At 72.7% G+C, this 87,189-nt stretch carries 72 protein-coding genes, 3 tRNA genes and 1 pseudogene; 39 read left to right on the plus strand and 37 right to left on the minus strand.

The features are described 5' to 3' along the window. Positions 1-267 (plus strand): annotated as a pseudogene (locus ACGF5C_RS26610) (IS5/IS1182 family transposase); the annotation flags it as partial. Here the strand turns inward: ACGF5C_RS26610 and ACGF5C_RS26615 are convergent. Further along, positions 242-721 carry a hypothetical protein gene (locus tag ACGF5C_RS26615; RefSeq protein WP_393305880.1) on the minus strand — a complete coding sequence of 160 codons (480 nt, stop codon included), beginning with the start codon at positions 719-721 and terminating at the stop codon, positions 242-244. The pseudogene ACGF5C_RS26610 and the gene ACGF5C_RS26615 sit on opposite strands and share 26 nt — an antisense overlap. A gap of 128 nt (positions 722-849) precedes the next feature. Between ACGF5C_RS26615 and ACGF5C_RS26620 the strand changes: the two genes are divergently transcribed. Together ACGF5C_RS26620 and ctaD are read left to right on the plus strand one after the other, a co-directional pair. Continuing rightward, entirely contained in the window at positions 850-1,956 is a 1,107-nt protein-coding gene (locus ACGF5C_RS26620; protein WP_393305882.1) for an FAD-dependent monooxygenase, read from the plus strand. A gap of 153 nt (positions 1,957-2,109) precedes the next feature. Beyond that, positions 2,110-3,867, plus strand: coding sequence for a cytochrome c oxidase subunit I (gene ctaD / locus ACGF5C_RS26625; protein ID WP_393305884.1), 1,758 nt, complete (start codon positions 2,110-2,112; stop codon positions 3,865-3,867). A 570-nt stretch (positions 3,868-4,437) separates the two neighbouring features. Here the strand turns inward: ctaD and ACGF5C_RS26630 are convergent. The 4 genes from ACGF5C_RS26630 to ACGF5C_RS26645 all read right to left on the minus strand — a co-directional run bounded on the left by ACGF5C_RS26630 (position 4,438) and on the right by ACGF5C_RS26645 (position 10,300). Further along, positions 4,438-5,661, minus strand: coding sequence for an MFS transporter (locus ACGF5C_RS26630; RefSeq protein ID WP_393305886.1), 1,224 nt, complete (start codon positions 5,659-5,661; stop codon positions 4,438-4,440). Positions 5,662-5,726: 65 nt separating this feature from the next. After that, positions 5,727-6,308 carry an isochorismatase family protein gene (locus ACGF5C_RS26635; protein WP_393305888.1) on the minus strand — a complete coding sequence of 194 codons (582 nt, stop codon included), beginning with the start codon at positions 6,306-6,308 and terminating at the stop codon, positions 5,727-5,729. Between the two features lie 13 nt (positions 6,309-6,321). Next, a complete protein-coding gene (locus ACGF5C_RS26640; RefSeq protein ID WP_393305890.1) occupies positions 6,322-7,608 on the minus strand; it encodes a nicotinate phosphoribosyltransferase in 1,287 nt (428 codons plus the stop codon). 16 nt (positions 7,609-7,624) lie between these two features. Then, positions 7,625-10,300, minus strand: coding sequence for a LuxR C-terminal-related transcriptional regulator (locus tag ACGF5C_RS26645; RefSeq protein ID WP_393305892.1), 2,676 nt, complete (start codon positions 10,298-10,300; stop codon positions 7,625-7,627). Positions 10,301-10,505: 205 nt separating this feature from the next. Between ACGF5C_RS26645 and ACGF5C_RS26650 the strand changes: the two genes are divergently transcribed. The 10 genes from ACGF5C_RS26650 (at position 10,506) to rdgB (ending at position 17,974) form a co-directional block, all read left to right on the plus strand. Further along, a complete protein-coding gene (locus ACGF5C_RS26650; protein WP_393305894.1) occupies positions 10,506-12,056 on the plus strand; it encodes a hypothetical protein in 1,551 nt (516 codons plus the stop codon). 147 nt (positions 12,057-12,203) lie between these two features. Next, a complete protein-coding gene (gene clpS / locus ACGF5C_RS26655) occupies positions 12,204-12,494 on the plus strand; it encodes an ATP-dependent Clp protease adapter ClpS (protein WP_350702872.1) in 291 nt (96 codons plus the stop codon). Positions 12,495-12,496: 2 nt separating this feature from the next. Further along, on the plus strand, positions 12,497-12,991 hold the full coding sequence (locus tag ACGF5C_RS26660; protein WP_393306000.1) for a DUF2017 domain-containing protein: 495 nt from the start codon (positions 12,497-12,499) through the stop codon (positions 12,989-12,991). Between the two features lie 53 nt (positions 12,992-13,044). Next, positions 13,045-13,533 (plus strand): Mov34/MPN/PAD-1 family protein, encoded by a 489-nt coding sequence (locus ACGF5C_RS26665; RefSeq protein WP_393305896.1) that lies wholly within the window; start codon positions 13,045-13,047, stop codon positions 13,531-13,533. A 73-nt stretch (positions 13,534-13,606) separates the two neighbouring features. Beyond that, positions 13,607-13,942 (plus strand): MoaD family protein, encoded by a 336-nt coding sequence (locus tag ACGF5C_RS26670; RefSeq protein WP_350702868.1) that lies wholly within the window; start codon positions 13,607-13,609, stop codon positions 13,940-13,942. Positions 13,943-13,952: 10 nt separating this feature from the next. Further along, positions 13,953-14,918, plus strand: a complete 966-nt coding sequence (locus tag ACGF5C_RS26675) for a PLP-dependent cysteine synthase family protein (protein ID WP_393305898.1) — start codon at positions 13,953-13,955, stop codon at positions 14,916-14,918. A 292-nt stretch (positions 14,919-15,210) separates the two neighbouring features. Beyond that, positions 15,211-15,957, plus strand: a complete 747-nt coding sequence (locus ACGF5C_RS26680) for an MBL fold metallo-hydrolase (protein WP_393305900.1) — start codon at positions 15,211-15,213, stop codon at positions 15,955-15,957. 25 nt (positions 15,958-15,982) lie between these two features. Continuing rightward, the gene (locus ACGF5C_RS26685) at positions 15,983-16,444 is read left to right on the plus strand and encodes a hypothetical protein (protein WP_393305902.1); all 462 of its coding nucleotides are present in this window, start codon (positions 15,983-15,985) and stop codon (positions 16,442-16,444) included. Between the two features lie 72 nt (positions 16,445-16,516). Continuing rightward, entirely contained in the window at positions 16,517-17,245 is a 729-nt protein-coding gene (gene rph, locus ACGF5C_RS26690) for a ribonuclease PH (RefSeq protein WP_393305904.1), read from the plus strand. A 108-nt stretch (positions 17,246-17,353) separates the two neighbouring features. After that, positions 17,354-17,974 (plus strand): RdgB/HAM1 family non-canonical purine NTP pyrophosphatase, encoded by a 621-nt coding sequence (gene rdgB / locus ACGF5C_RS26695; protein WP_357698476.1) that lies wholly within the window; start codon positions 17,354-17,356, stop codon positions 17,972-17,974. A 49-nt stretch (positions 17,975-18,023) separates the two neighbouring features. Here the strand turns inward: rdgB and hutH are convergent, their stop codons facing one another. Then, the gene (hutH, locus tag ACGF5C_RS26700) at positions 18,024-19,562 is read right to left on the minus strand and encodes a histidine ammonia-lyase (RefSeq protein WP_393305906.1); all 1,539 of its coding nucleotides are present in this window, start codon (positions 19,560-19,562) and stop codon (positions 18,024-18,026) included. Positions 19,563-19,717: 155 nt separating this feature from the next. Here hutH and ACGF5C_RS26705 point away from each other — a divergent pair, with 155 nt between their 5' ends. Further along, entirely contained in the window at positions 19,718-21,058 is a 1,341-nt protein-coding gene (locus ACGF5C_RS26705; protein ID WP_393305908.1) for an RNA-guided endonuclease InsQ/TnpB family protein, read from the plus strand. Here the strand turns inward: ACGF5C_RS26705 and hutI are convergent. The 5 genes from hutI to ACGF5C_RS26730 all read right to left on the minus strand — a co-directional run bounded on the left by hutI (position 20,940) and on the right by ACGF5C_RS26730 (position 27,541). After that, positions 20,940-22,142, minus strand: coding sequence for an imidazolonepropionase (hutI, locus tag ACGF5C_RS26710; RefSeq protein WP_393305910.1), 1,203 nt, complete (start codon positions 22,140-22,142; stop codon positions 20,940-20,942). The genes ACGF5C_RS26705 and hutI overlap by 119 nt on opposite strands. A gap of 58 nt (positions 22,143-22,200) precedes the next feature. Then, on the minus strand, positions 22,201-23,562 hold the full coding sequence (locus ACGF5C_RS26715; RefSeq protein WP_393305912.1) for a formimidoylglutamate deiminase: 1,362 nt from the start codon (positions 23,560-23,562) through the stop codon (positions 22,201-22,203). A gap of 232 nt (positions 23,563-23,794) precedes the next feature. Then, positions 23,795-25,015, minus strand: coding sequence for an allantoate amidohydrolase (locus tag ACGF5C_RS26720; protein ID WP_393306003.1), 1,221 nt, complete (start codon positions 25,013-25,015; stop codon positions 23,795-23,797). 11 nt (positions 25,016-25,026) lie between these two features. Further along, positions 25,027-26,676, minus strand: a complete 1,650-nt coding sequence (hutU, locus tag ACGF5C_RS26725; protein ID WP_393305914.1) for a urocanate hydratase — start codon at positions 26,674-26,676, stop codon at positions 25,027-25,029. A 13-nt stretch (positions 26,677-26,689) separates the two neighbouring features. Continuing rightward, the gene (locus ACGF5C_RS26730; RefSeq protein ID WP_393305916.1) at positions 26,690-27,541 is read right to left on the minus strand and encodes a MurR/RpiR family transcriptional regulator; all 852 of its coding nucleotides are present in this window, start codon (positions 27,539-27,541) and stop codon (positions 26,690-26,692) included. 197 nt (positions 27,542-27,738) lie between these two features. Between ACGF5C_RS26730 and ACGF5C_RS26735 the strand changes: the two genes are divergently transcribed. Further along, a complete protein-coding gene (locus ACGF5C_RS26735) occupies positions 27,739-29,082 on the plus strand; it encodes a hypothetical protein (RefSeq protein ID WP_393305917.1) in 1,344 nt (447 codons plus the stop codon). 69 nt (positions 29,083-29,151) lie between these two features. On the opposite strand, the gene ACGF5C_RS26740 is transcribed toward ACGF5C_RS26735, so the two are convergent. The 7 genes from ACGF5C_RS26740 to ACGF5C_RS26770 all read right to left on the minus strand — a co-directional run bounded on the left by ACGF5C_RS26740 (position 29,152) and on the right by ACGF5C_RS26770 (position 38,051). Next, the gene (locus tag ACGF5C_RS26740) at positions 29,152-30,216 is read right to left on the minus strand and encodes a glycosyltransferase (RefSeq protein ID WP_393305919.1); all 1,065 of its coding nucleotides are present in this window, start codon (positions 30,214-30,216) and stop codon (positions 29,152-29,154) included. A gap of 68 nt (positions 30,217-30,284) precedes the next feature. Continuing rightward, entirely contained in the window at positions 30,285-31,589 is a 1,305-nt protein-coding gene (locus tag ACGF5C_RS26745; RefSeq protein ID WP_393305921.1) for an acyltransferase family protein, read from the minus strand. 7 nt (positions 31,590-31,596) lie between these two features. Further along, the gene (locus ACGF5C_RS26750) at positions 31,597-33,129 is read right to left on the minus strand and encodes a lipid II flippase MurJ (RefSeq protein WP_393305923.1); all 1,533 of its coding nucleotides are present in this window, start codon (positions 33,127-33,129) and stop codon (positions 31,597-31,599) included. Position 33,130: 1 nt separating this feature from the next. Continuing rightward, entirely contained in the window at positions 33,131-34,318 is a 1,188-nt protein-coding gene (locus tag ACGF5C_RS26755; RefSeq protein ID WP_393305925.1) for a glycosyltransferase family 4 protein, read from the minus strand. After that, complete coding sequence (locus ACGF5C_RS26760; protein WP_393305927.1) at positions 34,315-35,304, minus strand: glycosyltransferase; 990 nt, start codon at positions 35,302-35,304, stop codon at positions 34,315-34,317. The genes ACGF5C_RS26755 and ACGF5C_RS26760 overlap by 4 nt, the downstream gene beginning before the upstream one ends. Beyond that, complete coding sequence (locus ACGF5C_RS26765) at positions 35,282-36,805, minus strand: O-antigen ligase family protein (RefSeq protein WP_393305929.1); 1,524 nt, start codon at positions 36,803-36,805, stop codon at positions 35,282-35,284. The genes ACGF5C_RS26760 and ACGF5C_RS26765 overlap by 23 nt, the downstream gene beginning before the upstream one ends. Next, a complete protein-coding gene (locus ACGF5C_RS26770; protein WP_393305931.1) occupies positions 36,798-38,051 on the minus strand; it encodes a glycosyltransferase in 1,254 nt (417 codons plus the stop codon). Before ACGF5C_RS26770 ends, ACGF5C_RS26765 begins: the two co-directional genes overlap by 8 nt. Before the next feature lie 508 nt (positions 38,052-38,559). On the opposite strand from ACGF5C_RS26770, the gene ACGF5C_RS26775 reads away from it, so the two are divergent. Together ACGF5C_RS26775 and ACGF5C_RS26780 are read left to right on the plus strand one after the other, a co-directional pair. Beyond that, positions 38,560-39,828, plus strand: coding sequence for a DUF1800 family protein (locus tag ACGF5C_RS26775; RefSeq protein ID WP_393305933.1), 1,269 nt, complete (start codon positions 38,560-38,562; stop codon positions 39,826-39,828). Positions 39,829-39,847: 19 nt separating this feature from the next. Then, on the plus strand, positions 39,848-41,107 hold the full coding sequence (locus ACGF5C_RS26780; protein WP_393305935.1) for a DUF1501 domain-containing protein: 1,260 nt from the start codon (positions 39,848-39,850) through the stop codon (positions 41,105-41,107). A 39-nt stretch (positions 41,108-41,146) separates the two neighbouring features. Here ACGF5C_RS26780 and ACGF5C_RS26785 read toward each other — a convergent pair whose 3' ends face one another. Together ACGF5C_RS26785 and ACGF5C_RS26790 are read right to left on the minus strand one after the other, a co-directional pair. After that, complete coding sequence (locus ACGF5C_RS26785; RefSeq protein ID WP_393306006.1) at positions 41,147-42,451, minus strand: sugar transferase; 1,305 nt, start codon at positions 42,449-42,451, stop codon at positions 41,147-41,149. A 358-nt stretch (positions 42,452-42,809) separates the two neighbouring features. Then, complete coding sequence (locus ACGF5C_RS26790) at positions 42,810-43,763, minus strand: LCP family protein (protein WP_393306008.1); 954 nt, start codon at positions 43,761-43,763, stop codon at positions 42,810-42,812. A 235-nt stretch (positions 43,764-43,998) separates the two neighbouring features. On the opposite strand from ACGF5C_RS26790, the gene ACGF5C_RS26795 reads away from it, so the two are divergent. Together ACGF5C_RS26795 and ACGF5C_RS26800 are read left to right on the plus strand one after the other, a co-directional pair. Further along, positions 43,999-44,832, plus strand: a complete 834-nt coding sequence (locus ACGF5C_RS26795; RefSeq protein WP_393305937.1) for an O-methyltransferase — start codon at positions 43,999-44,001, stop codon at positions 44,830-44,832. A 4-nt stretch (positions 44,833-44,836) separates the two neighbouring features. Further along, the gene (locus ACGF5C_RS26800; protein ID WP_393305939.1) at positions 44,837-45,655 is read left to right on the plus strand and encodes an MOSC domain-containing protein; all 819 of its coding nucleotides are present in this window, start codon (positions 44,837-44,839) and stop codon (positions 45,653-45,655) included. 123 nt (positions 45,656-45,778) lie between these two features. Here the strand turns inward: ACGF5C_RS26800 and ACGF5C_RS26805 are convergent, their stop codons facing one another. The 3 genes from ACGF5C_RS26805 to bcp all read right to left on the minus strand — a co-directional run bounded on the left by ACGF5C_RS26805 (position 45,779) and on the right by bcp (position 47,066). Beyond that, complete coding sequence (locus ACGF5C_RS26805; RefSeq protein WP_393305941.1) at positions 45,779-46,312, minus strand: GNAT family N-acetyltransferase; 534 nt, start codon at positions 46,310-46,312, stop codon at positions 45,779-45,781. 94 nt (positions 46,313-46,406) lie between these two features. Further along, a tRNA-Leu gene (locus ACGF5C_RS26810) sits at positions 46,407-46,489 on the minus strand. A 100-nt stretch (positions 46,490-46,589) separates the two neighbouring features. Continuing rightward, on the minus strand, positions 46,590-47,066 hold the full coding sequence (gene bcp / locus ACGF5C_RS26815) for a thioredoxin-dependent thiol peroxidase (protein ID WP_350676747.1): 477 nt from the start codon (positions 47,064-47,066) through the stop codon (positions 46,590-46,592). Positions 47,067-47,302: 236 nt separating this feature from the next. Here bcp and ACGF5C_RS26820 point away from each other — a divergent pair, with 236 nt between their 5' ends. The 4 genes from ACGF5C_RS26820 to ACGF5C_RS26835 are packed head-to-tail and all read left to right on the plus strand — an operon-like array spanning position 47,303 to position 49,967. Continuing rightward, positions 47,303-48,019: an energy-coupling factor ABC transporter permease gene (locus ACGF5C_RS26820; RefSeq protein WP_393305943.1), complete on the plus strand. Its 717-nt coding sequence runs from the start codon at positions 47,303-47,305 to the stop codon at positions 48,017-48,019. Then, positions 48,016-48,423, plus strand: coding sequence for a PDGLE domain-containing protein (locus ACGF5C_RS26825; RefSeq protein WP_393305945.1), 408 nt, complete (start codon positions 48,016-48,018; stop codon positions 48,421-48,423). The genes ACGF5C_RS26820 and ACGF5C_RS26825 overlap by 4 nt, the downstream gene beginning before the upstream one ends. A 6-nt stretch (positions 48,424-48,429) precedes the next feature. Then, positions 48,430-49,200 carry a cobalt ECF transporter T component CbiQ gene (gene cbiQ, locus ACGF5C_RS26830; RefSeq protein ID WP_393305947.1) on the plus strand — a complete coding sequence of 257 codons (771 nt, stop codon included), beginning with the start codon at positions 48,430-48,432 and terminating at the stop codon, positions 49,198-49,200. After that, positions 49,197-49,967 carry an energy-coupling factor ABC transporter ATP-binding protein gene (locus ACGF5C_RS26835; RefSeq protein ID WP_393305949.1) on the plus strand — a complete coding sequence of 257 codons (771 nt, stop codon included), beginning with the start codon at positions 49,197-49,199 and terminating at the stop codon, positions 49,965-49,967. Before cbiQ ends, ACGF5C_RS26835 begins: the two co-directional genes overlap by 4 nt. Before the next feature lie 113 nt (positions 49,968-50,080). Here ACGF5C_RS26835 and ACGF5C_RS26840 read toward each other — a convergent pair whose 3' ends face one another. The 4 genes from ACGF5C_RS26840 to ACGF5C_RS26855 are packed head-to-tail and all read right to left on the minus strand — an operon-like array spanning position 50,081 to position 53,024. Continuing rightward, on the minus strand, positions 50,081-51,166 hold the full coding sequence (locus ACGF5C_RS26840; protein WP_393305951.1) for a hypothetical protein: 1,086 nt from the start codon (positions 51,164-51,166) through the stop codon (positions 50,081-50,083). Continuing rightward, a complete protein-coding gene (locus tag ACGF5C_RS26845; RefSeq protein WP_393305953.1) occupies positions 51,163-51,879 on the minus strand; it encodes a DsbA family protein in 717 nt (238 codons plus the stop codon). Before ACGF5C_RS26845 ends, ACGF5C_RS26840 begins: the two co-directional genes overlap by 4 nt. Next, positions 51,872-52,396: a MauE/DoxX family redox-associated membrane protein gene (locus tag ACGF5C_RS26850; RefSeq protein WP_393305954.1), complete on the minus strand. Its 525-nt coding sequence runs from the start codon at positions 52,394-52,396 to the stop codon at positions 51,872-51,874. The genes ACGF5C_RS26845 and ACGF5C_RS26850 overlap by 8 nt, the downstream gene beginning before the upstream one ends. A 43-nt stretch (positions 52,397-52,439) precedes the next feature. Further along, complete coding sequence (locus tag ACGF5C_RS26855) at positions 52,440-53,024, minus strand: sigma-70 family RNA polymerase sigma factor (protein WP_393305956.1); 585 nt, start codon at positions 53,022-53,024, stop codon at positions 52,440-52,442. 107 nt (positions 53,025-53,131) lie between these two features. Between ACGF5C_RS26855 and ACGF5C_RS26860 the strand changes: the two genes are divergently transcribed. From ACGF5C_RS26860 to ACGF5C_RS26875, 4 genes are all read left to right on the plus strand, one after another. Further along, positions 53,132-53,776, plus strand: a complete 645-nt coding sequence (locus tag ACGF5C_RS26860; protein WP_393305958.1) for a zf-HC2 domain-containing protein — start codon at positions 53,132-53,134, stop codon at positions 53,774-53,776. A 108-nt stretch (positions 53,777-53,884) separates the two neighbouring features. Then, positions 53,885-55,549: a copper resistance CopC/CopD family protein gene (locus tag ACGF5C_RS26865; RefSeq protein ID WP_393305960.1), complete on the plus strand. Its 1,665-nt coding sequence runs from the start codon at positions 53,885-53,887 to the stop codon at positions 55,547-55,549. Between the two features lie 15 nt (positions 55,550-55,564). Further along, complete coding sequence (locus ACGF5C_RS26870) at positions 55,565-56,299, plus strand: YcnI family protein (protein ID WP_393305962.1); 735 nt, start codon at positions 55,565-55,567, stop codon at positions 56,297-56,299. Between the two features lie 143 nt (positions 56,300-56,442). Beyond that, positions 56,443-57,576, plus strand: a complete 1,134-nt coding sequence (locus ACGF5C_RS26875; protein WP_393305964.1) for a hypothetical protein — start codon at positions 56,443-56,445, stop codon at positions 57,574-57,576. Positions 57,577-57,704: 128 nt separating this feature from the next. On the opposite strand, the gene ACGF5C_RS26880 is transcribed toward ACGF5C_RS26875, so the two are convergent. Continuing rightward, positions 57,705-58,973, minus strand: a complete 1,269-nt coding sequence (locus ACGF5C_RS26880; RefSeq protein ID WP_393305966.1) for a glycosyltransferase 87 family protein — start codon at positions 58,971-58,973, stop codon at positions 57,705-57,707. Between the two features lie 75 nt (positions 58,974-59,048). On the opposite strand from ACGF5C_RS26880, the gene orn reads away from it, so the two are divergent. Further along, entirely contained in the window at positions 59,049-59,639 is a 591-nt protein-coding gene (orn, locus tag ACGF5C_RS26885) for an oligoribonuclease (protein WP_350702801.1), read from the plus strand. A 96-nt stretch (positions 59,640-59,735) separates the two neighbouring features. Then, positions 59,736-59,808 (plus strand) — tRNA-His (locus ACGF5C_RS26890). Between the two features lie 52 nt (positions 59,809-59,860). Here the strand turns inward: ACGF5C_RS26890 and ACGF5C_RS26895 are convergent. Both ACGF5C_RS26895 and ACGF5C_RS26900 read right to left on the minus strand, forming a co-directional pair. Further along, positions 59,861-61,153 carry an Ig-like domain-containing protein gene (locus ACGF5C_RS26895; protein WP_393305968.1) on the minus strand — a complete coding sequence of 431 codons (1,293 nt, stop codon included), beginning with the start codon at positions 61,151-61,153 and terminating at the stop codon, positions 59,861-59,863. A gap of 322 nt (positions 61,154-61,475) precedes the next feature. Continuing rightward, positions 61,476-62,732: an Ig-like domain-containing protein gene (locus ACGF5C_RS26900; RefSeq protein WP_393305970.1), complete on the minus strand. Its 1,257-nt coding sequence runs from the start codon at positions 62,730-62,732 to the stop codon at positions 61,476-61,478. A gap of 187 nt (positions 62,733-62,919) precedes the next feature. Here ACGF5C_RS26900 and ACGF5C_RS26905 point away from each other — a divergent pair. Then, positions 62,920-62,995, plus strand: a tRNA-Lys gene (locus ACGF5C_RS26905). A 22-nt stretch (positions 62,996-63,017) separates the two neighbouring features. On the opposite strand, the gene ACGF5C_RS26910 is transcribed toward ACGF5C_RS26905, so the two are convergent. Beyond that, the gene (locus ACGF5C_RS26910; protein ID WP_393306010.1) at positions 63,018-63,473 is read right to left on the minus strand and encodes a tyrosine-type recombinase/integrase; all 456 of its coding nucleotides are present in this window, start codon (positions 63,471-63,473) and stop codon (positions 63,018-63,020) included. Between the two features lie 109 nt (positions 63,474-63,582). Beyond that, entirely contained in the window at positions 63,583-63,795 is a 213-nt protein-coding gene (locus ACGF5C_RS26915; RefSeq protein ID WP_393305972.1) for a hypothetical protein, read from the minus strand. 583 nt (positions 63,796-64,378) lie between these two features. On the opposite strand from ACGF5C_RS26915, the gene ACGF5C_RS26920 reads away from it, so the two are divergent. Together ACGF5C_RS26920 and ACGF5C_RS26925 are read left to right on the plus strand one after the other, a co-directional pair. Beyond that, the gene (locus ACGF5C_RS26920) at positions 64,379-64,759 is read left to right on the plus strand and encodes an SCP2 sterol-binding domain-containing protein (RefSeq protein ID WP_393305974.1); all 381 of its coding nucleotides are present in this window, start codon (positions 64,379-64,381) and stop codon (positions 64,757-64,759) included. Continuing rightward, entirely contained in the window at positions 64,756-66,816 is a 2,061-nt protein-coding gene (locus ACGF5C_RS26925; protein WP_393305976.1) for a glycogen debranching N-terminal domain-containing protein, read from the plus strand. Before ACGF5C_RS26920 ends, ACGF5C_RS26925 begins: the two co-directional genes overlap by 4 nt. Before the next feature lie 66 nt (positions 66,817-66,882). Here the strand turns inward: ACGF5C_RS26925 and ACGF5C_RS26930 are convergent, their stop codons facing one another. After that, positions 66,883-68,337 carry an amino acid permease gene (locus tag ACGF5C_RS26930; protein ID WP_393305978.1) on the minus strand — a complete coding sequence of 485 codons (1,455 nt, stop codon included), beginning with the start codon at positions 68,335-68,337 and terminating at the stop codon, positions 66,883-66,885. 279 nt (positions 68,338-68,616) lie between these two features. Here ACGF5C_RS26930 and ACGF5C_RS26935 point away from each other — a divergent pair, with 279 nt between their 5' ends. Continuing rightward, positions 68,617-69,363, plus strand: a complete 747-nt coding sequence (locus ACGF5C_RS26935) for a hypothetical protein (RefSeq protein WP_393305980.1) — start codon at positions 68,617-68,619, stop codon at positions 69,361-69,363. A gap of 1,123 nt (positions 69,364-70,486) precedes the next feature. After that, positions 70,487-71,134, plus strand: coding sequence for an ATP-dependent Clp protease proteolytic subunit (locus tag ACGF5C_RS26940; RefSeq protein ID WP_357459090.1), 648 nt, complete (start codon positions 70,487-70,489; stop codon positions 71,132-71,134). An 82-nt stretch (positions 71,135-71,216) separates the two neighbouring features. Here ACGF5C_RS26940 and ACGF5C_RS26945 read toward each other — a convergent pair whose 3' ends face one another. Genes ACGF5C_RS26945 through ACGF5C_RS26960 form a run of 4 tightly spaced genes read right to left on the minus strand, consistent with a single transcriptional unit; the run spans position 71,217 to position 78,516 of the window. After that, positions 71,217-72,017, minus strand: a complete 801-nt coding sequence (locus ACGF5C_RS26945; protein WP_393305982.1) for an SDR family NAD(P)-dependent oxidoreductase — start codon at positions 72,015-72,017, stop codon at positions 71,217-71,219. A 25-nt stretch (positions 72,018-72,042) separates the two neighbouring features. After that, complete coding sequence (locus tag ACGF5C_RS26950) at positions 72,043-72,342, minus strand: hypothetical protein (protein WP_393305984.1); 300 nt, start codon at positions 72,340-72,342, stop codon at positions 72,043-72,045. Continuing rightward, positions 72,339-73,691, minus strand: a complete 1,353-nt coding sequence (locus tag ACGF5C_RS26955) for an acyltransferase domain-containing protein (RefSeq protein ID WP_393305986.1) — start codon at positions 73,689-73,691, stop codon at positions 72,339-72,341. The genes ACGF5C_RS26950 and ACGF5C_RS26955 overlap by 4 nt, the downstream gene beginning before the upstream one ends. Further along, complete coding sequence (locus tag ACGF5C_RS26960; RefSeq protein ID WP_393305988.1) at positions 73,684-78,516, minus strand: SDR family NAD(P)-dependent oxidoreductase; 4,833 nt, start codon at positions 78,514-78,516, stop codon at positions 73,684-73,686. The genes ACGF5C_RS26955 and ACGF5C_RS26960 overlap by 8 nt, the downstream gene beginning before the upstream one ends. A gap of 986 nt (positions 78,517-79,502) precedes the next feature. Here ACGF5C_RS26960 and ACGF5C_RS26965 point away from each other — a divergent pair. From ACGF5C_RS26965 to ACGF5C_RS26985, 5 genes are all read left to right on the plus strand, one after another. Continuing rightward, complete coding sequence (locus ACGF5C_RS26965) at positions 79,503-80,306, plus strand: SDR family NAD(P)-dependent oxidoreductase (RefSeq protein WP_393305990.1); 804 nt, start codon at positions 79,503-79,505, stop codon at positions 80,304-80,306. A 21-nt stretch (positions 80,307-80,327) separates the two neighbouring features. Beyond that, entirely contained in the window at positions 80,328-81,083 is a 756-nt protein-coding gene (locus tag ACGF5C_RS26970; RefSeq protein ID WP_393305992.1) for a thioesterase II family protein, read from the plus strand. A gap of 79 nt (positions 81,084-81,162) precedes the next feature. Beyond that, entirely contained in the window at positions 81,163-82,797 is a 1,635-nt protein-coding gene (locus tag ACGF5C_RS26975; RefSeq protein WP_393305994.1) for a PhpK family radical SAM P-methyltransferase, read from the plus strand. A 32-nt stretch (positions 82,798-82,829) separates the two neighbouring features. Beyond that, positions 82,830-86,300 carry an amino acid adenylation domain-containing protein gene (locus ACGF5C_RS26980; RefSeq protein WP_393305996.1) on the plus strand — a complete coding sequence of 1,157 codons (3,471 nt, stop codon included), beginning with the start codon at positions 82,830-82,832 and terminating at the stop codon, positions 86,298-86,300. After that, the coding region (locus ACGF5C_RS26985) for a beta-ketoacyl synthase N-terminal-like domain-containing protein (RefSeq protein WP_393305998.1) at positions 86,297-87,189 on the plus strand (893 nt) is incomplete at its 3' end. The genes ACGF5C_RS26980 and ACGF5C_RS26985, both read left to right, overlap by 4 nt.

Consider the following 87,189-nt stretch of genomic DNA (forward strand, 5'->3'; position numbering starts at 1 on the left):
AACCGTGGGTATGCCCGCCGCCGAAAGATCCGGGTCTGCATCCCGAGCAAGGCCGACCAGGACGCCCACCGCAAGGCCAAGGGATCCAAAGGCGGCCGCCCGCCCGCCTTCGACCCCGCCGACTACCGGCTGCGCCACGCCGTGGAATGCGGCATCAACCAGCTCAAGCAGCACCGAGCCATGGCCACCCGCTACGACAAACTCGCCGTCCGCTACGAAGCCACCGTCACCATCGCCATCATCAACCAGTGGCTCCGAGCCTTATGAAACACGGGCTAATCGCCGACGGGGCCAGGTAGGAGATGACGTTGACGTTGTTGGAGCCGATGCTGCTGGTGGCGCTGCTGATCTGGCTGACCTGGATCGGCAGGTTGGTGCCGGGGGAGCAGTTGGTGTAGTGGCAGCCCAGGAAGGCCGACGGGTATGCCGTTGGCGCGCCGTTTGTGGGGTTGCTGCCGTTCTGGTGGTGATCTCGAACCCACTGTCGGTGACTTCGATACAGTGGGCGGTGGTGCCCCAGGTTCTGCACGTAGCGGCCCCACAGGTGGTGATCGAACCGTCTTGCTCGCAGATCTGGTGTCAGCGCTCGTGTGTTGCCGAGGGCGATGGCGATGATCGAACAGTCGGCATTGACCTCCGAACCCGTGGGCGGCGCGCTGGGGGTATTGGCGAGGTTGGTGAGGTTTGTAACGCCCGAGCCGCGCAGTGGGCAGGTGCTCATCCATGCAACGGGATCGGCCCACCGAGGAATGTTTCGGAGTGGGACGATTGACTCTGGTGTGTGCCGATTGCGCCGAGTAGTGTCTTGCCTCCAACGCGTTCCGCACCCCTCCGGAGGCGTACACCACCATGGGTGGCTTCCCCCTGCGCATCCTCGTCGTCGGCGCGGGCATCGCCGGCCTCGCCGTGGCCCGGGCGCTACGGATGGTGGGCCTCCGGCCCGACGTCACCGAGACACTGCCCCCGGGCGAGAACGCGGAGACCGGGCTCTACCTGCCCGGCAACGCCGCCCGGGCGCTGCGCCGACTGGACCTCGACGGGCCGGTCCGCCCGCTCGGGCAGGTCATCCACCGCCAGCGGTTCCTCGACGCGGCCGGGGTGCCGCTGTGCGAGGTGGACGTGGACGCGCTCTGGGCCGGGGTCGGCGAGTGCCGGGCCCTGCCCCGGTCGGAACTGCACCGGGTGCTGCTCACCGGGGCCGGCGGCGCCGTCCGGCACGGCGCCGAGGTGCGCACCCTCGACCTGCTGCCGCGGTCGGTCGGCGTCACCTTCGTCGACGGCACCGCCACCGAGTACGACCTGGTGATCGGCGCCGACGGGCTGCGCTCGACCGTCCGTGCCCTCGCCGCGCTCGGCGGCCCGCCCCAGCCCGCCGGCCAGGTCGTCTACCGCAGCGTGGTGCGCGGCGGCCCCCGGCTCGCGGAGTGGACCGCCCTGCTCGGCCAGCGTGCCGGCTTCCTGGCCGTGCCGCTCGGCGCCGGGCGGCTGCACTGCTACGCCGACGAGGCCGGCACGGTCGCGCCGGCCGACCCGGTGGCCCGGCTGCGCGAGCTGTTCGGCGACTACGGCGGGCCGGTGCCGGAGGTGCTGGAGGTGCTGGACCGGGTGCACGTCGGGGTCACCGAGGAGGTGGAGCTGGGGCGCTGGTCCCGGGGGCGGGTGCTGCTCGTCGGCGACGCCGCGCACGCCACCGCCCCGACGCTGTCCCAGGGCGCGGCGATGGCACTGGAGGACGCCGTCGTGCTCGCCGAGTCGCTCCGGACGGCCGGCGGCGTCGAGGCCGCGCTGGCCGCGTACGAGAGTCGTCGTCGCCCCCGTACGCGATGGGTGCGGGACCGGACCCGCGACCGCAACCGGACCCGGGACGTGCCACCGGCGCTGCGCGACCCGCTGCTGCGCGGGCGCGGCGGGCGGATCTTCGGCGAGCACTACCGACTGCTGCTCGGCCCGCTGTAGGTCGCGGCGAGCCGCCCACCAGAGCGGGTGGCGCAGGTTACCCGACCACCCCACGCGGCGCAGCCACCTGCCGGGGACTATCCTCCTTGCGGATGACGGCCCGCAGATAACCAGCGCGTGCCGAGCGGGACAACCCAGAACCGGAGGCCACTCGTGACCACCGTCGCACCCAAGCCGGTCGTGACCCGGCCCTGGCCGGTCCGAGCGCCGGTCAAGGGGTCGGCCATCGCGCGGCTGCTGCGGACCACGGACGCGAAGCAGATCGGGATCATGTACATGGTCACCGCGTTCGTGTTCTTCATGATCGGCGGCCTGATGGCCCTGATCATGCGGGCCGAGCTGGCCCGACCCGGGCTGCAGTTCCTGTCGCCCGAGCAGTACAACCAGCTCTTCACCATGCATGGCACCGTCATGCTGCTGTTCTTCGCGACGCCGATCGTGTTCGCCTTCGCGAACTACATTGTGCCGCTGCAGATCGGCGCGCCGGACGTCTCGTTCCCCCGACTGAACAGCTTCGCCTACTGGCTGTTCCTCTTCGGCGGCTCGATGACGATGGTCGGCTTCATCACCCCGGGTGGCGCCGCGGACTTCGGCTGGACCGCCTACGCGCCGCTGAGCGGCGTCGAGCACTCCCCGGGCGTCGGCGGCAACCTGTGGGTGATCGGCCTGGTCATCTCCGGCCTGGGTTCGATCCTCGGCGCGGTCAACCTGATCACCACGATCCTGACCCTGCGCGCGCCCGGCATGACCATGTTCCGGATGCCGATCTTCACCTGGAACATGCTGGTCACCAGCCTCCTGGTGATCCTGGTCTTCCCGTTGCTGGCCGCCGCGCTCATGGCGCTGGCCGCGGACCGCATCATGGGCTCCCACGTCTACGACCCGGCGACCGGCGGGCCGATGCTCTACCAGCACCTCTTCTGGTTCTTCGGCCACCCCGAGGTGTACATCATCGCGCTGCCGTTCTTCGGCATCATCAGCGAGATCATCCCGGTCTTCTCCCGCAAGCCGATCTTCGGCTACAAGGGTCTGGTCGCCGCGACCATCGCCATCGCCGCGCTGTCGATGAGCGTCTGGGCGCACCACATGTTCGCCACCGGCCAGGTGCTGCTGCCCTTCTTCAGCTTCCTGAGCTACCTGATCGCCGTGCCGACCGGTATGAAGTTCTTCAACTGGATCGGCACCATGTGGCGGGGCCAGGTCAGCTTCGAGACGCCGATGCTCTGGTCGATCGGCTTCCTGGTGACCTTCCTCTTCGGTGGTCTCACCGGCGTGCTGCTCGCCAGCCCGCCGCTCGACTTCCACCTGCACGACTCGTACTTCGTGGTGGCGCACTTCCACTACGTGCTCTTCGGCACGATCGTGTTCGCCGTCTTCGCCGGCATCTACTTCTGGTTCCCGAAGATGTTCGGCCGGATGCTCGACGAGCGGCTGGGCAAGGTGCACTTCTGGCTGACCATGATCGGCTTCCACACCACGTTCCTGGTGCAGCACTGGCTGGGCAACGAGGGCATGCCGCGTCGGTACGCCGACTACCTGCCCGAGGACGGGTTCACCTTCCTGAACACGGTCTCCACGATCGGCGCGTTCCTCACCGGTATCTCGACGCTGCCGTTCATCTGGAACTGCTGGAAGTCGTACAAGGCCGGGCCGGTCGTCGAGGTCGACGACCCGTGGGGCCACGGCAACTCGCTGGAGTGGGCGACCAGCTCGCCGCCTCCGCTGCGGAACTTCGACCGGATGCCGCGGATCCGCTCCGAGCGGCCGGCGTTCGACCTCAAGTTCCCCGAGCTGGCCGCCGGGCAGACGCTGGCCGGCCCGCCGGAGGGCGGCGCCAAGCCGCTGACCAGCGAGTCCGACGGCGGCGCGAGCTACCAGGAGGACGTCGCCTCCAACGTCGACCGCCGCTGACGATCACGCACCACGTACGACGGGCGCCGCCCCCACAAGGGGCGGCGCCCGTCGCCGTTGTCGGGGTGACGCCGCCCGGTCGCCCGCCCTCCCGCAGGGGCGTGAACAGCCGACCGGACAGCGGTACGGTCCCCAGCGCCGCCCGGCGGCGGGACGGGACAGGCGGGCCGGGCCGCCGGCAGGCCGCACCGATCCACCGACGAGATCGGGGCGGCACCGGCCGGATGGACGTCAGGTGCGTCGACGCCAAGCTCGGCGCTGGCCGCCGGTGGGCATCCCCGTCCGACGGCCCTTGGACGGAACCTGAGCCGTCCAGAAGGCACCGGCCTGGTCGACGAACTGCCCGACGTGCCGGGGCTGGCCGAACCATGGGGCCGCGACGTGCCGGACCGCCCAGCACCAAGCAACCCCGACCCGCTGCCTCGGCCCCCACCCCCCACGCCCAGACAACCGCAGCGCGATCTTGCACTTGCTGCCCTGGCGAAAGTGCACAAAGGCCATATATCAAGGGCCGAAGGTGCAAGATCGCCGGGCGAGGGAGGGCGGCGAGGGAGGGCGGCGAGGGTGGGGTCAGGTGGCGGGGAGCGCGGTCAGGTCGGGCTCGGGTTCGGGCGGGACCGGGGTGGCGGTCCGGCGGCGGCGTAGTTCGATCGGGAGCACGGCCAGGGCCACCAGCGCGCCGATCGCGCCGGTGACCGCGAAGCCCCAGGCCGGGGCGGAGGCGTCGATCACGGCGCCGGCGAGCGGGGCGCCCACCGCGATGCCGACGGTGACCGCCGAGCCGTGCAGGCCCATCGCCTCGCCGCGGACGGACGCGGGAACGAGCCGGCTCACCGCGTCGGCGGTGGCCGCGAGGGTCGGCGCGCAGAGCGCCCCGGCGGGGATCAGCGCCAGGCAGAGCAGCCACCAGTGCGCCCCGCCCAGCCCGACCGGGATGGTGCAGAGGCTGAGCGCGGCCATCAGGGCCAGGGGCGAGAAGGAACGGCTGACGGCCCCGTACGCGAAGCCGCCCACCAGCGAGGCGACCGCCCACACGGCGAGTACGGCGCCCGTCCACCCGACGTCACCGCTCTCCCGGAGCACGGCGACCACGGCCACGTCGGTGCCGCCGAGCACCAGCGTGCCGGCGGCGCTGATCGCCAGCACGGCGAGCAGCCGCGGGGTGAGCCACGCCCGACGGGGCACCCTCGGCTGCGGCCCGGTCGGCTCACCGCCGCCCCGGACGGGCGGGTTCAGCAGCCAGAACGCGATGCCGGAGGCGACGATCCCGGCGCCGACCAGGTAGAGGGTCGTCCGGGCGGAGATCGCGGTGACCGCCGCCACGGCCAGCGCCGGGCCGATCATGAACGACAGCTCCACCGACATCGAGTCCAGCGCGTACGCGGGGCGGCGCCGCTCCGGCGGCACCATCGCGGCGATGGACTGCCGGACGACCGAGAAGATCGGCAGGGCCAGCGAGCCGGCCAGGAACGCGGCCGGCAGCAGCAGCGGGTAGGGCAGCATCGGGGCGGTGGACCAGAAGAGCGCCTCGGCGACCCCGGTCAGCACGAGCACCGGCCGCAGGCCGCGCCGGTCGACCAGCCGGCCGAGCAGCGGGCCGCCGATGGCGGCGCCCACGGTGATGGCCGCGCCGACGAGCCCGGCCGCCCCGTAGCCGCGCCCGAGGTCGAACACGACGTAGAACGTCAGGGTCACCCCGGTCGCGGTGAGCGGGACGCGGGCGAGCACCGACACCAGCAGCAACGACCGGAGACCGGGCAGGGCGAGCGCCTCCCGGTAAGGCTTCAGGTTCATGTCGGTGCGTACCTCCGCCGGACATCCTCGGTCCGGGGTACGACACCCGCCAACGATTTACCGCCTCATGCGGCCCTGATCACAGGCCGCCCGCGCATGGTGACCCCGGCGCCCTCCATCGCCCGCAGCGCCACGTCGGTGGTCTGCGGGGCGACGGCGGCGGTCAGGTCCAGCAGCACGGTGGTGGCGAAGCCCTCCCGGGCAGCGTCCAGGGCGGTGGCCCGGACGCAGTGGTCGGTCGCGATGCCGACCAGCTCGACCGTGTCCACCCCGTGCCGGCGCAGCCAGTCGGCCAGGCACTCGCCGTCGTCGGCGTGCCCCTCGAAGCCCGAGTACGCCGCCGCGTGCTCGCCCTTGTGGAAGATCGCCTCGATCCGGTCGGTCGCCAGCTCGGGGTGGAACTCGGAGCCGGGGGTGCCCACCACGCAGTGCCGGGGCCAGGAGTCCACGAAGTCCGGCGGGTCGCCGAAGTGTGGGCCCGGGTCGACGTGGTAGTCCTTCGTCGCCACCACGTGCTCCCAGCGGTCCGGCTCGGCCGCGAGCAGCCGGGTGATGCCGGCCGCCACGCCGGCCCCGCCGCCCACGGCCAGCGAGCCGCCCTCGCAGAAGTCGTTCTGCACGTCCACGATGATCAGCGCGTTGCCCACCGGAGGGCTCCTTTCAGTCGGCCGGTACGACCGTGACGGGGACGGCGGGGTCGCCGCCGGAGAGCTTGAGCCCCTCCCAGGGGATCGAGATGAGGCACTGCCGCAGGTGCTCCCGCGACTCGTCCAGGGTCGGCAGGTCCACCGGCTCGCCCCCGACCAGGAACGGCCGCTGGAGCAGCCGGTCGTTGGGCTGCCGGTCGGGCACGCCCTGCGGCACGATGACCTCCTCGGTGGCGGTGCCGGTCGGCTTGTGCCGGCGTACGGCCACCTTACGGCCGCCGATGGTGGCTTTGTGCTCGGAGCGCTTGACCACCGCGCGGCCGTCGACCTCGACCAGCTTGTAGACGAGCCCGGCGGTGGGCGCGCCGCAGCCGGTGACCACGGAGGTGCCCGCGCCGTACATGTCGACGGGCTCGGCGGCGAGCGAGGCGATGGCGTACTCGTCGAGGTCGCCGGAGACGATGATCTTGGTTTCGGTGGCGCCGAGCGAGTCGAGCAGCTCGCGGGACTGCTGGGCGATCACCGCGAGGTCGCCCGAGTCGATCCGGACGGCCCGCAGGTCGGGCCCGGCCACCGCGATCGCGTTGCGGATGCCCTGGCTGATGTCGTACGTGTCGACCAGCAGCGTGGTGTCCTTGCCCAGCGTGGCGACCTGCGAGGCGAACGCGGCCCGCTCGTCGTCGTGCAGCAGGGTGAACGCGTGCGCGGCGGTGCCGGCGGTCGGGATGCCGTACCGCTGCCCGGCGGCGAGGTTGGAGGTGAACCGGAACCCGGCCAGGTACGCGGCCCGCGCCGCGGCCACGGCCGCCTCCTCGTGCGCCCGCCGCGAGCCCATCTCGATCAGCGTCCGGCCGCGGGCCGCGGTGACCATCCGCGCGGCGGCCGCCGCCACGGCGCTGTCGTAGTTCAGCACCGAGAGGACCAGCGTCTCCAGCACGACACACTCGGCGAAGCCGCCGGAGACGGTGAGGATCGGCGAGCCGGGGAAGCACAGCTCGCCCTCGGCGTAGCCGTCGACGTCGCCGGTGAAACGGTAGTCGCGCAGCCAGTCGGCGGCCCGCTCGTCGACCACCCCGGTGCGGCGCAGGAAGTCGATCTCGTCGGCGTCGAAGCGGAAGTCGCGGATCATCTCGACCAGCCGTCCGGTGCCGGCGACCACCCCGTAGCGGCGGCCGGCGGGCAGCCGGCGGTTGAACACCTCGAAGACGCAGCGGCGGTCGGCGGTGCCGTCCCGCAGGGCGGCGCTGACCATCGTCAGCTCGTAGTGGTCGGTCAGCAACGCGGGGCGAAGGGTGCTCACCGCCCCAGCCTAGAGTTCACTCCGGCAGGCCGCCCTCGTGGCCCGGGATCGCCCGCAGAGCGGCCCGCAGCTCGGCCCGGCCGGTCACGCCGAGCTTGCTGTAGATCCGTTGCAGGTGGTTCTCCACCGTGCGGGCGGAGAGATAGAGCCGCTCCGCGATGACCCGACTGGTCACCCCGTCCGCCGCGAGCCGGGCCACCTGCCACTCGCGCTCGCTCAGCGCGGGCGCCCCGGCCTGCAACGCCGGCGTGCGGATCAGGTCGCAGCGGCCGAGCAGCGCGGCCAGGCGTTCCCGGGCCGCGCCCGCCGCCGGGGACCGCTGCCGGCGCAGCCGGTCCAGGGCGGCGGCGGCCGCCTCCGCCGCGTAGACGGCCAGGTCCAGCGCCTCGAAGCCGTCGGCCACCGCCAGCAGGTCGTCGGCGGAGCCCGCCGCGGCGGCCCGGGCGTGCCGGGCCAGCAGCGGCGGCAGCAGCCCGTCGACCCGTTCGGAGAGCTCCGCCAGCCGCTGCGCGACCGTGCGCCGGCTGCCGTCGGAACAGGTCGGGCCGATTGGGGCGGTCGCCCGGTCCAGCCGGACCAGCTCGTGCAGCACGTGCACCTCGTGGCCGGCGAAGCCGTCCGCCCGGAGCCGGTCGGCAAGCTGGACGAGGTGCTTGGCGGCGCCGGGCACGTCGCCGCCGGCGGCGAGCACCGCGCCGCGCGCCTGCTCCAGCCACGGGTACAGCACGACCATGCCCGGGGCGTGGGTGCGGTCGGCCTCCGCCATCGCCTCGGCCGCCTGCGCGGCGTCGCCGCGCAGGGCCGCCGCCTGGGCCCGTTCGGCCTGGGCCAGCCCGGCGTAGACCCGGCTGGTCGCGAGCACCGCGCACGCCTCGAGGCTGGTCCGCAGCGCCGCGTCGCTCTGGCCGCGCAGCCGGGCCGCGTACGCCTGGAGGACGGCCAGGTAGCCGGTGCCGAGCCGGAAGTCCCCGGCGCCGGCCAGGTCGGCGAACTCGTCGGCCACGATCGCGTCGATGCCGGGCAGGTCGCCGGCGAGTGCCAGCCGGGTGCCCCGGGCCAGCTCCAGGGCCAGTTGCAGGTACGGCATGTCGGCCCGCCAGCGGCCCGCCTCGGCCTGCACCTGGTCGATCGCGGCGGCGCTGCGGTGCAACTGCCCCTGCGCCGCCTGGAGGTAGGCGATGGTGCTGCGGGCCAGCTCCCGGGCGGAGACGCTGGCGGCCGGCCGGTCCAGCACCGTCCGCCCGAGCCGCAGCGCGAGGCCGGTGTCCAGCCGGTGCAGCCGCATGATGCCCTCGAAGGCCAGCACCCGGGCCTGGTCGGCGGAGTCCTCCAGCGCCGAGCCGCGGGCCGCTATCTCCTCCACCGTGGACTCCCGGCTCAGGCCCCAGTAGCTGACCATGCCCCGCACGGTCAGCCAGCGGCTGAGCCGCCGGTCGCCGCGGATCTCGGCGGAGACCGCGTCGAGGACCGCGATCGCCTCCTCCGGCCGGTCGGCGAACATCAGGATGGTGGCCAGCAGCTCCGCGGCGTCGAACCCGCCGCCGGCGTCGAGCGCCGCTCGGGCCAGCCGGGTCGCCAGCGGTACGTCGTAGCGGGCGAACGCCTGCCCGGCCGCGTCGAGCAGCAGGGTCGGGTCCTGGGCGGTGCCGGAGTCGAGCCGCCAGACCGCCACCCGGAGCAGGTCGTCGCGGCGTCGCTTGCCGACCTGCTCCAGCAGCTCGGCGAGGCGGGCCTCCAGGCGGCGGGTCCGGCTGACCGGGCAGCGGCGGCGCATCACCTCGCCGTACAGCGGGTGCGCCAGCCGCACGTCGGCGCGCCGGTCGTCGCGCACCACGACGATCAGCCCGCGCTCCTCGGCGTACTCCACGTCTGCCGGGTCCACGGCCTGGCTGAGCAGGTGCAGGCCGAGCGGCTCGCCGAAGGCGACCAGCTCGACCACCGCGCGTACGCCCGGGGTGAGCTGCCCGATCCGGGTGTCGATCAGATCGGTCAGGTTGGGCGCCAGCTCCAGCCGGCCCGTCCACTTCCAGACTCCGTACGTGCGGGTCAGCTCCCCGCGGTCGGCGGCGAACACCAGCTCGCGCAGCAGCAGCGGGTTGCCCGCCGAGAGCCGGCCCAGCCGGTCGGCGGAGGTGGCGTCGACCGGGCCGTCGAGCATCTCGGAGAGCAGCCGGGTGGTCTCGGCCGGTGCCAGCGGGTTCAGCTCGACGTGGTCGACGAGGTCGTCGGTCCACAGCGCACGGATGGGCAGCGGGAGCTGCTCGCTGTCGCGCAGCGTGCCGACGACCGTGGCGTTCTCCGCGCGGGCGACCAGGTGCACCAGCGCGGCCGAGGGCGGGTCGAGCAGGTGCGCGTCGTCGATCGCGAGGACGATCCGGCGGCCGGCCGCCTGCTGTTGCAGCACGTCCACCGCCCAGCGCAGGATGCCGGCGGGGGACAGGCCCTGCGGCTGCTCGGCGGGGAGCACCTGGACCAGCCCGCCGAACGGCAGCGCGGCGGTGGTGGCGCTGGCCGCGATCCACCACACCGCGTACCCGTCGCGGGGCAGTGCCGCCACCCCCTCGCGCAGCAGGCGGCTCTTGCCGATGCCGGCGCTCCCGCTGAAGAGGAGACCCCGCCCCTCCGCGCCGGTCACCGCCGACAGCAGGCGGCTGAGCTCATCTGTTCTGCCGACGAAACTCCACCGACTCATCGAGGCAGCATATCCATCGAATTCCGTCCGCGCCCGCGTCGTCACGCAGCGAAGTTGAGTAATCTCGTGGTAACTCCTAAGTATCCGAGGTGTTCGGGTAGGGGCCCCGGTCGCCCGTACTGTTTCGACATCCGGGGGGGTGCGACCCGGACGATTCCACGCGGCCTGCCACTGCCGGTCGCCTGCCACGGGAGGCCGCCCTCGAATGAAGCTTGGTCCTCTCCCCGCGGTCGACGTGCCCGACGACATGGCCGACGCCGCGAAGCTGCCCCACCGCGGTCCCCTGCCCACCAGGCTCGGCGTGACCGGGCCGGGGCCTGATGAACCACTGGCCGTGGTCGCCGTCGGCCCGGCCGGCGCGGGTCGGCCCGAGGTGCTCGCCGGCGTGCTCCGGCTGGATCCCGGCATGCTGACCGTGCCGGCCGGGAGTTGGCTGGTGGTCCGGCACTCCCAGGTGCCGACCCGGGCCGCCTACGTGCCCGGCTACCGCCAGCCGCACTCGTACGGGGCCGACCGGCTGGCCGCCGGCCCGGCGCTGGCCCGCCCGCCGCGTCGCGTCGAGCTGAGCGTGCCCGAGCCGCTGCTGCGGCACTTCAGCCTCGTCGACACGCCGGACACGGGCGCCCTCGGGGCGGCCGGCACCCGGCTGCTGCTCGACGCGGCGGGCCGGGCCGGGGCGGTGCTCTTCGTCACCGCCGCCGACCAGGCCTTCACCGCCGTCGAGCTGAACGTGCTCGCCGAGGTGGCCCGTGCCCGCGTGGAGGTCTTCTTCGCGGTCACCCCAGGCGCGGTCGGCTGGGCGCCGGTGCCCGAGGTCCCGGCGGCGACGGAGGGCACGGGGGCGTCCGTCGCGGTCGGGTCGGCTTCCGCGCCGGCCCCGGTGGATTCGGTCGCGGTCACCGTCGAGGCGCACCGGGCAGCCCTGCTCGCCGCCGTTCCGGGGCTCGCCCGCGCCCGCTGGTTCGCGGTCGCCGACGGCGACGGGGCGGACCTGCGCCGGGCCCTGGTGGGCTGGGCCGCCGACGAGGGGCTGCGGCGGGCCAGCGCCGACCCGCCGGTGCTGCCCGGGGCGCACGACCGGGTGCCGGTGGCCGCCGACCCGGGCGACTGGTCCGAGCGGCTCGACGGCCAGGCCCGCTCCTGGACCCGGCGCATCCGCCAGCACCTCGCCCTGGAGCTGGCCAACGCCCACCTGCGCGTGGTGCAGGAGATCGTCTTCGGCGTCGGCTGCGCCGGCCTGCCGCAGCTGCTGGACCGGGAGATGGAGGCGCTGTCGCTGCTGGCCACCGCCCAGTGCGACCACGCGGTCCACCGGCTCGTCGAGGAGGCCGCCGGCCGCGTCCTCGGCGCGCCGCTGTCCGCGGGCGTGCGCCGGCGCCTCGCCTTCGCGGTGCGCTGGGGGCTGGCCGACCACCGGGGCGGCCACGAGCTGGACCGCGTGCTGCTGGTCACCAGCACCGGGGGCGTGGCCGGGCTGACCGGTGCCGGCGCCACCGACGCGCTGGCGAGCTGCCCGGGCGGCGAGCGCGAGGAGGTGCTCCCGCCCGTCGCGGTGGCACTGTCGGGTGCCTGCTGGCAGCACTGGCGCAGCCCCGGCAACCACGATCCCAACGCCGCCCGCGCCTGGGCGCAGCGCGCACTGCGCGAGATCGAGCTGGAGCTGTCCCGGGAGGTGTCCCGGCGGATCGAGGTGGTCCGCCTCTCGCTGGACGGGGTGCTCTCCGATGCTGTCGACCACGGCATTCTGCTCGCCTGACGGCGACCGTGTCGTCCGCGCCGCCGGCCCCGTGCCGGGGCCGCCGCGGGCTGCCTCCGACGCGCCCGGCCAGGCCGGACGCGGTGTTCCACGGCGGGCCGGCGTTCCGGTTCCTCGGTTCGCCGGATCCGGTGGCACGATGGGGGCATGGCGGCTCCGCAGGTTGCACCAGTCGAGACGCCGGACACCGATGAGGTGCCGGCGTCCGACCGGCCGTGGGTGACGATCGTGTGGGACGACCCGGTCAACCTCATGACCTACGTGACCTGGGTGTTCCAGAAGCTCTTCGGCTACAGCCGGGAGAGGGCCGAGCAGCTCATGCTCGACGTGCACCACAAGGGGCGCGCCGTCGTCTCCAGCGGCGCCCGGGAGCGGATGGAGCACGACGCGTCGCAGCTGCACGCGTACGGGCTGTGGGCGACGGTGGACCGGTCGTGAGCATGTTCCGTCGCCAGGGCGACCGCTACGTCGCCACCTTCGCCGTCGACGAGGTCCGGGTGCTGCGCAAGGTCGCCTCCGAGGTGGTCGGCCTGCTCACCGACGGCTTCGACCACTCCGACCCGGTGGTCGGCCGGCTCTTCCCCGACGTCTACCCGGAGGACCAGTCCGGCACCGCCGAGTTCCGCCGCTACACCGAGGGCGACCTCAAGACCGGCAAGATCGACCAGGCCGGTGCGATCCTCGCCGCGCTGCCCGACTCCGCCGGCGGCGAGGTGCGCCTCGACGCGGAGGCGGCCGAGGCGTGGCTGCGGGCGCTCAACGACGCCCGGTTGGCGATGGGCGTGCGGCTGGAGATCAAGGACGGCACGGACCTCGGCGAGGAGCTCGACGACGCGGTCGCCGAGGATCCGACCTCCAGTCGGGTGTTCCAACTGTCGGTCTACGCGTACCTCGGGTACCTCCAGGAGTCCCTGCTCAACGCCTTGATCGACTAGGGGTGACCGGCACCACCTTAAGCTGGTGCCCCGTACGCGTTAGGCTGGAGCACGTGCTGAGCATCGACCGGTCGATCGTCGACGCGATCGTCGCCCACGCGCGTCGGGACCACCCCGACGAGGCGTGCGGCGTGGTCGCCGGTCCCGCCGGCAGCGACACCCCCACCCGGCACATCCCGATGGACAACGCCGCCCGCTCCATGACGTTCTACGAGTTCGACTCGATGGAGCAGTTGCGGGTGTGGCGCGAGATGGACGACCGGGACGAGGAGCCCGTCGTCATCTACCACTCGCACACCGCCACGGAGGCCTATCCGTCCCGGACGGACATCTCCTTCGCGGGCGAGCCGGGCGCGCACTACCTGCTGGTCTCCACCCGGGAGCCCGACGCGGAGGAGATCCGTTCCTTCCGGATCGTCGACGGCGTGGTGACCGAAGAGCCGGTGCGCATCCTCGACGCGGGGGTGGACCCGCACGCCGTGCAGTCCTACATGTTCGGGCAGAGCCCGGCGACGGTCGACTACGAGTGTTCCGGCCGCTGACCCAGCGCCGCACCACCCGTCCACGTCCCGTCACCTTCCGGCACACCCGATCATCACCGAGGAGCACGACATCATGGCCATCGAGGTTCGCATCCCCACCATCCTGCGCAGCTACACCGGCGGCGCGAAGGTCGTCGAGGGCGCCGGCGACACGCTCGGCGACCTGCTCGCCGACCTGGACTCCCGGCACGCCGGCCTCCGGGCCCGACTGGTCACCGACACCGGGGCGCTGCACCGCTTCGTCAACGTCTACGTCAACGACGAGGACGTCCGCTTCCTCGGCGCGCTCGACGCCAAGCTCAACGACGGCGACAGCGTGACCATCCTGCCGGCCGTCGCCGGTGGCGCGTTCGGGTTCGCCGCCGCCGCGGCGATCGCCGGTCACCGCGCGTCCGTCGCCGCCGGCTGAGGCGGCCGCGATGACGCGGTACGACAGCCTCCTCGACGCCTGTGGGGGCACGCCCCTGGTGGGCCTGCCCCGGCTCTCCCCGACGGTGCCCGCGGGGGCGCCGCCGGTGCGGCTCTGGGCCAAGCTGGAGGACCGCAACCCGACCGGCAGCATCAAGGACCGGGCGGCCCTGTTCATGGTCCGCGCGGCCGAGGAGGCCGGCCGGCTCCGCCCGGGCGACACCATCCTCGAACCGACCAGCGGCAACACCGGCATCTCCCTGGCCATGGTGGCGAAGCTGCGCGGCTACCGGCTGGTCTGCGTGATGCCGGAGAACGTCTCGACCGAGCGGGTGCAGCTGCTCCGGATGTACGGCGCGGAGGTCATCTTCTCGCCGGCCGCCGGCGGCTCGAACCAGGCGGTGGCCACGGCGAAGCAGATCGCGGCCGAGCACCCCGACTGGGTGATGCTCTTCCAGTACGGCAACGAGGCCAACGCCCGGGCGCACTACGAGACCACGGGCCCCGAGCTGCTGCACGACCTGCCCACCATCACGCACTTCGTGGCCGGCCTCGGCACCACCGGAACGCTGATGGGCACCGGGCGCTACCTGCGCGAGAAGGTCGACGGGATCCAGGTCGTCGCGGCCGAGCCGCGGTACGGCGAGCTGGTCTACGGGCTGCGCAACATCGACGAGGGGTACGTCCCGGAGCTCTACGACGCCACCGTGCTGTCCCGGCGCTTCTCCGTCGGCACCCGGGACGCCGTGCTGCGGACCCGGCAGCTGGTGGAGGTCGAGGGCATCTTCGCGGGCTTCTCGACCGGCGCGATCCTGCACGCCGCCTTGGCGGTGGCGCACGAGGCGGTCCGCGACGGCCGCCGCGCCGACGTGGCGTTCGTGGTCGCCGACGGCGGCTGGAAATACCTCTCCACCGGCGCGTACGGCGGCACCCTCGCCGACGCCGAGGCGGCGCTGGAGGGTCAGCTCTGGGCCTGAGGACGTCGCCGCAGGGTCACCGCCACGCGCGGTGGCCCTGCGGGCGGCTGCCGGTCGCGGTGGGCGCCCTGCTCACTCAGCGCTACCGTCGGGCCTCGGCTCGTCACGCACCGGCCGCGCATGGCGCGGAGGGCCCGGGGCGGGTGTCACGTTGGTGACAACTTCCTGTGGATGATTCTTGCCGCCCCGCGTGCCGGCGTAGGCTGCGCAGCGTGGCGCACGCGTCGGTAAAGATCATCGAGAGAGCGACCGTCGGCGCGATCGCTACGCAGCGCGACAGCGAGACCACTCGATGCGCCTGACCGTGCTGGGCTGCGCCGGCAGTTTTCCCGGCCCCGAGTCCCCCTGCTCCGCCTACCTGGTCGAGGCGGACGGCTTCCGACTCCTGGTCGACTTCGGCTCCGGGTCGCTGTCCAACCTCCAGCGCTACGCCGGGCTGCACGCCCCCGACGCCATCCTGCTGACCCACCTGCACTGCGACCACGTCCTCGACGCCGTGTCCTACGTGGTGGTCCGCCGCTACGCCCCGGACGGCCCCTACCCGCCGCTGCCGGTCTACGCGCCGTCCGGCGCGCCCGACCGGCTGGCGGCCGCGTACGGGCAGGAGGACAGCACGGTCGAGGACGTCTACCAGTTCTACGCCCTCCAGCCCGGCACCTTCCCCATCGGCCCGTTCAGCGTCACCGTCGACCGGGTCAACCACCCCGTCGAGACGTACGGCGTCCGGCTGGAGCACGGCGGCCGGGTGCTCTGCTACTCCTCGGACACCGCGCCCTGCGACGCCCTGCTCCGGCTCGCCCAGGACGCCGACGTCTTCCTCTGCGAGGCGAGCTATCTCGACGGCGTGGACAACCCGCCGGACCTGCACCTGACCGGCCGGGAGGCCGGCGAGGCGGCGACCAAGGCGGGCGCCGGCCGGCTGCTGCTGACCCACCTCGTGGCCGCCTGGGGCAGCGAGGCGATGACCGTGGAGGCGGCCGGGGCGGCGTACGCGGGACCGCTCGAGGTGGTCCGCGCCGGCGCGACGTACGACGTCTGAGCCGCGCCGGCGTACCGGGCTGCGGGTGTTCTTCGTGGTGCTCGCCGGGCTGCTCGCGATGGGGCTCTGTGCCGGCGGCGGCATCGCGGGGTACGTGGGCTGGTGGGCGCCCCGGCAGGACATGGCCGAGCGAAGGGCGATCTTCGCGGACTGGGGGCGGCCGCACAGCTTCACCTCCGACGGGCTCGTCGAGGGCGACGACGCCACGCTGCAGGTGTACCGGTTCACCTGCCCGCAGGGGCGGTGCCCGGTGGACCTCGGCGAACGGGTGCACGATTGGCTCGTCGCGGCCGGCGCGCAGGACGCGAAGATCGAGGACGTGACGCGCTGCGTGGCAAACGGCTTCCAGTACGGCGGCCCCACCTGCACCTGGACGTGGCGGGTGAAGGCGTGCCGGGCGACGGCGACGACGACGGGGCTGGAGGAGGTGCCGCTCGGCTGGGACCGGCCGCTCGTGCTCAACGTCCGCATCCGGGAGTGCGGCTGAGGAGGGACGCACCCACGGCGGGCACCCGGCACCCCGCAACGGGGCGGCCACCGCACCGCATAGGGTGCAGGCATGGCACGACCTGACGGGCGGCGACCCGAAGAACTCCGACCTGTGACGTTGACCCGGGGCTGGAGCACCCATCCGGAGGGCTCGGTGCTCGTGGAGTTCGGCGACACCCGGGTGCTCTGCACCGCCAGCGTGACCGAGGGGGTGCCCCGCTGGCGCAAGGGCTCCGGGCTCGGCTGGGTCACCGCCGAGTACGCGATGCTGCCCCGCGCCACCAACACCCGCTCCGACCGGGAGAGCGTGAAGGGGCGCGTCGGCGGGCGTACGCACGAGATCTCCCGGCTGATCGGCCGGAGCCTGCGGGCGTCGATCGACCTGAAGGCGCTCGGCGAGAACTCCATCGTGCTCGACTGCGACGTGCTCCAGGCCGACGGCGGCACCCGGACCGCGGCGATCACCGGCGCCTACGTGGCGCTGCACGACGCGGTGACCTGGCTGGCCGGGCGCAAGGCGCTGGCCGGCAAGCCGGAGAACGTGATGCACCGCTCGGTGGCGGCCGTCAGCGTCGGGGTCATCGCCGGCGAGCCTCGGCTGGACCTCAACTACGCCGAGGACGTGACCGCCGAGGTCGACATGAACGTGGTCTGCACCGGTGCCGGGGAGTTCGTCGAGGTGCAGGGCACCGGGGAGGCGGGCGTGTTCGCCCGCGAGCAGCTCGACGCCCTGCTCGACCTGGCCGTCGCCGGCTGCGTGGAACTGGCCGAAGCCCAGCGGAAGGCTCTCGAGTCGTGAGCGCGAGGAGTGAGCTTGCGAGCCCCGCAGTCGCGAACAGAGGTGAGGTCCGGTGAGCGCGAGGAGTGAGCTTGCGAGCCCCGCAGTCGCGAACAGAGGTGAGGTCTGATGAACAAGGTGCTGCTCGCCACCCGTAACCGCAAGAAGCTCATCGAGCTGCAGCGCATCCTCGACGGCGCGCTCGGCGCGCACCGCGTCGCCCTGGTCGGCCTGGACGACGTCGAGGAATACCCGGAGCTGCCGGAGACCGGCCTCACCTTCGGCGAGAACGCCCTGATCAAGGCGCGGGAGGGCTGCCGACGCACCGGAATGCCGACGATCGCCGACGACTCCGGCCTCGCCGTCGACGCGCTGAACGGCATGCCGGGGGTGTTCAGCGCCCGCTGGGCCGGCCGGCACGGCGACGACCAGGCCAACCTTCAGCTGGTGCTGGACCAGATCGCGGACCTCGGCGACGAGCACCGGGGGGCCTCCTTCGTCTGCACGGTGGCGCTGGTGCTGCCCGGCGGCAAGGAGCACCTGGTCGACGGTCGGCAGACCGGTCGGCTGCTGCGCTCGCCGCGCGGCGACGGCGGCTTCGGCTACGACCCGATCTTCCTTGGCGACGGGCAGGAGCGGACCAACGCCGAGCTGACGCCGCAGGAGAAGGACGCGGTCAGCCACCGCGGCAAGGCACTGCGCGAGCTGGCCAAGCTGGTGGCTAAGGTGCTGCCTCCGGCCACCGCCTGAACGCCGACGGGCGGGCCACCGGCCCGCCCGTCCGTCATCTTCTTCGGATTCAGGCGAGGAGGCCGGTCTCGCGCTCGATCGCGGCGCGCAGCTCGGGCCCGGCCACCACGGCCCGGGCGGCCTCCATCAGCGGGGCGAGGAACACGTCCGGCCCCGGCTCCCCGGCGATCCCGCCGAGCGCCGCGACGGCCGCCCGACCTGCCGGCGACGGGTCGAGCGGGGCGCGCAGCTGGAGACCGCGTACGGCGGCGAGCAGCTCGACCGCGAGCAGGCTGGTCAGGTTGTCCAGCACGGTGCGCAGCTTCTTGGCCGCCGCCCAGCCCATCGAGACGTGGTCCTCCTGCATGCCGCTGGTGGGTAGCGAGTCCACCGAGGCGGGCGCGGCGAGCCGCCGGTTCTCGGCGACGATCCCGGCCGCCGTGTACTGGGCGATCATCAGCCCCGAGTTGACGCCGGCGTCGGGGGAGAGGAACGCCGGCAGCTCCCGGGACCGGGTGACGTCGAGCAGCCGGTCCACCCGACGCTCGGCGATCGCGCCGACCTCGGCGGCGGCGATGGCCAGGAAGTCCGCGGCGAAGCCGAGGGGCGCGCCGTGGAAGTTGCCGGTCGACTCGACGCGGCCGTCCGGCAGCACCACCGGGTTGTCGACCACCGAGACCAGTTCCCGGCCGGCCACCGTGCGGACGAAGTCCAGCGTGTCCCGGGCCGCCCCGGCCACCTGGGGGGCGCAGCGCATCGAGTACGCGTCCTGCACCGCGTGCGCCAGGTCGTCGCGGTGCGAGTCCATCACCCGGGAGTCCTGGAGCAGCCGGTGGATGTTCGCCGCCGAGGCCGACTGCCCGGGGTGCGGCCGGATGGCGTGCAACTCCGGCAGGAACGGCCGCTCCGAGCCGAGCATCGCCTCGATCGCGAGGGCGGCGGTGACGTCGGCCATGGTGAACAGGTGCGCGGCGTCGTGGATCGCCAGCAGCAGCATGCCGAGCATGCCGTCGGTGCCGTTGATCAGCGCCAGCCCCTCCTTGGCGGCCAGCTCGATCGGCTGTAGACCGGCCCGGCGCAGCGCGTCGGCGGCGGGGATCCGCTCGCCGGCCGGACCCAGCACCCAGCCCTCGCCGAGCAGCACCAGGGCGCAGTGCGCCAGCGGCGCCAGGTCGCCGGAGGCGCCCAGCGAACCGTGCTCCGGCACCCACGGCGTCACGTCGTGGTTGAGCAGGTCGACCAGCGCCTCGGCGACCAGCGGCCGGACCCCGGAGCGGCCGAGCGCCAGCGAGCGGACCCGCAGCAGCATCATCGCCCGCACCACCTCGCGCGGCATCGGCGCGCCCACCCCGGCGGCGTGCGAGCGGATCAGCGCGTGCTGCAGCTCGGCCCGCCGTTCCGGCGCGACGAACGTGTTGGCGAGGGCCCCGAACCCGGTGGAGACGCCGTAGACCGGCCGGCCGGCGGCCTCGATGCCGTCCACGATGGACCGGCTGGTGGTCATCGCGTCCACGGCGGCCGGGTCGAGCACGACCTTGGCGGTGCCGCGCGCCACGGCGAGCACGTCGGCGGGGGAGATCCCGGTGGGCAGAATGGAAACAGACGTCATCAGGCTCCTTCATGGATATCCCGGCCTTCAGGTCGGGGAGGAACGGAACCTCCTGCGATGTAGGTCAGGGGTAGCCGGTTCGCCGTCGAGGCGGACAGGCGTCCCGCGCGACCCTCGCATGATCGGTTCCGAAGTATCGAGCTATCTTCGTGAACGTGACCTCACGGGTGAAGCGGGCGTACAAGTTCCGCTTCTATCCGACTGCGCAGCAGGCGGAGCTGTTGAGTCGGACGTTCGGGTGCGTGCGTAAGGTCTACAACTTGGCGTTGCAGGCTCGGACCGAGGCGTGGTATCAGCGGCGGGAACGGGTCAACTACCACGCGACCAGCGCGATGCTGACGGCGTGGAAGAAGACCGAGGAGCTGGCGTTTCTCAACGAGGTGTCCTCCGTGCCGCTGCAACAGTCGCTGCGGCATCTGCAGGGCGCGTTCGTGGCGTTCTGGGACAAGCGCGCCGGCTACCCGCGTTTCAAGTCCAAGCGCAGGTCGCGGGCTTCGGCCGAGTTCACTGCCAGCGCGTTCCGGTGGAAAGACGGCCAGCTCACCCTCGCCAAGATGACCGAGCCGTTGCACATCGTCTGGTCGAGGTCGCTGCCCGAAGGGCAGTCCCCGTCGACCGTGACCGTGTCGCGTGACTCGGCCGGCCGCTGGTTCGTGTCCCTGCTCTGCGAGGACCAGGTCGCGACCCTGCCGGCGATCGACAGCGTGGTCGGTATCGACGCTGGCCTCGCCCACCTGTTCACCCTGTCCACCGGGGAGAAGATCGCCAATCCCCGGCACGAACGCGCCGACCGGGCCCGGCTGGCCCGCGCCCAGCGAGAGTTGGCCCGCAAGGAGAAGGGCTCCCACAACCGGGCCAAAGCCCGGCTGAGGGTGGCCCGCGTCCACGCGCGTATCGGCGATCGCAGGCGTGATCACCTGCACAAGCTCACCACTCGACTCATGCGCGACAACCAAACGCTCGTGATCGAGGACCTGACCGTGCGCAACATGGTCAAGAATCATCGCCTGGCCCGCTCTATCAGTGACGCGGCCTGGCACCAGTTCCGCGACCTGCTCACCTACAAGTGCGCCTGGTACGGCCGGAACCTGGTCGTGATCGACCGCTGGTACCCGTCGTCCAAGACGTGCTCGACCTGCGCAGCCGTCACGCGGAACATGCCGCTGAACGTGCGGGCGTGGACGTGCCGGTGCGGCACCACCCACGACCGCGACATCAACGCGGCACGCAACATCCTGACCGCCGGGCTGGCGGTGTCTGCCTGTGGAGCCGGTGTAAGACCTCAACGGGAACCCTCCCGGACAGGGCGATCGGCGATGAAACAGGAAACCCCTGGGGCGACCCAGGGAACCCCCGTCCTTCAGGGCGGGGAGGATGTCAATGCGGCACTCCGTTGTGCAGGACCTGGCGGATCAGTGGCACACCGGGCCGGTAGGCCAGGTGCAGGTGGGACGGGGCGTCGAGGATCATCAGGTCGGCCCGCGCCCCGGGCTTGAGCACCCCGACGTCGTCGCGGCGCAGCGCCCGCGCACCGCCGGCGGTCGCGGCCCAGACGGCCTCCGCCGGGGTCATCCGCATCTCGCGTACGGCGAGCGCGATGCAGAAGGGCATCGACGAGGTGTACGACGAGCCGGGGTTGCAGTCGGTCGCCAGCGCCACCGTGACACCGGCGTCGAGCAGCCGGCGGGCGTCCGGGTACGGCGAGCGGGTGGAGAACTCGGCGCCGGGCAGCAGGGTGGCCACGGTGGTGGTGTGCCGGCTGTCGGCGCACATGCAGTCGTACCGGGCGGAGGCCAGCGCGTCGACGTCGGCGTCGGTCAGGTGGGTGCAGTGGTCAACGCTCGCCGCGCCGAGCTCGACGCCGAGCTGGACGCCCGGCCCCGGGCCGAGCTGGTTGGCGTGCACCCGCACGCCCAGCCCGACGGCCTGCCCGCAGGCGAGGATGGCGCGGGCGTGGTCCACGTCGAACGCGCCCCGCTCGCAGAAGACGTCGATCCAGCGCGCGTGCGGCGCGGCGGCGGCCAGCATCGGCCCGCAGACCAGCCCCACGTAGTCGTCCGGGCGGCCGGCGTACTCGGCGGGGACCACGTGGGCGCCGAGGAAGGTGGTCTCCTCGCTGACCTCGGCGGCGATCGCCAGGGAGCGGGCCTCGTCGGCGACGGTGAGCCCGTACCCGCTCTTGATCTCGATGGTGGTGGTGCCCTGCCGCATCGCCTCGCCGCGCAGCCGGCGCACGGTGGCCCGCAGCTCGTCGTCGGAGGCGGCCCGGGTGGCGCCGACCGTGGTCCGGATGCCGCCGCCGGTGTACGGCTGCCCGGCCATCCGGGCGGCGAACTCGGCGGCCCGGTCCCCGGCGAAGACCAGGTGGGCGTGGCTGTCCACGAAGCCGGGGAGCACGGCGGCGCCCCCGGCGTCCAGGCGCCGGTCGGCGGCCGGCGCGTCGCGGGACGGCCCGATCCAGGCCACCCGGCCGTCCTCGACCAGGAGGGCGGCGTCGCGGCGGATGCCCAGCGGGCCGTCCTCGCCGCCGACGTCGTTGGTCACCAGCTCGCCGATGTCGTCGACCAGCAGACTGCTCACGCGGTGTTCCCCTCCGTTTGCGACTGCGGGGCTCGCAGAACCGGCTCACTCCTCGCGCTCACCGCGTCACCTCCTCGATGGCCGCGGTCAGCTCGGCCGGCACGTCGACCGTCAGGTGGCGGCCGTCACGCACCACCGTCCGGCCGTCCACCACGACCTGCGCGACGTCCGCGGCGCCCGCCGCGAACCAGACCCCCACCGGCGGTACGCCGGCCGTGCGCGGGCTGTCCAGCCGTACCGTCACCAGGTCGGCGCGGGCTCCCACGGCGATCCGCCCGGCGTCGCGCCAGCCCAGCGCGGCGTGACCGCCGACGGTGGCCGCGTCGCGCAGCTCGGCGGCGCCGAAGTGGCCGCGGCGGCGGGTGCGCAGCCGCTCGTCCAGCTCGACCGCGCGGGCCTCCTCGAAGAGGTCGACCACGGCGTGGCTGTCGCTGCCCAGGCTGAGCGGCAGCCCGACGTCGGCCATCCGCCGGGCCGGGCCGATCCCGTCGGCCAGGTCCCGCTCGGTGGTCGGGCAGAGGCAGACGCCGGTGCCGGCGTCGCCGAGCAGCGTGAGGTCGCCGCTGGTCAGGTGGGTGGCGTGCACGGCCGTGGTGTGCGGGCCGAGCGCCCCGTGGTCGGCGAGCAGCCGGGTCGGGGTGCGGCCGTGCACGGCCCGGCAGGCGTCGTTCTCGGCGGGCTGCTCGGAGAGGTGCACGTGCAGGGGCGCGCCCCGCCGGTCCGCCCAGTTGGCCACGGTGGCGAGCTGCCCGGCCGGCACGGCGCGCACCGAGTGGATCGCGGCGCCCACCCGGGCGTGGTCGCCGGCGGGCGTGAACGCGGCGACCCGCTCCGCCCAGCGCAGCGCGTCGCCGTCGCCGAACCGCCGCTGCGGCTCGGTGAGCGGCTGCCCGTCGACGGTGGCGGTGAGATAGCAGGTGTCCAGCAGGGTGATCCGGATCCCGGCGTGCGCGGCGGCCTCGACCAGCGCCTCGCCCATCGCGTTCGGGTCGGCGTACGGGGTGCCGTCCGGGTTGTGGTGCAGGTAGTGGAACTCGCCCACGCAGGTGATGCCGGCCAGCGCCATCTCGGCGTAGACCGCCCGGGCCAGGGCCAGGTACGAGTCCGGGTCCAGGCGGGCGGCGACCGCGTACATCCGGTCGCGCCAGGTCCAGAAGTCGCCGCGCCCGCCGTGGGTGCGCCCGCGCAGCGCCCGGTGGAAGGCGTGCGAGTGCGCGTTCGCGAGCCCGGGCAGGGTCAGCCCGGGCAGCCGCTCGGCGTCGGCCAGGACCTCGACCCCGGCGGTCGGTGCGCCGTCGTCCCCGGCCAGCGGCGTGACGGCGGTGATCCGCCCGTCGGCCGTCTCGATCAGCACATCCGGGGTGGGCTCGGCATGGTCGGGCAGCCAGGCGTACTCGGCCAGCCAGCGGGTTCCGGTCATCTGGTTCGCCCCCTGTCGAGCTGCCCCGTCCACAGGACCGCCGGATCCGACCCGGGCGAGCGCCCCGCGCCACGGTGGCCCCGCCCCGTCGGCGGCGCCACCGTGCCCAACGAAGCAGCCCGTCCCGGTCGCTGCCCGAGCTGTGCGGGCAGCTCGACAGGGCCCGCGAGGCGGGCCGGGTACCGGCCGCGCCCCGCGACAAGACCGGACGTGCGATCGCCCGGCCGGCCGGTCAGCGGCATGTCAGCTCCTCCAGCACCCGGGCCAGGGCGGTCACCCCGGCGGCGCAGTCGGCGTCGGTGGCCGACTCCGCCGGGGAGTGCGAGACCCCGGTCGGGTTGCGCACGAACAGCATCGCCGTGGGCACGTGCGCGGCGAGCACCCCGGCGTCGTGGCCCGCCCCGGTCGGCAGCACCGGCGCGTCGAGCAGGGCCGCGAGCCGGTCGGCCAGGCCGCCGTCGAAGGCGACCAGCGGGGTGGCCGACTCCTCGGTCAGCGCCACCTCCGTACCGTCCCGGTGGGCCCGCTCGGCGGCCTTGGCGCGCACCGCGTCGACCAGCCCGGTCAGCGTGTCCGGCTCGGCGGCGCGGGCGTCCAGCCACCCGGTCACCTTCGACGGGATCGCGTTGGTCGCGTTCGGCTCCACCGACACCCGGCCGACGGTGGCGTGGGCGCCGCGCAGCCGGGCCTCCTTGTTCGCCGCCAGCACCGTGAAGGCGTACGTCAGCATGGGGTCGCGGCGGTCGGCCATCCGGGTCGTACCCGCGTGGTTGCCCTCGCCGGTGAACTCGAAGCGCCAGCGGCCGTGCGGCCAGATCGCGCTGGCGACCGCGACGGGCGCGTCGCCCTCGACCAGCGCGCGGCCCTGCTCGACGTGCAGCTCGACGAAGGCGGCGAAGCGGCCGACCAGCTCCGGCTGGGCGCCCGCCGGCCGGGCGCCCAGCGCCTCGGCGAAGCTCACCCCGGCGGCGTCGCGCAACCCGGCCGCGCGGTCCACCGCGATCTCCCCGGTGAGCAGCCGCGACCCGAGGCACGGTACGCCGAACCGGGCCCCCTCCTCCTCGACGAACGCGCCGACCGCGACGGGGCGGGCCGGCGCGATGCCGGCGGCGCGCAGCTCGTCCACGGCGAGGAACGCGCTGACGATGCCGAGCGGCCCGTCGTACGCCCCGCCGTGCGGCACCGAGTCGAAGTGGCTGCCGGTCAGCACCGCGTCGCCGGCCGCCGGCTCACCCCACCAGGCGAACAGGTTGCCGTTGCCGTCCTCGGTGACCGGCATGTCGCGTCGGCCGGCCTGGTCGCGGAACCACTCCCGCAGCCGCAGCTCCGGCTCGGTCAGCGCGTACCGCAGGTAGCCGCCGCTGCGGTCGTCCCGCCCGACCGGCGCGATCTCGTCCCACAGCGCCCGGAACCTGTAAGGAAGGGACCCTTCCTCTACCAAATCCGTTAACAAGGTGCCCCGCCTCACGCCTCGGCCATGGGGGTGCGGACGCCCGTGCGCGTGGCGACCTCGCGGGCGGCGTCGTAGCCGGCGTCGACGTGCCGGATCACGCCCATCGCCGGGTCGTTGGTGAGCACCCGCTCGATCTTCTGCCCGGCCAGGGCGGTGCCGTCGGCGACGCAGACCTGCCCGGCGTGGATGGAGCGGCCGATGCCCACCCCGCCGCCGTGGTGGATCGACACCCAGGACGCCCCGCTGGCGGTGTTGACCAGCGCGTTGAGCAGCGGCCAGTCGGCGATCGCGTCGGAGCCGTCGGCCATCGCCTCGGTCTCCCGGTAGGGGCTGGCCACGCTGCCGCAGTCCAGGTGGTCCCGGCCGATCACCACGGGCGCGCTCAGCTCACCGGAGGCGACCATCTCGTTGAACCGCACGCCGGCCTTGTCGCGCTCGCCGTAGCCGAGCCAGCAGATCCGCGCCGGCAGGCCCTGGAAGGCGACCCGCTCGCCGGCCATCCGGATCCACCGGGCCAGCGACTCGTTCTCGGGGAACAGGTCCAGGATGGCCCGGTCGGTGGCGGCGATGTCGGCCGGGTCGCCGGAGAGCGCCGCCCACCGGAACGGGCCCTTGCCCTCGCAGAACAGCGGCCGGATGTACGCGGGCACGAAGCCGGGGAAGTCGAAGGCCCGCTCGAACCCGCCGAGCTTCGCCTCGCCCCGGATCGAGTTGCCGTAGTCGAAGACCTCCGCCCCGGCGTCGAGGAACCCGACCATCGCCTCGACGTGCTTCGCCATCGACGCCCGCGCCCGGTCGGTGAACTCGGCCGGCTTCGCCGCCGCGTAGTCCCGGGCGTCCGCCAGCTCCACCCCCTCCGGCAGGTACGACAGGGGGTCGTGCGCGCTGGTCTGGTCGGTGACGATGTCGACGGCGACGCCCCGGCGCAGCAGCTCCGGGAAGACCGTGGCCGCGTTGCCGACCACGCCGACGCTCAGCGCGCGGCGGTCCCGCTTCGCGGCGAGCGCCCGCTCGACGGCGTCGTCGAGGGAGTCGGCGACCTCGTCGAGGTAGCGGTCGTGCACCCGGCGGTCCAGCCGGCTCCGGTCCACGTCCACGATCAGGCAGGCGCCCCCGTTCATGGTGACCGCGAGGGGCTGCGCCCCGCCCATCCCGCCGCACCCGGCGGTCAACGTCAGCGTGCCGGCGAGGGTGCCCCCGAACCGTTTCGCGGCGACGGCGGCGAACGTCTCGTAGGTGCCCTGGAGGATGCCCTGGGTGCCGATGTAGATCCACGAGCCGGCGGTCATCTGCCCGTACATGGTCAGGCCGAGCTGCTCCAGGCGGCGGAACTCCGGCCAGGTGGCCCAGTCGCCCACCAGGTTGGAGTTGGCCAGCAGCACCCGGGGCGCCCACTCGTGGGTACGCATGACGCCCACCGGCCGGCCGGACTGCACCAGCATGGTCTCGTCGTCGCGCAGGTCGGTCAGGGTGCGCACCAGCGCGTGGTACGACGGCCAGTCCCGCGCGGCCTTCCCGGTGCCGCCGTAGACCACCAGGTCCTCGGGGCGCTCGGCCACCTCCGGGTCGAGGTTGTTCATCAGCATCCGCAGCGCGGCCTCCTGCGGCCAACCACGGGCGGTGCGTTCGGTGCCGCGCGCGGCGCGGACGGGCTGGGACATCTCGGGTCTCCTCTCAGCCGAGGAACAACTGGCGGCGGGCGGCGGAGGCCTCGAAGGCCTCCAGCCGGCGTTGGGTGTCGGCGGGGTCGGCGTCACAGATGGCCTGGAGCAGCACCATGGCCAGGGTCATCGGGGCGGTGTGCAGGTCGAAGACGAGCTGCGCGCCGACTGCGGCGGGCAGCACCACGTCGGCGTGCTCGGTGGCCGGGCTGACCGGCGAGTCGGTGATGGCCACCACTCGCAGGCCGGCGGCGCGCGCCTCGCGCAGCGCGTCCAGGGTCTCCCGGGGGTAGCGGGGGAGCACGAAGGCGAGCAGGGCGCCCGCCCCGGCCGCGGCGGCCTGTTCGAGGCGGTCGGTGAGCAGGCTGCCACCGTCGTCGAGCACCCGCACGTCGGGGTGCACCTTGGCCGCGAAGTAGGCGAAGTACGCGGCCAGCGGCGCGGCGGCCCGCAGGCCGAGCACCGGCAGGGGTCGACTGGCGGCCAGCAGCCTCCCGGTCTCAGCGATCCGGTCCCGGTCGGCGAGCTGCCCGGCGAGCCGGTCGAGGTTGCCGATCTCGGCGCGTACCGCCTGCTGGAGTTCGTTGCCCGCGCCGGCGGGGCCGCCGGGCGTGCCGGCGGTCAGCTCGCGGAGCCGGCGGCGCAGCGCGGGGTAGCCGTCGTGGCCGAGCGCCACCGCGAACCGGGTCACCGACGGCTGGCTGACCCCCGCCAGCTCGGCCACCTCGGCCGCCGACAGGTACGCCGCCGTCGGCGCGTGCTGCACCAGGCAGTGCGCGATCCGGCGCTGGGTCGGGGTGAGCCGGACCCCCTGGAACAGGTCAAGCACCTGCTCGGTGGGCGCCGCGACAGCTCCGTCATTCACGCTCGAACTCTATGCATAGAAACTTTCACAGAGCAAGCCACCTGCCGGAACGTACGTGGTACGGGGCCGACGAGGAACCGCCCGACGCACAGTGGACCTGCCGCGCGTCCCAGTGCCTGTCGGGCCCGCGACCGCCGGGCGGAAGCGCTGGCGCGGCCTCTGTAGGATCCGCAGGGCGGTTGAGCAGAGGAGTTGGCATGCAGCCGGGAGGTCCCTACAGGTTCACCCACGTGCTGGGCGGGTCCCCGGTCGGCAAGGCGTGGGCGGCGATCGACGAGCAGGGACGCTTCGTCACCGTGGCCGTCCTGGACGCCAACGTCGCCGCGGTTTCCGGTTGGCGGGAGGCGTTCGTCGGGATGACGAACTCGCTGGCGCAGGCGGCGGACCCCCTGCCCTACGCCTACGCCGACTTCTCGGCCGCCGCGCCCTGGGTGGCGTACTCGGCGGAGGTCGGACCGGGCGCGGAGAAGCTGTTCCGCGCGCTCGGCGTGGAGTACACCCCGGCGCCGGGCGCCGCGTCTCCCGTCTCCGCCCCGCCCCAGCCGGTCAGCGGGGTGCCCCAGCCCGTCTCCGGTGTCCCGCACCAGGTCTCCGGGGTTCCCCAGCCCGTGTCGGGGGTGCCGCACGTGCCCTGGGCGGTGCAGGTGAACCCGGTCTCCGGCCAACCGGTGTCGGGGAGCCCGGCCCCGGTCTCGGCCACTCCGGCCTCGCCCGCCGCGTCCCAGGGGGTCCCGGCGCCGGCGGCCGGTGCCACGGCCCTGATGCCGGTCGTGCAGCCCCGCCCGTCCGCCGAGGTGCCGCCGAACGACCCGTTCGCCCCGCAGGACCGCCGCATCACGCCCTCCGCGCCGCGCCGTCGGCGGACCGGGCTCCTGGTCGGGATCGCCGCGTTGGTCCTGGTGGTGCTCGCCGGCGCCGGTGGCGTCTTCCTCTGGTCCGGGTCGGACGACCAGGAGGCGCCGCCGGTGGTGGCGTCGCCGAGCGGCACGGCCGGGCCACCGGCGTTGCCGACGTCGCCGCCGCAGTCGCCCGGCATCGAGCCGCCGAAGGGGGGCAAGTGGCCGACTCAGTGGCCGAAGTTCACCGAACGGGACAACGTCCGCACGCTGACCGGACTCGAGGGTCTGAGCTTCCCGGTCAAGGTCCCCATGGACTGGCAGTGCACGGTCGCCGGGAGTGCCGACGGCTTCGTCAAGTACAACTGCGGCATGTCGGCGGCGGACGGCTCGACGATCGGCGGTGAGCTGATCGTGCGGACGTGCCCGCAGCCGTGCGACGAACAACGTCAGACCACCATGCGCCAGGCCGAAGAGGCGTGGGGTGCACGGTGGACTCGCGTCGGACAGCACGCGACCTACGCCGAGGCGCTCATCGAGACCGACGGCGAGCAGCGGCACGGTCTCGTCGTCGTCGCCTACTTCCGCAGCGGGGCGGACGGTCTCACCGACCGGCAGCTCGTGCTGCGAATGACCGCGCCGGTGCAGGAGGCCCAGCAGCTGCGCCGCGTCGCCACCTACCTGCGGGACGTCGTCGTCTTCTGAGTGCATCCCGGGCCGCCGCCCGGTCGCGATGCGCGTGCCGGGCCGCACGCGCATCGCGACCGGGCGCACTCACCGCAGGGATTCGGCGATCCACGCCGTCATCTTCGCGGCGAACTGCTGCTCCGAGAACCGGGCGGCATGCGCCCGTACCCGCTCCTGCGACAGCTCCGGCAGCCGCTGGATCAGGGGTACGAAGCTGCCCGGGTCGACGGAATCGACGAGGAACCCGGTTTCCCCATCGACGACGGTCTCCAGCAGGCCGCCTCGGCGCAGGCCCACCACCGGTGTGCCGCAAGCCTGAGCCTCGACCGGGATGATGCCGAAGTCCTCGTGGACCGGAAACAGCAGCGCCCGGGCACCCCAGTAGAGCTGCCGCAGTCGTTCCTGCGAGGGCCGGACCTCGAATGTGACAGGCACCCGGACTCGCTCCGCGGCGCGTCGAAGGGTCGTCTCCTCGGGCCCCGAGCCGGCGATGACGAGCGGAAGGCCAACCGCATCCGCAATCTGGATGATCAGGTCGAAGTTCTTGTACGGGATCCACCGCCCGACGCCGAGCAGGTACTCACGCGCCTGGCACTGGTCCGTGGCGGGAGCGGACGCGAAGTAGTCGACGTCCACCGGTGGGTTGATGACGACCGCGTCGCGCCGCCAGTAGCGAGCGATTCGGGCCCGCACTTCCTGGGAGTTCGCGGCGTAGCCGTGCACGTGGCGACTGAGCCGCACGTCCGCCGTCTGGAGGACGCGCCGGGGCAGTGCCAGCAGAGGACTGGAACCCCGACCGTCGAAGTTCGGGCTCCAGACGTAGCGGGCGGGGGAGTGGACGTAGCTCAGGTAACGGGTCTGGTCGGGCGAACCGAGCCGGACGGTGTGGGCGAACGCGTGGCTGGAGGAGATGACGAGGTCGAACCGCTCATGGCTGAGGGTCCGCCAGACCAGGGGCATCAACGGCAGCGCCCCGGCCTTCGTGCGCCGCAACGGCGTCCGCGCCAGCCACGACTCCCGCAGGTTGGGTTCGGTGGCATCGTGGTCCTTCCATAGCACGAAGCGTTCGGCGTGCGGCAGAAGATCACCAATCTGCCGGAAGACGTTCTCCGAGCCGCCCGTGGCGCCGAACCACTCGTGGACGAGCGCCACCGGACGGCTCGCCAGGTGGTCCAGCGGATTCGCCGGGCCAGCGTGGGGGATTGCTGAAATGCCTTGGTCTACCACTGGTCGCTCCTCAATGCCACACTCTCGGCGTCCGCCCGTGGGGACGGGACCGGAGCGCCTCGTCGGTCAAGATTCGCCATCCGGCGACCGTCTCGGTTCTCGTCGTCATGCGACCCGTTGCGGATCTGCGCGAAGCTGTCCTGCAATTTCCGGCGCAGCACCCGGGCCACCGGCTTCTCCACGAAGCGGTGCGTGAGATAGGCGAGCAGGAGCACGCCGGTGACCAGGCCCGCCACCAGCGCCCAGGGCGACACCGAGTCGTACAGCCGGCCCACGGCGATCCGGCTGAATTGCATGTGCAGCAGGTACACCGGGTACGTGAGAGCGCCGATCACGGTCAGCCCTCGCCACTTCACGCCTGAGAACCAGCCGAGCGCCACCGCGACCATGACCGCGAAGAAGATAAGCATGGCGGGCAGAGCCACCTCGAACGAGACCACCGGCTTCGGTCGGTTCGCGTTCTGCTCGGCCACGCGCCGGCTCAGTTCGACCACACCGAGGATCACCGCGGTGCCGAGGATGCCCGACAGTAGCAAATTCGGGCCGAAGCGGTGGATGAGGTAGAGCGCGATACCCGCGATGAAGTACGGAGCGAACCGTGGCTCGGCGATCGACACCAGCAACTGGAACTCGGAGTACTGGGCGTACAGGGCGGCGACCATCCAGAGCACACAGAAGAGAACGACCCGTCGGTAGGTCAGCCCGAAGCGAACGACGATCGCGAAGAGGAGGTAGAACTTCAGCTCGACGAAGAGGGTCCAGTACACCGAGTCGATGTTCGGGATCCCGACGAACGTCTGCAGCATCGTCGCGTTGATCAGCACGTGCGACGGTTGCGGCCGACCGGTCTCCAGCGGCCAGAGTGCGAGTGCAGCGGAAGTGACGAGGACCGCGAAGACGTACGCGGGCATCAGCCGGGTCACCCGGGACACCGCGAAGTCGGTGACCGATCGGCCCCAGCAGCTCATGCAAATGACGAAGCCGCTGATGACGAAGAAGAACTCGACGCCCACCCAGCCGTACCGGAAGACCGCGACCAGGGTGCCACCGAAGACGCCCTCGACCCCGGTGCCCCAGTACCCACGGTTGTCGTTGTCGATGAACATGTGGAAGCCGAGGACCGCGAGCGCTGCGGAGAAGCGCAGCAGATCCAGCACGTAGAGCCGGTCACCGGTCCGCTGCTTCCTGTCCTGGGCAGGAGCTGGGGACGTGACCGTCGTGGGCGGGAACTCCGGACCCGCAGGCATCCGCGCCGGGAGGTTCTCCGGTCCGACGGCGTGGTCGGCGTGAAGTGTCATCGGTTTCTCACTTGATCGCCACAAGGTCGTCTTGGGGCGTTTCGTTCGTTCCGCGGCCCAGCTTCTTCAGGAGGAAGGACAGGAACGTACGGCGAAGCTGCGGCACGGCCGCCACGTACAGCGCCCAAACGAGCAGGATCGCCGCGCACGACGCGGCCAGGCGCAGCAGCCCGGGCCCCGACAGCAGGTATCCGACGGCGGCGGCTGCTGCCGCCCCGGGCAGCGCGATGGCGAGCAGGCGGGTGCTGAAGCCGAGCACCCGCAACCACGCGGCCGACGCGATGAACATCAGTAGCCCGCCCACGGACGAGGCGGCACCGAGGGTGAACGCGCCCCAGTGGCGGTACATCAGGAGGTTGATCCCGATCGGGACGCCGAAGGAGATCGCCATCACGATCGCGACCTGGAAGTTCGCGCCCCGCGCGTTGAGCACCTTGACGAAGGTGTAGCCGAGCACCTGCGCCCAGATACCGAGGGCGAAGCCCAGGAGCATCACCGACGAGATGTCGACGGCACGGTCGTCGAACTGGCCCCTGGCGTACAGGAGGGTCACGATCCCCCGGCTGTTGACCGACAGGATCAGCGCGAGGGGGATGGCCACCAGGATCACCGGCGGGATCATGCGGCGGAGCCCGTCGCCCACCTCGTCGGCCTTCATCTTCGCGAAGGACGCCAGTCCGGCCAGGCCCAACGGGGCGGCGAGCAGGGCCATGCAGGAGTCGACCACGAAGCGCGCATACTCGGTGGCCGCGACCACCTCCACGCCGAGCAGCGAGCCGACGGCGCGCTCGACGGCGATGGATCCCTGGAGGATCACGGGGATCAGCAGGAGCGGCCGGAGCCGGCGCCAGAACATCCCGAGCGCCACCTTGGCGGCGGCCCGGTCCGGCTGCTGGAAGCCGTGCTCGTCGCCCTCGCGCAGGTAGCCCTGCCGGCGGATCCAGTAGGCCCCCCAACACCACAGCACGACGTACGGCACCGTGAAGCCCCAGGCAAGCACGGAGACGTGTCCGGTCAGGTAGGCGATCACCGTGGCGCCGATCAGCCCGATGCTCTGGCAGGAAGGCCGAAGGTTGATCAGACGGACGTCGTCGTTCGCCAGGCCGACCAGCGTGTACAGGTTATAGAGGACGTAGAACGGCACGCCCAGCGCGGCGATGCCCAGCATGGTCGCGGCGATGTCCGCGGTCCCCGGATCCAGACCCGGGCCCAGGAGCCCCACCCACATGTCGCGGCCGAAGAGGAGCGCCACGACGAGGGCCAGGGAGAAGGCCGTCAGCAGCAGGTGGACCGTGCGGTAGAGCGCCTGCGCCATCGCCGGCCGCTCCTGCCGGTACTGCACGTACAGCGGCAGAAATCCCGCGGAGAGCGCGTCGGCGGTGAAGAAGTTGATGGGGATCAACGTCGCCGTCAGCGCGATCCGGTTGGCCGCCACGACCCGCCCCGCTCCGAAAAGCGCGGCCAGTAGCACCTCGCGGAGCAGGCCGAGGATCTTGCCCGCGATGCCGCCGAGCACCAGACGGAAGAAGACTCTGGCCACGTCAGGACCGGCTGAGCGCGATGAGGTGTGCGAAGTCGGTCAGGTAGTCCCGGGCGCACTGGTCGAGCAGGAAGTTGGGCGGCAGCAGGTTGGTACGCGGCGCCCGCTCCCGGGTCACCTTCTGCACCACGTCGGCCAGCGCACCGGTGTCCGTCGGGTCGACCTCGTGAAGCACCCGGTTCAGCGCCTCCGACCGGATCGACCCGGCCGTGACGACACAGGGAAGACCGCAGGCCAACGCTTCCAGCACGGCCATCGGAAGCCCTTCCAGCCGAGCCGTGGTCAGCAGCGACACGTCCGTGGCGGAGTAGTAGTCGCGGACGTCGTCCGCGTCCACCCGCCCGGTGAAGAGGACCATGTCCTCGAGCTGGAGCTTGCGGGCCAGGCCCCGAAGCCGTCCCCCGTCGGGACCATCACCGACGACCAGGAACCGGAACCGGCCGCCCAGGCCACGGTCTCGCAGGGCCGCTGCGGCGTACAGGGCCCGGTCGACCCGCTTCTGCACGTGCAGGCGACCGACGCAGCCGACCACCACGGTCTCCTCGTCGAACCCGAGCAGGCGCCGAATCCGACGCCGGGCCTCGACGTCGAAGGCGTGGTCCTCGGCGCGGACACCGTTCGGGATCAGGCGGACCTTGTCGGGCGTCGCCGACCAGTTCTGCGGCCTTGCCGCGAGCGACTCGACCACGTTCTCGCCCACGGCGACCAGCCGGTCGAAGTCGCGGTAGCGCGCGAGGTCGCGGACCAACGAGAGGGCGTTCTTGGGGGTACCCGCCAGGGAACGGGCGGTAGGAGCGCGCAGCTTCGAACCGAGCTCCATGACGGACGTGCCGTGAACCTGCAGCACGAACGGCGTCTCCGGGTGCCGGGCGCGCTCCCGGACCACAGAGTAGGCGCCGGCGCTCACCGAGAAGACCAGGCTCGGCGCGGCGGTGAGCGAGCGCCAGTGCGCCCGGGACTCGTCCCACCAGGCCCGGGAGTAGCGGCCTGGTCGCGTGCCGCCCAGCGGAGTCACCACGACGCCGTCCTCGGTGAACGGCTCGGACCGGCCCGGGATGGAGGTGGTGACGATCCGCACCTCCGGGACGGCCTTGGCCCATTCGGCGGCCAGCCGCCAGGCGAGAGTCTCCATGCCACCGGTGTGGTGATGCGGCGTCGACCGCGAGAAGATCAGAATCGACTCGATCACAGCAGGTCCCCATACAACGACTCGAGCTTGCCGGTCTGCCGGCGCAGGTTGAACCGCTCTTCGACGGTCCGGCGTCCAGCCCTGCCGAACTGGTCACACAGCTGCTCGTCCCGGAGCATCTCGATCAGTCGATGCGCGAGGGCGGCGACGTCCCGTTCGGGCACCAGGAATCCGTTCGACCCGTCCGTCACCGCCTCCGGGATCCCGCCGTGGCGCGTACCGACCACCGGCTTGCCGCAGGCGGCCGCCTCCAGAAGGACCATCCCCAGCCCTTCCTGGTCACCGTCCGGCGCCGTCACGCTCGGTAGGCAGAGCAGCCTCGACCGGCTCAGCCACTGGAGCGTGTCACTGTGCTTCTGGGCACCGAGGAAACGGACCGAGGCATCGATACCGAGTTCACGGGAGAGCGCGCTGAGCGATTCGCGGAGCGGACCCTCGCCGATGAGCACCAGTTCGGCGTCGGGGATCGCCCTGCGCACATCCGCGAACGCCCGCAGCAGGTACCTGGTGCCCTTCTTCTCCACCAGCCGGGCCACGTGCAGGATCCGGGGCGTCTCGACGAACCCGGCCGGTTGGATGGTGTCGACGTCTACGCCGATCGGCAGGACCACGCAACGGTCCGGTGGGTAACCCCACTCCACGGCGCGACGTCGGATGTGCTCGGAAACGCAGATGAAGACCGCGCCGTCGGTGAAGAGTGCGTTGCGCCACGTGACGTAGTTCAGCCACGACGGCTTTTTGGAGGCGAGCATCTTCGCCCGGGTGACGGTCACGTCGAAGCCGTGCAGGGTGGTGACCAGCGGCACCCCCAGGGCCTTCGCCGTGGGGACCGCGTATACCCCCTCGACGCCGAAGTGGGCGTGCAGCAGCGCGGTGCCACGTTCCGCGAGTGCGGTGGCCAGCGACTCCGACCGGCGGGTCAGCGTGTACGACAGGACAGCCGACCGGCCGAACTCGGCGACGCTAACCGACTCGATCCCCGGCATGGCCGGGACCGGGTCCCGGCCCACGAACAATGGCCGGAAGTTGCGCAGTGACATCGCTTGACTCGGGATGAACGTCTCCGACGGCCGGAACTGCTGGTGGCGCAGGATCCCGACGGTGGGCATGGGCATGGTCGTTCGACTCCTCGCCGCCGCCGACGATGACGTGAGCGAGCAGCAGTGAAAGGATGGGAATGAGGTGGATGTCGCCGAAGATGTCGGTGTTGTCGCCCAGTCCGTGGATGAGCGTCCAGCCGACCGCGGCGGTGGCCCAGAGCGCCAAGACTCGGCGACCCTCATTGCCGCCGGCTAGGACGGGGAGCGTGAGGCGCACCGCGAGCGTGAAAAATGCGACGGTCAGCACCAGCCCGGCGAGGCCCGTCGCGGCCCACGCCGCCAGCAGGACGTTGTGCGGAGGGAAGCTGCGGTAGATGCCGTGCTCGCGTGCGTACGCGTCGAAGCCGGCGTCCCAGCCGCCGTATCCGAGCCCCAGGACCGGGTCCCGCAGGAACGCCTCGGCACCGAAGCCCCAGATGGCCGTCCGGTCCCCGAACGACTTCGCCAGCGCCTGGAGGAAGCCGAGATCGGCGGTGAGCAGCACCGCCGCCACCGCGCCGAGCATGCCCGCGGCGGCCAGTCCCACCCACAAGTGGCGTCGCATCCGCGTCACCGGCCGCCGCCGCGAGCCGCGTCGGTCGGCTCCCGTCCGGGCGGTCCGAGCGGACCGCGAGCCGAGACGCCGGACGGCGAGAACAGCCGCGGGGAGGACGATCGCGAGGACCGTGGCCGACTTCGAGCCGGTGAACGGCACCGTGGCGAGAGCAATGAGGCCGACGACGCGTACCCACCGGGCGCGGGTGACGGCCGCCATGGCGAACGCGGCGACGGCGTTCACGCCGAGGAACAGTCCGGCGACGTTCGCGTTGACGAACACCCCGCCGGATTTCGCCGGGTCGAAGACGTTGTTCGGACTTCCGTCGAAGAGGGCCGCCACCGTGTTCTGCCCGATGAAGACCCCGCCGACGGAGCGGAGGAACGCGTCCTCCACGCCCGGCAGGAACCGGAAGACCAGCACGAGGACCGCCTCGACGAGGACCCAGGGCCAGTACCAGCGTGCCAACCTGCGCGGCAACTCGGGGTCCTGCCGGATCGCCTGGACCATCAGCGTCAGCGTCACGATGAACTGCCCGAGCAGCGCGATCAGCGGCATCCCGGCCCGCGGGTCCGGTGACCAGGCCAGCGCGAGCAGCCGCACCACGAGCAGCGCGACCAGGACGCGGAACAGGCCGAGCCGGACCAGGGCGACACCGGAGCCGCGTCGGGCGGCGAGGAGCACCCCGGGCACCAGCAGAGCGGTGACGACGGTGGTGGCCGCGATGTCGGTGCTGCCCTCGGGCAGGAGGTAGAACTGCGGCAGGGCGAGGAACAACAGGAGGAACGCCGCGGTCCGTGGAGAGGAGCCAACCGCGGTCGACCACAGGCCACTGGAGCTGACCCTAGCCACGCTGTTCTCCGGCACCGCTCGTCGGCCCTCCCACCGCGTCGCGGACGCGCCGCGGCATCCGATGCGCGATGTCGCGCAGGAGGCCGCCGCGGCCGCTCCAGCCGAAGTCTCCGGCGTACCCGACGCGAGCGGCGATGATGTCGTCCCCTGCGGGCCGGATCGTGTCCAGCACCCGGCGGACGAAGTCGTCCGCCGAGCCGGCGGCGACGATCTGGTCGGTACGTGCCGCCGCCTGGGCGACGTCCGGGATGGCGGTGCTGACGACGTTGAGGCCCGATGAGAGGTACTCGTAGCACTTGAGCGGGCTGACGCCGGCGGTGTACTCGTTCAACGCGTACGGGATCAACCCCACGCTGCACGTGCCCGCGACGTCGGCCAGCTGGTCGAGGGTGAGCACCCCCAGGTACCGCGCGCCAAGCCGCTCGAGTTCAGCCAGCTCGCGGTCGAACCCGCCGCCGCCGGCCGCGATCGGCCCGGCGAGAAGAAGCTCGCCGTGGCCCTGGAGCGCGGTGGCCAGTGCACGGAGCAGCTCGAAGTCCAGCTTGTGCGGGGAGAGGTTGCCCGCGAACAGCGCCGCGGAGCGCCGCTCCGCTGCCGGTCGGCTGCCTGCAAAGAAGACGCCGATGTCGGCGACGTTCGGCAGGGTGAGGACCTCGGTGAACCCGACGTCGGTCAGGTGGGCGGTCACTGCCCCGCTGGTCCCGATCGTCAGGTCGGCCCGGTGGGCGAGGTTCCGCTCGCCGACCGACACGGCCGAGGCGTCGATGCCGGGGAATGCCTGGAGGATGTCGACGCAGTGGTAAAGGGTGAAGTCCGCGTACTGCTCGAGGCCGTAGGTGACGGGAGTGAACGTCCAGAGGATCCGGGGCTGAGGGCTCCGCCGCCACTCGGCCACCGCGCGTTCGAGGAGCAGCCGGTTGGGCAGGCGGGTCGGCGCCTGGTGGATCGGCACGATGAGCGGCGAGATGACCTTGGCCCGCTCGGGGATGGGGCGGTAGGTGCCGGTCTTCTCGTGACCGACCACCGAGTGCCGCAGTCGTTTCGCGATCCGGGTGACGTCCTTCGAGTCGAGCCGTACCCGCCGCAGCCCCAGCGACTCGACGAAGTACGTGTCGAAGTCACGCGCCAGTTCCCGCACGACGTAATGCTGGTTCGTGGCGATCTGCGAGTTCCACTCGGCGGTGCCCAGGACCAGGATCGTCGGTTGCGCCGATTCGGCCCCGGCGGGCGAAGGTGGTGTCGTCACGTTTCTCTTCCGGGTTCGTCCGACCACACGGGCTCGCTGCGGCCACAGGTGTGCGGACCGCGCGGCAGCGGCGACGCGTGCATGGCGGGACGCACCCCCGTTACCTCCGGTCCCCGTTCGGTTCGCTGCGCTCCGCCGGCCCGACCGGGCAGCCGGTGCGCACACAAGGACGAGCGGCATCGAGGCCGCCCGTCGAGCCCGGGTCAATAGACCCTAACGCCGACCGTGTTGTCAATGGCGACCCGGTGCTCCGTCCGGGCTGGTGGCGCAGGAGAAATTCGGACACCGCGTACTCCGTGCGCTGTTTGCCCGCTGAGGCGCCGGTATGTGGCGCTCCGTAACCTGAAGAAATGGCCGTTTGGTCAGGCCGTTCCGTCGTGAGCCTCGTCCCGCGGGGCCGTCCGGGTGCCGGTGACCCGTGGTCCGGTGGAGGCCGCGTCCGTCACCGGCGCCGGCCCACGAGCGGCCCTCCGTTGTGCGACGCCGACTCTCCCTTACTGTTTACCCCATGACCGACGACATCATCCTGCTGCTTCGGCGGGCGGGGTTCGGTCCTACAGCGGCTGAATTGGGCGCCGCACGGCGGCTCGGATATGCGGCGGCACTGTCCGGTGTGGTCGCACCTGCGGGACCGGACGTCAGCGCGACGAGCGCGCCGGTTCCCGACCTGGGGCCTGATCCCTTCGTAAGCATGCCGCGCCCGACGGATGCCCAGCGGGCCGAGGGTGACCGTCGTCGTACGGAGCAGACGGTGTCGCTCGCGCGCTGGTGGCTCGATCGCATGACCGTGGCGGACCACCAGGCGGTCGAGAAGCTGGTGTTCTTCTGGCACGGGCACTGGGCCACGTCCGTGGCGAAGGTCCGCAGCGCGCAGCTCATGCTCGGGCAGCTCCAGGCGTTTCGGGAATCCCGTGACTTCGCCGAGTTGGCGCACCGGATGGTGCTCGACCGGGCACTGGTCTACTGGCTGGACGGGCAGCACAACAAGAAGGCCGCCCCGAACGAGAACCTCGCGCGGGAACTGTTCGAACTCTTCATGCTCGGTGTAGGCCAGTACAGCGAGAGGGACGTGAAGGAGGCCGGGCGGGCGCTGACAGGCTGGCGGGTCGTCCTCGACCGGGAGACGTTGGTCTCCGACCCCCAGCACCGCGACACCGGCCGCAAGACGATCCTGGGCACGACGTCGAACTTCGACGCCCGGAGCCTGGTCGACCTGCTGCTCCGGCAGCGGGCCTGCCCCCGGTTCATCGCGTCCCGGCTGTGGTTCCGGTACGCCTCAGCCACCCAGCCGATCCCGGACCGCACCCGCGAGGCGATGGTGCAGGCGTTCCCCGCGCCCATGGCGATGCTGCGGGCGCTCTTCGAGGACGAGGCATTCCGCGCAACCCGGGGAACGATGGTGAAGCAGCCCATCGAGTGGCTCGTCGGCGCCATGCGCAACCTGGGGATCCGGCCGGCGGCGATACCCGAGCAGGTCTTCACCGAGATCTACTGGGCCATGGAGGCGTTGGGACAGCGCCCCTTCGCCCCACCGAGCGTCGGCGGATGGCCCGCCGGCGCGGCCTGGTTGACCTCGGCCGCCGCGCAGGTGCGGCTGAAGATCGCCAGCACCCTCGCCGGCCTGGTGCCGCCCGGGCCGCAGGCGCCGGAGGCGGTGGCGCACCAACTCTGCATCGACAAGTGGACCGATCGGACCTACGCGGTGCTGCGGGACGTCCGGGATGGCCGCCTCAAGCTGACGCTCGGGCTGGTCAGCCCCGAGTACCTGGTGACCTGACCTGAGTGGGTATGTGGAAATGGATGCGTTGACTCGACGTCGGTTCCTCATCTCGTCCGGCGTGGTGGGTGGCGGTGCGTTGGCGGCCGGCGCGGGTGTGCTGGGGTTCTTCGAACTGCTCAAGACCGCGGAGAAGACCGCCTCCGGGGACGCCGACCCGGACCGGTCTACGCTGGTCCTGGTCACGCTCTACGGCGGCAACGACGGGCTTAACACCGTCATCCCGTACGCGGACCCCGCGTACCACAGCCTCCGGCCGGAGTTGGCATACGCGCCCGACCGGGTGCTGCACCTCGACGACGCGTTGGGCCTCAACCCGGTGCTGCGGGGGATGAAGCGCCTCTGGGACTCCAAGCGGCTGGCCATCCTGCTGGGTGTGGGCTATCCGAAGCCGGACCGGAGCCACTTCAAGTCGATGGACATCTGGCAGAGCGCGTCGCCAGGTAGCCCCGCGCCCACGGGATGGATCGGCCGTTGGCTGGACGGGACGAAAGCGTCCACCGAGACCGCCGTCAGCTTCGAGCCGGTTCTCCCGCCCGTACTTGTGGGGAAAACACGCTTCGGAGCCTGCGTGAGCTACCGCGGGCTCAGCCTGCCGCCGGGCATCGCACGGGACACGGTCACGGCGCTCGGACGGGTCGAACCCGGCGAGCCGGAGATGCAGGCCAGGGCAGCCGCCGCGTACGCGGACCTCATCGCGATGGACCAGGTGGTGCGGGAGGCCGAGAGCGGGTCCGACGCGCAGGGCCACAACGGCGGGGACGGCGTCCCGGCCACCGGCACGGGCGGTGACAACGCTCTCGTCGCGCAGTTGGCGCTCGTGTCGCGGTGCGTCGAGGCGGGCGTACCCACCCGGGTCTACTCGGTGAGCCTCGGCGGCTTCGACACGCACGCCGGGGAGCGGGTGTGGCAGGAGACGTTGCTGCGGCACCTGGACGAGGCGTTGACCGGCTTCGTGGACCGGATGGCCCGTAGCGAAGCCGGCCGGCGGGTCACCGTGGTGGTCTACAGCGAGTTCGGCCGGCGCGTTCGCGCCAACGCCTCCGACGGGACCGACCACGGCACCGCAGCGCCGGTGTTCGTACTGGGCCATGGCGTGGCCGGTGGATGCTACGGGGAGCAGCCGAGCTTGACCGACCTGGACGACGGAGACCTCAAGGCGACGGCGGACTTCCGGGACGTCTTCGGGACCGTGCTCGCCAGCGTGCTGGAGGGCGATCCGGACCGCTACCTCGGTGGTTACCGCGCGCAGTTGCTGCCGCTGCTCACGGCGAAATGACGCCGGGGCCGGCGACACCGGGCCGGCTCACTCCGTCGATCAGCGACCGCCGCCCCGGAAGACCTCCGCGACCGTGCGCAGCACGACCTTCACATCCAGCCAGAGCGACCAGTTCTCGATGTAGTAGTTGTCGAACCGCGCCCGGTCGGAGATCGGCGTATCCCCCCGCAGGCCGCTGACCTGCGCGAGGCCGGTGAGGCCGACGGGAACCCGATGGCGCATCGCGTAGTTCGGGTACTCCGCCGAGAACTTCTCGACGAAGTACGGCCGCTCCGGCCGCGGCCCGACAACGCTCATGTCGCCCCGCAGGATGTTCCACAGTTGGGGGAGCTCGTCCAGCGACGTGCGGCGCATGAACCGGCCGATCGGACCGACCCGCCGGTCGTGCGCGATGGACCAGTTCGTCTGGGACTCCTGCTCGCTCACCGGGCGCATCGACCGGAACTTGACCACTCTGAACGGCTTGCCGTATCGGCCGATCCGCTCCTGGTAGAAGAAGATACCCGGGCCTCCGTCGATGAACGTGGCGATGGCGCAGAGCAGCAGCACCGGGCTCAGCACGATCAGCGCGACGGCGGCGAACAACATGTCCGAGGCGCGCTTGAATGCCCACCGCGGGCCGGAGAGCGAGATGTCGCCGATCTTGACGATCGGGATGGCGCCGATGTGGTCGGGGTATCCGCCCTGTGAGCGGGAGCCCCACAGACGCGGCACCGCCCAGAGGTCGCAGCGCGAGCTGCGCGGTTGCAGCAGGGTCTCCATGAGGGTGGACTCGATGCAGTCCGGGTCGGCGATGACCAGCACCTCGCACTCCGACAGCCGGACCAGTTGTTCGAGGTCGTCGAGGGTGCCGATGAGCGGAAGCGACCCGGTGCCCTGGCGCGACGCGGCGTCGACGCAGCCGACGAACCGCAGACCGTACTGAGGGTAGCGGCGCAACAGCCGGGCGAGTTCGATCCCGATCGGACCGCTGCCGATGATGATGGCGTTGTGCTCCACCCACCGGCGCTTGCGCAGGAGGATGGTGAGCGCACGGCTGAGCGCACGGCCGACGATCACCAGCCCGGCCGAGAGCGCGACGCCCCGCATGAACCCTCCGACGTACGCCACCGAGGAGTGACGCTCCGCCGCGATGATGGCCACCACCGCGGCGGAGGCCATCAGCCGCCCGCAGAGGCTGGGCAGTTCGTCGAGGATGCTCACGTGCCGGCGGGGTCGGTAGAGCCCGCCGGCCGCGAAGATCGCGACGGTGAGGGCGGCGTTGGCGAGAGTCCCGCGCCAGTAGTCCTGGCTCAGCAGCAACGGAGCGAGCAGCGCGGCGACGTCGATGGGGAGCGTCATCATCCATACCCGCAGCCCGCGCGTGCGCGACGAGGTCTTGGACCCGGCGTACGGCAGGACCGCGGTCGTGTCAAGACCGGCCCGGGTGACCGCCGGGGCGGCCTCCGGCTCGCTGGTCACCGGTGCGGCGGACAGCCTGGCCGCGAGACCCTCGCCGCCGACGGCAGTCTGGTGCGGTGCGAACGTCTGCTGCGCCAGCCCGCCGAGGTGCGGCGGGCGCGCAGGATGATCGGTCGCCGGTTGGCTTGACATGGTCGGCCCTTCCCCGTGATAGCCCCGGCCACGAACATGACTCACAGGGCGACCGCAGGATATGACCAGGCCGAACTCGCCGCCATAGCCGGCAAGCCAGTTCACAGTCCTACTTTGCGGCGGACAGGATCTCCGGCACCGCGTCGCGGCGGACCGCGTCGAAGAGGCGCTGCGCCTTCGCCGTGTCGGCGAGGACAACGCTCTCGTTGCCCATCCGGCCCGTCCCCTTCGTGGGGCAGGTGAAGAAGCCCAGGTTGCCGCTGCGCAGGTGGCGGAGCTCCATCGCGAGGTCCAGGAGGGACATTGACTGGTCCACCGCCACTGCGTTCGTCGTGGCCTTGACGAACGAGTTCAGCTTCGCAGGGTTGGCGAGCACGCCGCCGGAGGCTGCCTTGTCCAGGATCGCCTTGATCACCTGCTGCTGATGCTTGATCCGTCTGAAGTCGCCGTCGGCGAAGGCGTAGCGCTCGCGGGCGTAGTCGAGCGCGGCGGCACCGTCCATGGTCTGCCGGCCCGCGACGAACTCCCGCCGGCCGTCCGGATTCAGGGAGTGCGTCGAGGTGAAGCCGTTGTCGACGGTGATCTCGATCCCGCCCAGGGCGTCGACGATCTCCTTGAAGCCGGCGAAGTCGACCATCGTCACGTGGTCGATGCGGACGCCCGTGAACTTCTCGACCGTCTGGACCATCAGCGGAACGCCACCCCACGCGTACGAAGCGTTGATCTTCGCGTCTCGGCCTCCTCGCCCCTCGGGGGACTTGGGCACGTTGACCCAGGTATCGCGGGGGATCGAGATGAGCTGGGCGCTCGACCGGTCCTTCGGCAGGTGGGCCAGGATGATGGTGTCGGTCCGGGAACCGGAGCTGTTCTCCGGGTCGCGGGAGTCGCTGCCGAGGATCATGATGTTCATGGCGCCGTTCGCCACGATCTGCGGCCGGGACTCCTCCGGCACGCCGTCGAAGGCGTCGACACGCTCGATGTCTGATTCGACGGAGCGCAGGTAGAGCCCGCCCGCGATCATGCCGCCGCCGCCGAGCACCGCCAACACCAAAAAGGTGATCAGGGTGACCCGCTGCCACCGCGGACGCCGCCGACGACGCCTGCCGGTCGGCTGCTCCGGTGTTGGGGGGAGGTCGAGAAATTGGGTCTCGGGCTCCGCGTACGACTGGCGATGGGGCATGGCGTGATGCTACTTATTCCGGTTCCGGCCCGCGTACCCCCGTCCGGGCGGCGTGAATAGACCTCTTGACCGAAACTTCGACGAGCGCCAGTTTCCCTTCGCCTGGTAGAACCCTCTCGTGGACGCAACGAAGCTCCGGCGAGCCATCGCCCGCACCCCCTTCGCCCCCGTCGCCGCCTTCCCCAAGCGCCTGGCCCGGGTCGCCCGCCACGACGCCAAGGTGCTGCGCACGTCGGCCCGGTGGCTGGTCACCTCCCGGGAGCACCACAACTACACGTACGACCTGACCAAGCTGAGCCGGCACCACCTCGCCTGGTTCGTCAGCGTGGTCTGCGACGTGCCCGTCAAGCAGGTCCGCGCGTACTTCGCCGAGATCGAGTCGGACGACGTGCTGCGCCGGCACATCGAGTCCGCCACCGCCGGCGCGGCCCGCCGGGGCCTCGCCGACCGGCACGTCCGCTACGCCCGCCGGATCGGCTGGTACGCGATCGTCCGCGCCACGCGACCGCAGCACGTCGTGGAGACCGGCGTCGACAAGGGGCTCGGCAGTTGCGTTCTGGCCGCCGCGCTGCTGCGCAACGCCGCCGAGGGGCACCCCGGCCGGGTCACCTCGCTGGACATCAACCCCGAGGCCGGCTACCTCGCCCGGACCGCGCCCTGGTCGGAGGTGGTCGACCTGGTGATCGGCGACTCCATCGCCTCCATCGCCGCGCTGGACCGGCCGGTCGACCTCTTCCTGCACGACAGCGACCACAGCCGGGCCCACGAGAAGCGCGAGTTCGAGGCCGTCGAGGGCAAGCTCGCGCCGGGCGCGATCCTGCTCACCGACAACGTCACCGCCACCAACGTCCTCGCCGAGCACGCCGAGCGCACCGGTCGGAAGTTTCTCGCCTACCGGGAGACCCCGGCCAACCACTGGTACCCGGGGGACGGCATCGGCGTGGCCTGGTGACCGGGTGCGGCTGAGCGCGATCCATACGTACCCGGTCAAGGGTGGCCACCGGCTCGACCACGACGACGCGCGCGTGCTGCCCTGGGGGCTGGCGGGCGACCGGCGCTGGATGATCGTCGACGCCCGCGGCGTCGGCGTCACCCAGCGGGAGGCGCCCGGGCTGGCCGGGCTCCGCGCGGCGGCCCGCGAGAGCGCCCTGCTGCTGCGCGCCCGGGGCCGCCCCGACCTCGACGTGCCCGAGCCGGTGGCCGGCGAGCCGGTCCCGGTACGGACCTTCCGCGACCGGCCGCACCCGGTGCCCGCGCTGCCCGCCGGGGCGGCGGCGGACGCCTGGGTCAGCGCGTTCCTGGGTCGCGCGGCCCGCCTGGTCTGGCTCGCGCGACCGGCCCGGCACATCCCTGCCGGCGACCGGGAGTACGACACCGGTGACCAGGTCAACTTCGCCGACGCCTACCCGCTGCTGCTGACCACCGTCGCCTCCCTCGACGCGCTCAACGGGTGGCTCGCCGACGCCGGGGAGGAGCCGGTCCCGATGGCGCGGTTCCGGCCGAACCTGGTGCTCGACGGGCCGGCGGCCTGGGCCGAGGACTCCTGGGCCGGCCGCCCCCTGCGCATCGGCGGGGTGCGCTTCCGCGCCGCCGGGCGGTGCGAGCGCTGCGTGGTCACCACCATCGACCAGGAGACGGGGGATCGGGGGAAGGAACCGCTGCGCACACTCGGCCGGCACCGCAACATCGGGCGGAAGCTGCTCTTCGGGCTGCACCTCGTCCCCACGGACACGGGCACCGTCCGAATCGGCGACGAGGTGCTCGTCGAGCGTTGACCGGCGCGGCGTCGTACGGCTGGAGCGGGACGTCGGCTCAGCGCGGGGCGGCACGGGCGGTCGGTCAGCGGCGGGCGCGGGCGCGGTGGTCGGTCAGTGCGCGGGCGCGGGCAGGGTGGTCAGTCAGCGCGCGGGCGGGGTGGTCAGGTCGAGCCACATGAGGATCTCGTCGCGGTCGTCGCCGGGGGCGACCCGCAGCGCGCCGGGCAGGCGCCCGACCTCCCGGTAGCCGAGCCGCCGGTAGAAGCGGTCCAGCCCCAGCCCGTCCCGGACCGTCACGTGCAGCGCCTCCCGGCCCAGCTCGCGGCCGAGTCGCTCGGCCTCGCGCATCAGCGTCAGGCCGTACCCGTGGCCCTGGGTGTCCGGGTGGACCATCACCCGCTTCAGCACGCACCAGTGCGCCTTCAGGTTGAACCGGTTGTCACAGAAGATCAGCGCGGCGACGAGGCGGTCGCCCGCGTACCCGAGCAGGAGGCGGTCCGTGCCCTCGGCGATGCCGGCGAACGTCGGGTCCGCGGTGTGCCGGACGTCGGCGGCGGTGACCGGCGGCACGAAGCCGACCGCCCCGCCGGCGTTGGTGACGTCGACCCAGAGCGCGACGATCGCCTCGCGCAACTCGGGGGTCAGTTCGGGGTCGAGGGCGAAGCGCAGGGTCACCGGGCAATCCTGACCGCGCGGGACCTGCGCCGACCCGCGATCGTGACGCGTCCGACAGCGCAGCCGGTGGCACGGGCGGGGCGGACCCCGAAGGTGCGGGAGGGGGGATTCGAACCCCCACGTCCTTTCGGACAATAGGACCTAAACCTACCGCGGCTGCCGTTACGCCACTCCCGCCGACCCGCTGAGTCTAGAGCGTCGGGTCACGACGGTGCCGAGCCCGTCTCGCCGGCCGGGCGGCGAGACGGGCCCCGCGACCGGTCGAGGGCGGCCGGCCTCAGTCGAGCCCGAGGTCGCGGCGCAGCTTGGCGACGTGGCCCGTCGCCTTGACGTTGTAGAGCGCGCGCTCGATCTTCCCGTCGGCGTCGATCACGAAGGTCGAGCGGATCACGCCGGTCACCGTCCGGCCGTACGACTGCTTCTCGCCGTACGCGCCGTACGCGGTCAGCACCGACTTGTCGGTGTCCGCGACCAGCGGGAAGGTGATGGCGTCGCGCTCGCGGAACTTCGCCAGCTTCTCCGGTTTGTCCGGCGAGATGCCGACGACCTCGTAGCCGGCCGCCTGGAGCGAGGCGAGCGAGTCGCGGAAGTCGCAGGCCTGCTTGGTGCAGCCGGGCGTCATGGCCGCTGGGTAGGCGTACAGCACGACCTTGCGGCCGCGCAGGTCGGCCAGCGAGAGCGTCTCGCCGGTGTCGGTGGGCAGGCGGAAGTCGGGCGCGGGGTCACCGGGGGAGAGGCGGTCGGGCGCGGTCATGGCCACGACCCTACCGCCGGCGCCGGCCCGCCGGCCCCGGGCGACGCGCCGGCGCCGGCACCGGCCCGGCGTCCGGTGCGCGCCGGCCCGGCGTCCCGGGCGTGCTCCGGCCCGGCGTCCGTGCGGCGGACGGTGATCGATGCCATGCGCTGTTGCCAGATATTGGCAACAGCGATGTACGGGAAATACGCTGACCCCGCGGGGCGCGGACGGGCCGCCGACGCGTGGGAGGTCGTGTGGAAACGCTGGCGATGCACATCTCGAACGGGATCATCGACGGTCCCGTCGCCGCGGTCTTCGCGGCCGTCGCGGTGGCCGCGATGACCCTCGGCCTCCTGCGCGGCCGGCGCGACCTGGACGACCGGCTGGCGCCGATGGCGGGTCTGGTCGCGGCCTTCATCTTCGCCGTGCAGATGCTCAACTTCCCGATCTTCACCGCCGGCGTCAGCGGCCACCTGCTCGGCGGCGCGCTCGCCGCGATGCTGGTCGGCCCGTGGGTCGGCGCGCTCTGCGTGGCCGTGGTGCTCGTCGTGCAGGCGCTCGTCTTCGGTGACGGGGGCGTCGCGATGCTCGGGCTCAACATCACCAACATGGCGGTGTTCGGCACCGCCGCCGCGTACCTGCTGATCGCGCTGCTGCTGCGGGTGCTGCCCCGCACACCGACCGGCCTCGGCGTGACCGCCTTCGTCTCCGCCCTGGTCAGCGTGGTGGTCGCGTCGATGGGCTTCGTGTTCCAGTACTGGCTCGGCGGCACCACCGACCTGGGCGGCAACCTGGGCGGCCTGGCCGGCACGATGGCCGGCGCCCACCTGCTGATCGGCATCGGCGAGGGCCTGATCACCGCGACCACGGTGGTCACCGTCGCCAAGGTCCGGCCCGATCTCGTCTACGCGCTGCGCGGGCTGCGGCCCGCGTCCGCGCCCACCGTCCCGGCCGTCGGAGGTGTCCGGTGAGGAAGCGTTCCTGGGGGTTCGTCGTCGGCGGGCTGCTGGTGGCCCTGCTGCTCGCCGGGGTGGTGAGCAACTTCGCCTCGTCGCACCCCGACGGGCTGGACTCGTCGCTGCGCGAGGGCTGCACGTTCGACGCCGACGACAACATCACCGGCGGCAGTTGCCCGGCGCAGCAGGAGAAGGAGCACGAGATCGGCGGCCCGCTGGCCGACTACGGCATCGCGGGGATCGACAACGATTTCCTCTCCACCGGCTTGTCCGGCGTCCTCGGCGTGCTGCTCACCTTCGCCGTGGCCGGCGGGGCCTTCTGGCTGGTCCGCCGCCGCGGCCCGCGAGACGGCGAGGCGGCCGACGGCGAGGCGGTCGACGACGAGCGCGCCACGACCGGCGCGCCGGGCCGGGGCTAGCCGGGGATGGGCGCCGGGCACGCGCACGTGCTGTACCGGGAGGGCACCTCGCCGGTGCATCGGCTCCCGCCCGAGGCCAAGATCGCGGCGATGGTGGTCTTCACCCTCGCCGTGGTGGCCACCCCGCGCGAGGCGTTCTGGGCCTTCGGCGGGTACGCCCTGCTGGTCGCGGTGGTCGCCGCGCTGGCCCGGGTCGGCCCGGGCTGGCTGCTCGGCCGGTCGCTGATCGAGCTGCCGTTCGTGCTCTTCGCCGTCGCCCTGCCGTTCCTCGGCGCCGGCGAGCGCGTCGACGTGCTCGGCCTGAGCCTGTCGTCCGACGGGCTGCTCGGGGCCTGGAACATCGTCGCGAAGGGCACCCTCGGGGTGCTCGCGTCGCTCCTGCTGGCCGCGACCACGACGACCCGTGACCTGATCGTCGGCCTGGACCGGCTGCGCTGCCCGCAGATCCTCACCCAGATCGCCACGTTCATGCTGCGCTACCTCGACGTGCTGGTCGGCGAGGCCCGCCGGATGCGGGTGGCCCGGGTCTCCCGCGGCGACGACCCGCGCTTCCTGTGGCAGCTGCGCGGCTTCGCCGCCGGCATCGGCGCGCTCTTCCTGCGCGCGTTCGAACGCGGTGAGCGGGTCTACCTGGCGATGCTGTCGCGCGGCTACGCCGGCCGGATGCCGGCGGTGTGGCAGGGCGCGGGCACGGCGACGGCCGGGCAGTGGCTGGTCGCGGCCACCGTGCCGGTCCTGGCGGCCACCATCGCCGCCACCGCCGTCGTGCTGACATGATCGGAGACGTGCAGACCGCTGCCTCCCTGGACGTCCGTGGCGTCCGGTACGCGTACCCGGACGGGCACGTCGCCCTGCACGGGGTGGACCTGACCGTGCCGCGCGGCGACCGGGTGGCGCTGCTCGGCCCCAACGGCGCCGGGAAGACCACCCTGGTGCTGCACCTCAACGGCATCCTCACCCCGACCGAGGGGAGCGTGAGCGTCGGCGGCCTGACCGTCAGCCAGGACCGGGCCACGCTGGCCGAGGTGCGCCGCCGGGTGGGCATCGTCTTCCAGGACCCGGACGACCAGCTCTTCCTGCCCACGGTCGCCGAGGACGTGGCGTTCGGGCCGGCCAACCTGGGGTTGCGCGGGGCGGAGCTGGCCGCCCGGGTGGACGAGGCGCTCGCCGCGGTCGGGATGGGCGGGCACCGGGACCGCGCGCCGCACCACCTCTCCTTCGGGCAGCGGCGCCGGGTGGCGGTGGCCACCGTGCTCGCCATGCACCCGGAGATCCTGGTCCTCGACGAGCCGTCGTCGAACCTCGACCCGGCGGCCCGGCGCGAGCTGGCCGAGATCCTGCGCGGGCTGCCGGTGACGCTGCTCATGGTGACCCACGACCTGCCGTACGCCCTGGAACTCTGCGACCGCTCGGTGATCCTGGACGCCGGTCGGATCGTCGCCGACGGTGCGACGCCGGACCTCCTGGCCGACCCGGACCTCCTGTCCCGTCACCGCCTCGAGCTCCCGTACGGCTTCACCCCGACACCCGCACCCCCCCACTGACCCCACCCCGTCCCCCGGCGTCGGACCCCCTCGGCGATCTTGCACTTGCCGCCCCGGCAAAAGGGGCTTTCCTCTCATGTGGAGGGCCGAAAAAGTGCAAGATCGCGGAGGTGTCAGGGGCGGGGGGCGGGGGCCGGGGCGGGGCGGCGGGAGGTGGCGTGGAGGCGGAGGGCGCCGGCCGCCGCAGCGCCGACGCCGGCGACCAGGACGACGGCGATCAGGATCCGGGCCGCCGTCGCCGGCCACGGGACGGGGGCGACGGCGCGGGCGAAGACCGCGGCGTTCGCCGCCCCGGCGAAGAGCGCCAGGCAGGCGCCGGCCAGCGCCAGCGCGAAGTCGGCGGCCGGCCGTCGGGCCAGCGCGTACACCCCGGCGGCGATCGCGGCGAGCCCGGTCAGCAGCGCCCACACCTGCCCGCCGAGCAGGCCAATCAGCAGGCCGCCGGCGCCCCGCGCCCCGGCATCGAGCTCCCGGCCCACGGTGAACGCCACCGCGGCCACCCCGCCGAGCACCAGCAGCCCGCCGAGCCCGGCCAGCGCCCGCGCGCCCGGCGCCGACGCGGGCGGCAGCAGCCCCAGCGCGCCCACCGCGAGCAGCCCGACCGTGGCGACCACCCACCAGGCGTACGCGTCCGGCGGCGGCACCCAGTCCAGGGTGCCGCGGATCTCCATCGGCTCGGCGCCGGCGCGCAGCGGCACCACCCAGTCCCGCACCCGGTGCTCCCGGTCTGCGGCGGCCCGCACCTGCGGCGGCGGCGCCGACTCGCGCCAGAGCACCCGCTGGTCGTGCCAGCGCACCGTGGACGAGTCGTCGACCCGCTGCCAGTCCGGCGGCGCGGCCGGGTCCGCCTCGGCCGGCAGCCGGGTGTCCCCGGCGATGGTCCGGTTCAGGTATGTCGCGGGGGAGCGGACGTTCTCGTACACCCCGTCGGGACCCACCCGCAGGTACGGCTCGCCGGAGTAGCCGACCACCTCGACGGCGTGGTCGCCGGTGTTGGTCAGCTCCAGCCGGGCGCCCGCCTCCACCACCCGCACGCTCAGCCCCGGCCGGGCCGGGCTGACTGCCGTCACCTCGGTGCGGTAGTCGGTGCCGTCGGGGGCGTCCGCCCCGTGCGCGGCCGCCGGCCCGGCGAGCGCCAGCGTCGCGGCCAGCGCGGCGGCGAGCACCAGGCCGGCGCGGGCCAGCAGGTCACGGATCACTTGCCGGCCGCCTCCACCGCCGCCTTGATCCCCTCCGGGCTGCGGTCGGCGACCTCCTTGCCGTCGACCACGATGGTCGGGGTGCCGGTGATGCCGGCCTTGCTGGCCTCGTCGGTCACGTGCTCCGTCCACGGCTTGAAGGTGCCCTCCCGCAGGCAGGAGGCGAAACCGTCCCGGTCGATGCCGGCGCCCGCCGCGATGTCCACCAGCTCGTCGTCGCTGAGCCCGGCGCCGCCCTCCGGCGGCTGCCGGTCGAACAGTGCCTTGGCGTACTCCCGGTACCGGCCGCCCTCCGCCGCGCAGCCCGAGGCCGCCGAGGAGCGGGTCGAGTACTGGGTGGTGGAGAAGCGGTTGAGGTAGGCCACCGGGTGGTAGACGACCCGGACCTTGCCCTCGCTGATGAGCTGGTCGATCGTCGGGCCGCTGACCTGCTCGAACTGCTTGCAGGCCGGGCAGAGGAAGTCCTCGTAGATGTCCACCGTGACCGGGCCCGAGCCGGCGACGACGCCGGTGCCGGCCTCGTTCGCGCCGGTCGGCGGGGTGAAGTCGTCGGAGCGCTGGCTGGAGTAGACGCTCCAGCCGATGAGGCCGGCGATCACCAGGACGGCGACGGCAGCCACGGAGACCCAGAGCGTCCGCTTGCGCCGCTGCTCCCGGGCGAGCTGTTCGCGGACCACCCGCGCGGCGACCTTCTGCCCCTTGCGACTACTCATTCTCGTCCTCCACAGGTGCGTCCCCCGTCAGCCAGCCGTCCACGGAGACGGGCGTGCGGGGCCAGATCAGCAGGAATCCGGCCAGTGCCAGGAATCCCAGGTCCCGGAGGATCTCCGGGAGGTAGCTCGGCGCCTGCCCCTCGGCGAGCTGGCCGCCGCTGCCGAAGCAACCGCAGTCGATCGCCAGGCCCCGGCCCCAGGCCGAGGCGATGCCGGCGACGAAGACCACCAGCAGCGCCGCGGAGACCCCGGCGCTCAGCCGGGTGGCCAGCCCGAGGAGCAGTAGCACGCCCAGCGCCAGCTCCACGAAGGGCAGCGCCGCGCCGACCACCGTGGCGACGTCGTACGGCATGACCTGGTACGCGTTGACGGCGCGACCGGAGGCGGCCAGGTCACCGACCTTGCTGCCACCGGCGATCAGCCAGACGGCGGCCAGGCCCAGCCGGGCGGCCACGCCGAGCCAGGGACGGACGGCCGGCCACCGGCCGACACGGATGCGGGGTGCAGTCACGATCATTAGTCGTTGCGTCCGCCGCGGAGGTTCCCGGCCACGTTCCCGCTCATCCGGCGAGGGCGTCGCCGACCGCCTCGACGAGGTCGTTGCGGGCCCGGGCCACCCGGGAGCGGATGGTGCCCACCGGCACCCCCTCCACGGCGGCGGCCTCGGCGTACGACAGGCCGAGCAGCTGGGTGAGCACGAACGCCCCGCGCCGCTCGGCGGAGAGCCGGCGGACCAGGTCGGCGGCGCCGAGCTGGCCGGCGGGGTCGGGGTGCGACCGGTCGGCCCCCGCGTCGGCCGCGAGCCGCTCGTCGAGCCGCCGGCGGCGCACGACCGTGCGCAGGTGGTCGGCGCAGGCCCGCCGGGCGATGCCGAGCAGCCAGGTTCGCGCGCTGGACCGCCCCTCGAACGCCGGCAGCCCCCGGAACGCCCGCAGGTAGGTCTCCTGCGTCAGGTCGTCGGCGCTGTCCGGGTCGACCAGCGCGGCGGCGAAGCGCCACACCTCGGCCTGGGTGAGCCGGACGAAGGCGGCCTGGGCGACAGGATCCCCGTCGCGGGCGGCCAGCGCCCACCCCGTCGCCGACTCGCGCACGGCGGCGGCGCCGGCGGGACCGACGGCGGAGGTGTCGCGCGGGGCGGGGATCACGACAACCCAGGTTACGCGGCACGGCAGGCGGGGGCAGGGTCCTTCGGCCCTTCCATGGCCTGCGCCACGCCGGGAACTTTCCCGGCACGTTGAACGACTACCCGCTCATGACATGCGACGACGTACGCACGGCGCTGTCGGCGCGGCTGGACGGCGAGGACCCGCAGGCGGCGTCGGCGGTGCTGGACGCGCACACGGCGCGTTGCCCCGGCTGCCGCGCCTGGCTGACCCGGGCCGAGCAGGTGACCCGGCTGGCCCGCGTGCGGGCGGTGTCGGTGCCCGACCTGACGGCCTCGGTGCTCGCGGCGGTCGCCGCCGACCCGGTCTCGGCCCGGCACGCGCCGGAGGCGACCAGGCGGGCTCGCCGCCAGGTGCTGCGGGTCGCCGTCGCGGTCGCCGCCGTCGCCCAGTTGTCGATCGCGCTGCCGGTGCTGCTGGCCGGGCTGGGCGTGACCGTCGACCCGCACACCAGCCGCGAGATGGCCTCCTTCGATGTGGCGCTGGCAGTCGGCTTCGCGCTGGCCGCGTGGCGGCCGGAGCGGGCCCGCGCGTTCGTGCCGGTGGCGCTGGTGCTGGCGGTGTGCCTGGCCGGCACCAGCGCCGTCGACATCGCCAACTCCACCACCGCCCTGGTGCACGAGGTCGGCCACCTGGCCGCCGTGGTGCAGGCGGGGCTGCTGTGGGCGCTGGGCCGGGCCAGCGGCGAGTCCGGCAGCCCGGTGTCGACGCCACTCCGGGCCCGGCATGGCTGACCACGCCCCGCCCCGGGCACGCACGCCGAGCAGGGAGTCGCGCGGGCCGGTGGGCTTCGGGCAGTTCCGCGCGATCGGACTCGCGCCCGGCGGGTCGGGTCCGCGAGCATGACCGGCATGAGTGTCGCCAACCGTCGCCGGTTCGCCCGGCTGACCGCCGCCGCCGGCCTGCTGATCGCCGTCGTCGCCCTGTTGATCGCCCCCGCCGGCCCCGCCAGCGCCCACGCGGTGCTGGTGAGCAGCAGCCCGGTCGCCTCGGCGGTGGTGTCGAGCGGGCCGGCCGAGGCGGTGCTGACCTTCAGCGAGTCCGTCCGCAAGGTGCCGGGCAAGATCCGGGTCATCGCGCCGGACGGCTCCCGCGCCGACCGGGGTGAGCCGAGATTCTCCGGCAGCGTGGTCACGATCCCGGTCGACCCGGCCGGGGGGCGCGGCACCTACCTGGTCAGCTACCGGGTGATCTCCGCCGACAGCCATCCGGTCTCCGGCGCGTTCACCTACTCCGTCGGCGCGCCCTCCACGCCCCCGGTCGACACCGGGGACGACAGCCGGGCCGACCCGGTGGTCGGCAACGCGGTCAAGGTCGCCAAGTACGTCGGCTATGCCGGCCTGCTGCTGCTCGTCGGCCCGGCGATGGTCCTCGCCGCGCTGTGGCCCCGGCGGCTGCCCCGGCAGGGCCCGGCGCGGCTGGCCTGGGCCGGGCTCGGCCTGGTGATGCTCTCCACCGTGGCGAACCTCCTGCTCCAGGTGCCCTACACCGCCGGCGGGGGCGTGTTCGACGTGACCGGCGAGGGGCTGAGCGCGGTGCTGGGCAGCACCTTCGGCGCGGCGCACCTGGTGCGGCTGGGCCTGCTGGCCGCGGCGGCGTTCCTGCTCCGGCCGCTGCTGGCCGGGCCGGTCGGCCGCGCCGACCTGGTGATCCTGGGCATCCTCGGGGTGGCGGCCCTGCTGACCTGGCCGCTGGCCGGGCACCCGGCGGCCTCGCCCGCTCCGGCGGTCTCCGTGGTCGTCGACGCCGTCCACCTGGGCAGCATGGCCGTCTGGCTGGGCGGGCTGGTGATGCTCGCCGGCTTCCTGCTGCGCCGGGCCGACGAGCGGGAACTGGGCGCGATCCTGCCGATCTGGTCGCGCTGGGCGACGCTGGCCGTCTCGGCGCTGCTGCTCGCCGGCACCGTCCAGGCGCTGATCGAGGTCGCCACGCCGGGCGCGCTCGTGGACACCACCTACGGGCGGCTGCTGCTCGGCAAGATCGGGCTGTTCGCGCTGGTCATCGCGGTGGCCGCGTACTCCCGGCAGTTGGTGCGCCGGCGCACGGCGGCGGGCCGGCCGGCGCCGATGCGGCGGGCGGTCTGGGCGGAGTTGGCGATCACGGCGGTGGTGCTCGGCCTGACCGCCGTCCTGGTGCAGACCACCCCGGCCCGTACCGCCGGCTCCGACGTGACGGGCGGTTCCCCCGGTTACTTCTCCACGACGCTGTCCAGCCCGATCTACTCCCTCCAGGTGGAGCTGGACCCGGCCGAGCGGGGCAACAACACCGTGCACTTCTACGCGTACACGAAGGACAACCGGCCGCAGCCGGTGGTGGAGTGGCGCGCCACGGCGGCCCTGCCGTCGGCCGGGATCGAACCGATCGAGGTCCCGCTGCTGCCGCTGACCGACAACCACGCCACCGGCGAGGTCAACCTGCCGGCGGCGGGGGAGTGGCAGTTGCGCGTGACCGTCCGCACGTCCGACATCGACCAGGCCACGGTGACCGCCACCGTGCCGATCAGGTAACAGGAAGGCTCCCAGATGATCCGTCACCGGCGTACCGCAGCCGCCGCAGCCGCCCTGGCGCTCGGCGCCGTCGCCACCGCCGTCCTCGGCTTCGCGGCGCCCGCCTCCGCCCACGTCACGGTCAATCCGCAGGAGGCGACCCAGGGCGGCTACGGCCGGTTCGCCTTCCGGGTGCCGAACGAGAGCGACACCGCCTCCACGACCAAGGTGGAGGTGGTGCTGCCCGAGAACGCGCCGGTGGGCTCCGTGTCGACCATGCCGGTGCCCGGCTGGACGGTGGCGGTGGAGAAGCGCAAGGTCGACCCGCCAATCGAGGTGCACGGCAGCCAGCTCACCGAGGCCGTCGCCAAGCTCACCTGGACGGCGACCGGAAACGCGGGGGTCAAGCCCGGCGAGTTCCAGGAGTTCCCGGTCTTGATGGGCCCGCTGCCGCAGGTCGACACGATGGTCTTCAAGACGCTGCAGACCTACTCCGACGGCAACGTGCAGCGCTGGATCGAGGAGCCGACCCCCGGCGGGGAGGAGCCGGAGAGCCCGGCCCCGGTGCTCACCCTCACCGCGGCCTCGCCGTCGGCCGCCCCCACCGGCGGCGCCGCCCCGGCGCAGGCCGACGACAACGATGACGACGCCGAGGGCGTCGGCCTGGCCACCGGGCTCGGCATCGCCGGCCTGGTCGCCGGGGCGGGGGGCCTGCTGCTCGGCGGTCTCGCCTACGCGCGGAGCCGGCGGGAGCCCGCGCCGAAGGCGTGAGCCCCTCTCGCATCCTCCACCGGCCCGTCGGCGTACCCGGCGGGCCGGCGGCTTTCCGGGCCGGTGCCGTGGATATCCGCTGATCAGTCGGTCCTCGTCGGTAAGGTCGGCCGGGTATCCGGCTACGGAGGGGGACGAGGCGAATGCGGTTCGTGCGGGCGCTCGGCGGAGTGCTGCTGCTGACCATCGGGATTCCGGCGCTGCTCGCCGGCGGGGTGCTCGGGATGCTCACCCGGCACACCGACCCGGCAGGCGCCTTCAGTGCCCGGTTCGAGACCGTGCACACCCCCGGGCACGCGGTGGTCGTCCGGGACCTCGACGAGCTGCTGCGCGCGGAGGCGCCGTTCGCCCGGGTCGGGCAGGCCCGCCTCCGGCTGGACGCCCGCACGGCCGACGGCCCGGCCTTCGTCGGGCTGGCCCCCGCCGGCGAGGTGCGGCGCTGGCTCGACCCGGTGCCGCACGCCGAGGTCCGCCGGGTGGCCCTGGCCCGGGGTCCGCTGCCGGTCCGGCTGGAGCCCGCCGCGCCGCCCGCCGGCACCACGCCGCCCGCCGGCACCACGCCGCCCGCCGGCTCCACACCAGCCGCCGGCGCCGCGCCGGCCGTCACGCCGATCGGCCAGCCCTTCTGGGTACGCGAGGGGATCGGCGCGCTGGAGTGGTCCCCGCAGGAGCTGGCCGACCGGCGGCTGAGCCTGGTGGTGATGCGTCCCGACGGGCGTGCCGACCTGACCCTGGAGCTGCGCGCCGGGCTGCGGGCCGGCTGGACCGCCTCGGCGACCGCGGGCCTGCTGGCCGGCGGGGTGCTGGCGGTGGTGCTCGCCGTGCTGCTCCTGTTGCGCCCGGTACGCCCGCGCGAGGTGGTTTTCGTGGTCGAACCGGACCAGGTGCCGGTGCTGGCCGGGCGGCTCGGCGTGATCTCGCTCAGCGGGTTGGGTGCCCAGCCGACCCGGGACAGCGACCGGTCCCGGGTCGGGCGTCAACTCGCCTCGGTCGGCGCGGGCCCCGCGCGGTCCCGGGCCGCCATCGGGCCGGTGCCCGCGCGCCGCCCCGCGACGCTCGCCGACCTCGCCGGCGGCGACCCGGCGGTCCGCCCGCCCGAGGTGACCCTCAGCCTGGCATGGCCGCCGGCCGTTGCCGAGGCGACGGCCGCACCGGCCCCGACGGAGGGCCGACCCCGTCCGGACTTCCCGGTCACCCCGGCCTTCCCGGCCACCCCGGATTCCCCGGCCACCCCGGACTGCCCGGCCACCCCGGATTTCCCGGACGCCGCGCGCTGACCGTGCCCGGGCGGGCCGAACGGCGAGCGGCCCTCCGCGCTGCCGACGCGGAGGGCCGCCTTCACCGGGGGATCGGTGCTACCCGAGAGACACCTGAGGTAGTTGTGACCAGATTAGCGGTGAAGGGGCTACTCGGGAAGACTGTCCATTTGGTGCGACTTCCCGGCCCGGCGCCCAACTGGCAGCGCCACCAGCAGCAGCAGGCTCAGCAGCACGTACGTGTTGCGCACCAGGAACTCGCCCGGCGAGTCGGTGCGCACCGGGGCGACGCCCCAGTCGTAGAAGGTCACCACGCCGTACACGATCAGGGCGGTCGTGCCGACGGCGAGCGCGGCCAGCCCGTTCCGGCGGCGGCGGCCCTCGCCGGTGCCGGGGTCGGCGCTCAGCGCCGCGTCCGCCAGCACCACCACCGCGGGGATGAACCAGTAGATGTGGTGGGTCCAGGTGATGGGGCTGACCAGCGCGCCGACCAGCCCGGTGAGGGCGAGCCCGGTGAGCGGGTCCCCGGCCCGGGCGGCCCGCGTCGCCCGCCACAGCCCGTACCCGGCGACGGCCGCGACCAGCAGCAGCCAGAGCAGCCGGTCCGGCTTCTCCGGGGCGGTGATGCGGCTGAGCAGCCCGAACAGCGACTGGTTGCCGGTGTAGTCGGTGCGGCCGACCCGGTCGGTCGCCCACAGCTCGTGGGTCCAGAACCGCCACGAGTCACGCGGCGCGACCGCCGCGGCGAGCAGGGTCGCGGCGGCGGCCGTCGCGCTGGCCACCGCCGCCGCCCGCCACCGCCGGGTGGCCAGCAGGTAGACGATGAAGATGCCTGGGAAGAGCTTGAGCGCCGTCGCCAGCCCGACACCCACGCCGGCCCAGCGAGCCGCCCGGGGTACGGCGAAGAGCAGGTCGGCCAGGATCAGCACGACCAGCAGCATGTTGATCTGACCGAAGGTGATCGTCTCCCGGGTGCTCTCCACGGCCAGCACGAGCAGGACCGCCACCGTGAGGGTGAACACACGGGGCAGGCCGTGCCGGGCGATCACCGGCGCCGACAGCCAGCGGGTGGTGACCACCACCGCGAGCACGGTCAGGATAGTGAAGATCGTCACGGTGACGCCCAGCGGAAGCAACGCGAACGGGCGCAGCAGCAGCGCGCTGAACGGCGGGTAGGTGAAGTAGAGCTCGCCCTGCACCCGGTCGGGCTGGACGTAGTCGTAGAGCGGGTTGCCGGCCGCCCACCAGTCCATCGCCCGCATGTAGATCTTCAGGTCGAAGAAGTCGTGTACCAGCCCGGGCAGGTAGAGCGCCGGCAGCACGGCGGCCAGCGCCAGCACGGCGGCGAGCCGACGGACCGTACGGCCGCCGGGGTCGTCGTCGGTGACGGCGGGCGGTGCGGCGGGTTCGGCTGGCACGGGGAAACCCTAGCGGTCGGGTCGCGCCACGGTGCGCGGGCGCGCGGCCGGCGGGGCTGCGCGTAGTCTGGGCCGGTGGCTGATCTTCTCGTCTGGATCGACTGTGAGATGACCGGGTTGGACCTCGGCAGGGACAAGCTGATCGAGGTCGCCGCGCTCGTCACCGATCCCGATCTCAACGTGCTCGGGGAGGGTGTCGACGTGGTGATCCACGCCGACGAGGCGGCGCTGGAGGCGATGCCGGAGATCGTCCGCACGATGCACGGCAAGTCGGGGCTGACCGAGGAGGTCCGGCGCTCGACGGTGACCCTGGCCGAGGCGGAGGACATGGTCCTCGACTACGTCGCCAGCCACGTCAAGGACCCGCGCAGCGCGCCGCTGTGCGGCAACTCGATCGCCACCGACCGGGGCTTCATCGCCCGGGACATGCCGCGCCTCGACGCGCACCTGCACTACCGGATGATCGACGTCTCCTCGATCAAGGAGCTGTGCCGCCGCTGGTATCCGCGGGTGTACTTCGGTCAGCCGCAGAAGGGGCTCGCGCACCGGGCGCTGGCCGACATCCGGGAGAGCATCCGGGAGTTGGAGTACTACCGGCGGACCGTCTTCGTGCCGCTGCCCGGCCCCGACGTGGAGACCGCCAAGGCGATCGCCGCCCAACTCTGATTCGGGGCGGAGAACCCGCTGGACGCGGCGGGCGGGGGTGGGGCTATTATTGGTCCGCACCCCGCCCGGGGCGATCGACCGGGCGCGGAAGGCATGGTGGCTGTAGCTCAGTTGGCAGAGCACCGGGTTGTGGTCCCGGTTGTCGTGGGTTCAATTCCCATCAGTCACCCGGTTGCCGAAGGCCCCCTCCTCGCGGAGGGGGCCTTCGGCGTTTCCGGTGCTCAGGCGGTCGGGCTGGGCGCGGGCTCGCCGCTGGTGTCCGGGTCGGCCCCGGCCGGCTCGTACGGCAGGGCGCTGCCCTTGACGTACTCCTCCCAGCTCATGTTCCAGTCGGTCCAGCCGTTGCCGTTCTGCAGCTTGCGCTCGGTGCCCTTGACCGTGATCGGGTCGCCGATCCGGGTGTTGGCGAACAGCCAGGCGCCGTTGGCCATCGAGACGTTCACGCAGCCGTGCGAGACGTTCACGCTGCCCTGCTGCCCCTCCGACCAGGGCGCGGCGTGGATGAACTCGCCACCCCAGGTCAGCCGCTGGGCGTAGTCGATCTTCGTGCGGTAGCCCTCCTCGGGGCCCAGCTCCTCGAAGGTGTCGAAGACCGTCTTGCGCAGCTTCTCGATCACCACCATGGTGCCGCTCGACGAGGGGGTGCTCTTCTTGCCGAGGCTGACCGGGATGGTCTTGATCACAGACCCGTTCTTCGTGACGGTCATCCGCTTGGTCTTGTTGTCCACGGTCATGATCACCGCGGCGCCGATCTTGATGTCGACGGTGAGGTCCGTCCGGCCGTACCAGCCGCCGCCGAGCGGCAGGCCGCCGGCCTGGACCCGGTAGGAGACGGTGCTGCCGGCCTGCCAGAACTCCTTCGGGCGGTAGCGGATCTCCGTCGGGCTGACCCAGTGCCAGATGCCCTCCTGGGCCGGCGTGGAGGTGACCGTCATCCGGCGCTGGACGTCGTCGCGGTAGTCCTCCGGGATGGCCCGGCCGAACTTGACGATCAGGGGCATGCCGACGCCGACCACCTGGTCGTCGCCGAGGAAGCTGGTGATCCGGACCTGCTTGCCGGGCTTCGCCATGGTGGTGAAGGTGCTGGTCGCCGTGGCGGGCCGGCCGTCGTCGCCGGTCGCGGTCACGGTGGCGGTGTACGTCTCGCCGTACTCCAGCGCGCCGGCGGGCAGCCAGCTCGTGCCGTCCCCGGCGAGCTTGCCTTCGACGGCCGCGCCGGCCGAGTCCTTGAGCTCGACGCTGGTCTCCTGGGCGTCCTTGGTGGTGAAGGTGATGCCGGTCGAGGCGGGCACGTCCTTCGCGTCGGCCTTGGGCTCGACGATCGTGGCCGCGGCCTTCGGCGCGGCGGGCTGGCCGCCGCCGTCCTGCCGGCCGGACGGCTTGCCCCCGCCGCCGTCGGTGCAGGCGGAGGTCAGGGCGAGTGTCGCGGCGAGCACCGCCGCCGCGATCCCGCGGCGTCGCCCGCCCCGCCGGTCGTCCCCACGCCGGATCAGCTGGTCCTGGACAGCTCGCATGATTCCCTCACAGTCGTGGTCCCCGGTTGCCCATCGTCCCTCACTGACGCATCCGGACAGATACCCGTTCCTCAGGGTGAACCGAAACACGTCGGGCAACCTGTCCGAATATTGAAAAAATCGAGGGATTTGCGAGGTGGGTTCGCGTTCCCCGGGGTGACGGGGGCAACGGGGGCAACGGGCCGGCCCGGGGGCGGCGACCCGGTCGCCGACGTCGCGGTCGGGGGCGTGACGGACGACCGGAGTCGGTGCCACCCGGCCCGGAACGCGGCGACCGGCCCGCGGGTGCGGACCGGTCGCCGGGTCGTCGGGTGGAAACGCGTCAGAACGCCGGCCCCGCACCGCCCTCGGGCACCGGCAGGGCGCTGCCCTTGACGAACTCGGACCAGCTCACACTCCACGCCGTCCAGCCGTTGCCGGCGGCCAGCTTGCGCTCGGTGCCCTTGATGGTGATCGGGTCGCCGACCTTCGTCTTCTCGAACAGCCACCTGGCGTTCGCCGTCGAGACGTTGACGCAGCCGTGCGAGACGTTCTGCCGGCCCTGCACGTGCTCCGACCAGGGCGCGGCGTGGATGTACTCGCCGCCCCAGGTGAGCCGCTGCGCGAAGTCGATCTCCGTGACGTAGCGGTTCGCCGGATCCGGGTCGTCCCGGGTGTCGAAGACGGTGGACTCCTTCTTCTCCATCACCACCATCGTGCCGCTGGAGGAGGGCGTCTTCTTCTTGCCGAGGCTCACCGGCAGGGTGCGGACCACCTGGCCGTCCTCGTACACCGTCATCTTCTTGGTCGCGTTGTCGACCTTCATCTCGAACGCCCGGCCGATCTTCGCGGTGGCCGTGCGGTCGACGTTGCCGTAGCGGCCGTTGCTCAGCGGGATGCCGGCCAGCGCGATCCGGACGGTGAGGGTGGTGCCGGGCTTCCAGTACTCCGGCGCGCGGTAGTAGGCCTGGGTGCCGTTGTCGACCCAGTGCCAGGCGCCCGGCTGCGGCGGGTCGGTGTGCACGAACATGCGCTTCTGCACGGCGGCCCGGTCCTTCTTCGGGATGCCCGGGTGGAACTCGGTGACCACCGGCATCGCCACGCCGTACGTCTTGTCGTCGAAGAGGTACAGGCCGGAGCTGATCATGGACTTGGGCTTCGCCATCGTCGTGAAGGTGCTGGTGCCCTGGCTGGTCCCGCCGTCGGCGCCGGTGGCGGTGACCGTGGCCGTGTAGCGGGTGCCGTACTTCAGCGGCTTCGACGGCACCCAGGACGAGCCGTCGGCGCGGAGCCGCCCCTCGACCTGCTTGCCGTCTGCCGCGGTCAGCGTGACGCCGGACACCTTGCCGCCGTCGGGCAGCTCCGCGCTGATCTCGGAGCTGACCGGCTTGTTCTTCGCCCCGTCGGCCGGGCTCAGCGCCAGCGGCGGACCGCTCGGCGCCGCCGGGCTGGCGGGATCGGCCGCCGCGCTCGCCGTGGCCGGCGTGGTGCCGCCCACGAACTCCGCCTTCTTCTGCTTGTCGCTGCAGGCTGTCAGTGCCAGCGACGCCATCAGACCGAGGGCGCCCACCATCGCCCCGGCCCGCGCGAACCTGCCCATCCCCACCTCTGTTCTCGCGTACCTGGCGCACATCGTGCCGCATAGACCCCGCTCCTCAGGCCCCTGTCGTCGTATGCCTGGTGGTTTTGCCCTTGGATGCCCCTTAAGCTCGACCGAAGGGGGGAGCCGGGGATCGGATTGGAACCCGGCTCGGAGGGCGTGCTAATGTTCTCCCCGTTGCCAGCGAGCGCCGCTAGCTCAACTGGCAGAGCAGCGGACTCTTAATCCGCGGGTTCGGGGTTCGAGTCCCTGGCGGCGCACCAGCAATCATCTGGGCATTCACCCTCACGGGTGGGTGCCCAGATGTCGTTTCGGGGCGAGTGACAGCAACGGTGTCTCGTCACCGTCATTACCTGCCTGCGACTCGCTGAGCGCCGCGTCCATGTGACCCGCCGCCTCCTGTTGCATGGCCGGCATCACGTGCCCGTAGATGTTCATGGTCACCGCGATCTGCGCGTGGCCGAGGATGTCCATGACGACTCGTGGCGATAGGCCTGCCGCGAGCAGCAGGGTCGCGCAGGTGTGTCGCAGGTCATGAAAGCGGATTGGCCGGACACCGGCTCGGAGGATCAACCGGCCGAAGGCAGTGTTCAGGTTGCGCGGTTCGACATGGCGACCGGTAGCGGTCGTGAAGACGGGGCCCGTCGGGTGACCAACTGGGTGACGACCGACGCGAACGACGCCGGACGCCCACGGACGGCGATGGACCCTTCGCGCAGGTAAACGCTGCTGCTCGCTCAGCTCGTCGACGCGCGATCATTCCTTCGGGACGAAGAGGTCAAGCTCCGGCGGCGAGGTGGCAGCCGACGGAGCTTGGCATCGGTAGGAGCATCGGGATGGGCGATCAGGGCTATTTTTCGTAGGTGCGCAGCCCGTTACCCATCGCGAAGAAAGTCGGGGCCCACTCGCCGATAAAGATGCCCCACCGGTCCGCGCGTTCGATGCCAGCATGTTCGAACCGCTTGGAAAGCAGCCAGCTTGTGAACGCCAGGCCGACACTCACCATGCCGGCGAGGTAGCAGTGTTCTGCCTTCAACCCCGAGTTGTGCAACTGTTCCAGCATCAGTAACCAAGCCTTTCTCTGGTTCGTCCGTGGCACTACAGCTACCCACCCGTTTGAGCCTTGGCGGCTTACCCAGCGAGACCCGAGCTACACGCGTCAGTGGTACTGCTCTCGGCGGACGCTCATGGTCGACAAAGCCGGGCCCGGCTTTGGATCGCGAGGCCGCTCGGGCAGGGGGACAGGGATAGCCCTGGTCGGCCGATGCGCCAGCAGGTCTCGATGAGGCGAGCAGCCAATCGAGCAGCCAAGCCGGCGGCCATGGGCGGACGACCACGGACTCGGGCATCAAGTCAACCAGAGGAACCGCCCCGGGGAGCAGGAACCGGCGGCCGACTCGTAATGCGTAGGTCGGGTGACAGCAACGCCGACAGCAACCGAGGCGTGCGTCATCGTCCGGACTCTGCTCACTACCCACCCCGCACGGCCGAGGTGAGGAAGAACGGACCATGGCCCCGGCTGCTCTTAATCCGCGGGCCGTCCGGCCCTGCGCCAGCAACTTCACCCGCTTCGGGTGATGACCGTTCATAACGAGGTGAGTGAGCCTGTAGCAGTGCGATTCGCGAGTGGTCGGAAGGAAGTTCTGATGACGGACTCGACTGCCGATTTTCTCAGCCGGCTGGGCGGGCACCCAGCCTCGCCGATCGGTGTCTCGATGAAGGCCCGGGGCACTATTCGGTTGGACATCGAACGCGCTGCGGGGACCGATTTCTGGTTCATCACGGTGGGCGACGGAACGGAGGTGTCGCGGCAGGACCGGGAGCCGGACCTGGTGATCCGCGGCGACCAGACGGTGTTCGATCGGCTGGTCCGGGGTCAGGCAAAGCTCTTCGCGTCGCTGCTGCGCAACGAGATCAACGTCGAGGGCGACTTCGCGCTCCTGCCGTCGCTTGAGCGGCTGCTTCCCGGCCCTGCGGGCGCGCACCACCCGCGCGCAGTCGCCCGCTCCAGGGAAGAGGGATCATGAACGAGCGAGGCGTCAGCATCCTGGACGGCAACACGTTCGTGGTCAGCGACGAGCGTGGCGACCTTCACCCGTCGCCGGTGTTTCCCACGGGGCTCTTCTCGTTCGATACGCGGTTCCTGTCGACCTGGGTGCTGACCGTCGACGGCGAACCGCTCAACGCCCTGTCCCGGGACGATTTGCAGTACTTCGAAACCCGCTACTTCCTCGTGCCCGGCGAGCCGACCCACTACGTCGACGCGAAGGTCTCGGTCATCCGGCAGCAGCAGATCTGCCGGGAGTTCAGCGAACAGTTGACGGTACTCAACCACGACACCGAGGAGCGCCGTCTCACGGTGCGGGTGGAGATGGCCACCGACTTCGCCGACCTGTTCGAGATCAAGGACGTGCGGCAGAAGACCGGGAGAACGTTGACGAGCGTGGCGGACGGTCACCTGCGGTTCCGCTATGAACGAGACAAATTCCTGCGTGAGACGATCATTTCGAGCACGGCAGCGGCGCGGGTCGACGAACGGGGGATGACCTTCGACATCCGGATCGAGCCGCGGGGCAGATGGAGCACCGAGCTGCATGTCTTCCCGATCGTCCGCGGCGCGCGGGGCCTTGACATTCGGGCCAGCCTGGACGCCCACCGAGGGCGGGTGAAGCCGCAGCTACGGGAGGATCTCGACGGCTTTCTCGCCGGGAGGCCACAGTTGGTGTGCGACTACGAGCCACTTCAGAATGCGTACGAGCGCAGTCTGGTCGACTTGGCCGCGATGCGGTACTCACCGCTCGCCTCCCCCACGCGGTTGCCGACTGCGGGGCTGCCCTGGTTCATGACCATCTTCGGCCGCGACAGCATCTTCATCAGCCTGCAGACGCTGCCGTTTGTGCCGGAACTCGCCTCGGCGGTGCTCCGCGACCTCGCTTGGCAGCAAGGCAGCAAGCTGGACGACTTCCGCGAAGAAGAACCCGGAAAGATCGCGCACGAGGTCCGCTACGGCGAATCGGCGGCGTTCGAGGAGCAGCCGCACAGCCCCTACTACGGTTCGGCGGACTCCACCCCCCTGTACGTGATCCTGCTCGACGAATTCGAGCGGTGGAGCGGGGACGCCAGCCTGGTGCGACAGTTGGAGTTCGAGGCGCGCGCGGCGCTGAACTGGATCGACGAGTACGGCGACCTCCTGGGCAACGGCTACGTGTCGTACCGGCGGCGGAACACCGTGAACGGCCTGGAGAACCAGTGCTGGAAGGACTCCTGGGATGCCGTCTCCTACCGGGACGGCCGGCTGCCCGGACTGCCACGTGCGACCTGTGAGCTGCAGGGGTACGCCTACGACGCGAAGCTGCGCGGCGCCCGTCTGGCCCGGCACTTCTGGAACGACCCCGCCTACGCCGACCGGCTGGAAGACGAGGCGGCCGACCTCAAGCGCCGTTTCAACCGCGACTTCTGGATCGAGGACGGGGAGTACTACGCGCTCGCCCTCGATGCCGATGGCAAGCCGGTCGACGCCATGTCGTCCAACATGGGCCACCTGCTCTGGAGCGGGATCGTCGAACCGGACCGGGCCCGGAAGGTCGCCCAGCACCTGCTCGGGCCGAGCATGTTCTCCGGCTGGGGCGTCCGCACTCTGGCCGACAGCGCGGCGCGGTACAACCCGGTCGGCTACCACGTCGGCACGGTCTGGCCGTTCGACAATTCGATCATCGCCTGGGGCCTGTGGCGCTACGGCTTCCGCACGGAAGCCGGCCAGATCGCCGAGGCAGTCATCGACGCGTCGCAGTACTTCGGCGGGCGGTTGCCCGAAGCGTTCGCCGGCTACGAGCGGCCCCTGACCAAGTACCCGGTCGAGTACCCCACCGCCTGCAGCCCGCAGGGCTGGTCGGCCGGGGCGACGCTGCTGTTCCTCCGGACGATGCTCGGCCTCAACCCGCACGAGGAACACCTCGCGGTCGACCCCGCCCTGCCGGCCGCGATCGGCCGGATCGAACTGCTCGACATCCCGGGCCGCTGGGGGCACGTCGACGCGTTCGGCCGCAGCAGGGCCGACAGCCGGCGTCGCGCCGGGGCTCGGTAGGGACGGAATAGGAATAAACAGGGGCTTGTCGACGGCGGCGCCGGTTCGCCGGCCGGCTGTGCCGGTTCACCGCCGCAGGCGCCTGCCAAGGCGGCTGTGGTGCCGTCCGTATGCGAAGTAGACGACCAGGCCGAGCGCCATCCAGACCAAGAACCGCATCCAGGCCTTTACTGGCAGGTTCAGCATCAGCCACAGGCAGGCCAGGATGGCGAGCGCTGGCAGCCAGGGCACACCGGGGGCCCGGAATGTGCGATGCAGGTCGGGCCGGGTGCGCCGGAGCACGATCACGCCGAGGCACACCATCACGAACGCGAACAGCGTGCCAATGTTCACCAACTTGGTGAGTTGGGACAGCGGCACAGACCCGGCAAGCGCCGACACGGCCACGGCCATCACCAGTGTGATGATCCAGGGCGTACCGAGCCGCGGATGCACCGCGCCCAGGCCGCGCGGCAGCAATCCGTCCCGCGACATCGCGAACAGCACTCGGGTCTGGCCGACCAGCAACACCAGGATCACGGTGGTGATCCCGGACAGCGCGCCGACATCGATGATCTTGGCGGCCCATATGATGCCGGCCTCGTCAAACGCGCGGGCCAGTGGGGCGCCTGTGTCGAGCCGGGTGTAGTGCGCCATGCCGGTGATGACGAACGACACCGCCATGTAGAGCACCGCGCAGATCGCCAGTGATGCGAGGATGCCGCGAGGCATGTCGCGCTGCGGGTTGCGGGTTTCCTCGGCGGTGTTTGCGACCACGTCGAAGCCGATGTAGGCGAAGAACACGATCGACGCTGCCGCGAGAATTCCGAAGACGCCGAAATGCTGCGGGGTCACGCCGAGCAGGACCTGCAGCAGCGGTGCGTCGCTGCCAGCCTGTTTCTCCGCCGGCTGGCTGGGGGGGATGAACGGCGTGTAGTTCGCCGCCTTGATGAAAAAGGCACCCAGCGCGATGACGAACAACACCACCGCGACCTTGACCGCGACCAACACGGCGGATACGCGGCCCGACAGCTTTGTCCCGAAGAGGGCCATGATGCCGAGCAGGACGACGATGAAAATGGCGCCCCAATCGGGGCGGGCGGCGTCGCCGGCCACCGTGTCGGGCAGGTTGAACAGGTCATGCAGGTACGCCGACCAGCCTCGGGCCACCACGCTGGTCACGATCGCTAATTCCAACGTCAGGTCCCAGCCGATGATCCAGGCGACCAGTTCGCCGAGCGTGGCGTAGGAGAAGGTGTAGGCCGCCCCGGCTACCGGCAGAGTGGTGGCGAGCTCCGCGTAGCAAACCGCGACGAGCGCGCACACCACGCCGGCGATGAGGAACGACAGGATGATCGCCGGGCCGGCGTTGCGGGCCGCCTGCTGCCCTGTCAGCACAAAGATGCCGGTGCCAATGATGATCCCAACGCCGAACACGGTGAGGTCCAGCGCGCTCAGGCTCCTCTTCATCCGGTACTTCGGCTCATCGGCCTCGGCGATGGACTGTTCGACCGACTTCGTACGCATCAGACCCTGGAGCATTCCGCGCATGTACCCGGCAGCAGCAGGAACAAACTACCCCTATCGACGCATTCCGTAACTCACCTCAGAGGCCGCGCAAATAGGTCAGTGGGGATCGGTCGGGTAGGAGACGGGCGCAGGCGTCAGTGATCATGAAGGCTCCCGCGCAGTGGTGCGGAGGGGCAGGCCATCAGGTAGGCGACCAGGAAGGCGAGTATGGGCCGGTAAGGCCATGCCCTCCGTCAAGGCTTGTGCGCGGAGCCGGCGTTGCCCGGCCGCAGTTGCGGGTACCCGGCACGGATGGCGGAGGTACTTGAAGACGGGGACATCTACTTCCTCTACCGGCCACGGGTGGACGAGGAGCACGTCGACTCGCTGGAGGAGGTGCAGCGGCTGCTGGTCGTGATGCACCCGTGGCGGGGGCGGCACCTGCGGCTGCTCGTGGTCGGGCGTAAGCGCCTGCCCGGTATCGACCAGCACGACCGCTTCTGGGCGTTCGTCGACGAGGTGGTGGGCCGGCCCGAGCAGTTGCACAAGGCCCTTCAGGCGCGCGCGTACCGGACAGAGACCCGCGGCGGACGGGAGCAGCCGCCGGCCCGGCCGGTGGCGGAGGGGGCGTACGTGATCGCCCGGCACGGCGACCACACCCATCTGGCGTACGAACTCGAACTTCCGCTGCGACTCGGAGCACCACAGCACGAGCTGAGCATCGAGCCGGAGGCGAGCTACATCATCACGGTGAAGAACCCGCAAGCACCCTCCCCGCCCGGGGTCGGACTGCGCGGGGACCAGAAGGTCAAACTGCCCGCTCAGTTGCAGGGGAAGTTCCACGGCCGTCGTTTCGCCCCGCTCGACCCGCCGGACTTCCTCGATCATTCCGGGACCGAACTCGTCCTCGTCGGCGCGGCCCACGACGCCTCCGAGGAGCTACGGATCGACCTGGACGCGGAGGTCGAGCGGGCGGAGCGGAGCACGATCTTCGGGGACCTGCGGATCGGACGCCGGGATCGCCCGGTCGAGCCGCTCTTCGCAGGGGAGTGGGCCTAGCCTCCCGCCGGTCTCGCGCCGGTACGGCGGTGTGGCGCGAGTTGGGTCCGGAGGTCACGTAGCCCGTGGCCGAGGGCGCGTCCAGAGCCGGTCAACGTCCCGCCTGCCCGACCGCCCCGCCGTCGTCGAGCACGCCCGCTTCACCGCGCACCATGCGCGCCGTCCAGGGCAGCCCGTAGTGCGGGGCGTTGCCATAATCGGACCGTGTCGATCTCGAGACGGCGTCGGTGGTTTCATCCCGCGATAGTCGGGCTGGGAGCAGGAGCCGCTGCTCGTCGCCGGCGAGCAGCGCGAGACCGCCCTCGTGGCGTCTCCGTGCTGGCTGAACGACAACTTCACGGCCACGTTCGTGATCAGCCGGCAGTACGCGGTCCTCGAGGCGACCGTGGGGATCGCGGACGACTCCGCGAAAGCGCTGCCGCTCCGGTTCACCGTGCTGGCCGACAGCAAGCGGTCTTCGCCACCACCCTCGGCCTCGGGAAGACCCGCGCGGTCAGAGTGGACATCAGCGACGCGACGCAGGTGTCCCTCCAGGTCAGCACCACCAGCGTCAACCAGTGCCACGGCGACGGCGTCGGCGTCTGGATCGCTCCTCGGGTGCGTCGGTGAGCGGCGAAGCCCGCCGCACACCGCCGGGTGCGGCTCTGCGTGGCTGATGGGGCACCCAGCGTGCGCCGCTCGGGCCGGACGGGCCCCGTCGGCGATCGGTGCCCGCGTGCCGGATACCGCTTCTGCATTTGACCATCGTCGATCAGCGGTGGGGTAACTCGCCGACGTGCTCTCACGGAATTCCCATGTCAGGGAAGTGTGCCGATCTGCACGGACGAATTGTGTGGCCGTCCCTCGTCGTCGACGACCGGCGTCCCCGGGGCCCGGCCGACCGCGGTGCCGCGCGGACGCACCGGCGCTCCCGGTCGCCGCCCGATCCGTTGTGGGTGCGGCGCAGCCGGCAGCGTCGACCGTCCGCAGTGGACCCCTTCTGCTGCTCGCGTAAACACCCCTGTTTGGGAGCGGCATTCCGCCCGGGAAGCGGATAGGGTCGACAGAGGATCATCTCCGCTGCGTCGCCCGGTCGACGGGTGAATTTGCCGGGGGAGCAATTTCCGAGGGAGAGAGGGCGAACATGATCCGGAAGCCGAATCTGTCCGTGGACGCACGGTACGTCCTGCCGTCGTTCGCTGAGCGGACGTCGTACGGCATGAAGGAGACCAACCCGTACAGCAAGATGTTCGAGGACCGGATCATCTTCCTCGGCACACCGGTCGACGACGCCGCGGCCAACGACGTGATGGCGCAGCTCATCACGTTGGAGGCGACGGATCCCGAGCGGGACATCACCATGTACATCAACTCGCCCGGCGGCTCGTTCACCGCCATGACGGCGATCAACGACACCATGCGCTACGTCCGCCCGGACGTGCAGACCGTGTGTCTGGGGCAGGCGGCGTCCTCCGCCGCGATCCTGCTGGCGGCGGGCACCCCGGGTAAGCGGATGGCGCTTCCGCACTCGCGGATCCTGATCCACCAGCCCGCCATCGAGGGCGTCCAGGGTCAGGGCACCGACCTGGAGATCCAGGCCCGGGAGATCATGCGGATGCGCACCCAGATGGAGGAGATGCTGGCCCAGTACTCCGGCCGCCCCCAGGAGGAGGTCTCCCGCGACATCGAGCGGAACAAGATCCTTACGGCCGACGACGCGGTGGCCTACGGGCTGGTCGACACCATCCTGCGCAGCCGGAAGAAGAGCGCGGCGGCGATGGCGGCCAGCTGAGCCGACCCGTCCGGGGTCGACGGCGCCACCCGGCCCGTCGGCCCCGCTTCTGGCCAGTCCCGCTGTCGCGGCTCCGCCCCGGTCAGTCCCGCGCTGTCGCGCCGGCCCTGTCCCGGGTGGGCGGCGGGTCGTCCAACGCGGGTAGCAGGTCCCCCGCGAGGTGCGGCTGGTAGCCCCCGCTCGCGGTCCACCCGCCGTCGAAGCGCACGGTGGTGGCGGTCAGGTAACGCAGCTCGTCCGCGGCCAGTGCCCGGATCAGCTCCGCCACCTCGGCCGGCTCAGCCAGCCGGCGCTGCGGGGTGCCCCGCACGATGGTCTCCTCGTCGAGGAGGTTCCGGTGGATGCCGTCCATCACCAGCGGCGTCCGGACGTAGCCCGGGCTGACCGCGATGACCCGGATGTTCTGCGCGGCCCACTCCACCCCGAGCACCTCGGTCAGCATGGCGACACCGGCCTTCGAGGAGCAGTACGCGGCTCCCTCCACCATCGCCAGGTGCGCCGCCACGGAGGCGATGTTGACGACCAGCCCGCCGGCCCGCCGCAACGCCGGGAACATCGCCCGGCAGCAGTAGTACGTCCCGGTCAGGTTGACCCCGATGACCCGCTCCCACGCCGCCGGCGCCAGTTCGCTGGCGAACCCGCGCCCGCCGATGCCGGCGCTGTTGACCAGCAGGTCGGCCCGCTCGACCTCGGCCGCCGCCACGGCCACCTGGTCGTAGTCGCGTACGTCGACCTGCCGCCCGGTCACGCCGTCCGCGTCGCACGGGCGACGGTCCCAGCCGATCACGCGCCACCCGTCGTCCACCAGCCGCCGCGCCACGGCTGCGCCGATCCCGCTGGCCGCGCCGGTGACCACGGCCAGCCGCTGCCCACTACCGTGCAACCTGCCCTCCCTGGGTGTGCGACGTTCAGTTCGGGGGCAGCCGCAGCCGGGCGATGCGCCGTTCGCCGTCCAGGGCGCGCATCGCCCGGGCCAGCGTGGCGGCGTGCAGTTCGTCCTCGCCGCGTTCGAGCATGGTCTCCGCCGTCACGCCGATCGCCTTGGCCTCCGCCATCAGCGCCTGCGCGGCCAGCACGCATCCCCGCACGTCGAAGTGGCCGCTGTCGCGGGCCGGATTGAGACGGGCGACCAGGTCGACGATGCGCAGGTAGCGGTCCACCAGCTCCTGCTCGGCGCGGGTCAGCGCGGGAAGCTCTCGTTCCGTCATGGCCTCACCCTGTCATCCTGGTGCCGGCGCTGCCAGCCGCCGAGCACCTCGCGGCTGGCGTGGGCGACCTCGTTGAGGACGGCCTGGAAGGCCGCGAGCACCGGGTCGTCGACGGCGCCCGGTGCCGGTGGGCCGGCGGGGTGGGCGTCGTCGTCGGCGCCGGGCAGCGCGGCGAAGTCCGGTCGCAGGCCCTGCACCCACAGCGCCGCGGCGAGCCGGGCCAGCGCCGCCAGCCCGTCGGGGCGTCCCTCCGAGGCGCTCACGACGACGTGCCGCTGGCCGTGCAGCGTGTCGCGGACGAAGGCGGCGAGACTGCCGTGGCCGACCTGCACGAAGGCCCGGGTGCCCTCGTCGTGGAGACGCTGCACCAGTTCCCGGAAGCGGACCGGCGAGACCAGGTGCCGGACCAGGAGCCGACCCAGCGCAGGCTCGTCGTCCGGGTAGCGGTCCACCGTGGTCGCCGACCAGACCGGCACCGTCGCGGCCCGCAGCGGGACGGCCCGGAGGATGGCGGCCACCGGGTCGAGGTAGGGCGCCAGCATCGGGCTGTGGAAGCCGGACCGGAACGGCAGCACCGTCCGGGGCACCGAGGGATCGGCGATCCGGGCGAACGCGGTGTGGATCGCCGTGTCGGTGCCGCAGAGCACCGTCTGCCGGGGACTGTTGTCGTGGGAGATGACCACGTCGGCCACCCCGTCGATGAGCCGTCTCGCCTCGACCACCGGACAGCCCACCACCGCGAACGCCACGTCGGGCAGCTGGTAGGCGTCCGGCCCCATCCGCCGGGCGAAGTCGTCGAACGCCTCCGGCGCCCACCTGCCGGCGGAGAACAGGGCACTCCACTCGCCGGCGCTGTGCCCGGCGACGAGGTCGGGCCGGATGCCCATCCGCCGCAGCGCGCCGTCCAGCAGGCGCCCGGTGTGCAGCAGGTCCCACGTCCGGCCGCCCACCGTCCCGGTGCGGTCCGGCTGGTAGCCGGGCAGGCCGAACGCCCCGGCCACGTCGTCCAGCGGTGGCCGGTCGTGCGCGGACAGGCCCGGGAAGAGAAACGCCACCCGGCCGGGGCGGCCCGGCCCCAGCACCGGATCGGTGGTGTACCAGAGGTCGGCCGGACCGGCCCACGACCGTTCCCGCAGCACGAGTTCCTGGGCGAGGGCGAGCCGGTCCGGGGTCGGGGTCAGCAGGGCCAGCCGGCACGGCAGGCCGGGCTCGTCCGGCTCCTCCGGGCGGCGCGCGCCCCGGGCCACCGCCCGGAGCCGGTCCGCGAGTTCCGCCGGGGACGACGCCGCCAGGCGCAGGACGGCCGGTCCCGACTGGCGGGGGTACGGCGACCGGGCCGGCTCAGTCATCGAACCCGACGGGCCGGAACGGGGCCGGGTCGCCGGCCACGTACAGCACCTGGTGCGCGTCGCGCGGGCCCTCGGCGATCTCGCGCATCAGCGCCTCGACGCCCGCCTCCGGGTCGATCACCGCGATGCCGCGGCGCGCGTACTCCCGTTCCAGCTCGGCCGAGACCATGCCGCCGCCGGCGGCGGCCCACGGACCCCACGCCACGGCGAGGGTGCGGCCGGTGAAGCGGTCGGCGGCGGCCAGCGCCAGGGTGTCCAGCGCGTCGTTCGCCGCCGCGTAGTCGGCCTGCCCCCGGTTGCCGAACGCCCCGGAGACGCTGGAGAAGAACAGCAGCAGGCGCAGGTCCGGCTTCAGCGCGTCCAGCAGGACCCGGGCGCTGCGCACCTTGGCGTCGTAGACGGCGGTGAAGGCGGCCTGGTCCTTGTCCCGGATGAGCCGGTCGTCGAGCGTCCCGGCGCCGTGCACGACGACGTCGATCCGGCCGTGCCGGCGGTAGACCTCGTCGACGGTGGCGGCCAGGCGGGCGTCGTCGCGGATGTCGAAGCGGTGGTACCGCACGGACGCGGCGTGCGCCTCGAGCCGGTCGAGGACGGCGCGCAGCTCGCGCCCGGCGAGCAGGGCCCGCAACCGGCGCTCCACCTCGGCCGGCGTGCCGGTGCCGGCCGCCAGCAGGGCACGGCGCAGCTCGACCGGGTCCGTCAGGCCGGCCGTGGCGGGGTCCTCGGCGGACTCCGGCGGAGCCGTACGCCCGACGATCTCCAGGTGGCAGCCGTACCGCTCGGCGAGCGCCACCGCCGTCCGGGCGGTGATGCCCCGCCCACCGCCGGTGACCAGCACCACCGAGTCGGAGTCCAGGTCCAGCGCCTCGGACCCGGCGGGGAGGTCCTGCCGGTCGTAGCGGCGGACCACCCGGGATCCGCCGGGCAGTCCGACCACCCCCCGGGGCGTCCCGCCGGCCACCTCGTCGACGATCCGCTCGGCGACCGCCTCCGCGCCGCCCTGGGGGTCCACGTCCAGCAGGCGGACCCGGGTCTGCGGATACTCGTGGGCCACGGTGCGGACCAGCCCGGCGAAGCCGATCCCGGCCAGCGCGGCGTGCTGTCCGGCCGGGGCGGTCTCCGAGTCGAGGGGCGCGAAGTGACCGCCCATCGTGGTGACCACGGTGATGTCCGGCACCCCCGCGGTGAGCAGCGCGCGGAGCCGGTCGTAGGCCGCCGGCAGGGCCGGCTCGCCGGCGGCGTCCGTCACCGGCAGCAGGATCGCCAGGTCGAGCTCACCCGGCGGGGTCGCGGCGTCGGCCGCGGCGACCCCGGAGCGGGCCAACCGGCGGCGCAGCGCGTCCGCCAGGTCGGGCGCGCCGCCGGTGACCGCCGCGACGCGTCCGGAGAGGTCGGCGGCGGCGCGGGACGGCGCGGGCAGCGGCCGCAGGGCGGGGACGTACCGGTCCGGCGCCCGGCCCGGGGCGGGCCCGGTGGGCATCCCGGCGTCCGGCGTGGACCGCCCGGCCGTCTCCGGGTCGTGCGTGGCCCGGCCGGCCGTCCGGGTGTCGGCCGGCCCCGGGACGTCCGGTGTCGCGGCCGGGCCGGTCGCCGTCGGGTCGAGCGGGGGAAGCAGCGCCACCAGGTCGGCGATCGTACGGGCGCCGACGAGGGTCGACACGCGCGTCTCCGGTCGCGGCACCGCCAACCGGCGCAGCAGCGTCTCGGCCAGCTCCGTCCGCTTGATCGAGTCGATGCCGAGGTCGGCTTCCAGGTCGATGGTGGGGGCGAGCATCTGCGCGGGATATCCCGTCCGCTCGCTCAGCAGGTCGACGGCGAGCCCGAGGACGGTGGTCGGGCCGGCGTCGGCCACCTCGGTGCGGGCGGGCTCGGTGGACGCCGCCGCGGCGACCGGCGTCGGGTCCGGTGCGGACCGCCGCGGCCGGGGCTCCCGGTCCAGGTAGCCGAGCACGATCTCGCGCTGGGCGTCGACCAGCTCCCGGCTGTTGCGCAGGAACTCCAGCACCGCCGTCTCGCGCGGATCGCCGCTGCCGGCGCTGTCCGCCGCCGCCAGCCGGGGCGCCTCGTCGGCGGGGCGCAGGCCGTTCGGCACCGGCTTGCCGTCCAGGCCCCGCACGAGGTGCCCGTCGACCGTCCACCCGGTGGCGGCGGGGGCGGGGGCCGAGGTGGCCCGTGGGCCGGCGAAGAGGCGGGCCGGGTCCACCGGCACTCCCGCGACGGCCAGCTCCGCCAGGGCGTGCAGCAGGCGGGGCAGCCCCGGCTCGTTCGGCACGTCGCAGCTGACCGCCCGGTGCGGCCGGTCGCGGAGGATCCGGCCGATCATCCGGCTGAGCACCCGTCCGGGCCCCACCTCGACGAAGACCCGGGCCCCGGCGGCGTACATGTCCTCGACCTGGGTCAGGAACCGCACCGGGGCGGCGAGCTGCCCGGCGAGGAGCCGGCGGATCTCGTCCGGTGCGTCCGGGTAGCGCTGGCCGGAGGCGTTCGCCCAGACCGGGCGCTGTGGCGGCTGCACCGGGCAGTCGGCGAGGACGGCGGCGAACTCCTCGGTGGCGTCGGCCATCGCGGGGCTGTGGAAGGCGCAGGAGACGCCGAGCGTGGTGGCGGACCGGCCCTGGGCGCGCAGCCCGGTCACCGCGGTCGCCACCGCCGCCTCGGGGCCGGCGATCACCACCTGCTCCGGGGCGTTGTGGTTGGCGATCACCACGGCGTCGTCGAGGCCGGCCCCGGCGAGGGCGGCGGCGACCTTGTCGGCGCTCGCGGCGACGGCCGCCATGGTGCCGCCCCGCCCGCCGGCCGCGTGCATCGCGGCGGCCCGGGCGGCGGTCAGCCGCAGCAGGTCCGGGCGGGACAGGGCGCCGGCGGCGTGCAGGGCGACGAGTTCGCCGTAGCTGTGCCCGCCGAGCAGGTCGGGCCGGACCCCGAGGGAGCCGAGCAGCTCCAGCAGGGCCAGCTCGGCGACCCCAAGGGCGGGTTGGGCGTGGCGCGTGTCGGCGAGCGTGGCCGCCCGGGCCGCCGCCGTCGCCTCGTCGAACGAGGTGGGCGGGAACATCACCGCGGCCAGCGCCGGGTCGTCGTACAGGTCGGTCCGCATGGCGGGGAAGGCCGCGAAGAGGTCGGCCAGCATGCCGGGGCGTTGGCTGCCCTGCCCGGGGAAGAGCAGCGCCACGACGGGCGGCTCCGCCGGGCCGGGGTCGGCCAGGTAGACCCCGGCCCCGGGGTCGGCGGTGCCCGTGGCGGCCAGCCGCAACCGCTCCCGCAGCTCGTCGAGGCTGCCGGCCACGACGGCGGCCCGGACCGGCCGGCCGTCGTCGCGGGTGCGGCCGAACCACTCGAGCGCGAGGGCGTGCAGCGCCCCGTCCCCGGGCGGCGCGTCGGCGGCCAGGGCGGACAGGGCACGCGCCGCCTCCCCGGTCGACTGCTCGTCGGCCGCGTGGAGCAGGAAGAGCTCGGCCGGCCAGCGTTCCCACGCCTGGTCGGGGTCGGCGGTGCTGGGGTGGGCCCGGACCACGGCGTGGAAGTTGGTGCCGCCGAAGCCGAAGGCGCTGACGCCGGCGGCGCGGCGGGCCGGGGGAGCGAGCCAGGGCCGCGCCACGCCGTCGAAGGCGAACGGGCTGGCCGTGGCGTCCCAGTAGGAGTTGGGCCGGGTCAGGTGCCCGGTCGGTGGGCGGACCCCGGTCTGCACCGCCCGGACGGCCTTGATCAGGCCCGCCATGCCGGCGGCGCACTTGGTGTGCCCGATCAGCGACTTGACCGAGCCCAGCGAGCAGGTGGCCGGCCCGGCCCCGTCGGCGGCGAACACCTCGGACAGGGCGGACAGTTCGGTGCGGTCACCGACGACGGTGCCCGTGCCGTGCGCCTCGACCAGGCCGATCTCCCCGGGCGTGACGCCCGCCGCCCGCAGGGCCCGCTCGACCGCGTGCCGCTGGCCCTGCGCCCGGGGGGCGGTGAGGCCCATGCCGCGGCCGTCGCTGGCGCCGCCCACGCCGGCGATCACCGCGTGGATCCGGTCGCCGTCGCGTTCCGCGTCGGCCAGCCGCTTGAGCACGAGACAGGCGACGCCCTCGCTGATCACGATGCCGTCCGCGGACTCGTCGAAGGTGCGGCACCGCCCGGTGGGCGACAGCGCCTGCACCGAACCGAAGAGCAGGTAGTCGTGCACCGCGTTGTGCACGTCCACCGCGCCGCACAGCACCATGTCGCTCGTGCCTACGGCCAGCTCCTTGCAGGCCAGGTCGACCGCCGCCAGCGAGGACGCGCAGGCCGCGTCGACCGTGTAGTTGACCCCGCCCAGGTCGAGCCGGTTGGCGATGCGGCCCGCGATGACGTTGCCCAGGATGCCGGGGAAGGAGTCCTCGGTCAGACGGGGCAGGTGGGCGTCGAGCGCGGCGGGCGGCTCGGCGAAGTACGTCGGCAGCAGCGCCCGCATCCCGTACGCCGTCGCGAGGTCGGCGCCGGGCTCGGCCCCGAAGATCACCGAGGTCTGCGCCCGGGGGAAGGGGCGGTCGGCGTACCCGGCGTCGGCCAGTGCCCGCTCGGCGACGACCAGGGCGAGCAGTTGCGCGGGATCGATGCTCCCGAGTGCGGCGGGCGGTACGCCGTGGGCCACCGGGTCGAACGGCACGGGCGTCAGGAAACCACCCCAACGGGACGGGCTCTTCTCCCCAGGGCGGGGATCGTCCGCCGAGTAGTAGCGGTCCGCGTCCCACCGCCCGGGGTCGACCTCCACCACGGCGTCGGTGCCGGCGACGACGTTGGCCCAGAAGGAGGCCGCGTCGGAGGCACCGGGAAACGCGCAGGCCATGCCCACGATCGCGATGTCCATGGAATGCCCGGATCCTTTCCTCATCCCGTCCCCGTCCCGCGCCCGGTCCCACTCGTGACGGGCGGACGCGCGGTCGTACTCGAAAAGGGCACGTCGGCGACGACGTCCGTGAATGCGCATAGCACTGCGACGGACGTTTATGGGGTGCGGCCAGTGGCACTGCGGCGGTCTGCCGCGGTGGCTTCGCACGGGCGGCGCTGACGGTCTGGTGCCAGTTATAAAGACGCGAACCCCGAGTCGGGGTTCGGAGGGTCGGCACAAGCAAGATCGGTTGGTGCCTGCCTGCCTCCGAATGGTCTCGTTCGATTTGCAAGCGTTTCCTCGATCCTTGCATACCGGCTGGTATGTGTCCACCCGTGATCGAATGCTCACCCGAACCGCCAGTTTTTGGCAGTCGATGCACGCTTTATGGGCATTTGGGGGGCGCCCGCGTGTGGAAGTTTCACGGCCCGTGGGCCGCGCGGCGGCCATCCGAGGCTGAGCCCGTGATCAGTGTCACTCGATCCGGTGGAACTGCAGCTAGCCGCGATAATGCGCGGCGACCAAGGGATCGTTAATTGCCGGATCTGTCCGCGCTAATGCGCACGTCGACGACCCCGAACTTATTGGTAGGGATTGACTCCGTCCGGGCTCCATGATGTGCTTCCCGGGTCCCGACGGGGTTGGCGGAAATGCGCCGGAGTGCTCCCGGTGATCGACCGGGAGGTCGGGACGCCGGTGTCGTGCCCGCCGTGGCGGCGACACCGCTGGGGCAGGGACAACGTGGGGGAACGGGGACATCCGAGTGCTGATCCGTCCTTCAGGCCGGGTGTGTGAGCACCGCGAGCGCGGGCGGCGGACGACCACCCGCCGCGGTGCGTCGAGCGCCCGCTCGCCGGGGCGGCGCCAGCGCGGCTGAGCTGGCCGCCGCGGGCGGATCGTCAGGTCCGGGTAAGGGGCCGCCCCGCGCCGGGTGCGGCGTTCGAACCATGTCACGGGGGGAACCAGTGGATCTTGGATTGGACGGTCGGCGGGCGCTCGTCACCGGGTCGTCGTCCGGCATCGGAGCGCGGATCGCCGAGATGCTTGCCGACGAGGGAGTGACGGTCGTCGTGCACGGGCGCTCCGTGCCCGCCGCGGAGTCCGTGGCCCAGGGCATCCGGGCCCGGGGCGGCGCCGCGGAACCGATCGTGGCGGACCTGCTCGACGCCGACGGCCCGCACCGACTGGCGGTCGCGGCCGAGCGCTACCTCGGCGGCGTCGACATCCTGGTCAACTGCGCCGCCACCGGCCTGGACCGGCCGTGGGACGACACCACGGACGAGGACTGGCGGCGCCTGCACGAGCTCAACGTGGTGGCGCCGGCCCGCCTCGCCCAGGCGCTGGTCCCCGGCATGCGTCGCCGGGGCTGGGGCCGGCTGATCCAGATCGCCAGCGGCGCCGCCACCCAGCCGCAGGTCGGCTCGGTGGCGTACTCGACGACCAAGGCGGGACTGGTCAACCTCACGACGGGGCTGGCCCGGGCGTTGGACCGCACCGGCATCACCGTCAACACCGTCAGTCCCGGCATCGTCGTCACCCCCCGGGTCGAGGCGTACGTCCGCGGTCTCGCCGCCGACCAGGGCTGGGGCACCGACTGGTCCGACATCGAGCAGCGCGTCCTCGCCAAGTCGATCGACAACCCCACCGGCCGGCTCGGCACACCCGACGACGTGGCGGCGCTGGTCGTCTTCCTCGCCAGCCCCCTCGCGGGCTTCGTCAACGGAGCCAACCACCGCGTCGACGGCGGCGCGGTCGCCGTCGTCAACTGAGTCTCCGCGGAAGGATCAATGGTGACTGTCCACTACTCGGCGGACCGACGACCACGGTGGTTCCTCTTCCCGGACACCCCGGAGGCGCCGGTGGCGTTGTACTGCCTGCCGCACTCCGGGGCGGGGGCGACCGCCTACCGGGCCTGGATCCCGACCGCGGCGCCGGGCATCGCGGTACGCCCCCTGCAGCCGCCCGGCCGGGAGAGCCGGATCGACGAGCCGCCCGTCTTCGACGTCGCCGAGGTCGCCGACGTGCTGGCCGACGAGACCCGGCCGTACGCGCTGTACGGCCACAGCTTCGGCGCCCTCGTCGGGCACGCCGTCGTGGCGGAACTCCAACGCCGCGGCGCCCCGCTGCCCCGGCGGCTCGTCGTCGGCGGGTCCCGCCCCCCGGACGACCTCCCGGAACTCGCCCGCCGGCTGCTCGGCCTGGAGGACGAGGAGTTCCTGCGCGAGGTGGTCGGGATGGGCGGCACCCCGGCCGAGATCCTGGAGCACCCGGCGCTGGCCGCCCTGCTCGTTCCGGTGCTGCGGGCCGACTTCGGCTGGATCGACCGCTACTCCGGCGCCGCGCACGGCCCGGTCGACGTGCCGATCCTGGGCTTCGCGGGCACCGAGGACCCGATCGCCACAGCCGAGGCGATGGCCGGGTGGCAGCGGATGACGTCCCGCGGGTACCGCGGCCACAGCGTGCGCGGCGACCACTTCTTCCACATCACCGACCCCGCCGGGGTGGTGCGGGCCATCGCCGCCGACCTGGCGGCCGATTCCCGGTAGCGCCCCCGGTGCGCCAACTCGACTGGCCCGGCAGCGGGCGACGAGGTCCCCGGTCTCTTTGTCCGGAACGGAGCGGCACATGACAGACTGCCTGATCGTCGGTTTCAACGACGTCGACTTCGCCAGCTACGTCAGCGACGTGCGCCTCATGGGGGCCGACTCCGGCGCCTTCCGCGACCTGCGCCTGGCGTACATCGACCTCGACGGGCGACCGCTGCGCGCGCTGGACGCGCTGAGTCACCTGCGCGAGAGCCCGCCGGGCGCGCCGAAGCCGTACTTCCACAACGCGGACTTCCTCTGGCCGGTGGTCACCGTGCTGGGCAGCTTCCTGGCCCGCCGGGGGTTGAGCGTGGACTTCGTCAACCTGTTCCAGCACGAGCGGGAGCAGTTGCGGGAGAAGCTGGACGGCGACGTCCGCCTCGTGGCGATCACCACGACCCTGTACGTCTCACCGCAGCCGATCATCGAGATCGTCGAGTTCGTCCGCCGGCACAACCCGAAGGTCTCCATCGTGGTCGGCGGGCCGTTCATCACCAACCAGGTGGCCGCGCTCAAACGCCCCGACCTGGACGCGATGATGGACTACCTCGGCGCGGACTACTACGTCACCGGCCGCGAGGGTGAGCTGACCCTGGCCCGGCTGGCGCTCGCGCTGCGGTCCGGCACGGACCCGGGAGACGTGCCGAACCTGGCCTATCGCTCGGACGGCGACTTCGTCCACACCCGCACGGAGATCGAGTCGAACCCGCTGACCGAGCTGGTCGACTACCAGGTCTTCGGCCCCGACGCGTTCAACGAGTTCGTCACCACCCGGACGGCGAAGTCCTGCCCGTTCTCCTGCGCCTTCTGCGGCTTCCCCCAGCGGGCCGGCAAGTACACCTACCTCGACGTGACGCACGTCGAGCGGGAGCTGGACAACATCCGCAAGCTGCCGTCGGTCAACACCGTGACGTTCATCGACGACACCTTCAACGTCCCCAAGAACCGGTTCCGGGACATCCTCCGGATGATGATCGACAAGGACTATGGTTTCAAGTGGAACTGCTTCTACCGCAGTGACCACGGCGACCGCGCGACCATCGAGCTGATGAAGGAAGCCGGCTGCGAGGGCGTCTTCCTGGGCATCGAGTCGGGCAGCGACGTGCTGCTCAAGCAGATGAACAAGACCGCCCGCCGGGCGGACTACATCGACGCGCTCGGGGCCTTCAACGAACACGGCATCTCGACGTACGCCTCGCTGATCGTCGGCTTCCCCGGCGAGACGGAGGAGACCGTCGCCGAGACCGTGGACCTGCTCGACCAGGGCCGGCCGGACTACTTCCGGGCCCAGCTGTGGTACTGCGACCCGGTCACCCCGATCTACCAGCGCCGGGACGAGCTGGGTATCAAGGGCGAGGCGTTCAACTGGAGCCACCAGACGATGGACTGGTCCACCGCCGCCCAGATCATCGACGACCTCTTCGTCGACGTGACCAGTTCCGTCTGGCTGCCGCAGTTCGGGTTCGAGCAGTGGAGCACCTTCTACCTCCAGCGCAAGGGGATGTCCGGCGAGCAGGTCAAGGACTTCGTCCGCGCCTTCAACGGCGTCCTGGCCGACCAGCTGCGCCACTCCGGCGGCAGCGCCGCCCAGCCGGAGCTGCTCGACCGGTTGCGCCGGGCGAGCCAGTTCGAGGCGGTGAACCCGCCGGGCCCGGCGCCGTCGCCGGTGAGCTGACCGTCCCGCCCGTCCCAGCAGAAAGCGGTACCGTGCGCCGAACACCTTCCGACGCGGTCCGGGCCCGGCTGGCCAGCCGGCTGGCGGCCGGGGCCGAGTTCCTCGCCAACGACACGACGGTCGACTCCCTGCCCGACGACGCGGCGACCACCGACGGCCCGCGGCGGTTCGCGGCCGACGGACACCCGCCGGACCCGGACGCCCCGGCCCCGGTCTCCTTCGCGCAGCGCCGCCTGTGGTTCCTGCACCAGTTCCAACCGGACAGCCCGGCCTACCACGTGCCGGCGGTGCTGCGGATGACCGGACCGCTGTCCGTGGACGCCCTTCGGGGCGCCCTGGACCGGCTGGTGGCGCACCATCCCGCCCTGCGCACGGTGTTCGACGACGTCGACGGCGAACCGGTGCAGCGGACGGTCGACGTGCCCGCCGTCCGGCTCGACGTGACCGACCTGACCGACCTGCCGCCCGCACAGCGCGAGGACCGGGTGCGCGAGGCGGTCGCCGCCGAGCGGCAGCCCCCGTTCGACCTGCGGCGCGGGCCGCTCCTGCGGACCCGGCTGTTCCGGCTCGGCGAGGACGACCACCGGCTCTTCCTCGACCTGCACCACATCGTCGTCGACGGCTGGTCGCTCAGCGTCCTGGTCAACGACCTGGTCCGCTACTACGCGGCGGGGACGGGGCACGGCACGGAGCCCGCTCCGCCGCCCGTCGACCCGGCCGGGCACGCCCGCTGGCAGCACCACCGCGTCGGCGCCGGTGAGCTCGACGACCAGCTGGCGTGGTGGGAGCGGCGGCTCGCCGGCGCCTCGGCGACGGAACTGGCGCCCGACCGGGTGCGGCCCGCCGTGCTGGGCTGGCGGGGCGGCCGGCGGACCGTGCGCCTCGACGCCGAGCTGACCGACCTGGTCCGGGCCGCCGCCCGCCGGCACGCCGCCTCGCCGTACATGGTGCTCCTGGCCGGGTTCGTCGCCCTGCTGCACCGGCAGACCGGGCAGTCGGACGTCGTCCTCGGCACGCCGGTCGCCGGCCGGGACCGGGTGGAGCTGGAGCCGCTGGTCAGCCTGCTGGTGAACACCGTCGTGCTGCGCACCGACGTGTCCGGCGACCCGACCTTCGCCGAGCTGGTGACCCGGGTGCGCGACGTCGTGCTGGACGCCCAGACGCACCACGAAGCCCCGTTCGAGCTGATCGTGGAGCGGCTGCGCCCCGTCCGGGACCCGGCCCGCCACCCGCTGTTCCAGATCGTCTTCGCGATGAAGAACCTCCCCCCGTTCGAGCGCCTGCACGTCGGTCCGCTGACGGTGGAACTGCTCGACATGGTCGGCGAGGTCTCCAAGTTCGACCTCTCCGTGATGGCGTTCGAGGGCGACACGCACATCGACTGCGAGTTCGAGTTCAGCACCGAGCTGTTCGACGACGACCGCATCACGCAACTGATGGCGCAGTACCGGGCGATCCTCGGCTCGCTCTGCGCGCGCCCGGACCGGCGGCTGTCGGCGGCGGCGCTGCTGGACCCGGCGGAGGAGGACCGGATCGTGCGCCGCTGGAGCGGGCAGGTCCGCGACTACCCGACCGGGCCGGTGCACCACCTGGTCGCGCGGTGGGCCCGGACGGCGCCGGACGCCCCCGCCGTGCGGGCCGACGGCAGGACGCTGACGTACGGGGAACTGGACCGCCGCGCCGACGTCCTCGCCGCCCGGCTGCGGGCCGTCGGCGCGGGGCCCGGCCGGCCGGTGGCCGTCTGCCTGGACCGGGGAGCGGAACTGGTGACCGCCTTCCTCGCCGTGCTCAAGGCGGGCGCGGCGTACGTGCCGCTCGACCCCGGCTACCCGCCGGACCGGCTCGCCTTCACGCTGGCCGACAGCCTGGCCTGCGCGGTGCTGACCAGCGAGGACCTGACCGGCAGGTTCGCGGCGGCGCGGACCGCGGTGCTCGACGTCGCCGCCACCACCGCTGTCTCCGCCGACGCCGATGCTGGTGGCGAGGCCGCCGCCGGGGCCGGCGGGGTGGCCGCGCCCGCGGAGCCGGACCCACGGGAGATCGCGTACGTCATCTACACCTCCGGCTCCAGCGGGCGCCCGAAGGGCGTCGAGGTCACCCACGGCGGCCTGGCCAACCTGGTGCACTGGCACCTCGACGCCTACCGGATCGGGCCGCAGGACCGCGCCACCCTCGTCGCCAGCCCCGGCTTCGACGCCTGCACCTGGGAACTGTGGGCGACGCTGGCCGGTGGCGCGGCACTGCACGTGCCGCCCGAGCCGGTCCGGGTCGCCCCCGACCGGCTGGCGCGCTGGCTGGTCGACGAGGCGATCACCGTGACCTTCCTGCCCACCACGGTCGCCGAAGCGGTGCTCGCGGAGGAGGCCGTGACCGGCTCGGCGCTGCGGCTGCTGCTCACCGGGGGCGACGCGCTCACCCGTACGCCCCCGCCCGCGCTGCGCGCCCGGCTGGTCAACCACTACGGCCCGACGGAGAACACCGTGGTGGCCACGGCCGACCCGGTGCCCCCGCAGGACGGGCCGGTGGTGCACGCGCCCCCGATCGGCCGCGCCATCGCCAACGTCACCACCTACGTGCTGGACGGGGCCGGGCGACCGGTGCCGGTCGGCGTGCCCGGGGAACTGTGCCTCGGCGGGCTCCAGGTGGTCCGGGGCTACCTGCGGGACCCCCGTCGCACCGCGGAACGCTTCGTCCCGGACCCCTTCGGGGCCACGCCCGGCGCCCGGATGTACCGCACCGGCGACCTCGTCCGCTGGCTGCCCGACGGTCGGCTGGACTTCCTCGGCCGGCTCGACAGCCAGCTCAAGGTGCGCGGCTTCCGGGTCGAGCCGAGCGAGATCGAGGCGGTGCTGGTGACCCACCCCGCCGTCCGGGAGGCCGCCGTCGTGGTCCGCGGCGACAACCCGGACCGCCGGGACCTCGCCGCACTGCTCGTCCTCGAGGACGGGCCGGCACCGACGTACGAGGAGGTGCGGGCCGTGGCCCGGCGGCACCTGCCGGGCTACATGGTGCCGGCGGTCCTCGCCGCGGTGGAGGCCCTGCCCGTGACCACCAACGGCAAGCTCGACCGGGACCGGCTGACCTGGCGGGCCGGCCGGCCGCTGCGCCAGGAGGCCACGGCGGAGCCGCCAATCGGCGCCACCGAGCGCGCGGTCGCCGAGGTGTGGGCCCTCGTGCTCGACGTCCCGCCGTTGGGCCGCACCGACAACTTCTTCGACCTCGGGGGCCACTCGTTCCTCGCCCTACGCGCCCGCCAGCAACTCGCCGAGCGGCTCGGCGTCGAACTGAACGTGGTCGACCTGTTCCAGTTCCCGACCGTGGCCGCGCTCGCGGCCCACCTGGACCGGATCCGCGCCACGCCGGAACCGGCCGACGGGGAGCAGGACCCGGGGTCACCGGCCAGCCGCGCGCAGCTCCGCCGGGCGGCGGTGCGCGGTGGCGCCCTGGCACGTCGTCGACAGGCGCACGAACAGCGCCGCCTCGCGGAAGGGACGGACCGATGACCGAGCTGCCTGCGCACCTCGACGACCAGTTCGACAACGCGCTGGCGGTGGTCGGCCTGGCGGGTCGTTTCCCGGGAGCGTCGAGTGTCGCGGAGTTCTGGCGGAACGTGTGCGCCGGGGTGGAGTCTGTGACGTTCTTCTCGCCGGAGGAGTTGGCGGCGGCGGGGGTGCCGGAGTCGGTGTATTCGCATCCGTCCTATGTGCCGGCGAAGGCGCGGTTGGACGGCGTGGAGTTGTTCGACGCGGAGTTCTTCGGGTTCAGCGCCCACGAGGCGGAGATGACGGATCCGCAGCACCGGTTGTTCCTGGAGTGTGCGTGGGAGGCGTTGGAGGACGCGGCGTACGACCCGGCGCGTTTCCCGGGCCGGATCGGCGTCTACGCGGGCAGCTCCGTCAATTCCTATCTGCTCCGGGCGGTCGCGGCGGACCCGACGCTGATCTCCGACATGAGCGCGCTCATGGCCAACGAGAAGGACTTCCTGGCCACCCGCGTGGCGTACAAGTTCGACCTTCGCGGCCCCGCGATGACGATCCAGTCGGCGTGCTCGACCTCGCTGGTCGCGATCCACCAGGCGTGCCAGGCGCTACTGGCGGGGGAGTGCGACATGGCGCTGGCCGGCGGCGTCGGCGTCCGGGCCGAGGAGGCGGAGGGGTACCGCCACCAGGACGGCATGGCCCTCTCCCCGGACGGGCACTGCCGGGCCTTCGACCGGGCCGCCGCCGGCACCGTCAACGGCAGCGGACTGGCCGTCGTGGTGTTGCGGCGGTTGGCGGATGCGGTGGCGGCGGGGGATGTGGTGCATGCGGTGGTGCGGGGTTCGGCGGTGAACAACGACGGTGGTGGTAAGGCGGGGTTTACGGCGCCGTCTGCGGTGGGTCAGGCGCAGGT

Source organism: Micromonospora sp. NPDC047620, from assembly GCF_043205005.1.
GTDB lineage: Bacteria > Actinomycetota > Actinomycetes > Mycobacteriales > Micromonosporaceae > Micromonospora.

Bases quoted from the DNA above. Each gene is read 5' to 3' on its own strand.
- ACGF5C_RS26615 (WP_393305880.1), bottom strand. From the start codon at position 721: ATGAGCACCTGCCCACTGCGCGGCTCGGGCGTTACAAACCTCACCAAC.
- ACGF5C_RS26620 (WP_393305882.1), top strand. From the start codon at position 850: ATGGGTGGCTTCCCCCTGCGCATCCTCGTCGTCGGCGCGGGCATCGCC.
- ACGF5C_RS26630 (WP_393305886.1), bottom strand. From the start codon at position 5,661: ATGAACCTGAAGCCTTACCGGGAGGCGCTCGCCCTGCCCGGTCTCCGG.
- ACGF5C_RS26645 (WP_393305892.1), bottom strand. From the start codon at position 10,300: ATGAGTCGGTGGAGTTTCGTCGGCAGAACAGATGAGCTCAGCCGCCTG.
- ACGF5C_RS26650 (WP_393305894.1), top strand. From the start codon at position 10,506: ATGAAGCTTGGTCCTCTCCCCGCGGTCGACGTGCCCGACGACATGGCC.
- clpS (WP_350702872.1), top strand. From the start codon at position 12,204: ATGGCGGCTCCGCAGGTTGCACCAGTCGAGACGCCGGACACCGATGAG.
- ACGF5C_RS26660 (WP_393306000.1), top strand. From the start codon at position 12,497: ATGTTCCGTCGCCAGGGCGACCGCTACGTCGCCACCTTCGCCGTCGAC.
- ACGF5C_RS26670 (WP_350702868.1), top strand. From the start codon at position 13,607: ATGGCCATCGAGGTTCGCATCCCCACCATCCTGCGCAGCTACACCGGC.
- ACGF5C_RS26675 (WP_393305898.1), top strand. From the start codon at position 13,953: ATGACGCGGTACGACAGCCTCCTCGACGCCTGTGGGGGCACGCCCCTG.
- ACGF5C_RS26680 (WP_393305900.1), top strand. From the start codon at position 15,211: ATGCGCCTGACCGTGCTGGGCTGCGCCGGCAGTTTTCCCGGCCCCGAG.
- rph (WP_393305904.1), top strand. From the start codon at position 16,517: ATGGCACGACCTGACGGGCGGCGACCCGAAGAACTCCGACCTGTGACG.
- rdgB (WP_357698476.1), top strand. From the start codon at position 17,354: ATGAACAAGGTGCTGCTCGCCACCCGTAACCGCAAGAAGCTCATCGAG.
- hutH (WP_393305906.1), bottom strand. From the start codon at position 19,562: ATGACGTCTGTTTCCATTCTGCCCACCGGGATCTCCCCCGCCGACGTG.
- ACGF5C_RS26715 (WP_393305912.1), bottom strand. From the start codon at position 23,562: ATGACCGGAACCCGCTGGCTGGCCGAGTACGCCTGGCTGCCCGACCAT.
- hutU (WP_393305914.1), bottom strand. From the start codon at position 26,676: ATGTCCCAGCCCGTCCGCGCCGCGCGCGGCACCGAACGCACCGCCCGT.
- ACGF5C_RS26735 (WP_393305917.1), top strand. From the start codon at position 27,739: ATGCAGCCGGGAGGTCCCTACAGGTTCACCCACGTGCTGGGCGGGTCC.
- ACGF5C_RS26745 (WP_393305921.1), bottom strand. From the start codon at position 31,589: ATGACACTTCACGCCGACCACGCCGTCGGACCGGAGAACCTCCCGGCG.
- ACGF5C_RS26760 (WP_393305927.1), bottom strand. From the start codon at position 35,304: ATGCCGGGGATCGAGTCGGTTAGCGTCGCCGAGTTCGGCCGGTCGGCT.
- ACGF5C_RS26775 (WP_393305933.1), top strand. From the start codon at position 38,560: ATGACCGACGACATCATCCTGCTGCTTCGGCGGGCGGGGTTCGGTCCT.
- ACGF5C_RS26780 (WP_393305935.1), top strand. From the start codon at position 39,848: ATGGATGCGTTGACTCGACGTCGGTTCCTCATCTCGTCCGGCGTGGTG.
- ACGF5C_RS26785 (WP_393306006.1), bottom strand. From the start codon at position 42,451: ATGATGACGCTCCCCATCGACGTCGCCGCGCTGCTCGCTCCGTTGCTG.
- bcp (WP_350676747.1), bottom strand. From the start codon at position 47,066: ATGACCGCGCCCGACCGCCTCTCCCCCGGTGACCCCGCGCCCGACTTC.
- cbiQ (WP_393305947.1), top strand. From the start codon at position 48,430: ATGGGCGCCGGGCACGCGCACGTGCTGTACCGGGAGGGCACCTCGCCG.
- ACGF5C_RS26835 (WP_393305949.1), top strand. From the start codon at position 49,197: ATGATCGGAGACGTGCAGACCGCTGCCTCCCTGGACGTCCGTGGCGTC.
- ACGF5C_RS26845 (WP_393305953.1), bottom strand. From the start codon at position 51,879: ATGAGTAGTCGCAAGGGGCAGAAGGTCGCCGCGCGGGTGGTCCGCGAA.
- ACGF5C_RS26850 (WP_393305954.1), bottom strand. From the start codon at position 52,396: ATGATCGTGACTGCACCCCGCATCCGTGTCGGCCGGTGGCCGGCCGTC.
- ACGF5C_RS26860 (WP_393305958.1), top strand. From the start codon at position 53,132: ATGACATGCGACGACGTACGCACGGCGCTGTCGGCGCGGCTGGACGGC.
- ACGF5C_RS26865 (WP_393305960.1), top strand. From the start codon at position 53,885: ATGACCGGCATGAGTGTCGCCAACCGTCGCCGGTTCGCCCGGCTGACC.
- ACGF5C_RS26870 (WP_393305962.1), top strand. From the start codon at position 55,565: ATGATCCGTCACCGGCGTACCGCAGCCGCCGCAGCCGCCCTGGCGCTC.
- ACGF5C_RS26875 (WP_393305964.1), top strand. From the start codon at position 56,443: ATGCGGTTCGTGCGGGCGCTCGGCGGAGTGCTGCTGCTGACCATCGGG.
- ACGF5C_RS26895 (WP_393305968.1), bottom strand. From the start codon at position 61,153: ATGCGAGCTGTCCAGGACCAGCTGATCCGGCGTGGGGACGACCGGCGG.
- ACGF5C_RS26900 (WP_393305970.1), bottom strand. From the start codon at position 62,732: ATGGGCAGGTTCGCGCGGGCCGGGGCGATGGTGGGCGCCCTCGGTCTG.
- ACGF5C_RS26915 (WP_393305972.1), bottom strand. From the start codon at position 63,795: ATGCTGGAACAGTTGCACAACTCGGGGTTGAAGGCAGAACACTGCTAC.
- ACGF5C_RS26920 (WP_393305974.1), top strand. From the start codon at position 64,379: ATGACGGACTCGACTGCCGATTTTCTCAGCCGGCTGGGCGGGCACCCA.
- ACGF5C_RS26925 (WP_393305976.1), top strand. From the start codon at position 64,756: ATGAACGAGCGAGGCGTCAGCATCCTGGACGGCAACACGTTCGTGGTC.
- ACGF5C_RS26930 (WP_393305978.1), bottom strand. From the start codon at position 68,337: ATGCTCCAGGGTCTGATGCGTACGAAGTCGGTCGAACAGTCCATCGCC.
- ACGF5C_RS26935 (WP_393305980.1), top strand. From the start codon at position 68,617: ATGGCGGAGGTACTTGAAGACGGGGACATCTACTTCCTCTACCGGCCA.
- ACGF5C_RS26940 (WP_357459090.1), top strand. From the start codon at position 70,487: ATGATCCGGAAGCCGAATCTGTCCGTGGACGCACGGTACGTCCTGCCG.
- ACGF5C_RS26950 (WP_393305984.1), bottom strand. From the start codon at position 72,342: ATGACGGAACGAGAGCTTCCCGCGCTGACCCGCGCCGAGCAGGAGCTG.
- ACGF5C_RS26955 (WP_393305986.1), bottom strand. From the start codon at position 73,691: ATGACTGAGCCGGCCCGGTCGCCGTACCCCCGCCAGTCGGGACCGGCC.
- ACGF5C_RS26960 (WP_393305988.1), bottom strand. From the start codon at position 78,516: ATGGACATCGCGATCGTGGGCATGGCCTGCGCGTTTCCCGGTGCCTCC.
- ACGF5C_RS26975 (WP_393305994.1), top strand. From the start codon at position 81,163: ATGACAGACTGCCTGATCGTCGGTTTCAACGACGTCGACTTCGCCAGC.